The organism is Furfurilactobacillus sp. WILCCON 0119, assembly GCF_053471565.1.
Window position 1 is genome coordinate 65,642 of the sequence record NZ_JBPCCV010000004.1, and the last position, 115,343, is coordinate 180,984.

A 115,343-nucleotide genomic window follows, 5' to 3' on the forward strand; every position below is an offset into this window, starting at 1 on the left:
GTCTTATACATCCGGGCCTCATTGGAAGGCGTTTATCAAAGTGTGAACAGCATCACCTTGATTTACCTGTCGGCGGCCCTAATTGCCATCGTTTTGGGCCTGATTATGTCGGTCGTTATTTCCCGGGCAATAACGCGGCCGATTGATGAAATGAAACGACAAACGGTTCAAATTGCACAGGGAGATTACTCTGGACAGGTTCGGGTCTATGGAACCGATGAATTAGGCCAGCTTGCTAGTGCCGTTAATAACCTGTCTGTTCGGGTGGAAGAGGCTCAAGAATCAACGGAGGCGGAACGCCGCCGGTTGGATTCTGTGTTGGCCCACATGAGTGATGGGGTTATCTCAACGGATCGGCGCGGGAATATCAACATCATCAATTCAGCAGCCCGTGAATTTTTGGACGTTGATGAAGAACAGGCAGAAAATGCGTCATTACTTGATGTTTTAAACATTCGCGATCGGTATACGCTCCGTGAGTTGTTAGAGGATCAGGACGAAATGACGCTTGATTTTTCCCATGAGGGTCAAGACTTGATCTTACATGCTTCGTTCTCGCTGGTTCAACGTGAATCAGGCTTCATTTCTGGTTTGGTGTGTGTGTTGCATGATGTTACTGAACAACAAAAGGAAGAAGCTGATCGGCGTCAATTCGTTTCTAACGTGTCCCATGAATTACGGACACCGTTGACCTCCGTTCGTTCGTACATTGACGCATTGGTAGATGGTGCTTGGAAAGATCCAGCAGTGGCTCCAAACTTTCTCCATGTGGCACAGGACGAAACTGAACGAATGATTCGGATGGTGAATGACCTTCTGTCCTTGAGTCGGATGGATTCTGGAACGACAAAGTTAGAGATGGAAACGGTCAACTTGAATGAGTTATTCAACTACATTCTAGACCGGTTCGACATGATGCTTAAAACGGATGACAATCCCCAAAAGCAGTATCACATTGAACGAGACTTTACGGATAAAGATCTGTGGGTTGAAATTGATACAGACCGGTTCACCCAAGTGGTGGATAACATCATGAATAATGCGATCAAGTATTCACCAGATGGGGGCACAATTACGTGTCGGCTGTTAGAGACGCATAACCAAGTGATCATGAGTATTTCTGACCAGGGGTTAGGGATTCCACGTAAAGACATCAGTCACATCTTTGACCGGTTCTACCGGGTTGATAAAGCCCGGGCCCGGGCACAAGGCGGGACTGGATTAGGACTGGCCATTTCAAAGGAAGTCATTCAGATGCTGAACGGACGAATTTGGGTCGACAGCACCGAAGGAAAGGGTTCTACGTTCTACATTTCATTACCGTTCGAGCAGTTTGACGAGGAGGATGATTGGGATGTGGACTAAACTTAAACACGGGATTTTACCGATGACACTGTTTGTACTGGTGTTGATTAGTGTTGGCCTTTCCCTCGTCATTTGGACAAACCCAGCACGTTATGACCGGTCACGCACAACAACTGCGACAAGCACCACGCGATCGACGGTGACGACCCGGACACTCGCGGACATCTATTTACCAACACAAGTGATTGTCACCAACAAGTCCGGGCAGTCGACTTCGATTTACAATCCGAAGGTCAACCTGGTCACAACGATTCGTAATGAAATCAAGAACTGGCGAATGACGAATTTTCGGAAGGTTAGCCAGGGGGATAAGAAGACTTACGAGCAGTTGTTGGCAAAGAAAAACATGGTTCAACTGAACTACGCGGATAATATCGGACGATCAATTTTCAACGATTCATATAACCAGCAGGTACTGATGTCAACGAGCGCCCGGTTCTCCCGCATTGTGTTTTCAACGACTAAGCCCGGTGAAATGTATCTGTTGAACGACGATAACCAGGCGATTTACCAGATCTCTGTTGCACACCAACAGTTAAAACAAATCCGAACAGTGCTGGCGGACGCGGATCAACGTTATCCGGTGACACAGACCGTTTATAAGGATCACACGCTCACGTGTTATACGGATCCCGTTAAGGTTGCTAAGTACAGTTACTTAGTCGGTCAGCAAAATGAAAGTTTCTTTGTGACTACGCTGCTAAACGCTGGTGAGGCGAGTTCCGTTAACGTCCGGCGAAGCAATGGTCACACGATTTACTTTGATGGGTCGTACAAACGGTTAACGGTGACGGATAAGACGGGCGCCACGACGTTTGAAGATTACAATGCCAATAATCACATCACGAAGGACCTTGGCAATAATCTGAAGAAGAGTTTCTCCGGTTTAACCAGCACCGGGTTGACCCTGGACTCGATTCGGTACTTCAATAATGAAGATAATGGTCGGCAGGTGACGTACCGGTCATATGTTGAAGGGTTTCCAATTTTCAACCAAACCGACTTTGGGGCCGTTCAGGTTAAAAACAAACGGGCTGGAACTGAAGAAATCAACTTTACGCTGACGAACTTACAGGTCCCGTTGCCAACGGATTCAAACAGCACGGAAACGTTACCAGCAACCCAGACGGTTTTGGACCAACTTGCTGCTGTGGGTGTGAACGGCGATAAAATTAAGGACATTGTTTTGGGTTATGAATGGGAAAATAATTACGATTCCAAACAGGTTGTTGATTTACAACCAACGTACTACGTCTACTTGAATGGCAAGTGGCAGGCCTATCAAGATGTTTTGACCAACCAACAAAATTAGAAGGGAGGGGCGGTTCCATGGATTTTCGTAAGATTCAGTGGATTTTCATTGTCGCGTTTGTGGCGATCGACATCTTTTTGTTCGTTTCATGGCAGAAGAGTGACTCAACCGTTACAGAATCGGCGCAACACACCGGTAATGACGCATCAACCATCATTCATGAAATGAGGGACGATGGCATTACTTTTTCCTCCCCTTCGACAAAAGAGGCTGAAGGTTATTACGTCTCGACAAAACCAGGGCTAGAAAAGTTACGTGCTGGTGCTACTAACTTGAGTTACCAAGACGTCCGGTTTAACTCAACCGAACTGACGAGTTATTTGCACCAAACGTTGACGGTGACCAAGGGTTCCGCCCAGGTGGCGTTGAATCGTTTCATTAAGAACCCGACAAACGTCGTGGCTGGTGATGAATATGTTTATAGTCCGGAGTTGTCAAAAGTCTCTGAGAATGAAGTTGTGTATGTTCAAAAGCTCCCATCTGGCACGATCATGGCACCATCTGGGCAATTACGGTTTCGGGTGGGCGCGAAGGAACAGGTGCTAAGCTACACGCAGAGCTATGTTGTTCAGGCAAAGACGCTGCGTGAAAAGACGACGACGATTAGCCAACAAAAGGCGTTGATTTGGTTGTATCAATATAACGAGCTGGCAAACAACACGAAGGTCGTGTGGTCGAAGTTGGCGTACTCACGGTTGCTCAAGGTGACGAATAATAATGTTTATGTACCAACGTGGTTTGTGGCGCTTAAATCGAAGAGCACAGGTAATGTGGTTATCAAACGGGTTAACGCATTTACTGGTGCTGTGATGAAATCGGCGGACTCGACCACCGAGGTTACCGATAGCGGGGCTTCAAGTGAATCATCTGCCTCAACCGGGGGCACAACGACAACGAATCAAGCGGTCACGACAACCGGAAATTAATAATGTAAGTTGAGACACTAAAACTACCACTCATTTCGTGTTACGATGGGTGGTAGTTTTTCTATTCGGGAATAAAAAGTGGAGATGGCTCAGTGATTGATTTAAGTAAGCCGCAAGTAGCGGCATCGACGGTGGCAACAGATCGCATGCAGATCAGCGTCTTAGCAAGCGGCAGTGCCGGGAACGTAACGTACATTGAGACACCAGAACATAAAATCTTGGTTGACGCAGGTCTCTCAGGTAAAAAAATTGATGGGCTCATGCATGAAATCGGTCGTGATCTGCATGATGTTGATAGTTTATTTGTGACGCATGAACACACGGACCATGCCAAGAGTGTCGGCGTTTTGGCTCGTAAATACGGGGTCAATGTGTACGCAAACGAAAAAACGTGGGCAGCAATGGGCAGTAAAATTGGCAACATCCCGTTGGACCAAAAGTTTGAACTTGAAGCTGGTGAAATTCAGTCGCTTGGTGACCTGGATGTACAGAGCTTCCCTGTGTCACATGATGCCGTTGATCCACAATTCTATGAGCTGCACCATGACGGAAAATCCTTTGTGATTTTGACAGACACGGGGTATGTTTCGGAACGAATGGCTGGCGTGATTAAAAATGCGGATGCGTATTTATTTGAATGTAATCATGACATGGAAATGTTGCGGATGGGTGCGTACCCGTGGTCACTGAAACAACGGATTCTTGGGGACACGGGTCATCTATCTAATGAAGATGGTGCCACGGCGCTGATGCAAGTGCTGGGTCAACGGACGAAACGAATTTTTCTTGGACATTTGAGTCAAGAAAACAACATGAAGAGCCTGGCTCATCTAACGGTCGCTTCGATGATGGCGGAAAAAGATTTCGGTGTTGAACACGATTTCCACATTTTGGATACAGATCCAGATCAGGCAACCGGGTTGATGACCCTCTAATGTTTCACGTGAAACAGAGGCTTGGATGAAAAAATAAAGTTGAATCAGTCACCGCCCCTTTGGAAATTATGTTTCCAAAGGGGCGGTTTTTTTGTTGTGTGGGCTTTTCCTGATTCGTAAAATAAAGAATTTTTAGAAAACCTTCAATAACCGTGGCTAGTTTGCCACGGCCGGATTGATTATGCTAAGTGACATTAATTTAGCCCTCATTTTAATCCCTTAAGGAGTGACTTTATGTCAGAAGAAATTGAGCAACTCACCATGCGAAGTGGTAGAAGTTAATTTGCAATCAAGGTTGACCGAAAGACTGTGAATTGATTTTTTTTGTGGTTAAAATAAGGAAAAACGTGTTAAGGAGAGAAGCTCTTGAAGACGACGGTGTTATTGGTTGAGGATGAAGCGGGACTTGCCGATTCATTAAAAACAGAACTCGAATTTGAAAAGATGAGTGTCGTTGTCGCGACGGATGGATTGGAAGCGCTGGATGAGTTTCGTCGCTACGGGAATCAGATTGATTTGATCATTCTGGACTGGATGTTGCCACATCTTGATGGCTTTAGTGTTCTTCGTCGCATTAGAAAAGAGAGTCAGGTGCCCATCATCATGTTAACGGCACGTGACTACATTGGTGATAAAGTGGCCGGGCTGACCGGTGGGGCGGATGATTACGTCACGAAACCGTTTGAAATGGAAGAACTGCTGGCACGCGTTGAGGTGGCCCTTCGTCATAAAAATGGCGGAACAAGTGACGCGGTGGTTTATCGAGCTGATGACCTTCAGGTGGATACGCGAACGAAACGTGTGTCACGAGCCGACCGGATTATTCCGTTAACGCAACGCGAATATGAACTGTTAGCGGTGCTATTGGTTAATCAAAATGAACCATGCTCACGAGAAGACCTGTTAGATGGTGTGTGGGGTGTTGATTTTGATGGTCAACCGAACATTCTTGACGTGTACATTGGAAATTTAAGAACTAAATTGGATTTTGACACTACAAAACGAAAGTTGTTACATACCGTGCGTGGTGTTGGGTACATGTTGTCTGAAAACGTTATTGACCGGTGAAAAAATGAGAATGAAAAAGCAGTCAAGTTCTGCCATTATGACGCGAAACTTAATGATGATGGTCACCATGATCACCATTGTCATGGGTGGACTCATTGTGGTCGCCGTTGGGCACCAGCTGTTCGAAGAAGCCGGTGTTACAGCCACACACATCACGAGCAGCCTTAAAAAGGCGACGATCGATGGTAATGATGATTGGGTCAATTGGCGGCTGAACAGTACGCTAGATGTTAGTTCGAGTTATGTGTCCGTTTATAACAAACGTGGCGATGCGAAGGTGAAACACTATTTTTCACCACATGCTGAGCGCTTTCTTCAAACGAAACCCACAAAAATTCCGCTTGGGAGCCACTTGTATTATCAGCGGGGAACCGGGTTTTTATATCGAAAAACGGCGCATGCACGGGGCATTTATTATACATTGTGGCAAAAAATGAATGCGCAAGTTGAGGTGTTGGTCCGCGTGATGCAAGTCACGGGGACGCTGCTCTTGCTGACGTTGGTCATTGCGCCGCTGTATATTCGGCGGTTAACGAAGAAGCTGACGGACCCACTTTTAAATGTGTCACAAACGACGGAAACTATCATGGCTTCGAAAGAACCGGGGGCGATGCAGTTGCCGGTGCCAAAGCGACCGACGGAAGTGACCGAACTAGCGGATAACTTTAACGCGCTCTTAACGCAACTGGCAGACCGGCAAGAGCGGCAAAAATTGTTCGTGATGAATGCGGCCCATGAGTTACGAACACCGATCGCGACCATTCGAAGTCACGCGCAATTAATTGAACGACATGGTGAAACCAACCCGGAAATTATTCCTAAATCGGTGCACTACATTACCGAGGAATCACGTCAGATGCAGCAATTAATTGACGAGCTGTTACAACTATCGCGGGCGGATCGGTCCATCCTTGAAATGACCCGAATGGATTTAAGCGGGTTCTTACAGGAGCGCGTGCAAAAACTGACCAGGACGTTTACACATCCGTTAGCCGCTAAAATCACCCCAGCAGTGGCGGTCATGGGAAATACCGGTGCACTTGAGCAAATCATTGATAACCTGGTGATGAACGCCTTTAAATATTCACCACAGGACAGTCAGGTTGAACTGACCCTGTCAGTGAATGCAGCTGGTGAACGTGTGATTGGGGTTTATGATCAGGGAACCGGGATTAGTCCAGCGGATAAGGAACACATTTTTGAACGATTTTATCGTAGTGATGAGGTTCGTGGTTCGGTGCCAGGAACCGGCCTTGGTTTAGCCATTGTGGCTAGGCTGGTTGAGTTAAGTGGTGGTCGCCTTGAGGTTCACGATAATGAACCCATGGGCACCGTCGTTAACGTCTATTTACCAAAACCGTCAGCCGGCGATAACCCGACGACTGACCGGTAAAACAGGTTGAACGACGAAGTGTCCCTAATTGAGCGAGTAATATTTGCCGATTAGGGGTACTTTTTTTGGTTTAATTGAGATGAGGCTTCGCAAAGGTTAGTCGCCTTATTGCTGATTTATCAGCATTTGGCATGGGAAATCTAAAGAAAATTGAGTTTTACTTCAACTTTTAGTAGTGGGACGGACTGTAACGGTTCGCTATGCTTTGAACATACCTAAAGCACCACAACTTGAAGGAGAAGGGGGCCTGTTTATGACTGTTTTATTAGCGACAACGTTAATACCGAACCTTAATCAATTGTTACCACAACTCATTGGACAATTTGATGGTTGGATTTACCTGGGCTTGTTTGCCGTGGTCTTTATTGAAACGGGTCTTGTCGTCTTTCCGTTTTTACCGGGAGATTCACTGCTGTTTCTGTGTGGGTCATTAGCGGCGATGAGTAGTCATTCGCTGAACATTTGGGTGTTAATCGTGAGCCTTGGCATTGCGGCAATTTTGGGTGATTCAATCAACTTTGAAATTGGTGAGCATTTTGGGGTGTACTTGACCCACAATGAAAAACTAAGTCGTTTTATCAAGCCAAAACATTTACAACAAACGGCGGCATTCTTTGAAAAGCACGGGCGGAGCGCCATTTTTCTTGGCCGGTTTGTTCCGATTGTGCGAACCTTCATTCCGTTTACAGCAGGGATTAGTAAAATGCGCTACCGAGATTTTGTGATTTACAATATCCTTGGTGGCCTCACGTGGGTCTTAGTTGCCTTAGGCGCGGGCTATTTCTTTGGCAACATTCCGCTTGTTAAGGCACACTTTGAACTTATTATGGTGGCCATTATTGTGATTTCGGTGCTACCTGCGGGGATTATGGGCTTGCAGCACCGTAAGGGGGAGCAAAATGAAAGTTAGACAAAAGCAGGTGTTAGGCAGTTTATTATTGGTTTGTTTTGTGGGGCTGGCCGTGAGTGTTTCAGGGCACATGACCTGGCTTCAGTCGATGGATCGAAGTGTTAGCCACATGGTTGCAAAGATGGTGGGGCCGTTTAACACCATGATCTTAAAGGGGGTGGCGGTACTTGGGAGTCCGGAGGTTGTCATTGGCCTCACGGCTTTACTGTGTGTAGTTCTGTGGATCAAACGAAATGCGGTCATTAGTTTGTGGTTTGGGGCAGTTCAGTTGGTGGGTGCAGCGGTAGCTGATATGATAAAGCAGGTCATTGCCAGACCACGTCCGGTTCACCAACTGGTTGCAGACACCGGGTTTAGTTTTCCAAGTGGCCACACGTTTTGTACGACCATCCTTGTATTGACACTCCTGACGTTAGTTATTCCGCTGGTAAAGGGGCGGGAAGCACGGCTCCTGATTAAGTTTGCTGGCATCTTGTGGATCGTCCTTGTGGCACTTTCCCGCGTTTACCTGCGCGACCACTTCTTTTCAGATGTGCTCGCCAGCGTATTACTGGCAACCGGATATTGGCTGCTGGTAACGTCGTTTGAAAAGCCACTGACGGGCGTGCTTCGCCGCGTTTTTCCGGAAAGGAGTCGCGCATGATGACAACAAAACTAACGATCATCATTCCTGTCTATAACGAAGCGGCCGTATTAACGGCTTCCGTTCAGCGGTTGCTTGCCATCGAGGATGGAATTGCGGCGAACAATCTGTTAAACCAACGTGCTGACCTGTTAATTGTTGACGATTGCTCGACGGACAAGACGTGGTCGAGCATCACAAAAATGCATGAACAGAATGCACGGGTGCGGGGGCTTCGCTTTTCTCGGAACTTTGGGCACCAGCAGGCGTTAATGGCGGGACTGGCAGAGGCGGTCAAAACGGCCGACTTGATGGTCACGATCGATGCGGATCTACAGGATGATCCAGATAAAATCCCTGAAATGGTTGAGCAGGCCATGGACGGGATGGACATCGTGGACGGGGTTCGCAATAATCGCGAAACGGATGGGTGGTTTAAACGGACGTCTGCCCAGAGCTATTACAAGGTGCTTCGCGCGTTGGGCGTCGAGCTGGTTCCTAATCATGCCGATTTTCGATTGATGTCGCGGCGTGCCGTTGAAACACTTTTGGCCTATCCCGAGCGAAACTTATTTATTCGCGGACTGATTCCCCGCTTAGGTTATCCGACTGGTGCGGTTTACTATAAACGAACGCCTCGGCTAGCAGGAGAATCAAAGTATCCGCTCAAAAAGATGCTGGCGTTGGCGTGGGATGGCATTACGAGCCTGACGGTTGCACCGATCCGGTTGTTACTTATTGCCGGAGCATTCGCATGTTTACTAGCCGTTGTGATGGGCTTAGCAGGACTGGTCCACCACGGTTGGTCACCACTAATGACCTCGTTATGGTTATTAGGTGGCGGCCAGATGATTGGGATCGGCATTGTTGGTGAATACATTGGCAAAATTATGATCGAGGTAAAGGGACGACCACGTTACACAATCCAAACAGTGCTGGAGTAAGTGATGACAAAAATTCAGAAGCAGTTACCACGATTTTTTTCGATAATTTTAATTATTTGTCTGTTGATTGGCGCAGTTGGGAACATGGCAAATAACGTTGGCATGGCTATTTTTTTAGTGGTCGCGCTGGTGTTTATTAGCGCCCGAATGTTTTCTCCAGTGGTCAACCGGTGGCCAATGACGACGTTTAAATGGGTGGTGGGCCTTGGCCTGGCGTTGATGGTTTTGGGCCAGCTCTTTGTGCTTAAAACAATGCCAGATACCATCTTCCATGATCCGTACCGAATTTTATCGCAGGCGGATCAAATGGCGGCCGGACATACAACGTGGACGATTACCTACTTTTGGCGGTATCCCAATAATGTCCCGGTCGCTTACCTCTTGTCACTATGGCTGCGACTAACCAATTTATTTGGATTAACCACAAATACGGCCATTCATGTGCTTTCATTGTTGTGCTTAGACGGATTTATTGTTGTGTTACTGCGGACATTGTGGCAACTTAGTCGGCGTCATGGTGTCGTTCTTGGCGGCTTGGCGTTTTTTGCACTCACACCGTTTGCCTATACGTACTACCTTCAGGTGTTTTACACGGATCTACCAACCATGTTCGTTTTACTTGTGGTGATGCGAACCCTTTGGCATTGGTCGGAAACGTCTAAACGGGGCAAACTGATAAAGGGCGCTGGCCTTGTTCTTGCCATTTTGGTCGGTGATTTATTAAAGCCAAACATAATTGTGTTACTTCCGGCCTTAGCCATTGTCTTGCTTGTTTTATGGCGGAAAAAACTGGTTAAGCCGTTCATTGTTCCGGTTATTTTGATTATTGTGGGGTTTGGCCTCAGTGTTCCGGCTACACAAGGAATCTATCGTTTAAGCCATTATCAACCGAAAACACAATTTGAATTTCCGGTAACCAACTGGATGGTTATGGGGACCAATTCAACCAGTCAAGGAATGTATTCGGGCAGTGACGTCGGCCGTGCCATTCAAGAACCCAACAAGGCCGCGCGCCAAAAGGCAAATTTAACCACGTTATCGACCAGAATCAAGCAATTAGGTGTTGGTGGGTTAGTTAAATTATGGGTGGTTAAACTGGGAATCCTCTTAAATACGACCGACATGCAAACGTGGTATAACGGTGGCTTTCGGTCGGCACCACGGTGGTATCAACAGCATGCCCAAACACTGCAAGTTTTGGCCACGATAAGTGCGGCCACAGCCTCGATCGTTTTATGGCTCATGCTGGGAATTCGCTTGCTAACGTGGCAGGCTGATTTAACAAAAGCACAGCAGGTGATGGCACTGATTGCGCTTGTGACGGCGTTAGGTTACGTAGCCTTTCACACGTTACTGTGGGAAGTTGAATCCCGGTACGGCCAGGCAATTTTACCGTTGCTGTGGGTGACGCTGGCAGCGGTTCCGGTGCCGGAAACAAATGCGGTGACATCCGCCGCGCTTAAACGTTTTCGAGGAACGGCGGCGTTCTTCCTCACCGTTGGTGGTGTGACTGCCGTCGCCGCGTCCATGATGATTGGGCGGACTCAACCGGTTAATACGGTCGTCGCGGCCCAACGAAGCCAGCTGTCAACGCAGTATTATGCGCGACCGACAAGTGTTCGTTCAGGGACGGTCATGACGGAAAACGTTGATTTTAATCATCAGGTGAACTACTTCTCGGTGCAGATTCATCAAGGCAGCCATGTTAACGTCAGTTTGACAAACTTAACGACAAAAAGAACTTACCAACTCGCCGGGACTGGCGCAGTCCACCGGTTATCCCGACCGTTACCCGCGGGTCATTATCAAATAAAGGTGCATAATGCTAGTGGGCGGCCACAAGTGGTTGATGTTGTGCAAACGTACCGTTATCAATTGGCGGCCCATCCGTTGATGATTGATGGTGCTGAAAAAAAGACGGCGTCCTTGGTTTACACGGGGATGACCCAACCGTAGTGCCGTATAAACGGCTCGATGTTTCATATGAAACAAAAGACTGATTTTCTTATTAAAGGAAATCAGTCTTTTGTTTGCAAGTAGGTTACCCAAAAGTACCTACTTTTCAACAATAATCCGGGCGCGTATGATTAAACGTAAATAATCAATGGGAGGCCGAACGGATGGCAAAAACGTACCATGTCGGGGTTGAAGCAACGCTAGAAGTGATTGGCGGTAAATGGAAGCCAATTCTACTGTGTTACTTAGGCAAACAGGCGCAACGCAGTAGTGAACTCCGCCGCAATATTCCCGACATTACACAAAAGGTGCTCACACAACAGCTACGTGAGCTTGAACACGACGGAATCATCACCCGGCAGGTGATTGGTGAAAAGGCCCCGTTTTGTGTGAGCTATGAGTTGACGTCGTTTGGGCGGAGCTTAGGGAACATCCTCATTGAAATGTCTGAATGGGGTGAACAGCGGGTTGCTCAGCTTGACGACGCAAAGCTCCTCAATGAAGATCACAGCGGCTATGACGGACTTCTGAATCCAACAGCATGATAAGGAACTAGGGAAGGCACAAAAAAGTGCCTTCTTTTTTTGTTTTGTGGGTGCTCGTACACTAGCCTCATTCAAACATGATGGAGGCGAGGAGATGTCATCAGATGATGAAGCGATAACGGGATTAACGTTTGCGGTCAATCACCTACAGGGGCCGTGTAAACTGTTGATCGTGGCAAACTTACTAAACGGTCCCCAACCGGTACACGCGTTGTACCAGTCGGTTCCAACACATAACTGGCGCCAGTTTATTAGTCAATTGATATCGTTGTGGTACAACGGGTTGGTTAAGCTCAGCGTGAGTCGCTCCTGTCAGGTATCCTGTCGACTGACGCAAACCGGGCAGTCGCTGCGGCGGCTGATGGACGCAATGGACCGGTGGGGCACCATGAGAACGGTAAACTAATTTAGGGCACAAAAAAGTGCCGTCTATGACAAAGATAAATGGGCTTGTACACTAAGCATCATCAAAATTAATGACGAATTAAAGGAGGAGTAAGTGATGAAACATCGCTTTGAAGCACCCTATACGTTTCCAAATGGTACCACGATTAAGAATCGAATCGTGATGGCGCCAACAACGACCATGTCCAGTTTCTACGACGGGCACGTGACCAATGATGAGGTGGCCTTTTACCAGATGCGCGCTGGTGGAATCGGCATGGTGGTTACCGAGGTTGCAAACGTCACTCCTGATGGGAAGGGCTTTGAAGGTGAATTATCCGTGGCGGATGACAGTGATATCTCTGGGTTAGCAAACTTAGCGCACGCCATCAAGCAAAACGGAACGAAGGCAATTTTGCAGATTTTTCATGCCGGACGAAAGTCGAATTCACAGATTCTTCGGGGCACGCAAACGGTTAGCGCTAGCGCGGTGAAGCCTAACCGACCAGCGGATGCTGAGACCCCACGGGCAATGGCAGCTGACGAAGTTGCTGATCTGATTGAGGCCTTTGGCACAGCAACCTCACGGGCCATTAAGGCTGGTTTCGATGGTGTTGAACTCCACGGGGCCAACACGTACCTTCTGCAACAGTTTTACTCACCGCACTCAAATCACCGGGATGACCAGTGGGGTGGAAGCCGTGAAGACCGGATGAGTTTACCGCAGGCGGTGATTGACAGGGTTCGCCAGGTTATTCGGAAAAAGACAAACGGTGACTTTTTACTGGGCTACCGAATCTCTCCAGAAGAACTGGGTGAACCAGGAATTAAGCTAGCAGATACCTTAGCGTTTACGGATATGCTAGCTGAATCCACCGTTGATTATGTTCATGTATCAATGGGTGCCGCGTGGCGGACGCCGTTAAACGACCGTGAGGATTCAGAACCAATCTTAACGAAACTGTTGCGGCGGTTGGATAACCGGAAGCCACTAATCAGCGTGGGGTCCATTGAAACACCGGCTGACGCAGATCAGGTCCTAGAAGCTGGTGCGAGCTTTGCGGCAATTGGCCGTGAATTGATTCGCGAACCACACTGGTACGAAAAGGCCACGGGCGGTGATGAGGGCAGCATTCGCTACCAGCTGTCACCGTTTGAAATGGATGAGTTAGCCATTCCGGTGGCGATGCAGTATTACCTGAAGGGCGCGTTTTACTCAGTGATGCACTTTACAAATGACCCTGAGCCCATCATGGATTACACCAATGAGGTGGCACCCATGGAAGGCTTCGAGAAAAAGATGTAGGAGGAATAAGACAATGTATGAAGATTTAAGAAATAAGGTTGCGGTGGTTACTGGCGGTTCAAAAGGTATTGGGCAGGCCATTGCCGAGCGGTTTGGCGAGGAACACATGGCTGTGGTCATCAACTATCGGTCAGATAAAGCCGGGGCGGATGCCGCTGTGAAGTTGATTGAGGAAAACGGTGGCCGCGCGGTCGCGGTTCAAGCCGACATCAGTGATGAAGCTGGCGCCAAGGTGCTATTGGACGCTGCTGTTGAAAACTTTGGTGGGTTAGATGTGTGGGTGAACAATGCGGGGATGGAAAACCGGGTTGCTACACACGAAATGTCACTAGAGGAATGGCAACGGGTCATCAATGTGAACTTAACGGGCGTCTTTTTGGGCTCGCGGGCCGCACTGGACTACTTTGTTAAGAACGATCACAAGGGAAACATTATCAACATGTCATCTGTTCACGAGCAGATTCCGTGGCCTGGTTTTTCACATTACGCTGCCTCTAAGGGTGGTGTGAAGCTGTTTAATGAAACCATCGCGATGGAATACGCTAATCAGGGTGTCCGGGTCAATGCAATCGGTCCTGGTGCAATCAACACGCCGATCAACGCAGAGAAGTTTGCAGATAAGACGCAGTTAAACGACACGCTGGAAATGGTCCCGATGAAGCGCATCGGTGATCCTGAGGATGTTGCAGCGGCAGCGGCCTGGTTGGCATCCGATCAATCAAGCTATGTTACTGGGGTAACTCTGTTTGTGGATGGTGGGATGACATTGTACCCATCGTTCCAAAACGGAAAGGGCTAACCTGACTGAATTAAACGGAATAAGGGGAAAAGAGAACATGAATTTACTAGTGGGATTGATTCCGGCACTAGCGTGGGGTGTACTTCCGTTAGTTGTGACCAAGATTGGGGGGCGGCCGGTCAACCAGATCTTAGGGACAACGTTTGGCACGCTGTTAGTGGCGTTTATTGTGTGGTTGTTTGTTCAACCGGCGTTATCTGGCGGTCAGTTTGTCCTGACGGTGTTGTCAGGCGCTGCCTGGGCGATGGGGCAATATTTGCAGTATGTCGCCTTTCAACGCGTTGGGGTTGCAAAGGCAATGCCGATCTCAACGGGACTTCAATTAGTGGGCACGTCACTACTTGGCGTCGTCGCATTTGGTGAGTGGTCAAGTCGTGCAAGTTTGATCATCGGCTTAGTGGCTCTTGTTGTGATCGTGATCGGAATCGTGCTAACAACGATCGACAGTCGTTCGACGTCTGCCATGGCACATGGCTCTGTGTGGTCAACGGTTGGATTGTTTGCCTTATCAACGGTGGGTTACGTGGGTTATTCTGCGTTACCACGGGTCGCCAATGTGTCTGGTTGGCAGGGATTTTTACCACAGGGCCTAGGCATGGCGGCAACGGCACTGGTTGTTGCATTAGTGATGGTGGGACCAAGCGCGCTTCGTCAACGGGTGACCTGGTTAAGCCTTGTTGATGGATTGATTTTCTCGGTGGCGGCGTTAACCTACCTCATTTCGGCACAGAAAAATGGGATTGCCACCGGCTTTACGTTGTCGCAGATGAACGTTGTCCTGGCGACACTAGGTGGGATTGTTTTACTCCATGAGCGGCGCTCACCGAGAGGATTAGCCTGGACGTTGATCGGTCTGGCGCTGGTCGTTGTTGGTGGCGTGATGATTGGAAACATGACAGTATAGCGAACGAAAAGCGTGCGGTTAGACGCCTTCAAATAATACAAATAGCCCCCCTAATGGACATTTTTGGCCATGAGGGGGGGCTTTGTGTTACTTGGGGCGATGACTGCGTTTTTTTCGTGTTTGTGGCAGTAATTCGTTTAGAGTGCTTCCAGCAGCCCAAGATAGCAAAAATAATGTTAGGAAATGTTAAGCCAGATTAACCGAAGAATGGGTAAAGTTTCTGGGGACGTTAAAATAATTGAGATAATTTAATCGTTTGTTTAAGCTCCATTTATGCTGTCAATGTATAATATAGGTAATACAGTAGAGGAGGTCTGCGGTTTTCCGCAAAATTCTATGGATTACAATAACATGAACAATCAGCAGGATGGTCAGGGACAAGGGCCACAGCAACCGTCAAATAAACCGGCGGGGGGCTTGTGGAAAGTTGCGCTCGTGAGCTTAGTTGCCGGATTGATCGGTGGTGGAATCGCATTTGCCGGTGCCACGGCAGTGAACCATAATAGCGCGGGGGGCGACACCTCATATAAGAACGGGACGACAAAGGTTGCTAACGTGACCGTGAAGAGCAATTCGGATGCGACCAAGGCGTTTAGTAAGGTCAAGGGCGCGGTGGTTTCCGTGGTCAACATGCAAAAGCAGTCGTCAAGTAGCGATAGTAGCGGGTTGTACGGAATTTTTGGTGGCGGCTCATCGTCGAATTCCACGAATAGTAATTCAAGCTCATCCAGTAACAGCGCGTTGGAAACGGCCAGTGAGGGTTCTGGGGTCGTTTATAAGAAGTCTGGAAACGACGCGTACATTGTGACAAATAACCACGTGGTGTCTGGGTCTAGTGCCCTAGAAATCATTTTGAGCAACGGAAAGAAGATCAGTGGGAAGTTAGTTGGTTCCGATGCAACAACGGACTTGGCTGTGATCCGGGTTGACGCAAAAAACATTTCAACGGTTGCTGAATTTGGTGACTCAACGGCAATTCAGGCGGGTCAATCGGTCCTGGCCATTGGCTCACCATTGGGGTCTCAATACGCGACATCAGTGACGGAAGGAATTATTTCGGCAACGAAGCGGACGGTTCCAGTGGAAGATGATTCTGGTAACCAAACGGGTGACGCAACGGTTATCCAAACGGATGCTGCGATCAACCCCGGGAACTCAGGTGGTGCGCTGATTAATTTAAACGGTCAGGTTATCGGGATCAATTCCATGAAACTGGCCTCCTCGTCATCGGGGACGTCTGTTGAAGGGATCGGGTTTGCGATTCCTTCAAACGAAGTGGTTTCAATCATTAACCAGCTGATCACCAATGGGAAGGTCGTTCGCCCTGCACTTGGCGTTGGCTTAGTGGACCTTTCAAACGTGGACAGTAGTAGTCAGACGGACACCCTAAAACTGCCAAGTAGCGTTACCGGTGGTGTGGTGCTGATGAAGGTTTACAGTGGTTCGGCTGCTGAGAAGTCCGGTTTGAAGAAGTACGATGTCATTACCGAACTGGACGGTCAAAAGGTGACCTCACAGGCTGACTTACGCGATGTCTTGTACAAACACAAGATTGGCGATAAGGTCTCTGTGAAGTATTACCGTGATGGTGAGGTTAAGGACGGAACGATTACGTTGAGTGAAAGTACAACGGATCTGTCGAAGTCGTCAACATCGTCGTCAAGCACGACGAATAATTAGTAAAATTTGAAAACGCGTCGCTGGTCAAATGGCCAGTGACGCGTTTTTTGTGCATTTTCGTGGTTCTTTTAGCAGCAACACTGCAATTAACCACGAAAAGTGGCATTATTGGTGAGGAAATCTAACAGATTGTGGGATTTCCCCACGTTCCGTGGTGCGATTTGACGCGCTTTATGCAAAAAAAGGCGGCGGTATTCATCATCATTACCTCATTTTGCAAGTGGCCGTTTAGCAAAAAGCCTGGTAGAGCACGGTAGTTAACTGGTAAGCTATTGAAAAACCGAATATTATTCTGACAAGATCCGGTAAAACGGAAATGTTAGCGCCGTCATGAATGAATAAACCGAACAAAGACCGATGCAAAAAATAAAGTGGTTCGCACCAAAAAAAGCAATAGGAAAATTGTTTTGCACAGCGGTGGAAAACTCTGTGGATAACTGTGAATAACCCAGATTTAGGATGCAAAATGCCGAAAAATAAGGATTTGTTATCGGGGGAAAAAGTTATCCACAGGAGAGAAAAGCGGTGTGGATAACTCGCGTTTTTTTAGAATGTTCGGGCAATAAAAGCCTTTAAACAAAGGATTATAAAGAATGTGTTCGGTTTTGAACCGCCTGTGCAAAACTGTGGAAAACTTTTATTCATGGTTAAAAAACGGTCTGTTATAAAATGTGAACAACTGAGGCCACAGAATGACCAAATTAAGCGAACAATAAGTGTTGTCGAACGATTTTTGGGAAAATAACGGAGGATTGATTACGTGAACATCAAAATTATCGGTGTTGGGAAATTAAAGGAAAAGTATTTTAAGCAAGGAATCGAAGAATACGCGAAACGGCTGTCTAAATTCTGTAAGTTCGAAATCGTCGAGGTGCCAGATGAGAAGGCCCCCGAATCATTAAGTGATGCAGAAATGATCACGGTTATGGGAAAAGAAGGTGGTCGGATTCTTGACCACATCAAGGATAAGGAATACGTCTATGCGTTAGCTATTCTAGGGAAGGAACGGACTTCCGAACAACTAGCTAAAGAAATCGCCGATTTGGGCACGTACGGGCACTCTGACGTGACGTTTGTGATTGGGGGCTCACTAGGATTGGCGCCCGAAGTCTTAAAACGTGCTGATGCGGAGATTTCGTTTGGTCGTTTTACACTGCCACACCAATTAATGCGGTTGGTGCTGACGGAACAGATCTACCGGTCATTTATGATCAATGCGGGGACGCCGTATCATAAGTGATGAGGGAGTTTCCTTAAATTGTCCTTGAAACAGCGGCAAAATGTAACTCGATATGAAAAGGCATCCAATTTTTTATTGGATGCCTTTTTTTATGCATGTAGGAGGTTGTTATGGTCTTTTTTCAGAAACAAAATGAACGTTTTCAACATGGAAGAATAGACTCTACAATGTAGTTTTCACATTTCTCGCCGCAGATAGGGCTTCAAAACTGTTCGGGCCTTTTCAACGTTATATTTGTGCTCGTTTAAGGAAATCAGGTTGCCATGATCATCAAAGAAGCGGCCAGTTAGACCATGATACTGTGCTAGTGTTGCTAACTGTGCGGCAATTGGAAGGGCTGTCTTACCAAGCGTCTTTGTCCAGGATGAAAGGTTTGACTGGATGTCACCGGGGAACAGTGCGTTAACCGCAATGCCCAGTGGCTGTAATTCAGTTGCCAAAAGCATGACTAACAGTGTTTTGTGAGTGAGTAGCCACAGGCCGCGATCCACTAAAGTAAATTGGTGTTCGTAAATAGGCCCCCGTTGAATGGCGAGTGGCATGCCGGTGATGATGAAAACACGGGCATCGGGTGACTGTTTAAGCACCGGTGTCAGGTTCTGAGTGAACCAATAATGACTTTGTAAATTGAGCGAAATATTTTCGGCGGTCGTTTTGGGAATATTGCCAGCACAGTTAAAAAGAACGTCTAGCTGCGGATGATCATGCATAAATGCGGTTGCAAGACGTTTATTATCAGTTTGATCTGCCAGATCACCCAAGAGGTATGAAACGTCAGCTTGCGGTAAGTATTCCTGAAGTTCCTGAACGGCTTGCTGTGCCTTGCTTTCATTTCGGCCAACGATGGTCAGATCGATGGGTGAGTCACTGAAACTTTTAGCAATTGCTTTACCAACGCCGGAGGTTCCCCCGGTAATTAAAACCACTTTTTTCGTCATTTTAAATGTCAGCCCCTTATTTTGCGTGGTTATCTAAAACTTGTCATCTGTCAGTGTCATAATAGACAAAAAGAAAGTAACGGCAAAGTGTCAATTTTATGATTGTGGACAAGGCTGGACATAATCGTAAAATTGTCCAAGGAGAGTGAATGATGAAAGAAATTGGTCAAACAATGACACGGGGCAAACAGCGCGTTTTAAACGATTTTTCCAAGACGTTAGAGGCCGCCATTGCACAACAATCATTTGAATCAATCACGGTTAATTCCCTGTGTAAGGCGGCAAATTATCCACGATCGACGTTCTATAATTATTTTGATGATAAATATGATTTATTAAGATACTGTTTCTCACTAGTGATTGCTGAGGTTAAATTAGACGAACTGGTTGTCGGACATGATGATCAATTTCTAGTCCAGTCCTTTGACCGGTTATACACGCTGACAGATGCGCACAGCGACTATGTGAAGCGGGTACTCCACCATAATCAAACCGGCGATTTACAAGTCAACTTTACGACGTATGCGCGCCAGAAGGCCCAGAAAGAGTTGACGGGAAAGCTTAATGTGGGGACAACGATCCCAACAGAATTAGTGATTAGCCACTGTGTTTCAACATTATTAATGGTGTTGGAGTGGACGTTTGTTAAACAACATAAAACGGATCAGGCAACTGCAAGAGCCATTTTGCTGAAACTATACGGGAGTGGCGAGTTGCGACAAGCCCTGGATAAGCTGTGAGGATTAACCCGACAAAATAAAACCACGGTTTCAACAACTGCATCGTTGCTGGAACCGTGGTTTTTAGAAATCTGCTGGTGTTAAATTGGCCAACCCGGCCAGCCATTGCCGGTTATCATCGGTGCTAACGGGTGGCTTAGCGGGCGCCAGTGCTGCCACTTTTTGCCATTCAATGGCGATTTTGTCCGCGTTGAGAAAACTCGTTTGCAGCTGAGCGACCTGCTCATTGTTGATTTGTGCCAAACGGTCTTGATTGCCACCGGTCATTTGCAAGAGGGTGTTCACGGCTAGTTGTTGGCTTAACAGGGTCACCCATTGTTCGGGTGAAAGAGCGTCGGTAAACAACAAGCGGGTTGCTAATGGGACTGCGGGCCCCTCTTTTTGAAGAAACGACTGCCAGCGTTCAAACTGTTGGTTAACGATGGCATAGAATTGCCAGGGAACCTGCTGGTTAAACTGTTGCAACGTTTCACCAGTAATAATGGATAATGACCAGGGAGATTGGTGGCTTTGTGCTTGTTCAAGCCAGGCCCGAAGAAATTGTTGCATGGTCGTTTCCGTCAATTTTGGTTGACGATTCGTCAGGTGCCAACGAACAAGTAAAAAATCGCTCAATTGGTCATCGGAAACAACGCGTGATTCCTTATTGGCAATGTGCTGGCGTAAACTTCGGAGTTTCTTTTGCTGACTAACCTTTGCGTATTTTCCCTGCTTAACCATGACGTGCTCCTTGCGTTCAGTGTTTATGGGTCACATTATACCCGTTTTGCGGGGTTAACGTTGGCGTGAGTGATGACGTTCCCGGTGGTGCGCCTCGTGGTAGGCTGCGGTTTGTTGGGTTGCCTCAGGAAATTGACGACGGGCTCGCAGCCAGACAAGGCCGCGTTGAATCAATAGTGTAAGCCCTAGATAAAGCATTAGCGTGGCGTCACTGCCTTGCCAAGCACGATCCGATAATAAGTGAAGGGCAATTCCAACGATCCATAAAACAACGGTTAACCAGTTTCCTTGGCGCATGACCAGACCGTCATCGTTGACCCACAGGCGGTATGATAATGTTCGCAGCCAGCCAAACAGCCCGGCACTGACATGGGCACCCAAGACGAACCACTTTGTCCCTGTTGTCAGCGTGATTTGGTGATGGTTAAATGCATCAGCGACGGAAGCGGCGCCAAAGAGAATGAGAAAGACGTACGTTGTTAAATTTAGTTTGATGAGCCGCGGTTCTAGTTGGCGCCGAAGAACGGCATAAAGAACAAAGAGGGCAAGAACGATATTTGTTAGATCAACGTTTTGCATGAGTGAGGACCCTTCAGGATTTATTTACGACATTGAAGTATAGACGCTGGCGAGGAAAAAGCAATGCCTAAGTTAACGCAAAAAGCGGCAGCTGTTTACGGAAGAATCCGCAAATAGCTGCCGCTTTTTGAATGTTTCACGTGAAACTAAGCGAGTGCAGAAGGGGCCTGCAATTGTGGCCCCTTACCTTGCCGAGCAAGAACCCAATCATCAATGTTCCATTCTTCGGTTGCCCGCCGCCACTGATTAAAGTCCCAAAGTGATTCGCGTTCAACTTCGACAATTTCGTTATTAGGCCCAATGGAGACCCAGTTGTACGAACCGTTCCTGTGTGAAAATTTGACCCAAAGAATCGGTGTCGTAATCAACGTTCCGGCGTCATTGGTAAACGTGCGGGTCTCTTTGTCGATACGCATGTAACTTAGCCCAGTGGCATAGGTCGGATCAACTGACTGAAAGACCTGTTCTGCAATCTTTACGGCCTCATGCGAGCTGGGAAGGGGCCCATCAGCTTCAAAACTAAAGTTATTGTAACTGATAAAGCGGTTGTCGGCACCGAATACAACCGTAATGTGCGGGTTGTTATAAACGATGGCACCAGCTTTTTGATAGCGAACCACACTGACCTGCTCACCATTGCGTGGTTCCGTTTCACGGCTAACCTCAACAAAGTCATCTGGAATAATCAAATTTTGGTTTTCGTGACCGTTAATCATCATAAATTTTGACATGTTTAGTCCTCCTAATTTGATGCATCGCGAGTGGTTGGCGCAACCGTGTTGTTGTCAAGGTGACGATCGCGTAGAAGAATGGCGCCAGCAGATAACAGGAGCATGACGCCTAAAAGATAGGCAGTTCGTTGTGCCGCGATAATGTTAGCGGCGGGCTGTCCAAGGGCAGTCATAATTTTGTGGCCGCTGGTGATCGATAAATGAACGTAAAAGGTGACGGTTGAGAGTGTTGTTCCTAAGACAAGGCCAAATTCACGCATCAGTGAGTTCATGGACCCAGCCATGCCGCGGCTTTCTTTTGGAACACTTTGCATAATCAACGTGTTGTTTGGTGTCCCAAAGCCAGCCGTTCCAATGGCAATTAGTGCGGAGAGGACGATGAATGTAATGGGTTCGTGCGTTCCGTTACTGATGACCAGTCCAAGCTCTGCCACGATGAGAATGAGCATCCCAACACGCATAACGTGTGTCTGGTTATAACGATCCGTTAAGACCCCGGCAATGGGATTGGCGATCAGTGCAACAATCGGCGATGCCATAAGCAGCAAGCCACTGAGTTGACTAGAGTCTTTAAGGACCAGTTGCAGGTAGATGGGTGCTAAAAGGGTAAAGAAGTACCCGACAACAAAGCTAATGAGCGCTGTGATGAGGTTTCGTGAAAATACATGGTTATGCAGTAATTGAAGGTTGAGCAACGGTCGGGGCGCCACTTTTTCATGACGAACAAAGGTGACAAGAACAATCCCGAATGTAATCAGTGAAATCGCGGCCCCAAGTGGGTGAGACAGGACAATACTGGACGTGATAAAAAAGGCAATGGCCATGAGACTTAATTGACCAACACCGAGCCAGTCAACGTTTGGGCGGTGAATCCGGTGAGGCCGTGGGAAGATGAACCATTCAGCCAGCAAACAAAGTAGGCCAAGTGGGAGATTGATCCAGAAAATGTAGCCCCAAGGTAGGTACCCTAAGATGAGCCCCCCAAGACCAGGCCCAGCCAGTGATCCCAACGAGATAAATAGGGACTCAATCCCCAAAGCCCGCCCAAGATACTGCGGAGGAAACGTGTCGGTGACAATGGCATAACTATTAGCCATTGTCATGCTGGCTCCAATGGCTTGAATAAACCGCCCACAGAGCACAAACGGGAGGTTGAGACCAAACCCTGAGAGGGCAGAACCAATAATGAAGAGCACGGTGCCGCCCTCAAAGACAAGTGGCCGGCCGATTTGATCGCCAAGTTGGCCGAAAAAGAGGAGAAGCGCGCTAATTGTGATGAGGTAAATACCAATAATCATTGTTGCTGCGTTTGTTGATACGGCCAAATCACGTGAAATTGTTGGAATGGCAATGCTGACGATGGTTCCATCAACGATCACCATGAAGAAAAATGAACCAAGTAGACTTAGAATGAGCCAACGTTTAAGCAAGTGATCATCATCTCCTTTTCAATGAAGCACCATCAAGGAGCCAGAAAATTCAGTAGGCCTGTTCAACGGTTAACGGTCGGCGTCCTCATCTAGTTCGCGTTCCAACTGCCGAATCTGGTGATTGAGGTCGTCAATGGCGTCGTTAACTTCATCCAGTGTCAATCCGTCGGCACTGTAACCCTTATAGTAAGCGGTGACGTAATCATTATCTTCAAGACGCTGTAAGCGGTCGCGAAGTTGGCCGAGAAGCGTGACGTCGTAATCGTACTTATCCTCGTTTAACATAATGAAGCCTCCTGTCTCAAACGCATGTGTAACTTAATCTAAATTTGCGGATGTTTGCTCAAGAAACGCCTTAACGACATTAATTTCATCAGCTGGAATATCAGTGAGAAACTGTTTATTGACGCGGAGAACGACCGCTTTGATTTTTGGAACCAAGATCTTTCCTTGGAGGGTTAAGCTAATGTTCCATGAACGCCGATCGTCGGTTGAACGTTCTTTGACCACCAAGCCAAGGGCAACTAACTGGTCTAAACGTCGGGTGACATTGCTGGGGCTCAAGTAAATTTTACGGAAAAGCTGGTCCTGAGTGAGCGTCCGTTCTTGGTCGATCTTTAGCAAGAAATAGTAGTTGCTAGAGGTTAGGTGAAGTGGTGCCAGTTGTTCATCAAGCAACCCTTGAAGTTTACGGGAAACGATGTTTAATGATGCGATGATTTTATCTGATCTAGGTGTAATGAGTGACATCCCCTTAAGGTTTAGATTGATTATATTATATACACGTTATTTTATTTGCGCAAGCAAATATGCGATAAAAATTTCAATTAATTTTTCGCAAATGGGAAAGTGTGGGCTACCCTAGGGCGTCAAAACGCGATTCGTAACTTATCCTAGCGTATTCTTCATGGGTGCGCTAAAGTGAATGTATCTAAGTAAACGAGGCGAATAAATGGCTGAACCAACATCAAGACCAAAAATTATTGAAGCAGCCTGGACGCTACTAACCGCGGTGGGCGTTGATAAATTTTCCATGCGCAAATTGGCAAAGGAAGTTGGGATCACTGCGTCAACGTTATATTGGCATTTCCCCAGTAAAGAAGCCATCTTTGCTGAAATGGTGGATGCGGTGTGTGGCGAGGCGCTAACTGCGTTTAAAGTCGAACCGTCATGGCAACAACAATTCGTCAGTGACGGGCTTATTTTTGCGAAAACATTGCGGCAGCGTCCGTCATCGGCAGAGTTACTGTTCATGACCCCGCCGATCACCGCGCATTTTTTAGAGGTGAATGAACACTTTTTGGTCGCAATTGATGACGTGGCGTTCACGGATTCGGAGAAGTTTACCATCGTGAACATGTACATCAACTTTATTTTAACGTTTGAGCGGGACCGCCAAATTAGACAACAAATTGGGATCACCGCTAATACTGACGACATTCATCCTGATGAGGACGTTGTGACTAAAATTCCGGTGGTGAACCGAATTTATCAGCAAGGAATCTTTAATCAAATGGATCGTGAAACAACGTTAGAATGGAGTTTATCGACCCTTGTTAAGGGGTTTGAGCAACGGCAAGCAGAATAATTAAGCAAACAGCCAACTTAAAAAAAGTGGCTGTTTTTGTTTACAACGTACTCGAACGGTGTTAGAGTAATGAACGTTCTCGAACGGTGTTCTAGAAAAGCGATGAAGGAGTTTATAAGAATGAAAAGTGCAGTTATTGAAAAGGAAGAATTTTCGCTTATGAAAGTGTTACCGGCGGTTTTGACCATCTCAGTTGCGATGTTGCTGACCATGATGGACGCAACCGTGATGAACGTGGCAATTCCGACGTTACAAAAAGTTTTTAACACAAGTTTGGCAACGGTTCAGTGGACGATCACTGGGTATACATTGGCGTTAGCAGCGGTAACACCACTTGCTGGTTGGTTAGCGGACCGTTTTTCGGATAAACGGATCTTTGCGACGGCGATTGTTTGGTTTACAGTGTGTTCAGTCCTCTGCTCAATGGTTAACTCTGTCGAACTTTTGATTTTGTTCCGGGCATTACAGGGGTTAGCCGGTGGCCTGGTGGGGCCGATCGGGATGGCGATGTCCTGGCGGCTGATTCCAAGCGAAAAGCGGGGCGCACTAATGGGAATTTTAGGGTTACCATTGGTTGTCGCACCAATTATGGGCCCAATTTTATCTGGCTGGCTGTTATCAAACGCAAGTTGGCACGCAATTTTTCTGATTAATTTACCAATTGGGCTTTTAGCATTGTTACTGGTCATTTTATTTTTACCAGCAAGTGACCGGGAACGTGGTCTTCATCTAGATTTAGCTGGCGCGTTATTATCACCGGCTGCGTTTACGCTCCTAATTTACGGAATTCATCGGTTGGGCAACACGGCGTTAACCGATCCTGTTACCGGGTTATGCATCCTGGCCGGCGCCATTGCGCTAGTTAGTTTTATTGTCGTTGAATTACGGCAAGAAGCCCCGTTGATGGCACTAACTGCGTTTAAGTCCTTCCGGTTTACGCGGGGGATCACGGTTAGCTGGTTAAACCAAATTGTCTTGTTTGGGGCAACGTTATTAGTGCCGTTATTTTTACAGACCGCGAAGGGATTTTCGGCATTACATGCAGGTGAAATGATGGCGCCACAAGCCTTGGCTGCGTTTGTGGGGATGATCATCGGTGGTCAACTGTTTGACCGTTGGGGCATTCGGGCGGCAGCGATTCCAGGAATTGGTTTAATGATCACCGGTGTAGCGCTACTGACGCAAATGACGATCCACACCACCACGATTCAATTGATTGGTATGACTGTATTGTTGGGTCTGGGTCAAGGGTTGACCATGATGCAGATCAGTACGTACAACATTAGCCAAGCACCACAGGCAGTGGTGACGCGGATTACACCGTTGATTAATTCGGCCATGCAAATTGTGAACTCGCTTGCTGTCGTTATTTTGACAAACGTCCTCTCACACAACATGCATGCTGAAATGAAAACGGCAACGATGCTTAACATGAAAACACATATCATCAGTGCTTACGGAACAACGTTTATGCTACCGTTGGGCATCTTAGTGGCCAGCTGGCTATTAAGCTGGACGTTAACGAAGGCGAAAACGGTGCGGGAAAATTAGTGTATTAACATTTAATTGAGCTGAAATTTGTCAGTTCAATTTTTTTGTGCTTTTCATATGGAAAATGATAATTAATATATACTGATTTTTCTACGAATTTAAAATTATGTAATATAAGACTATTATTAAGGTGTGATATTGAATAGTAATACACGAATAGCTGGTGGTAAGGACGAATGTGCTATTTTGTAAAATTTTAAGTAGAGGCTGAACACTTTTATGAATGATGGTGATAAAAAAAGGCTAGTAAAGTTTCTTAATGAAAATTATTATGTCGATGTTTATTGTGTATGGCTTAGAGGAAGCTCGTTATTTGACTATGGTTCTCCGAACGATATTGACTTACTAGTGGTTTCAGATGATTTTTTAGGAATGGGGTTAACATCAAGAAGGCGATTGTTAAATAAAGGATTTGAAGGTTTTAAAAGGCCAATCGATGCTTTAACACTAACGGTGAATGAACTGAAACAAATGATGTCGGATAAACTTTTTTTGCGATATTTAAATCGAATGGAGCGCTTAATTTGATAAAGAAAAATCTTAAAGACACATTTATAAAATTACTCAATGAAATTTCATATAACTTCTCAGGCGTTGTAAAATCGACTAAAAAATTGACCTACATGGAAACTAAAGAGTTGGCCGAATTTTTTATATTACAGCGAGATATTATTAAGACATTTGAATTATCAGCAGAGCAAAAAGTCTTAGTAGAAAGAAACCAACAATTAATTTTACAAAAGGTGTATAACACAGAGCGTATTTCCTATTATTCATCCTTTTACTATTTACCCACTAAATATTATTCAGGAGATCAAGGAGACATTGGTGCAGCTACGTTTCGGGCCAATATAGATATTACTGTTTCTAGATTACTAATATTTAATCACGAAATGTCTGGTAGTTCGGAAAATGAATATTACTTTACGCGTGGATATGATTATCTTCTTAGAGCCTCAAAAAATCTAATTAAGCATTCCAATGATATTGATAAACTAACTCCTGCTTTGTATGTACTATTGAATTATATGCAATCTATGGCAGAATATGTTGATTCAAAAGAATCAGTGTATAACCAATATGCACAGAAAAATTGGAATGAATGTTATTCACTTTTACTTCTGTATCTTCAAAATAGTCAATTACATGACAAAATAGAAAGTAATTATCAAATCTTGTGCTTTGTTAATAAAGAGGTAAAACGATACTGTATGTCACATTCAGTCCCAATCGTTATGTTATCAAGTAAAAGCGGTTCAGTTTTTTCACAGCCTATTACACGCCGCGTGTGGGTTTACAACTCATTGTATACTGCGGGATATACTAAAAATTTTACAAATCTATTTACAAAAGATTTAACTGAAAATATTTTGTCGAATCTAAGTAAATTACATCTTATTGAAAAGATTATTTTACTAAGGGATATGTGTGATTTGTTTTCTATAAATGGCATTGTGAGTATTGAAGGATTGCCTTTGTATCAATTTGAAGAAATGAAAGAGACATCATGGTTTAAAATGAATGATTATTTTAAAGGATATAATGAAAGCGCTGATGTGTTAATCACTGATACGGATAAAGCTATTGTAAGCTCGCTAAATGATAGTAGTCTCAGAGAGAAAGTAGCTTACATGATTCAAAACATTGATAAAAATGAAGTTTTAAAGGAGTCTCAGAAAGCACATGGTGTGTATGAAATCTCTGATATGGAATTATCGTTAAACCATGATGGAACAAGATTTTATATGTGCCTGCCATTTAAATCAGGTCGAGAAATCTCCGGGAAGATCAAAGAGCAAATTAGTTATCAAGTATTAAGGCCATTTACATACTTTGGTGGTCACGCAATAGTGGTATTTGTTTCGGCTAGTGATGGAACAGAATCTTTCATAGGCGCCATTAAAAGGGCAAGAATAAATTTAAATCTTGAAATTCGAACAATCATGGGAGATGCACTGGTGAAATTGCTGAAGGTTAATGATTTAATTTAAGTTAAGTTATGATTGTTAGTCAGCTACCGGATTTTAGCGAAAAATACGTCCGAAAATTAGTAATGAGCAAAAACACGCGGCAGCCATTGAAGCGTGTTTTTGTGTGCGCTTTTAAATTTGGTTCGGAGTGGCGTACAATCACGGTAAGCACGTTATTTCACAAGTAAAGGAAGCGTTGGTCAATGAAGATTGAAGAAGGCTACATGCCATTTCGTGGGTATCAAACGTATTATCGAATCGTGGGCGAACCGAACCCGAACAAGGCCCCATTCTTGCTGATCCATGGTGGTCCAGGGTCATCACACAACTACTTTGAATTGCTGGATGACTACGCTAAGACGGGGCGGCAGCTGATCATGTATGACCAAGTCGGCTGCGGAAAATCATCGCTCCCAGAGGATGAGTCTGTTTATGTGAAGGAAACATGGGCCGAAGAACTGATCGCGCTTCGGAAATATCTTCATTTGGACCAGATTCACATGCTGGGCCAGTCGTGGGGCGGAATGCTTGAAATGCTGTACCTGACGCACTACGACCAAACGGGTGTGAAGAGTGTGATGATCGATGGTTCACCAGCGTCCATCAAGCTGTGGACAAAGGAGCAGCACCGGCTGATCTCTTATTTGAGTTATGAGGATCGTGAGGCCATTGCCGAAGCTGAGCGCACCGGCGACTTTTCTGGTCCGAAGTATCTGGCCGCCAATGACCGTTACATGGAACGTTACTGTTGGGATGATCCGGATGAAAACTCACCGGAACCACTGCGGCGGCCAACCAACGGGAAACGCGCCAGTCTGATTGCGGAGGGGCCTAATGAGTTTACCGAAAACGGTACTATCAGTGATTTTGAGCTGACAGATGACTTAAAGAACATTCACGTGCCGGTATTAGTTACCAACGGAACGGACGATCTATGTACACCACTGATTGCCAAGTCCGTTTACGACCACATTCCGGGGGCCAAGTGGCATCTATTTGGGAATAGTCGTCATCTGGCGTTGTTGGACCAACACGATGAGTTTATTCGTGTGCTGGATCAGTGGCTGAAGGAAAACGACTAACTAAACGGCTCTAATATTATCGAGACGTGGTGAGAGACCTTTCTTAGAAAGACAGTTTAATAGGCAACCTAAAAAAGGTGTTACTGAGTCAGTCCAAACCGACTCAGTAACACCCTTTTCGACTATTTAATATCCAAGTTACCGCTTTTTTCCGCCGCCTACGATCAGTGAAGCGACAAACGCCACGATGGCAAGGCTAATTGACCAGCCCACGATGCCATGGGGAACGTTGTAGGCGTAGATTGGGGAGATGGACCAAATGTTATGTTGATAAACGGCAACACCGAAGCGAACGGCCGCGATGATCAAGAAAATGATTGAGGTGATGATTAACGGTTTCCGCCACATAAGCAAACACGCTCCTTCTGAAGTTGGTCATTAATGGTGCTTATTTTCCGTTTTCGTACAAGTCGACTAAACGGTGCCGCAACGCGTCATCATACGCGGTTAAGTACATACCGTACTTTCCCCGTTTCATGAGCACGTTAAGGACATTGGCGATGAAAACTTTATATTCGTCGTTAGTAAACTTGATGTCCTTGCGCTTTTTGAACACTTCTTTATGGGAATATTTCTCGGGTAAGATCGTCATGGTGTCGGTTTTTTCATCGTAACCAAACGAGGGGCCGATGACCATGCCGACGTAGTTTAGGTCGAAGCCTTGGAGGGTGTAAATGGTTCCGACCTGGGTGAGGGAACCTTCACGTTTAGCCCAGTGGGTCCGTTGTGGGTCCCATTCGTCCCACGGTAAACTGAAGGAATCCATCTCGACGTTGTGCCGACCGTCAATGCGTGGGAAACCGGAAGTCGCAACCATCCGACTCATCCCAACCTCTTTATTGCGCTTTTTGATGGTTTCAAACATCTCCCCAGCGGTATCAAAGACTTTAAACTCAAAGTCGCTGTTATCTGGGAATGGTTTCATTGGCTTTTCTTCCGTGAGATCGTCCATCCAGGCCACCTGCTCATCGCTGGCAACCATCCGGTACTGAAAGTTCATGTCAAACTGTTTGTACGGGTGGCTCCCGATGGTGTCGAAAAGGAGCTTTTTATCCCAGTACATCTTTGATTGGAAAACTTGGTCGAAATCGTAAACGACCACAACGACCTTAGCGAGGGCCATCAAATCGGTGAGCTGGTTTTGACCGCGGTAATGCGCGTAGGGTTCTGACTTGGAATACAACAGGTGCGCTTCATCAACGAAGATGATGTCGTACTTTTTATGGTTCTTTTGTGCGTCGTTAATCAGCGCAGTTGGGCGCCGAATGGCATTGACGTTCATGTTGGGGATTGATTCAGCAATGTCCTGATAAGCCTTGTACAGCTCAGGGTGGTTAACGACGAGGGCCGTTTTGTAACGGTGGTCCGTCATGTACTGGCGCACCAGTTCCATGAGAACGACAGACTTCCCGGTGCCAGCTGCCCCCTGGATAATGGCAACGGATGAAGGGGTGTGCTTGAGCCCTTGGCTAATGTAATCGTTGATGTTTGTGATCACAGCCTTTTGGTCATCGGACAGGTCATCGACAAAAAACTGGGCCTTTAAAATTTCATTCATGAATAAACTCCTAATTGGTGCGCATTTTGTTGTAGTAATAGGAAAAGTATAGCAGGTAAACGACGCATTGCGACGTTATTCTTGTTGCGCCATGATTGCTGGTAAAACGACCGTATCCACTAACTCCGTGATGTAGGCGAGCGACAGCCCGTCCTGATTCACCATGGCTTGATAAAGAAGCATGTTAAACGGCAGCAATTTAACGGTCTCTGTGACGGGAGTGCTGATTTCACCATCCGCTATTGCCTGATGAAGCATGCCGTTCATGATCGTTAATTGCTGCTGATGGAGATCGTTAAAGTACTGGTTGACGACAGGGTTATCCTTTCCCAATTCGATGAGGACGGCACGCATAAACGGACGGGTGCTGTCGAAGTGGGCAAGACTATTGATGATGTTTTCTCGTAATGGGTGGCCAGAAAAATCAATGTTCTCAAATGAATCAACGTCCTGATCGTCAAAGTAGTCCTCAGCGTCAAGGAGGAGTTCAAACGGTGTCTGCCACCGCCGGTATAAAACAGGGCGGCCAACGCCAGATTGACGAGCGACGTTATTGAAGGTGACGTTTTCGTAGCCCTCGTTTTCTAAAATTGCCGTTGTCGTTTTAAAAATTGTCTCGGTGAGTTCCCGGTTAGTTTTCCGCGGGGCTCTTTTTTTTTCGGTCATGGTGCGCCTCACTTATGGGTTTAATTGGGTTAAGTATAGCATTACTGAACCACATTTTTTATTTTTAGAAACAAAATGTAATTAAAATAGTTGATTTGTTTAAAAATGCGTGTATTCTATGGAATATAGATACAACGTGTTACTAAAAACGTTGAACGGACAATTCACAAAGGAGTGATGAACATGCTATCAATTATGCAAACTAACTTTAACGGCATCGATGGGCTTGAACTTTGGCAACAACCTGTTCCTGAGGTAACACCAGCCAGTGTGATGATCGCAATGGATATTTTACCGGTGGTCCCAACCGATTGGAAACGGGAGTCTGATCCGCACGCAACGCACGAACAGTTGGCGGCGTTACCACGGGTCATTGGAATCGGTGGCGTTGGTCGCATCGTGGAAGTTGGTGCTGACCGTGACCAGGCCTTGCTGGACCGGCGGGTGTTAGTGATGAATCCGGCGGGCTCTTACAGCCAGTATGTGAGCTCGACAAACCCTGATTTTATCTTTCCACTGCCAGAAACTGTCGATAATAAAAGTGCGGCGGCACTAACGGCTGGCCCAGGAACCGCGCTGCGGTTACTGACTGAAATCAAGCAAAGTCAGGCAACAAACATCGTGATCACTGGTGCTAACTCAGTTATTGGGCTGTACTTGCTCCAGATGCTTCATGATGAAGCGCGGCCGGTATGGCCGATTGTTTCAGAAGCCAGCACGGCCTACTTTAATGAACAATTACCAACCGTTGCGTCGTATACAACTGCAACGTTACCAGCGTTGGCCAAACATAGCCTGATTATTGACATTACGGGGAGTGAAGCACTGTTGAACCAGCTATTGATACAATTACCAGAAGCCGAAATTGTTTCCATTGCGCTACAACAATTTTCAACCGCAGGCGCCTTCAAGTTTGTTCATGAAGATTTTGATGCAGCCGCGTACCGACACTTTATTGATCAGTTGGCGACTGGCGAATTGGTGGCACCGATTGATCGTGTTTTTCCAGTAACTGAGATCAAGACCGCCCAACACTATGCTAAAGAAGCACACAGCCGTGGCCGTGTGCTGACACAGTTCAATCTTACGGAGGACTAATTATGACTCATTTTAAAACACTATTTAACCTAAACTGCTTTTCAGAAGATGCGGCCGCCCGTGCACTTGCGGCTGAACAACTGCAACAACAATATAACTGCGAAATCAACTGTGTTCAGGTGGATGAAAGCGTCCAGTTTGCACACAACGGAAAGGGCTGCACGATCGCAGCCGCTAAACTATCTGCGGGCGTTGTGATCTTTCAAAACGTCACGATCGGTGCTAACCAGACCTACAACAAGGCGACCCAACGGTGGGAGAACCTTGGCAGTCCCGTTCTCGGGAAGAACGTGGTTGTCGCTTACGGCGTTAACAAGTTTAAACCCCGTGACGTTGATCACGCACCGGTGTTCTATAAGGACATGCCAAACGGCGAGGACATCGTTGCAGCTTGCAATGACGTGATTGCCCGGTACGAAGCAACAACCAAATAAGTGATGTTAAAAGTGCCACCCGTTGTTTCATGTGAAACAACGGGTGGCACTTTTTGTGATTAATCAAGTAGCTGATGGGTGATGTACATCACTTTAGCAACATTAGACGCACTATATTTTTTAGGTAAGGTAATTTGTCTCATGTGTTCATCGAATAGTACCCCGCTAACGCGATTGATTTGTGGCGCTATCATCAACCGCGCGCCAATCTCAGTATTTTTAGCTGATAATTTTGCGAGTAAACGGCCCATTATCCGGGTGACAGGTGAAGTGGTGTCACCGAAATGTGATTCAGGAACGCTCCCGGGATGAAAGAGGTTAAAGGTCACGTTTGTATGTGAAAAACGGTCGGCAAACCACAGAGTGGCCAAAATTCGGGCACTTAGTGTTTCACTGAGGACCCGGCTCGCTTTATAGGGTGTCCGTGGCGTCAGCGTTGGAAGCATAACGGGTGCTAAACGGATGATGGCAGGCAACGCTGCCACTGTAATGACCCGTCCTTGAGGGGCTGCTATTAGGAGATCAAGAAGGCCGGTTGTTAATTGGTAGGATGCCGTGTAGTTTAGGGCGAGATTTTGGTCAAGCCCATCGGCAGTTTTAACGAGGTGTGAAGAAACGCCACCGGCCGCGTTGACGAGGCCGTCTAGGTGATCAAAACGATCATGACAGGTTTCGATGAGTTGATTGACGCTATCTTGTGAGGTCAGGTCGGCAACCAAGACCTCAACGTTTGAATGTCCAAACGTCGCGGCGGTTTTGAGACCACGCTGTCGATCACGACTGACTAAAACAACGTGAACACCGCGGCGTGCGAGATCTTTTGCCGTTTGGCGACCGACGCCAGAAGTGCCGCCGGTGACCAAAACCGTTAATGGTTGATTATTGAGAGACATGTTGGTTAACGCCATTCATGAAAAATAATGGGATAACCGTACACTATCGAGTTAACTCCATAGCAAGTTTATGGTATATTGCACATTATGACAGAGACTTATTTAAGCAAGGTGGCTGCTGAACAAACGGGCCTAAGCATTGACACGTTGCGTTTTTATGAGAAGCAGGGGTTAATCACGCCCATTAAACGTGATCAATATGGTTATCGGCAGTACACAAAACAAGATATTGAATGGTTAAAATTGGTTGGCTATCTGCGGCAGTTAGGGGTGTCGATCGTTGAAATGCACCAGTTTATTGACGCAAACGGTGGGTTGTCAACGACGTATCATGAACGACGCCTGTTTATGGAAAAATATCAGGCAGAAGTGAACGACAAAATTGCGGCCCTTCAGGAAGTCAGTCGCACGTTGGACGCTAAGATCGAGTTACTCAAAGAAATTGAGTAGGTCAAACGAACGGGAGGATCTTCATTTGAAACACATTGTTGCCGGAATTGTGGCCCACGTGGACGCGGGAAAGACGACGTTATCAGAGGCGATGCTGTACCAGACAGGAACAGTTAGAACGTTAGGGCGTGTCGACAATGGCGATGCCTTTTTAGATCCGGATGCACTTGAAAAGAAGCGGGGCATCACGATTTTTTCTCATCAAGCTCAGGTTCAGTTTGACGACCTCGAATTGACGTTGTTGGACACACCGGGTCACGTCGATTTTGCCGCCCAAATGGAACAAATTTTACCGGTCTTAGACTACGCAATTTTGGTGGTTTCGGCGCCGGATGGGGTGCAAGGCTATACGCAAACGTTGTGGCAGCTGTTGCAACATTATGACGTGCCCACGGTGATCTTTGTAAACAAGATGGACGCCGTGGGTGTGGAGAAAAACGCCCTAATTGACCAGCTTCAAACGACCCTGAGCGATGGCTGTGTGCCGTTTGATTGGACGGGGGCGCTTCCTGAAGAAACGGCTGAAGCCATCGCGATGCAGGATGAACCGGCTCTTGATGAATTAATGACAACCGGTGTGCTCGCAGATAAAACGATCCAACGGCTCATCCGGCAACGGGATGTCTTTCCGTGTTACTTTGGTGCGGGGTTAAAAATGACCGGTGTGCCAGAACTATTAGCTGGATTGAACCGGTGGACGGTTGAAACACCAGCGGAGGCCGAATTTGGTGCGCGTGTTTTCAAGATTTCACATAACGACCGGAACGATCGGTTAACGTGGGTTCGTGTCACGGGTGGTTCATTAGTGACAAAGGCAACCGTTTTACCGGACCAAAAGGCGGATCAACTGCTCGTTTATAACGGGGCCAAGAGTACCATGGTCCCTGAGCTAACGGCAGGGCGTGTGGGGGCCATCGTTGGGTTGACCGACACCTATCCAGGTCAAGGTTTAGGAACAACACCAGACAGCCCCACGGCAGTTCTACAACCTGTTTTGGACTACGCAGTTCAACTGGATGGACAAGATGCCCATCCGTACCTTACGGCGTTACGCCAATTAGAAGATGAGGACCCACAATTGCACGTGACGTGGGCCGAACAGGTTCAAGAGATTCGGGTCCAACTCATGGGGCCGATTCAGCTGGAAGTTCTTCAGGAACAACTGCGACTACGTTTTGGACTGACCGTTAATTTTGGTGAAGGGGGCATTCTTTACCGCGAAACGCTGACCCAACCAGTTGAAGGGGTGGGTCACTTTGAACCGCTCCGGCATTATGCGGAAGTTCACCTATTAATGGCGCCAGGAGAACCAGGAAGTGGGCTGACGTTTGCGACGGACTGCCCGGTGGATGTGCTGGGTAAAAACTGGCAACACCAGGTTTTAACGAGCCTTAATGCGAAGGAACATCGTGGGGTGCTTGTCGGGGCGCCACTAACAGACGTGAAGATCACGCTAATTAATGGGCGGGCAAGTACCGTTCACTCAGTCGGTGGTGATTTTCGTGAGGCCACCTGGCGTGCAGTTCGCCAAGGCTTAATGATGAAACGCGCGACGGGCGGTAATCAGTTACTTGAACCGTGGTACCATTTTCGACTAACGGTGAACCAGGACAATGTTGGGCGCGCCATGAATGACATTCAGCGAATGAACGGGACGTTTACAACGCCTGAAACGGTGGGTGAACAAACGCTCCTAACGGGGACCGCTCCGGTTGCAACCATGCAGGATTACGCCAGAGACGTGCAGTCCTATACGCATGGGACGGGGCAACTAGACTGTGTTGTTGCCGGGTACCGACCGTGTCATAACGCGCAAGAAGTCATCGAGGCTGCTGATTATCAGCCGGTAAGTGACCTAGATAACACGCCGGATTCAGTGTTCTGTGCGCATGGCGCTGGCTACCCGGTCGCCTGGGATCAGGTACCAACCGCCGCCCACGTTGGGTATCGCACAGTGCGTTAATGAAGGAAGACAAATGTTGTTGCGGAGGATTCTTGCGCAACAAAGTGGTAGTTTGACCAAGAAAATTGTTTAAGATCGTCCAATTGGGTGATGTTGTTTTCTGCAAGGAAGCGCACCATCTCACCCCGAGCCATTTTTGCAAACGTGGCCCGGGTTTTTATTTTGCCATCAACCACATGGCCAAAACGAATGTCGATGATGGGTTCGGTTGGCTGTAAGTGGCGGCGGATGACCTTGCTGTACTCCTGTGACGCAAGGTTAATGATGGGTTCGTCGTGTAATTGCAGGGCCTGCTTGGGTTTTGCACCCCAGAAGTCGTATAAATTCGGGTGTTCGTTTACAGGCAGGGCCGCTTGCATTTCTAAGCGGTAAGGGACAATGCCGTCAAACGGCCTGAGCGCGCCGTAGAAGCCCGAAAGGATCCGGAGATGTTCTTGGACGTAATCCAGTGCAGACGCCGTGAAAACGCCGGGGGCCATGTGCTGGTACTGAATGCCGGAGTAGGCGAGGATTGCTGGGGTCAACTGGTCGGTTAAAGTGGTGCGTTGAAGCTGTTGGTAAGCTTGTTGTGCTAACCGATCGCTACAGTGCCACAGTTCGTGGAGCTCTGGATAGCTCATATGTTGCAGTGTGGCGAGGAGCTGAGTTGTTTCTGGTAATAGTTGTGGTCGTGATGCGACGTCAAAACTGTCGGTATCAACGGTCATTTTTTTAGCGGGTGAGATAATAAGTTTCACGTGAAACCTCCGTTTGAACCCATAATGGGCGCTGGCTTACCTCAATTTAAATGAGGAATGAAGCCACTAGTGAGCAAAATGAAAATCGTGTTATCACAGTAACATTAATCCGTGGCGGGATGAAGGTTTTGCAAGGCAATTTATCCGTGAATAATGCTGATTGTGGTATGATTTTACTAGTAAAAATAAAACTAAACGAAATGACGAGGATGACAACATGGCAACTGTGATTGACTTTAAAACGGTGTCAACAAGCGGCTTAGAAAGTTCAGCGGTTCCTGATGCATTAGCCGGTTTACGGGCAAATGAAGCACGGTACTTTTGGAATAAGTATAAACTGACGTTTGAAACGGAACCTGCTAGCGAACGAGCAGATCTCGTGCAGCGTGTTGCCACCATTTTGAGTGAACGTGACATTGTGCTGCCGTACAAGCCGCTAGAGGTCGCTGATTTTGTTGTTGAGGGCACCCGATGGACCTACGTATTCTATGAAAATGGCTTGTCTGTGAACGTTTTATATAGTCTCGATGCCGACGGTAAACGGGCGGTTGGTTTTAAATTGTCAGATGGAATGGATGTTCCAGAAGAATTAGCCACCAAGTTTAAGTTTGCTCACCAGAAGTCGAAGTTAGCAGGGGTTATCCGCGGATCATACTTCGTTGTTAAGGGAACTTACGACGACTAAATACCGGGCGGGGGTATAATGAAATGTAGCTTACATACCCCTGGGCGGTATTTGAAAGGTGATTAGATCGCCGGAGCGACAGAAGCTGATGTGATTTAGTGACATGCACAGCTTTATCATGTAGTTTTAATGTTTTTGAAATGACGGCAAGGTCCTGTTTGTCACTTAGGGACAGAAACAGCGAGTAAAAGGGACGCAACCCTGGTGTAATTGAAGCCACGGTTGCGCCCCTTTTTTATGGAAAAGGCGTCACAGGATTCATAAAGCAGGTTAAGAAATCCTAAAAGAACGAAATAAACGTGTAATTTTTGTAATATAGATGTAATATAAAGGTATAGAAAGCGAGTCAGACGTTTGGAGGGATTACCATGAAAAAGCAATTATTAAAAATGACAATCATGGGTGTGTTAGCAGTTGGGACGATGGGCGTGTCCACAATGCCGGTCGTTGCTTCCGGAGCAATTCCAGTAACGACCACACACGTTGTTTCAAAATCACAAGCAGTTAAAACAACGACAGAGCAGACGATGTTAACGACAGCACAAAAGCAGGCACTCATCTTAATGAATGCCGGTAGCGCCGCTCAACAATTAACGGGTTATTCCTCCTTAAACGTTGTGACGCAACAGTCACCGTGGGCGGTTAGTGTTCCCGGTGATGATAACCAAGAATATGTCTTTAACACACCGGGTGGGCTGAGTGCACTTGGGTACACGATTACCGGTGACACCGTTAACCTATATCATTTCCCATCCGCAGCGGACGCAGGCTGGGTCAACACACCGATTGCTTCATTTAGTTTAAAGGCAGCAACAACGACTGTTCAAAATGACGCCAATGCTTGGCAAACGATGCAGACGCTAGCAGAAAAATTCTAAAGGACTTGTTGGCGTAATCAAAATCGCTTAACGTTTTGACTTTAAAACGTTAAGCGATTTTTTAGTGGCGATGTGGTACAGGTTCAGTGATTGAATAAAATTGACTTTTATCAGAGAAGTCAGCCATGTAGGAACCGTTCAAACCGGCACGGTGCCCCATGACCCCCAGATTGATGATGAGTGTCTCTTGATCCGGTGGAAAATGAATGCGACCTGCGAGTGAAACACTGCGGATGTAATTGACCAAATGATTTAATAACGCTTCCGGATTTTTATTGGTTGGTAACGTTTTGTAGACTTGTAACAAAACATCTGTAATATCCTGCATTTCAGCAGACTGATCTTTACGTGAATAAAGTAAGTTGTAAAGGTCATCAATTGTCTGTTGTGCTTCAGCGATAATTGTTTTTGAGTCCATTAATTTATCCCCCGAGATAATGTGTTAGGCACAAGCTCATTTTACATGTTCACATTAGGAACATGCAAATCTATTTGTTTCATGTGAAACAAGACTGTTAGAAAAAAACACCGACCGTTTTTTGAGTGGGGTGTGTTAAACAGATAAGTGATAACAGTTTATCTAAAAGAATAATATTTAACTGGTTAACCTATTTGACGTAAACGAGTGCCGCGAACTGAGAATATAAATGAGTCGATTGAATCATTAGGATGGAAGCGTGATTTTTACCCGGCAAATTGAAGCCATGATTTTGCCGTTGAGTGTGGTTGGTGAAAATGAATGTGAGGACAGCTCGTTGATCAGGATAGAAAATTACGCATTTAAAGCGAATGATTGTTTAGGAAGGCTCGACGAAAAAGAAAGTGGTTCGGGAGATTGGTCCTAGCCGATGGTTGATGAAGTCAAAAATGCAATCTACTAAACAAGGACGAAAATCGCGCCTGAATCCTTTTTGGCGGTCGCAAGATCATTCGAAAATTCAGAAACAAAAAACGCTTCAATCGCTTGTGCCACAATGGATTGACTTTGCTGTAGAAAAACAAGAACGTTTCTTAGCCGATGACGGATTTCGGCCGGTGTGAAGACCAATATTCAGTCTTCCGATTGGAGCCAGATCATGTTAACGCAAGCGATTCTATTTCCCGGGGAATAAAAAGGCCGTTAAATGATGTGCCGGCGAAAGACACATCATTTAACGGCGATTCTTGTTTATGACTGTGGTAGCGAAAAGCCCTGAGCTTTCAAAATGGCGCCAATTTCATCCCGGTGCTTTTGATCAGCACTCAGATGGCGTTGGACAAGACTGGTGAAAGTCTCTATCCGTGCGTTTGCACCGCGTTGTTTATAGTAATCGGTAATGGCACGATCGTACTGAGCCAGCGCGGCTGGGTCAAACGTTGGATACGTGTTTTCGCCGACAACAAGTTCTTTAGGTAACCGGGGCTTTTGATCAGGATCGCTATCAGGAACCCCCACCATTAACCCAATCAGCGGAAATGTATGCTTAGGAAGGTGGAGCAAATCAATTAGTTGTTGGGGGTCATTTAGAATACTCCCCAAAACAACGCCACCAAGACCATTTTGCTCAGCGTCGGTAAGAACGTTTTGAACGGCGAGGGTTGCATCAAATGCACCGGCCAAAAAGGCATTCCAATTGGTAAAGTTATGCCCGTCTTGATCTGTTGTTAAACGGAGATCCCGGTTTGTATCAACGACGAAAATGAAGAGCTCACCGTTGGGCTGGAACAATACTTGGCTCCCGCTAATGGTGGCAATGCGTGCACGAAGCTGTGGATCCGTAATGCGAATGAGTGTAAACTCCTGAAGAAATTCACTGGAAGAGGTGGCTTGGGCCACAGCTTCCAACCGTTGATAATCGACGGCGACTGGTTTAAACCGACGAATGCTGCGGTGGTTTAATGCAGATGGTTCCATGAGAAGGCCTCCATAACAGGTGTAATGCGAGTAGTTTAGCACCACAACGTGGACTAAACAATATCAAAACGGAGAACGTCAGAAAGCCCCGCCATGTTGACTTAGCGCAACATGGCGGGGCTTTTAGTGAGAGCGTTATTTTCCGTCAGGATGATCGACCAGCCACTGGGTGAAAAAATCGATCTTCATTTGGCTTGCCTGGATGCCATAGGCGAAAGCCAGTTTTTGACCAGCGGACATAATGCGGTCATGGTTTGGTAAGTAAGCATCAAGGCGTTCTTGAAGCACCTTCATTTCCGTTGTTTCTTGGCGGATCTTTTCCTTAACGAGGTCAGAGATCTGTTTTGGATCAACAAATTCACCAAACATTAAGCGGGCCAAAAAATCTGATTTGATGCTCTCTGGTTCCACGGGTGCCGCCAAGTAATTTGCGAATTCCTGCTCACCAGCGGGGGTGATGGAAAAGACGTTTTTGTCGGGCTTACCTTCTTGTGGAACCACCTTCTTGGTCACTAAGCCATCTGCTTCCAGTTTGCGAAGGGCAGGATAGACCATCCCGGCAGAACTGTCGAAAAAGAAGGTGAAGCTTGTTTGAAACATCTGGGTAATGTCATAACCAGTCTGGGGACCGGATTTTAAAATGCCAAGAACAATGTGACGACTTTTCATGGTTGGCAACTCCTTTGGTGAATTAAGTCTAGCTTAGCATAAACAGCGTTAGTCTGCTTTGACGTCATGGTGAATCAACGCCTGATAATCATGGCGCCGGTAGAAGATGAACCCAACGAAGATGAAACTAATCGTGATGGGAAAGGCAGAACGGTAAAGGCTAAGAAAGGCCTGACTGATGAGCGTATGTGTATGGGTTGAAATGTGGTTGCTGGTCTGTTTGATGATGTGATTATCATTGGCAACCGTGGTCGTTACTTTTTGGGTAACGGCAGTTTTAATTTTGGGGCGAATGATGGCCTGCTGGGCAGCGAGCAGTTGATCAACATTTGCCTTGGCAATTGCAGCTGTCGTTTGTTGCCGAATAATGAGCGCTGCTTGTTGTTTTGAAATCCCACTTTCCTGATGATGGGTGGTTGAGGCACCGGTTCCAGTAAAGTGTTGGTGTGTCGCAGACAGCATTTTAGTTTTAACGTTTTGCGGTAACGTTGTTTGATTGATTTGATTTTGGGCCTGGTGCCAAGCAGTTGTTTTAGCGGTACTGATGTTACTCGTTAACAATGAAACGAAAATGGCAACGGCCAGTACGTTTCCGATTTGGCGCAAAACACCCATAACGGATTGTGAAGCAGTCAATTTTTCACCCTCAAAATCAGAGGCAGCCAAGACAGTAATGGGACCGATGACAACACCATAGCCAATGCCCAACAACATTAATCCAATTAAGGTCTGCCAATAATGAGCCGGATTCATGTAACCAAGAATAGCATAACCGGCTGCCATGGCGATAAAGCCACTGGTGATAATAAGGCGTGGACCGAAATGCTCAATAAGGTTTCCGGCGATGGGTGAGGTCAAAAAAATCATGAAGGACGCAGGGGTGATCAATAGTGCCGCAACGAGCTCTGTCTTATTTTGAACCTGGGTGAAGAAGGTTGGCATGATGACCATAACGGCGACCAATAACAACCCAGCAAGAATCACGGTCAGGGCAGCGCCAGAAAATTGACGATCGGCAAAAAGATCCAGCCGCACCATGGGTGACTTAACCCGCGATTCCAAGAGAATGAAACCGACGAAAGCGACGATTGTGAGAACGGCCAGACTGATGATTCGTGAACTGGTCCACCCCCAATCAGTTCCTTGTGTTAAGGCCAACGTTAGTGAAAACAGTGTCACCATGAGAAGAATCATGCCACCAAAATCAATTTTGGCGTTAACCTTTTTTTCGTTACGAATGGGGAGTTGAAGAACAACACCGACAAAAGCAATTAAAAGAAGCGGTAAATTAATGTAGAAAACCCACCGCCACCCCAGAAATTGGGTGACAACACCACCAATCGTTGGCCCTAATGTTGAAGCTAATCCTTGGGTTAAACCGATGGTAAGTAAGGCAGTTTTCCGTTTTGCCTGGGTGGTGGAAGCGATGGCGATGGTCATGCTGGTTGGGAAAATAATGGCAGCACCAATACTTTGAATGCCCCGGCCAATGATTAAGGTGGCCGGAATGCCTGCATTTCCTGAAACAAATGAGCCGATGGCAAAGGTGAGAAGACCAATGAGGTACACTTTGTTTCGACCAAAAATATCTGCCAACCGTGCTAACGGAATGGTTAAAACCGCAAATGTAATGGTGTAAATGTTGAGGGCCCATGAGAGCCGATCGAGGGAAACGTTCATGTTACTTTGGATGGCAGGCAGCGCAATGTTCATGACCGTGGTATCGAGCATACACAAAAAGGTGCCAATGCACATTGTGAGAATAAGGAGCATTTGTTTATTTTTCATGATAATCACAGCTTTCATATTAACAATTATAGTATCAAATCTACGGCTCATACTATAATCATCAATACTATAATTGTCAATATAAAATGTGATTTAAAAAAGACGACCTTACCAGATGCGAAGTCGTTGGTAAGCATCTGGTAAGGTCGATTAGGATGAAATGATGATGTTTCACATGAAACATTTGAATGATAAACGTGGCCGTTCATTTACGGCGATTAAATGAATTTCTTTTGATGACGTTATTTATGACGAGCAAGTTGGTACTCAAGCCGAACTTTTGCGGTTGTGGCCTCCGCTAGTCGAATATCTTCATTCATGTTAATTTGCCAAAGTTTGTCATTTGCAGTTAACTGATGAGCCACTAAGTATTGCCGAAGCAAATCAATGCCGTGATTAATGGCAGTGTCAGTTGTCTTTGTTTCAATGGCTAAAAAGTCACCAGCAGGTCGGGTTATGGTTTCGACAAAATCATCGTTAATGACGCTTGTTGCTTCTTTAAGTAACTGAAAGGGGCAATTTTTTGACGGATGCGGGTCAAGGGGCGGAACCGTTAATAAAAAGCCTGAGCATTTGCCGTTAATGAGGACTAAGGGTTCTAGGTGCTGATAAAACGTTGTAAAAGCTTCAGCGATTTGTTGAGGTGAACATTCTTTGAGGATCGGTGAAAACCAAAACGGTTGTGCGACACGGTGGGTAATGTATGGGTGGTCGTGGAGCACCGGATCGCTGGCAACAATGCTCTGATGTCTGGTGGTTAGTGATTGTTTGATCTGTAAGAGATCATGAATCTGGTCATCAATCCGGGATTGTAACTTATCCAGGAGCTCGTTTGGTGATGTTTTGTTTGTTGATGGGCTAACCTGTTTGATTTCACTGAGCGAAAGGCCAAGGCAGCGGAGGGTCAAAATGAATGAGAGTTCATAAAGCTGATCATAATTGTAGAAGCGGTAGCCCTCTTCATTCGTCAGCGCTGGTTTAAAAATATCCTGTTGATCATAAAGAATTAATGTCCGACGGGTGGTTTGTGCAAGCTTCGCAAATTCGGTGATTTTAAGCATAATTTCTCCCAAAAATTGATGGTTGACTGTAACCCAACGTTACAGTTTATGGTGAATAACATCAAGTGAGGGAGGATTTTGAAATGAAGCAAAGCGAACAAGTAACGATTATTTATGCGCACCCGTGGGACGGAAGTTTTAACCAGGCAGAATTGACGACCGTCAAAAAGCGCCTCGATGAACGGAAACAACCCTACACGGTGATTGATTTAAATGCGGATGGCTTTAACCCGGTGATGACACAAAGCGATTTGTCCGTTTATGGGCGTGGCGACTACAAGGATCCACAGGTTGCTAAGTATATTGAGATCATTAAAAAGACGGATAAAATTATTTTGCTGTTTCCGTTATGGTGGGCAGGAATGCCGGCCATTTTGAAGGGCTTTTTTGACAAAGTCTTTTTAATGAATCGAATCGTTAACTTTGTCGATCGAAAGGCGGTCAGTCATACAAATGTAACCGGCGCGCTTGTGTTGACCACATCTCAACTTTCAAACGAAGAAATGACCGTTGGGTTTGATGGTGCCATTGAACGGGTTGTCAATTATCCGTTGGCCTCAGTGGGTGCAAAGCAAATTACGTGGCATAACCAGGGCGACATTCTTATGAAAGATCGGCCTACCTTAGCAGCTTATCTGGAGAAAATTCCGGGGTTTGTGGACGGTCTGCTAGATTAGAAAGCAATGAGGATTCGTCCTGATACCCAGGGTTGTATCTAGCAAAAAAGCTCATCCAGATTGGATGAGCTTTTTTGCGTGAAACTTGGTTCTTAGATAACGGCGGCCTTAATTTGCCGTTTTGGAAAGCCATTCAACAATATCGCGCGCGGAAAAAGCATCGTAAACGAGTGTTTGGTCGTTAAAGACGATTTCAACGAGGGGCAGGTTCTCATCAAACTGAGTGGCCACGGTTTGTGTGAACCACGTGGTCACGTGAACTGGGTCGGCATTAGGCAACGCCAGGTGATGAGAAAGAAGGTCGGCCGGCTTTTGCCACACGGTCACTGCGGCGTGCGTCTTGGACTCAAAGCTAGGATCACTGATCAATTCTTCAATTAAAGCTAACGCGGATAATTGTTTATTAATTTGGCGCCGATCAGCAACCAAACTTGTTAATTCATCAAGATCACTATCCGTGGCGTAATTTCTAAGAAATGTTTTGGCGGTGTTTCGATAAGAAAGATAACGGCGCCGATCTTTGTGGGTGTCATTATATTTCTTTTGGGCGAGTTTTTGAGCATCACTTAGTGGCATAAAAAGGGTCCTTTATTTTGATTAATGTGCGTTGCGGTCAAATAGGAATCGTGACAAGAATATTCGGAGATAGCGAAAATGAAACAGGTGAAACGGAGAAACTGTCCGTTTGAAAATAAATTTAAAGTGACGATGATTAACAGGGTCAGTTGTTAATCTGGTAGAGTTAAAGAAGATTAATAAACGGAATTAAATAAGCGTCTAAAAATTTTGAACGGGCATTTTTGGCTCTAAAAATTTTAGGGATTCACAATAATTTTAGCACGGATTTTTCGTTTCGAACGGGTTCGATTTTGATTCCACCGAACAAATTTGGCTGATGATTGCAACCTCATTTTTGGATGAAAAAACGCCGCTTTCCGCCTAGTACATGTGCTAGTACATGTACTAGGCGGAAATGCGATTATTAAAACGCTAAAGCGTTGATATTAAAGGATTTATGAGGGATTTTTGCGTACTTCGATGATGAGCGCAAATGACGGCAAACGGTGATCGATTAGACGATATTTTCAATAGTGCATGTACGATGTTTGGCTGATCAAAACTAGGGCTGGCGTCACTTTAATGGCGGAATAAAGTCGTGAACAATTACCCACCATAGCACCGATTGACCACGATTTAAACGGTAACAACCGAGTGTGGCGGAGTGGCTGGTCAATCTGAACATAAAAGTGACTGGGTGCAAAAAACACTGGTGATGACGAAACTGCCGTCACGGTGTGTGGCTCACGGCAAGTAACCTAAAAAGTGGCAATCAAACGCTAAAAAGGAACATTCATGGGTAATGAGCCGTGAATGTTCTTTTTTTGATGCAGTTATTCCGTATGATGATCCGCTAAATGTGGACATGAATCGTCAGTTTAGTGATGTTACTTTTGATCGTCCTTGCGGTGGCGAAACGGTGTAAACTAAGACTACTTGAAACAACACGAAGCGAGTAAAGGGGATAGCATGAAGTTTTTACACACGGCTGATTGGCACATTGGTAAGAAGCTCCACGGATTCGACCTCCACGATGAACAGGCAGACGCGTACCGGCAAATTTTAGCCATTGCGTTGCGCGAACAGGTCGATGCGGTGGTGATTGCGGGTGACTTATACGACCGGGCGTTGCCAAGTGAAGATAACGTTTCGCAGTTGAATCACATGCTCATTGATTTGAATTTGACCAACAAGTTGCCGTTACTGGCAATCAGTGGGAACCATGATAGTGCAACCCGGCTCCACGTGGGGAGCGAATGGTACGCCCAAACGAACTATTTTTTAAACACTGAGCTTAGTGGGGCGTTTGAACCGGTCGATTTGGGTGACACGCAGTTCTTTTTACTGCCGTACTTCGAACCGTGGCAGGCGCGCAATGTGTTTGAAGACGATTCGATCCGAACCGTGGAACAGGCCATGAAGTTAGTGGTGGCAAAGCAACAAGAACACTTTGATCCGGCCAAAAAGCACGTGTTAGTGGCCCATTTCTTTGCGGCAGGAAGTAGTACGACGGATTCAGAAACGAAGGTGGTGGTTGGGGGCCTAAACGCTGTGCCACTGGACCTACTCGAACCGTTTGATTATGTGGCGCTCGGCCATTTGCACAACCACCACGCCCTGAACCAGCCCAGGACGCGTTACAGTGGGTCGCCGGTGAAGTTTTCCTTATCAGAAGCTGGCGAAACGAAGGGTGTTTGGGTGGTGGACACGACGGCGATGACGGAAACGTATGAAGCACTGACACCCGTACGTGATGTCGTCACACTGACGGATTCCTTCGAACATTTAATGGACCCAGATTACTATCAAACGTTGGATCGCGATGCGTATTACGGGCTGACGTTAACGGATAAGGCCATCATTCCCGATGTGATGAACCAGTTACGCCAGGTCTATCCACGGATCGTTAGTTTGGAACGGCAATTTGGTCGCGAGGCGTTGCCGACGGTGGCGACGGTCGACACTTCCGCTGCCCCGTTGACCCTCTTTGGGGACTTTTTTGAGTACGTCAACGAGGAAACGATGAACGAGCAACAAACGCAGTGGGCCAAGGACAGCCTGCAGAAAGCGGAACACGAGGAATAAGCCATGCGACCACTTAGAATTCGACTCGTTAATTTCGGCCCGTACCGGGATCAAACCATTGATTTTGAAGCGTTTAATGAAGCACCGTTATTTTTGATCAGCGGGAAAACGGGTGCCGGAAAAACCACCATTTTTGACGCGATGTGTTTTGCACTATTTGGGCGGTCTTCTGGTGGTGACCGTGACCCTGCACAGATGCGCTCTGACTTTGCGACACCGACGGAAGAAACGGCGGTGACGTTTATTTTTGAGCACCAGGGGGAGCAGTACGTCATTGTCCGAAAGCCGGCCCAAGTGCTTGCGAAAAAACGTGGTACCGGGACGACGACGCAAAACGCCAGTGTTGAACTGACGGTGACTGATCGCAATGGGCAGGAAAAGGCGTGGACCAAGGTGGGCCCCGTCAGAGATAAATTAACGGATCTGCTTCACCTAACGCCGGAGCAGTTTACCCAGATCGTTTTACTTCCCCAAGGTCAGTTTCGCCACTTTTTAGAGGCCAACAGTAATGAAAAACAGAAGCTATTGGCTGACCTGTTTAGCACGGATCTATACGCGCGCTGGGCCGCTGAACTTGCGGATCGATTGAAAGCCATGAAGCAGACCGTTCAGGGGCAGACGTCGCAATTAGCAGCCTACGCGAAAATGATCCAGTGGCAAGCGGATGAGCATCCTGACGAAACGGCGCCACTGGCAGATGTGCTTCAAGCATTGACGACCCAAAACGAACAGATGACGGCGGAACTGACGGAACGCCAACACCACCACGATGACGAAACGACGAAATTGACTAAGCTGGAAAACCAGGTGAAGGCGGCTGAGACGTTATTAGCGGTGTTTAAACAACGTGATGACGCATTAGCTGCTAAAGCCGAATTAACGGCTCAGGCGCCCAAAATGGCGGCACTAGCGGCGCAGATAACGGAACTAGGCTGGGCCAGTGAAGTGCAGCCGCTGCTGGTAGCGAAGGAAGCGACTGCTGACCAGTTAACCAAAACTTCGGCGACCCTTGCAGAGACAACGGCGGCTTCAAAAACGGCGACCGTAACCCTTGAAGCGGCAACAACCGCCCTAATGGCACACGTTGCAAAAGCGCCTGAAGAACAGCAGCGCCAGCAAGAATTAACCACGTTGACCCAGCAACGACCGTTGTTTAAACAGGTCGCGACGCTGACTGAAATGGTGACTGAGCAACGCAAACGCGTCGCAAAAGATGAGGCCGCGGTCGCTGCGCTAAAACAGGCGCAGGTGGCAACGACCACAACGATTCAGACGGCAACGACGCAGGTGGAGAAGCTTGGCAATCTGGAGGCGGCCCAACTTGCGTTACGAGATCATGCACATGCATTGACGACCATTCAAAAACAGCGAACGGATTTACAGCAGTTACAGGAAACGGTGACGCAGACCACAAACCGAATTGCTGAAGTTAAGGCAACGTTAGCCACGGCAACAGCGGAACAGGCGCAGGCAATCGCTGCGTATGAAACGGTGGATCGCGAGTGGACCGTTGCCCAGATTCAACGACTCAGCGCAAAGCTAGTGCCCGGGGAACCGTGTCCGGTGTGTGGCGCGGTGGATCATCCGCAGGTGGCGCCGGTAGCGACAGCCACGGTGGTCGAAGAAGACGTAAAGGCCGCGGATGCCCGGCGCCAACAGGCTAGTGCGACGGTTGAGCGATTGACTGGACAGCTACGGACACTGACGGATGAACTGGCGGGTCACGTAACGGCGTGTGAAACGGCGCAGACGGCGTGGCTAGCGGCTGTTTCGACCGTCACCGATGAGTCGTTGGTTGAGTTGGCAACTGCGGATGAGGCGGTCGCTGAGCAGGTGAACCAGCAAGCGGCCAACGAAGCGGCCCTAGCTGATCAACTTGAGCAGCGAACGCAATTAACGCAGACACTGAGCACAGCAACGGTCACCCAAACAGATCAGACAGCGCAACAAAAAAAGTTGGTCGAGACACTTCATGCAGATCAGACAACGCTCGCAACGGTAAGCGCCCAGTTAACAGAACGGCAACATGGCTTACCAACTGAGTACGTTGACTTAGCGGCGCTGGACGCGCACCTTGAGGCCGTCCAGAATGCTAGTGCCACGTTTAAAGCAACGGAAGCACAGCTTCGTGATCAGCAGGCAACGGCCCGCGATGCCCACACCCGGTTAGCGACACAGGTTCAAAACCTGACGACGGATCGTGACCAGCAAACGGTGGCTCGCGATGACGCAGAACGCGTGTTAAACGACGCCCTGACGGCGCATGATGCAACGTTGCCACAACTACAAACACTGCTTACAATGTTGCCGCAGTTAGCGGGGCTCCGTGAGCAAGAACAGCAATACGCTGAGCAGGTGGCCAAGGTGACCGGGCAATTAGAAACGCTTGAAGCGCAAATCGGTTCGCAAAAACGGCCCAATGTGGCTGAATTGGTGGCGGCTCGTGACGCCCAGCAAGCAGTCCAACAGACGGTTCAGGCTGCCTTTTATGAATACCGCCAGTTGGTCAACAGCAATGTTGAGTTGGCTGATAAGTTGGCGACCGGAATGGGTGAAACGAAGGCCGCGCAGACAACGCTGGCACAACTAACGGAGTTGTCTGATACTGCTAATGGTAAGAATCACCTTAACCTGAGTTTGGAACGATACATTCTCCAGACCTATCTGCAAAAGGTGCTGGAAGTCGCAAACGTGCGGTTAGCGGCCCTGACCAGCAACCGCCATCAGTTCCAACTGGATACGGCCGTTGGCTCACGGACAACGGATACCGGTTTGGAAATCAATGTCTTCGACGATCAGGCCGGTAAATCACGGAGCGTTCACACACTGTCCGGTGGTGAAAGTTTCATCGCGGCGCTGTCCCTGGCGTTGGCCCTTGGTGAGGTCATTCAAAATGAGGCCGGCGGGATTTCCATCGAAGCCCTGTTCGTGGATGAAGGCTTTGGTTCTCTTGATGAAGAAGCGCTTCAGATGGCGATGGAGGCGTTACAAAGCATTGAGGGTCGCAACCGGATGATCGGCATCATCAGTCACGTGACCGAGATGCAGGAGCAGATTCCGGATCAACTACGGGTGGTTTCGCAAGCAAACGGGCAAACGAATGTAAGCTATCAACACGAATTGTAATGCGAATCTTTCAACCGAAAAGACGTCCGCACTCCTTGTATGGAGTGCGGACGTCTTTTTAGTATCGCTACATGATAAATTGAACTGGCTCATTACCTGAAATTGATTGTATTGATCGAACTTTGTTATAAAATGAACTTAGCATTTGATAAGGAATTAATTCTAGGAGGGCTCATGATGCAACAACGATACGGAATCGGTTTAGATATTGGGACGAATTCAGTGGGGTTTGCTGTCACAGATGAGGACGGACACGTTACGCGGGTGAAGGGGAAAACAGCCATTGGTGCGCATCTGTTTGAAGCAGGAACATCTGCCGCAGATCGCCGCGGTTTTCGGACGACACGGCGGCGGTTAGGTCGGCGGCGCTGGCGGCTAAGGTTACTACGGGAAATTTTTGACCCCTATATTACTGAAAAAGATCGTGAGTTCTTTTTACGGCAAAAACACTCTAGAAGTTCCGCTAAGGCTGGTAAGTTGCCGGCTGAAAAAGGACTGTTTAACGACCAATTGGATGAAGAATTTTACGCTAAATATGCAACGATGTACCATCTGCGTAACGCATTAATGACGGAGCACCGGCAATTTGATGTGCGTGAAATTTATCTGGCCATTCACCACATTGTGAAGTCACGAGGCCACTTTTTACTAGCGGGGCGGGCCGCGGATTTTAAAACTGGTGAATTAAACTTAAAGGCTCACTTTGAGGCCATTAACGACTATTTCCAAGTGAACATGCCAGAGGTCGACTTAATATTACCAACCGATGAACACGGATTGACTGAGATTAAAGCGGTTTTAATGGCAAACGAACGCAGTCAGTCAGATCGTCAAAAAGAAGTAACAACGCTAATTCTTGCCGTCGTGAACGAAGCTGGTGACCGCGAGCAAAAAGCAATTCGGAAAAAACTTGTGACAGAACTGATCAAAGCCATTGTTGGAATGAAGACGCGTTTGTGGGTGCTTCAAGACGGTGAAAAGGATGCTGGCCTCGAGATTAAGTTTGATGGGTTTGCAGAATTCTTCGATACCCTAGGTGGTAACTTACCAGACGATTTTCAAAGCCTTTTGGCAGAGCTAAATGACCTTTATGGTGTCATTGCATTGGCCGGGATTATCCCCGAAGGAAAGACGTTCTCACAGGGGATGATGGCTCTGTATAAGCAACACAGTGACGATTTGGCGCTGTTGAAGAACTACTGCAAGGAACAGTCGGATGCAACTCGTGCGCGTGAAATTCGGGCTACGTACGATGTCTATATTGCTGGAAAAGATGGCAAGGCCGTCCCTCAAGATGATTTTTACAAGGCACTTAAAAAGTATGTTGATGTGGATGCTAAGGAAAGTGATGCTGCCAAAACAATTGCTGACGAAATCGCGACAGGGAAGTTTATGCCTAAGCTGCGAACCAAAGCTAACGGAGTTGTGCCACACCAAGTGCATCAATCTGAATTGGACGCAATCATTGAGAACCAATGTACTTATTATCCGTGGTTAGCTGAGCCAAATCCGGTGGAAGACCATCGTTTGAGCCTACCGTATAAATTAGATGAATTGGTTAGCTTCCGCGTTCCGTACTATGTTGGCCCCATGGTGACTAGCTCCACCGGGAAGGAAACACCAGAAACTCAGTTTGCGTGGATGGTCAGAAAGGCAACTGGAACGATTACACCATGGAACTTCGATGATAAAGTTGATCGATCAGCTTCTGCAGAGGCCTTTATTGAACGAATGAAGACGACTGACACGTACTTGATTGGTGAAGATGTCCTCCCAGCACAAAGTTTGCTTTACCAAAAATTCGAAGTGTTGAACGAACTGAACAAAATTCGCATTAACGGTAAGCCTGTGACAACAAAGCAAAAGCAGCGCTTTTTCAATGAATTATTTAAGCATAAAAAGGGCGTTACGGTTAAGGAAATTCAAAAGAACCTTACTGCACATAATGAGCATCAAACCGAAGAGGATGTCATTACGGGATTGTCAGATCCGAAGAAGTTTACTAGCACATTAAGTAGCTACATTGACTTCAAAAATGTGTTGGGCGATGTCGTCGATGACCTAACAAAACGTGATGACATTGAACAAATCATCGCGTGGTCAACACTCTTTGAGGACGCAACCATTTTTAGTGAAAAGCTGGCCGGAATTGAGTGGTTAACGGCGGAGCAACAAAAGAAGCTGAGCCGGATTCGGTATCGTGGGTGGGGGCAACTCTCAAAGAAATTACTAACTGAGCTGACTGATATAGACGGAAATAATGTCATTGATTTGATGTGGGCGACCAATAAAAACTTCATGCAGATTCAAACCGATGAGGCCATTGCCCAAAAAATCAATGAAGCAAACGGTCTTGCCATGCAGGGACAAACAAGTGATGAATTGATCGACGGCTTCTACACGTCACCTGAAAACAAAAAGGCGCTGCGTGAGGTGATGAAGGTTGTTGCTGATATTCAGCGAGCAAAACACGGTCAGTCGTGGCCAACAATTAAAGAATTTGTATCAGGATGTTGCTAAAACGTTGATTGATCCAAAGATTGTTCAGGAACTGGATGAAAAAATTAAGGATAAAGCCACGTTTACGGATCGATTGGTTCTGTACTTTATGCAAAATGGACGCGACATCTATACAGGGAAGCAGCTGTCAATTGATGCACTGAGTAGCTATGATATTGATCATATTTTGCCGCAGAATTTAATCAAGGATGATTCACTTGATAATCGGGTTTTGGTTCATTCCAAAATTAACCGTGAGAAAAACGATCGGTTTGCTTCAGAATTATTCCAGAAGTCCATGGGGAATTTGTGGCAAACTTGGCAAAAACAAGGCTTAATTTCCCAGCGGAAATTGCAGCATTTAATGATGCGACCAGGAGACATTGATAAGTACGCGACCGGGTTTATTGCCCGTCAGTTAACAGAAACCCGCCAGATTATTAAACTAACGGCTGATTTGTTAAATGACGTGTATTCGACAGATCAAACCCAAATTGTGCTGATTAAAGCAGGATTGAATCATGATTTTCGAACTACGTTTAATTTCCCCAAACTGCGAAACGTTAATGATTACCATCATGCTTTTGACGCATTGTTAACCGCAAAAATTGGAAGTTATTTGTTGAACCAGTATCCCAAACTAACGCCATTTTTTGTCTATGGAGAGTACACACCATACAAGGATGCAACGCAGAAGATGCGAAGTTTTAATTTCGTCAGCCAGTTAAAGAGTGATGTAGTTGATCATGAGACGGGTGAAATTTATTGGTCAAAAGAGGCCGAACTGGCCGAATTGGATCGTGTTTATAACTTTAAGACCATGCTTGTAACTCATGAAACAACGACGAATCATGGGCCAATGTTTAAGCAGACCCTTTATAAGGCTAGGGACGATCAATCAAAGAAGCTCATTCCGATTAAAAAAGGGATGCCGACTGATGTTTACGGTGGGTATACAAAGCGTGAAGTTTCTTATTTGAGTGTTGTGAAATTAGCAAAAAGTACCGCTGGAAAGGAGTATCGGGTTGTTGGAATCGACACATTGACTGTTGATGAACTAGAAAGCGTTCGTCGAAATCAAGGTGATGCAGTTGCTGACGCCTTTTTATATGAGGTTATTTATAAAACGCTAAATGGCGAAAGCAAACGCGGCATTGCCCATGACGGTTTTAAGATTGTTATTAAAAAACTTTTACTTGGCCAACAAATTAAGGATAATGGAACGAAATTTTCCTTTAGTAGCGCACAATATTATCACAATTTACAACAGCTATTTCTCTCAAGAGCAGATCAGCAGTTGTTGGTTGATCATAATGATGGAGATTACGATCAGCACTTAAATGAAATTTTTGATCATATTTTGACTCAGGTTGATAGGTATTTTTCACTATATGATGTTGGTAATTTCCGTAATAGTTTATTATCTTCAAGGGATAAATTCGTGGCCTTACCAGTTGATGGAGAAGGGTTCACTAAATTGGATGCAATAAATAATATTTTGATTGGGTTGCATGCAAATAAAAAGACAACTGATTTAAAGGTGTTAGGAATAAAGGTTAATCTTGGTCAATTACAGATGAAAAAAATATATCTATCCAAAGACGCGCAGTTAATTTATACATCACCAACCGGTCTTTTTACTCGAACGGTTTCACTTAGTTCTTTGTAAAATTAAAAAGGTGGCATCGAAAATAATTTCGATGCCACCTTTTGTTATGTAGTGGTCCGAATAGCGAACCCACAGGTTTAAACTCGGCCGAAGCCTTGCTTGATTTTAACGCTCTATGTCAGATCAATAGGATCAAAAATTGGAATATGTCAGTTCCAACACCAGTAATATAGCACAGAATAATTGGTGACACAAGGAGGGGTCATTTCATGGGATGGCGAAGTGTAGTTGTGACACAACATTCAAAAATTTCACTATCGGCAAATTGTTTGGTGGTGCAAACGGATCAAGGGGTCGTAAGGGTGCCGATTGATGACATTGACGTCTTACTAATTAGCACCACACAGGCAGTCATTACAACGGCAGCAATTGCAGCACTGGCACAAGTGCACACAAAAATCATTTTTTCTGGTAAGGATGGTCAACCGGTTGGTGAATTTGAAAGCCTAACGACGCATCGACGAACGGCAGATTTAGTGGCACAACAGGTCAACTGGTCGCCAGATCGGTGCCAACGTTTATGGACAACGATGGTTCAGGCGAAGGTGACAAATCAGATTCAATGTTTAACGAATGCGGCAATTGATGCGACTGCGTTGGAAGATGAACTGGATCAGTTGGAACTAGGAGACGTCACGAATCGTGAAGCGGTTGCCGCACGGAAATATTTTCCGTTATTATTTGGCGATAAATTTTCGCGGCGTCAATTTGATGCAACAAATGCTGCGTTAAATTATGGTTACGCAATTATTTTGGCGCTTGTTGACCGTGAAATTGTGAATAATGGATACCTGACGTGCATTGGTGTTCACCATTATAGTGATGAAAATCCGTATAATTTGGGTTCGGATTTAATGGAACCATTTCGACCAATAGTGGACTACTGGCTATGTCAACAGCGATTCAATGAACTAACACCAGACATTAAGTTTGGTCTTGTAGAATTGCTTAATTTAGAAATTGATTTTAATGGTAAGACAATGCTAGTTCGGAATGCATTAACTGAGCATGTCCGGAATTGTGTGAATTATTTAAGTGGCGATGACGATGGTTTGAAAATCGAGGTGAAAATTCCTAATGAGGTATCGAATAATGCGATTAATGGTCATGTTTGACTTGCCAATGGATAGTAGTGAAGAAAAACGAAACTATCGGCGGTTTCGTAAGGCCTTAATTAACGAAGGCTTTTTAATGATGCAGTATTCGGTTTACGTACGAGTGTGCGTTAACCGGAGTTCAGCACAATTGATGGAAAAAAGAATCGCAATGATTACACCATTAGCGGGTCTTGTCCAAACGTTGATTGTCACAGAAAAACAGTATCAATCAATGAATTTCTTGGTAGGAACACCAAAAGATGATGCACGAAATTCAGCGGAAAGGACGTTGATTATATGAATTTAGCGTTTGAATCTTTTGAACCAATAAACGTAAAGTCTGGTCGCGTTACGGTGGTTGATGTGGCCAGTCCCCAGCATTATTTGGAATTGATAACCGGGTTCAAAGACGATACGGATCAGCTTCACGTCAGCGCGGATGACTGGGAATTAGCACAAACAAGTAAGCTTAGTTATTGGCTTGGAGATCCAATGTTGGAACTTGATCTCAATAAAGTTTTTATGAAAATGGTTTTGGCACGTTTAAGCGTCCTAGCAACTGATGAGTGGAGTCAGCTTGCCGACGAAGTTCGAATCGTTAAAACCCATGTCTTAGAGACTAGTTATTTGCTTGATTTGCCATTAGAAGTATCATCGTCCCTTTCCCTAGAGGCTGTCATTAAAAGTGCCGGTCTTACAATTCCTGAACATGTGAATCAAGATCCGTATGTTAAAATGGAGACGTTGATCAAGATCATTACTGAAATTAATGAACAGCGGATGCTCGTTTTAACGAACGTGAGTCACTACCTCAATGTCACCCAGTTTTGTCAGCTGGCGGAGGTGGTTGCTGACGCTCAGGTCCCATTGCTTCTCATAGAATTCTCAAACTGCAATCGACGCACAATGTTTGAAAAGTGTGATTATATCTACATCGACAAGGACTTTGTTGATTGGCGGTAAAATCATTATGATAATTTTGTGATAAAAGAACGGTTTTAGATCTATGTCAGATCAATAGGATCAAGAACCACGGATTAGTAAGGAAGAGCAGCGTCCCAGTTTTAGATCTATGTCAGATCAATAGGATCAAGAACCAAAAGTTACCCCCGAACGTCCCGAACAAGGTTTTAGATCTATGTCAGATCAATAGGATCAAGAACATTACCGTGATTCGTTTATTCGTCACTATGGTTTTAGATCTATGTCAGATCAATAGGATCAAGAACTAATGAATGGCGATTCTAACCGTTTACCAAGTTTTAGATCTATGTCAGATCAATAGGATCAAGAACCGACCCTGTTCTTCATATCCATAAACAGAAGTTTTAGATCTATGTCAGATCAATAGGATCAAGAACAGGCGAATTTTATTATAATCCCATTCGCCAGTTTTAGATCTATGTCAGATCAATAGGATCAAGAACATTCCGGAAGACCGACACGAAATTACCGACGTTTTAGATCTATGTCAGATCAATAGGATCAAGAACACATACCCCAATAACCTAATAGCGGGGAAGGTTTTAGATCTATGTCAGATCAATAGGATCAAGAACACTCGAGTACCGTAATCGACCATCATTGCCGTTTTAGATCTATGTCAGATCAATAGGATCAAGAACCAAGCGTCAGCTAATCCGTTAACTAGTTATGTTTTAGATCTATGTCAGATCAATAGGATCAAGAACGGCGGCAATTGGAATTCAGTGTCTACAAAGGTTTTAGATCTATGTCAGATCAATAGGATCAAGAACAATCATTCTTACTACTTAGCCCCTCGTCCCGTTTTAGATCTATGTCAGATCAATAGGATCAAGAACGTACTTCTGGTTGCGTAACATCGCGTTAAAGTTTTAGATCTATGTCAGATCAATAGGATCAAGAACAGGACGAAAACAAACCGACGTCCATCATGGGTTTTAGATCTATGTCAGATCAATAGGATCAAGAACACGCTTTTAACTGCTTTGAAACTGGTAAATTGTTTTAGATCTATGTTAGATCAATAGAATCAAAATCGTATCCTCGCAAAACATAGGCCTTCAGAAAGCTAATTGATGTTTTCTGAAGGCCTATGTTTTACGGACACAAGCCTGTTAAACAAAAGTGTCCCTAAATGACCAGTTCTCTCAAAAGTTTGCTTCAACTTTCGGGTGCTGGTTCATTTAGGGACACTTTTTATGCTAATTTCATTGACGCCGATTGTTCAGACGGTCACTGTCTTTAATTAAACTGCGCGTTGTACAGCTTCGCGTAGGCGCCGTTTTGAGCTAACAGTTGCTCATGGGTTCCGTGTTCGACGAGGCGGCCGTCATCCATGACGATAATTTGATCCGCGTTGTGGATGGTGGAAAGGCGGTGCGCAATGACCAGTGAGGTCCGTGATTGCATCAGGTTTTCCAGGGCGTGCTGAATCGTCTTTTCAGATTCGTTATCAAGGCTGGCGGTGGCTTCGTCTAAAATGACGATTTGCGCGTCCTTCAACAGCGCACGGGCGATGGAGAGCCGCTGCTTTTGACCACCGGACAGCTTGACGCCCCGTTCCCCAATTTGGGTCTGCATGCCATCGGGCAGGCCGTGGATGAAGTCGGCAATGTCAGCCATGGTCGCTGCGTTCCAAAGCTCCTCGGTGGTGGCATCTTCGCGGCCGTAGCGAATGTTTTCCTCAATGGTGCCATCCAGCATGTACACGTCTTGCGAGACGATGGCGATGTTTTTGCGCAGGGACGCAATTTGCAGTTGTTTGATTGGTGCGCCATCAAACGTAATGTCACCGCTATCTAAGTCGTACAGCCGGTCGATGAGCTTTGTGAGGGTGGTTTTACCGGACCCAGAGTGACCGACCAGGGCCGTTGTTTTACCAAACGGAATCGTGAAGGTGATGTCATGAACCGCGGGCACCGTGGCCTTGACCTGGTCGTCATCTCCTTGGTACGTAAACGAAACTTGTTGAAGGTCGATCCCTTGGCGAATGGTGGGGAAGGCCTGTGCGTCCGGTGCGGAAACGATGGCTGGCTTCATTGCCATGATGTCCATCACGCGGCCATAGGAGACCAAAGACTGCTGCAACTGGTTAAGAATCTGGGTGAAGGCCCGAATGGGGCTCTGTAGCATTGCGACATAGGTGAGGTAGGCAACTAATTGCCCCACCGTTAACTGGCGCTGAATGACGAAGTACGCCCCCAATGCGAGGATGATGGCAACACCCAGGTAGTTTACGAAATCAATCAGCGGTGAAAACAGGGCCTGGTTTTGCGTCGCGTTAATCATGTCCTGTTTGTTCTTGTTGGCAAACGTACTGAACCGATCCTGCTCGAGTTCCTCATTGGTGTAACTTTTGATCAAGTCGATCTGGGTCAGGGTATTTTGCATTTGGTTGGACATTTGCGCCTGTGAGGCACGGGCGGCACGAAAGGCGTTGTGAATTCGGTTCCGAAAGACCCGGTAGATGAGAAACATCAGTGGAAAGGTCAACGTGACGGCCACAGCCATTTGCCAGTTGATAATAAAGATGTAGATCCAGACAAAGATAAACGTCACGATGCTGCCAACCATGGAAAGCATGTTGGCCGAAATGAGGCTTTGCAGGTTACCAATGTCGCTTGTGAGCCGCACCATCAGATCCCCCGTTTTGCTGGACTCAAAGAAGTGGGTGTCCAACCGCAAAATGTAGCGATAGAGGTCAGTCCGCAGGTTTGTAATGGCGCCTTGACTAAGCACCCCCATGTAATAGGTGGAAACGTAGTTGAGGACGCCAAGAACAATGGCAGTGCCCAGCAACCCGAGGACGACCTCCGTTAACAAACCGATGTCGTGATGAGGAATAACGTGGTCGATGATGAATTGCTCATACTGTGGAATCACAAACTCAAGCAATGAAATGATGGCCAGGGCCACGACGTTTAGGCCGAGCAACCATTTCTTGTTTAAAACTTGTCCGAACACGAACCGGAACATTTGGCCGGTGGTGACGGATGATGATTGATTTTTCATGGTGTACCCCCGATAAGATTCAGTGAATTTGTCATTAGGGTACCCGTAATTTTGCGTTGTTCCAACTATTTGTGCTTGTGGAAAACCGCATTTATACGGCGACATCATGCCGATTTTTGGCCAAAATAAACCCCCTCGTCAGATGACGAAGGGCTTATTTGTGCATTAAGCACGGTTAAGGCGTTAATTATTCAGCGTCGTAAGCTGCTTGGAAGATCTTGATGATGTCTTCCTTAGTTCCCTTACGAGGGTTAGAGAAGGCGTTCCCATCCTTCAAGGCGTTTTCAGCCATCAGTTCAAAGTCTTCAGGCTTAGCACCGATTTCCTTGATGGAAGCAGGGATTCCAACATCTTGTGACAATTGCTTCATGGCCTTGATGGACAATTCAGCGGCGTCACGTGTTGACAGACCTTCAGTGTTTTCACCCATGATTTCAGCTAATTCAGCGAACCGTTGTGGGTCAGCAATCAGGTTGTATTGTTCAACGTAAGGCAGAAGCAGGGCACAGCAGACACCATGAGGCGCGTCATATTGACCACCCAATTGGTGAGCCATGGCGTGAACGTAACCTAAGTTGGCGTTGTTGAAGGCCATTCCGGCTAACATTTCAGCTTCAACCATCTTGGTCCGTGCTTCCAAGTTGTGACCATTAGCAACGGCTTCACGTAAGGAAGTTTCGATCAACTTGATGGCTTCGATACATTGTGAGTCGGTGATTGGGTTATGGTCAACAGAAACGTAAGGTTCAACGGCTTGGACAAAGGCGTCCATCCCAGTAGCGGCCGTTAAGCTCTTTGGAACATCTAACATCAAACTTGGGTCGTTGAATGAAACCAACGGAATGTTCCGCCATGAAACAACAACGAACTTCAAGTGTGTTTCTTCGTTAGTGATAACTGCGTGACGGGTCAATTCTGAACCAGTTCCGGCAGTTGTGTTAACGGCGATCAATGGTGGCAAAGCCTTGTCTAAGGTTTCGATTCCAGCCAGTGTGGTAATGTCGTCACCGTTTGTCAAAATGATTCCGGCACCTTTACCAGTATCATGGGCAGACCCACCACCAACAGTGATGATTGAGTCAGCGCCTTCATCTTCATATAACTTTTTAACTTCTTTAATGTTGCGGATCTTTGGGTTAGGTTCAACGCCATTGTAAATGACGTAGTCAACACCAGCTTCATCCAATGAAGCCAACGTTTGTTGAACGGCACCGCCTTCTAATCCTTCAAGGAACTTGTCGGTAACGATGACCGGCTTCTTCATGCCGAGCATCTTAGCGCGATCACCAATCTTACTGATGACACCAGGGCCAAAGAAATTAACACTTGGCATTAAGAAATCATAACTACGTTCAACCATAAATGAAAAACCTTCTTTCGGAATTTGTGAAAACATGTCGTAACTTTATTCACAAGTAAACTATAACTGTCATAGTTACAATTATCAATACCTAGTTGTTGTCTTAAGTGGTCTAGTTTTGGTAAGGAATTGCTTGCATATGATTATCTTGTCGTTTTCAGTGTGTTTTCCGAAAAACATTCCGGAATTTTCACAAGCGTGGCATTGAGCATGAAAATTATGAAACAAGTTGTTTCAATTCTTTGAAGACCGACAGCATCTGGTGTTTGGCAGGGCGGATGATCTTCGTAAATTCACCAAGGATCTCAGTGGGGTAGCCGTTGAAGCCACGTTTGAACTCGAAGACACCGTCGTTTCCGTCAAACTGACCGGCGATGCCCAAAAAGTTGTACGTGGGGATGCCAGCCGCGGCAGCTTCGTGCATCATCGTGTCCTGAAGTAAGAACGGTCCGCGAAAGGCCTTAAACGTTTCGTTGGTATAGCTAAAAACGTAGTCCATTTCTTGCGGTTGGCTGATGAACATCGCACCAGCAATATTCAGGACAGGACCAAACGCTTCTAAGAAGGTATTGGCTTGCGTGATTTTCTGATGGTGATTTGCGTTTTGCCGTTCCAACTCGGCGATCTTTTTATCGTTGTAGGCTTTGTGTTTAGCAGCTAGTTCCGCGATTTGGTGCTGATTTTGATCGATTTTATCTTGGTAGCGTGTCATGTAGCGGGGTAAATTCAGCTCCGCCACCATAAACTTAACGTGATCCCCGTAAGTTTGAAATGCACTTTGGTAATAGCTTAACGGTTTGTCCTTGAAGTGAAGCCGTTCAGCCGTGGCTTCGGTATTGTTTTTAAACTCAGCGAGTTCATCAAAGGTCAACTGGCGCAGCTCAACACCAACCTCTTTGGCCTTATTGATGTTGTAGCGCGTGGCCTTTGAGTAGCTGGCGGTCAGCTCTGCCGCGGTCAAGCCGCTCAGCGTCTTTTTATAAACAAAGTGATTTGCATGGGTCGCCTTTTGGTAACCAGTTGCGGTGAAATCGGTGTAGCGATAGTGGAGAACCTCAAGCATATGAATGAGCTCGGCGTTTTGCTCAGTTACGATCTCACCGTCGTCATTTAAAACGTAGCGATCTAGGTTGGGCAACAAGGAAAATTCCAGCCCCTCGTGATCGTAAGCATACGTGGTGAGGCATTCAAGAAAGGTCTTAAGGCGGTCAAACGTCAGCGCGTCCTTCGGGAAAACGGGGCCGCCGTACACCTCAAAGCGGTAACCAAAGTGGATTTTACGCCCCACCAACAGGGCCGCCATAACCAAGCTTGTGTCGTCACGAAGGCCCAGATAAACAGTGATGTTGCCTTGATCAGCCAGGAGCTGGCGCTGCCAACTCGTTTGGTAAAAGCAGCCGTTCGCACACGTTTGTTCAAAGGTCATGAATTCAGATTCGGATAGTTCAGTCGTGGTTAACATTGGCAAGTCCTCCATGTCATTTGTGGTTGGCATTACTATCGGGGGTTGACCTTTAAGGAGCCTTAAGATTGAAAATAAATCACCACAAAAAAGCTGAGAACGCTCGTTAAATCAAGGCTTAAAAATTCTTCTAAATAAAAGTTAGCGATTATTGTGCCATTTTTCGGCTAAAGGGAGTATTATCTATATGAATCGTCGCAATATGGGCGGGGGTATTACAAATGAGCCAAGATCGCTGGTTTCACTAAACGTTGCTAACAAGTAAATGGTTAGCAAACGATGAGCAAAGCTAACAAGGTGAGTAGCCAGAGAGGGATTATTTGTGATACGCTAATTGGTATCGTAAAATTCACTTCAGATAGATTTTCTTTAGTATGGAGGTATTAAGTTCATGGAACAAAACATCGAACCACGGTTGTTAGATGACCAGTTGTGTGTGGCGGTTTACAACGCCAGCAAGTTGTTCAACCACTTCTACATCGAAACGTTAAAGCCATATAACCTGACCTTTCCACAGTACATCGCCTTGTGTGCCCTATGGGAACAAGACAAGCTGACGGTTAACGAGATCGGCAAGCGGTTAAACTTAGATAGTGGGACGCTTACCCCATTATTACGCCGGTTGGAATTAGGCGGTTGGGTTAAACGGACACGGTCAAAGATTGACGAACGCCAGGTGGTTGTTCGGTTGACGGCAAAGTCAAAGTCGCAGCGTGACGAAATTTACCAAAAGGTCACAGACTGCCAAAGCTTATTACAATACGATGATGAGACGTACGTTAACTCACGCTCTGCCATGTTTGATCTAGCAGACCGGTTGAACGCCATTGATTCGAAAGAATTAAAGGCCGAAGCGCTTTAATCATAGGAAATAACGCAAAACGACATTTATGGATGGGATTCCGTCCGTAAATGTCGTTTTTTGTGGTGAATGCAGTATGATGAATGAAGACTTAACAAGGGAGTACGTGGTAATGGAAAAAGTAGCAGTATACTGTGGCGCGGCCCCGGGAAATCACCAGGTGTACCAAACGGCCGCCGAAGAAACGGGTCACTGGCTGGTCGATCATGACTTAACGTTGGTTTATGGTGGTGGCCGCATGGGGCTGATGGGCCTGCTGGCTGAAACAGTGTTAGCGGATCACGGCCAGGTTCATGGCATTATCACTCAGGAGCTGGCTGATCGTGGCACTGGCGCGGCAGATCTCACAGAACTAACGGTAGTTCCTGATATGGCTGCCCGTAAAGTGGCGATGCTCACCCAAGCGGATGGGTGTCTGGCGCTCCCCGGTGGCCCGGGAACGTTAGAAGAAATAAGCGAGGCCTTTTCATGGGCCCTAATTGGTGACAATGAGACCCCGTGCGTGTTTTACAACGTCGATCATTTTTACGATCCGTTAGAAACAATGTACGATCAAATGGTGGCTACTGGCTTCTTAACGGCGAGTGGTCGCGATAAATTACTATTTGCGACATCACTAGAAGAAGCGTGGACGTTCATGAAAACATATACGCCGCCAGCAATTCGAACCTATTCGCATTAACACCGGCGATAACCAGTCGTCACGATGCGGACATAAGCACCGTTGGTAAGCGCAATCCACTGATTGAAGGCTTGGGCAACAGCGCGACAAAAGGGCGCATCATGCCGGTGTGCTTGGTATACCGGTAGGGCGGTCAAGTTAAAGTGACCCCCGTGTGGAATTTGCATGAGTTGGGCGAGCCAACGTTCAGTTGTAATTGAATTCAAAATGAAGACCTCCGCAGTCAAGACTGTCTTCATTATACGAACAAACGTTCGATAAAAGCAATGACTTTTTACATTAAAAAGCGCACTAATCACACGCCACCGGTCACCGGAGATGTTGTGATAAATGTGCTTTTGGTAACTCATGACCGGGTTGCAACGTGGCCTAAAGCAGTGACGATGTCTGCTTCAATGGCGGCCGGGGTTGTGGTCGGTGCGTACCGTTTGATCACGGTGCCATCACGGCCGATAAGAAATTTAGTGTAGTTCCACTTAATGCGACCGTGACCAGCTGTGGCCTTTAGGTACGTAAAGAGGGGATCTTCGTTTGGCCCATTGACCCAGATTCGTTTGGTCATGGGGAAGGTCACCCCGTAGTGGACCTGGCAATAGTCACTGGTGGCCTCATCGGTGGCCAGTTCCTGTTTGAACTGATCAGACGGGAGGCCGAGGATGGTAAAGCCCTGGTCATGATAGTCTTGAAAGAGGCTCTCTAAGCCAATGAGCTGTGGTGCGAGGCCACATTTACTTGCGGTGTTGACGATAAGAACGACGTGCCCCTGGTATTGCGTAAGTGGTAATGGTTGCCCATTCATTTCGGTTTCGGTAAAGTCATAAATTTTTGTCACAGCACTCAGCTCCTTTGCATGATTGGTAGAAAAAGGATTGTCATCAGTATGGGCTCTTTACTCACAGGATGCGAGAAATGTGGTTGGCTAAGCGCGGTCAGGTGATGCTAAGAATGGAAAGTGGGGATGTTAATGTTAAAGTGCTTATCTAAAATGATGGTGGGCGCACTGCTCGTCATGGGGTTTAGTGCACCGGTATTTGCGAACGGAGGGGAAACCATGATTTATACAGCAATGCCGCGGGCGGATGATCGCTATTATCGGCCGGTCAATGATGACCTGATCCGCTATAATCAAACGTTTGCGGCGCACCTTGGCGAAAACGACCAGCTACTCAGCATCACCAAACGGACGATGCCGTTTCCGACAACATCTTCAACCTATGATGACATCTGGGTTCGTGATGTAGCGCCGATTATTACGACGAAAATGGTCAAGTTTAAGCATTCGCCTGCGTACCTGAAGAAGAGTGACAGCCGGGCACTAAACACACAGTTTACCAAGTGGCTCACGACAAACCACTTTAACTACCAAACATCGGCACTGGTTCTTGATGGCGGCAATGTGCAGTGGAATCATGGCGACGCAGTGGTGGTGACAAACCGGGTCTTTGCGGATAACCGGAAGTGGTCGCACAAGGCAGTGATCAATGAGTTGAAGACAAAGCTGAACGTCAAAAAGGTTGTGGTCATTCCTGCTGAACCGGGGGATACGCTGGCCCATTCAGACGGGATGATAAAGTTTCTTAGCCCGAAGTTGGCGTTTATTAGCGACTTTGAGGGCGACACGCAGTTTCGAAAAAAGGTCGCGGGCATCATTCAGCGCGAGTTGCCAGATGTGAAATTGGTGACGATAAAGTCGGCTTACACCGAAAAGGGTCAGTTTGATCCAAACATTGCCTCCGCGCGGGGGTTGTACATCAATATGCTTGAAACGGATAAGACCATTTATGTCCCGCAGTTTGATTTAAAAGCGGATCACAGCGCCATTAAGTTTATTCAATCCTACACGGATAAAACGGTCGTCGGGATTCCAATCAACAAGGTATCAACGCTGGGCGGGGCCTTGCACTGTACAACGTGGGAAGTGCCTGCTGCGTTTCAGCCCAAATAAGTAAAATGTTTCATGTGAAACAACCTGGTGAGCAAGTTGCTTGCAGTCTGCCCCAAAAATGATTAATGTATGTGATGAATTAATTGCTTACAATTTGTTAGGGAGGCCATTAAAATGAAATTAACGGTAAAAGATGATGCAAAGCGTTACTTAGCTGACAAGGTTGCGGCAAATGCAACTTTACTGTTGGCAACAGATGATGGCTCCAATAAGTATTCTACTGTGGGCGGGACCTGTGCCATTGGTGATAAATTTCAGTTAGTTGAAGTTGCGCAAGCTGATCCAGAATATGCGGTTAGTTTGGGGAGTGATGACGGGCTGTCATTTTTCACAAGTGATAACGAAACCCCGTTTTTAAGTAATGGGCTGACGCTCGCTCTGGTGCACAACACACTGGCTTTGAAGGATGACAGTGGGCTGTTAGATGGGGCAGTGACCATTAATCACTTTGTTGGTCAGCCAACGTTAACAAAAGAAGAACTCACGGCATTAGGCAACCAGATTTGCTAAGTGCGTGTTGATCAACAAACGAAATGGTGACACAACTAAATAAAGCGCCGGTGGAAAGTCTTTGAAATGACCTTCCACCGGCGCTTTTTGCAGTTATTTAGGTGAGTAACATGTCATCAGTCGTGACGCTTTTGCATCCCGAAGATTGCTGAGATGATGAGGACCAGGATCACGGCCCCTAAGATGGCAGGAACCACCGCCATTCCGGCAAGGCTTGGCCCCCAACTTCCGAGTAACCATTGTCCCAGTGAGGCCCCAACTAGCCCAGCAATAATGTTGCCAATAATCCCGGCAGGTAAATCACGGTTAGTAATGGCCCCGGCGATTGCGCCAATGACACCACCAACAATTAATGTCCATAACCAGCCCATAATTAAGTCCTCCTTTGAGTAAATGATTGATTGGTCATCTTTACGGTACCAAGATTCTGCCAGTCACTCAATTAATCTGCTTTAAAAAAGTTTTAGTTCACACTTGTGCTACATCCACAGATGTGTTATAGTATTCATTGTTGAAGGGAGGTAACGAAAGTGCGATGGAAATTATCGATGTGAAGACCTATCTAACAGAGCATGACCTCACGATTTATGAGGTTGCTAAGCGAAGTGGTTACGGCTACACGACCCTTCATAAATCGTTCAACAAACGGCAAACGGATGCAACACCACTGAACATGCGTGACTTGGATGCGCTAGCGCGTGCACAACACGTCCAAATGTGGGAGATTCTCCGGGAGCTTGAATCACGTTACATGAAATAACCTTTAAAGAACTTTGAACTGGAACAATAGTACAGAGGAGGTACTTGAATATGGCACAACAAAATTACTCAAACGACCCGTTTGGCACAAACATGGATGACATTTTTAACCAATTAATGGGCCGCGTGAACGGCGTTAATTCAGAAGCGCGTTACTTGGTTAACGGTCGCGAGATGACGCCGGAAGAATTTGCCGAATATCGGCAAACGGGGCGGTTATCACAACCAACGGCCCAATCGTCACAAAAACAACCAGGCACTGCTGGGAAGCAGGGCGTGTTGACAAAGCTGGGTCGCAATTTAACGCAGGAAGCGCGTGATGGTGAACTGGATCCGGTGATTGGCCGGAACAAAGAAATTCAGGAAACTGCTGAAATTTTAAGTCGGCGGACGAAAAATAACCCGATTTTAGTCGGGGACGCCGGAGTCGGAAAGACCGCTGTTGTGGAAGGGTTAGCCCAAGCGATTGTTAGTGGCGATGTCCCAGCGGCCATCAAGGACAAGGAATTATGGTCCATCGACCTGTCATCGCTCGAAGCAGGGACTCAATACCGCGGAAGCTTTGAAGAAAACATTCAAAACTTGATCAAGGAAGTTAAACAGGCGGGCAACGTCATCTTGTTCTTTGATGAAATCCATCAAATTTTGGGTACCGGGTCCACTGGCGGCGAAGATGGTGGTAAGGGACTGGCTGACATCATTAAGCCAGCGTTGAGTCGTGGTGAACTGACTGTGATCGGTGCCACAACGCAGGACGAATACCGGAATACGATCATGAAAAACGCAGCGTTGGCACGGCGGTTTAACGACGTTACGGTTAACGCACCAAGTGCAGAAGCAACGTTTGCCATCCTTCAGGGGATTCGGGCGTTGTACCAAGATCACCACAGTGTGGACTTGCCAGATGATGTGTTGAAGGCTGCGGTGGATTATTCCATCCAGTACATTCCACAACGTTCCTTGCCAGATAAGGCCATTGACCTGTTGGACATGACGGCTGCTCACTTGGCTGCGCAACATCCGGTGACGGATAAAGTCAGTTTGGAAGCCCAGCTTAAGCAAGCTGAGCAAGATAAACAGGCTGCCGCTGATAGGGAAGACTTTGAAGCAGCTAGCACAGCAAAGACGATGGTCGACAAGCTGAAGGCCCAGTTAGCTAGTGATGACGGTGATGAAAAACGGCCAGTGGCAACGGTGAACGATGTGGCAGAAGCCGTTGAGCGGCTGACTGGCATTCCCGTATCACAAATGGGCGCTAGCGACATCGAACGGTTAAAGACCATCAACGAACGGCTGAAGGGTAAGGTCATCGGTCAAGATGAAGCGGTGAACCTTGTAGCCCGCGCCATTCGCCGGAACCGGGCTGGTTTTGACGAAGGGAACCGGCCAATTGGAAGCTTCCTGTTTGTTGGCCCAACTGGGGTCGGAAAGACTGAATTAGCTAAGCAACTTGCCCTTGATCTGTTTGGAAACAAGGACGCGATCATCCGGTTGGACATGAGTGAATACACGGATACGACCGCAGTTTCCAAGTTGATTGGGACGACTGCCGGGTACGTTGGTTATGAAGACAACGCCAACACATTGACGGAAAAGGTTCGTCGGAACCCATACTCCATTGTGTTGCTGGATGAAATTGAAAAGGCCAACCCACAGGTCCTGACCCTGTTACTTCAGGTGATGGATGATGGTCGGTTAACGGACGGACAAGGCAACGTTGTGGACTTCAAAAACACAATCGTGATTGCGACGTCTAACGCCGGGTTTGGTAACGAACAATTAACGGCGGACACAAAGCACGATGAAAAATTGATGGACAAGCTGACACCATACTTCCGGCCTGAATTTTTGAACCGGTTTAACGGCATCGTGGAATTTAGCCACTTGACCAAAGATGATCTGCAACAAATCGTGGATCTTATGATCGTGGATGTGAACAAGACGTTAGCGAAAAAAGACATTACGTTAACGGTCACAGATGACGCCAAGGCCTGGTTGATTGACCAGGGGTATGATGAAGCCATGGGTGCACGGCCATTACGGCGTGTGATCGAACAAGAGATTCGTGATCGCGTCACGGACTTCTACCTGGATCACCTTGACGCAAAGAAGTTGGAAGCTGATTTGGTGGATGACAAAATCGAAATTAAACGCTTAGACTAAGGTTCCGTTTAATAAGCGCATGATAAAGAGCCCCGTTTTTCCCTTAAATTTTGGGAGAAACGGGGCTCTTTTGTTGATCCAACCAATGAGTTTATATTTTTTGTTGACATGTTAACTAAAATGGATTAATGTTTACACATCAACAAAAAACGAAAAGGAAGTTTTATTATGAAAAAAATGTTAGTTATTGAAGCACACCCACAAACACAAACCGATTCAAAATCATTGACGGTTGGCCAAGCGTTTATCGAAGCGTATCAAACGGCACACCCAGATGACCTTGTCACCATTCACGACCTCTATACCGAAGGGGTGCCACCCATTAATAACCAAACGTTTGATGCGTGGAAACAGCTGAAGTATGGCAAACCGCTATCAGCGTTACCAATTGAACTTCAAACGATGATGAAACGGCACCAGGAAGAAATTGATGAATTTGTGGATTACGACCGTTATGTCTTTATTAACCCGATGTATAATCACTTTCTGCCGGCCGAAATGAAGCAGTACATTGACGTGATCTCCGTGGCACATAAGACGTTTGCTTACACGCTGGCGGGGCCTAAGGGGCTTCTTCACGATAAGAAAATGGTGCACATTCAGTCGGCTGGTGGCGTGTACCATGGAACCGGGGCGCAGGACCACGCAACGTTTGATTTCGGCGACGCCTACTTAATGCACACGATGAAATTTTTTGGTGTTGACGATGTTCGTGGTCTCTATGTAGAGGGCGCAGATGCTGACCCAGACCATGCGGATCAAATCATCGCAAACGCCGTTAAACAGGCCCAAACGATGGCGACAACGTTCTAAAGATTAATGATAAGGCAAATTAGCTGTATTGTTATTTACTAGTCGATATAATGAATGTAATCAATCATTAAAGGGGTGGCTAAACATGCAAAGTTATCAAGAGTTTTGGCGCAAAATGTTTGTTTGGGACGCAACGGCAACACGGTCTCAGTACTGGATTCCGTGGTTTATTAACATTATCGTGGTGGCCGTAGTGGGCTGGTTAACAGATGTAAATCCGAATACGTTTAGCCCCGATTATTTGATTCATCATTTTAGTGGCCCCACGTTGTTGTTTGGGATTTTTGCAGTGTTGATCTGGTTAGCAGAATTTACGATTCGGGCCCGGCGGCTTCACGATACCGGGCGCAGCAACTGGTGGATTTTGTTGTACGCGTTGCCAATCATTGGTTGGATCTGGTTCTTCATTTTGATGTTGTTACCAAGCCGGCAAAACGACCGGTGGGACGTTAACCAAACGGACGTCCAGTAAGTAGGTTCCCTTAGACGAAACACGAAAAATGTGATAACCTAGAACAACTAATTGATTGTAATTAAAGAAGCGTGCGGCGTGCATTTGCTTGAGGCACACGCGGATTATGTGAAAGAACACTTATGGGGGCTACTTCCATAAGTGCTCTTTCGTGTAAACGAAGAAACGCTTACCTGATGGTCAGTCAACCGCATGAAGTGGTGCGGTCAAAAAGTTGTTTGTTGTCATTTAAAAAGATTATGTGAGGGACTTAATGTTAACTGTTAACAACGTCAGCATGCAGTTTGGAACACGAAAACTGTACGAAGACATTAATTTAAAATTTACACCGGGGAACTGTTACGGTGTTATCGGAGCTAACGGTGCCGGTAAATCAACGTTTTTGAAGATTATCGACGGTGAATTGAAGCCAACAACGGGAACCGTTTCACTCGGGCCAAACGAGCGGATGTCCAGTCTGAACCAAAACCACTTTGCCTTTGAAGACGAAGAAGTGATGGATACGGTGATCCGGGGGCATGAAAAGCTGTACCAAATCATGAAGGAAAAGGATGCGTTGTACGCAAAACCTGATTTTTCTGATGAGGATGGCATGAAGGCCGCTGAATTAGAGGGTGAATTTGCCGAACTGGATGGCTGGAATGCCGAAGTTGAAGCAAGCCAGATGTTGCAGGCGCTCGGAATCGATGAAAGCATGCACCATGTGAAGATGAGCGAATTGACCGAACCCCAAAAGGTGAAGGTGTTATTGGGACAAGCCTTGTTTGGTAATCCTGACATTCTGCTCCTGGACGAGCCGACCAACGGGCTGGACGTTCAATCAATCAGCTGGTTGGAAAACTTCTTGGCCGACTACCAAAACACCGTGATCGTTGTGTCACATGACCGGCACTTTTTGAACCAGGTCTGCACGCACATGTGTGACGTGGACTTTGGAAAGATCACACTGTTTGTTGGGAACTACGATTTCTGGATGGAAAGTAGCGAATTGGCTGCCAAGTTAACGTCGAGCGCCAACCAGAAAAAGGAAGAACAAATTAAGGAACTGCAAGACTTTATCGCCCGGTTTAGTGCCAACGCGTCTAAGTCAAAGCAGGCCACTTCACGGAAAAAGCAGTTGGATAAAATTACGTTAGATGACATCAAACCATCGTCACGTAAGTACCCATTTATCCAATTTACGCCAGACCGTGAAATTGGTAATGACCTACTCCGGGTGGATGGCGTTTCAAAGGCAATTGATGGGGTCCAAATTTTGGATAACATTACGTTTACTCTGCGGCCAAATGAAAAGACGGCGTTGATCAGCCGGAATGATTTAGCAACCACCACGCTGATGCAAATTATTGCTGGCGAAATGGAACCTGATACCGGAACAGTTACTTGGGGTCAAACGACGTCAACAACGTATCTGCCACGTGACTTTAACAGTCAGTTTGAGGATTCGAGTTTAACGATCTTGGACTGGTTACGTCAGTTTGCGCCAAAGGGTGAGGATGACAACACGTTCCTCCGTGGTTTCTTAGGGAAAATGCTCTTCTCTGGTGAAGACGTTATGCGTGAGGTAAACGTCTTGTCAGGGGGCGAAAAGGTTCGGTCCATGTTATCTAAGATGATGTTGAGTAAAGCCAACGTTCTGTTGATGGATGACCCAACGAACCACTTGGACTTGGAATCAATCACAGCGTTGAACAACAGTCTGATTGATTTTAAGGGTGCCATTGTCTTTACCTCACATGACCACGAATTCATCCAGACGATTGCAAACCACATTGTCGAGGTGAGCGATAAGGGTGTTGTGGAACGCGCAGACACAACGTACGATGACTTCTTGAATCATAAACTCGTTCAGGAACAAGTGAGCGCACTATACACTAAGTAAGCAAAATCCCACTCAGAAATTTTTCTGAGTGGGATTTTAAATTTATGCATCAATATTCCAGCGAACGCCGAAGTGATCAGTTAGGACGCCAAAGTAGCCGCCCCAGTCGTGCTGTTCTAACGGGAGCACCACGGTGCCTTGATCTGCTAGGAGTTGAAACAACATGACAGCTTTACCAACTGATTCTAAGTGAAGACCCATTGAAGTGGTGTTACCGGGTGTGACGTCGGGCGCGCCAGGAATGACATCGAGGGCTGTGATGGTAAATGAATCGGGAATGGCAAGTGTTCCATGGACGATTAGATTCTTAACGTCGTCACTGGCATCAGGAAATAGCTCGCCAGCACGGTTAAGGTTGAGTTCGCCGCCAAAGATGGAGCGATAGAAGGTTAAGGCCTGTGCTGCTTGGCCGTGAAAGGTTAGGTACGGCATAAAATCCATATAGTGTTATCCTCGTTTGATTGGTGTTCCCAAGATTATGATAGTGGACCTATTTTATCATGCTTAAGCCAAAAAATTGATGTGTTTCACGTGAAACGATGGTTAAATATCAGGGAACAAGCAACCATAGTCGAAAAGAGGGCTGACTGTCGGCTAAATAAGGTGACGCGCCCGAACCAGCAGAGCAAAATAATTGCTGTTTCATGGTTCGTTCACGTATAGTTAAGGAAGATCAGACGAGTCGAGGAGGGATTTAAAATGAGTTTTTCACCGAAACAAATTTTAGTGCCACTAGATGGTTCAGAAAACGCGGAACAGGCCTTAACGGCGGCGATTGATATCGCTAAAGAAACCGGCGCCCATTTACACTTAATTCGGGTTTATCTGCCTGCATACACGGCGGCCAACATTGGTGTCGGGTTAGCTGTTCGTGAGTTTGATAACGATCTGCTAGTCGATTTCAAGGCATACCTCAAAAAGATCATGACACGGTTAGACAAGGCGGGGGTTACAAACGTCGAGGCGCACGTCGTTGAGGGCAACGTGAAGAAGACAATTGCCCTTGATTACCCAGCAGAACACCAAATTGATTTAATCGTCATTGGTGCTACCGGGATGGATGCGTTTAGCCAAACCGTGTTGGGATCCGTCACAGACTTTGTGGTGAACAAAGCCAAGGTCAATGTGATGGTCGTCAAACGAAGTGAAGCAGACGCTTCTGAAGGCTAAAAGAAAAATAATGAGTAAAACGGCCATCATGGCTGACGTGAAAGACATGTCAGTCATGATGGCCGTTTTGTGGTTATTATAATCCGGGAATTGGTTCAACATGAAGGGCGTTGTGGTCCCCATCGTAATAAGTGACCTCTTTAGCAACGAGATCGCTGGTCCAAACGGGCACGCCGGCTTCACCAGCAAGTTCTGCAAAGCGCTCAAAGTCAAAGTTACCAGCCTGAGCACCACGAACCGCAGCGATGATGGCTTCTTGATTGCCCACCTTGGCAACAGGCTTTGGCACACCGTTCATTGCAAGGTCAACGTGGCTATCCGCGTCATAATAGCGGTAAAGGCCCTCAGCAACGAGGTAATCATAACGGGTTACGCCCAGCACTGAAAAGGCCTGCATCAGTTTAGCAAAGCCACCTGCGTCTTGTTCAGCGTTCACAGCGGCCTCAATGTCTTGGTAGTTTAGTGTCATGGGGAAAACTCCTCTGGGATAATTTTAGAGCTATTGTAGCGCTTTACGGGGATGAACGCTAACGATAACAAAGAAAGAAAATGGGCGTCATATAAATAAAATTAATTAATTCACAAACGTTTGACTATACTCACTGTGAACGGTTATTCTACAAGGGAGAATTGTTAAGGAGACCATTTGATTACTAAGTGAAAAAAAGCGCAAGTCAATGAATGGTGACGGGTGCTAAGCAATCAATGGTGCTAACTGAAACAAGGGAGAGCAACTATGCCACGGTTTATTGCCATTGTGGGCACGAATGCGAGTAAGTCGTATAATCGTGTTCTACTGAATTACATGAAGTCACATTTTGCTGATCAAGCAGAAATTGAAGTTCAAGAGATCAAGGATGTCCCACTGTTTAACGAGGACGCAATGACTGATATCCCAACGGTTATTGAAAATATTGATCAGAAGATCCTAGCTGCGGATGGTGTCATTTTCGGGGTTCCTGAGTATGATCATTCCGTTCCCGCATGTTTAAAGAGCCTGATTGAATGGTTATCATCAGCACGCCATTCGTTTAATCACAAGCCCGTGATGATTGTCGGGGGTTCGTACGGCATTCAGGGAACGGTTCGTGCTCAAATGAACTTGCGTCAGATTCTGGATTCACCTGGTGTCAACGCCGAGGTGTTACCCGGAAATGAATTTCAACTCGCTAACGTTACCCAAAAGTTGGACGATAACGGCCAGCTGGTGGATGAACGAAGCGCTCAATTTTTGGATACCTGTTTTGACAACTTTGTGGATTTTGTTCGTGCTCACGAAATTGTCAGTGAAGAAAAACTTGTTAAGTAAGAAAGGAAATTATTATTATGCCTGAAAAATTTCGGTTTGTTCCAAGTGATATTGCAACCTTGCAAGACCAATACGACGTTGTTGTCATTGGTTCCGGGAGCACTGGTTTAGTGGCTGCGATGCAAGCACATGAACTGGGGTTGAAGCCTGTCATTCTTGAAAAGATGGACAAAATCGGTGGGAACACGACTCGTGCCTCATCCGGGATGAACGCTGCTGAAACAAACGTTCAGTTGCACCATGGTGTTGTGGACAGTTTTGAAGACTTCTACGCTGAAACCTTAAAGGGTGGTGGCGAGCTGAATGATAAGGACTTGCTCCAATACTTCAGTACACACTCAGCCCTTGCCATTGACTGGTTGGCTGACCACGGCATCAAACTGGATGACATGACGATTACCGGTGGGATGAGCAAGATGCGGACACACCGGCCATCAAGTATGGCTCCAATCGGTGGCTTCCTGGTTACAGAACTGTTAAAGCAAGTGCAAGCTGAACAACTACCACTGTTCACTCAAGTGACTGTAAACCGGATCGACAAGAATGCTGACGACGTCGTAACGGGCGTTGAAGCAACGTTGCCAAATGGTGATCACAAGACCATTAACGGCCAAGCAGTTATCCTGGCTACCGGTGGATTTGGGTCAAACCCTGAAATGATCGAATCTTACCGCCCTGACTTAAAGGGTTACAAGACGACGAACCAACCTGGGGCCACTGGTGATGGGTTGAAGTTGGCAACGGACGCAGGTGCTGCCCTGGTTCAAATGGATCAGATCCAGGTTCACCCAACGGTTCAACAAGACAACCCCCACACGTTCTTGATCGGTGAAGCCGTGCGTGGTGAAGGGGCAATTCTGGTTAACGCAGCGGGAAGCCGGTTTGTTAACGAATTAAACACGCGGAAGGTCGTTTCAGATTCAATCACCGCCTTACCAGAACACAGTGCTTACTTGATTCTTGATCAGGGCATTCGTTCACGGGTCAAGGCCATTGAATTCTACGACAGCATTGGCCTTGTTGTTACGGGTGAAAGCTTGGCTGACCTAGCCGGCAAGTTGAACATGGACGCTGACACATTGGGTGCGACTGTTGCTAAGTGGAACACAGCCGTTGCTAACCATGATGACGCCGAATTCTCACGGACAACGGGGATGGATCGTGACATTAGCGAAGGACCATTCTTCGCCATTCACATCGCCCCAGCCGTTCACTACACGATGGGTGGCGTTAAGGCCAACCACAAGGCCCAAGTCCTCACAGAAGACGGTTCAGTCATCACTGGCCTGTTTGCCGGTGGTGAAGTCGTCGGCGGACTGCACGGAAACAACCGGATCGGTGGGAACTCCATTGCCGAAACCGTTGTCTTCGGACGTCAGGCTGGTCAACAAGTCTTCGATTACATCAAAAGTAAATAAGCACGAATAGAACGTTTAAAACGCCGTTTGGTCAGTAAGATTACTGGTCAAACGGCGTTTTTTGGTTAGCTGAGCGGTTGCTCTAACAAGGTGGTGATGGTTGCAACATCTTTTGCCTGATTTATTCGGTGAACCCACTTGTCATCCTGAATCTTTTGCATAAGTTGCGACAAGGCGGTGAGATGACTGGTTTGATCAAGCGGGGCCAACCCGATAATGATGTGAATCGGCTCTGAATGCGGGTGATCTGGCACAGTAATTGTGACAGGGTGATTCAGAACAAGGAGGCTCATTCTCAGGTCATAAACGCCATCATTTGGGGTGGCATGTGCCAGCATAATGCCATTGCCTAGAACCATGTAAGGCCCGTTTGTCGTGGTGAGGTCAAGGACAGTCTGTAGGTAACGCGGTTCAATCAAGTGTTCTGTAAGGAGCGGTTGAAGGGCTATCGAGATGGCCTGCTGCCAGGTTGTTGGCGTTGTGGCGACGCCTAAGTGAGTTGCCGGCAGTAAGCGGCTTAAACTGGTCAGGCCTGTTACAGCAGGCGTTTTTGACATGGAACCACGCTGATTTAAATACCCCCGGAGGGCATCCGTTAAACCGGCGACGTCTTCAATTCGGGCATAATTACTAATGACATCGAGAAGGGAATTGACGTTAGCTTCGTTGAAATGGGTATCTGTTAAATGAGCATTGAGAAGTGCTTTTTCAATGGTTTCCCAATCATGGCGGTTCGGCAAGGGCGAAACCTGGGCTACCGGAACTTTTGTTGTTACGGGCAGTGTGATGGTACTAATGATTAGTTTTGTGGCCGTTAAATCATGATTTTTATACTGAAAGACACTGAGTGGTTGTGAAAAGGCGATTTCTGGGTAACGCTGGGTGAGCTGCTGTTGCAGGATAAACGAGGTACCGATGCCACTGGAACAGACGACAAGAACGTCTGGCTGTCCCGTTTGCTGAGTTTCGATTGCCCGGAGTTCGCCCCCGAAATAGAGGGTAATAAGGGCCACTTCATCATCAGTAAGGTGGCCATTGATGAAGTCTTCAAAGGGATGAACAGCGTACTTTGTGAATGAGAATAGTTCGTTAAAGCCTTCGGTGATCTGTTTGAGGTTGGGGTGGTGATAGGGAATCATAAACTTCGCGCGATAAAACGTGGACAGAAGATGTGTGGCTAACGTTAATTCCAGCTTTTGAGGGGCAATGTTGGCACCAGAAACGGTGTTGAACCGGTCAATTAACTGGCGAGCAATGGGGGAAATTTGTTGGATAAGGGTATCCGTTTGGTTGACTTGATAAAATTGACTCGTGTTAATAATGCGACCAAGAAAGTAGGCTTCACTAAAGTTATTGTGACCGTGTGCCGCTAAGAACTTGATGGACCAGTTGATGGAAGTGGAATCCACCGAACTTTTGCGAACCGGTGAGTCTGGAAGCTGGTCTTCAGGGGTCGCGATGCGATCTAAAAACCACAAAATGAACGTAGCTAATGTGGTTAAGGCGTCATCCGTAAAGTAGTTACCGGTGGCCTTTTCCAGTTGATGAATTTCGGTGTTAATCAAATCAAGCCGTGTTGAGGTCGTGGTGATTTGACTGAAAAGAAAAGAGTGTGGGTCATTAAGCGCCTCTAACACCCAGTTACGTTGAGCAATTTCCGCACCGGCAATCGCCTTGCCCGTTGACGTTTGAACGAGATCGAGCCCATGGGCAGTTAGGGTTGTCCGCACAATTTTTAGGTCAGCAATGGCTGTGTGTTTAGAAATGTGGAATTGGTGAACGAGCTGGGTCAATGACTGATTATGATGATTGATAAGATCCCAAATAATGAGTTGGCAGCGTTGTGCTTTTGTGAATCTGTAGGCTGGTGGTTGAGCTCCTGAATGTTGATTCAGGAGCTCTTTTTTGGTCTCGTCAGGAATAAAGTAACCCGCACCAGTGGTGTTCAAAATGGTATCAAGGCGATCTTCGCTAAGAACGGCATTGACCTTGTGAATAACATAAAAAACGCCACGCCGAGAGAGGCTGAGGTGGTCTTCCAGCTCAGTTAGCGTGGCAAACGTATTCTTATTGACCAGAAAATTGAGGAGCTCATTTCCATGTTTAATGTCCGTATAGTTGATCATCGTAAATGTCCTTTGATGAATGTGAGAGGGTGCAATTTTTGCATTTTTGCTAGTGTCAGTATTGCACTTGTTGGCGCTTACATCAATGCTACGATTAACTCATCAATGAGCAAGAGGAGGTGAAAACATGTTAAACGAATGGTTAACCGATCAAACGGTGCAAGTGGTTGACGCGTCAGACCTAGATTGGCGTGCGGTGATTCGACTTGCGGCCCAGCCGTTAGTTACCAATGGCAGTGTCATAACGGACTACGTTGACGCAATGGTTAACGTAGTTGAAGAACAGGGGCCATACATTAACATTGGCGAACATATTGCCCTGGCACACACGCGACCAGAGGATGGGGCAAAGAAAATTTCGTTAGCACTATTAAAGACCGCTCAACCAGTTTCGTTGGTGAACGATGAGCACCTGGTGACGCTATGGTTCGTTCTTTCTGCTGTCGACAGTGACAGCCATTTAGAAGTGTTAAAGCAGTTGATGCAATTATTGATGGATGAACAAACAGTTCAGCGCTTAAAGGCTGCAACAACGGCAGCTGAACTAGTCGAGATTATTCAAACACGGACGTTATAAACGGAGGAAAAAATGAAAATTTTAGCGGTGTGTCAAAGTGGTTTGGGAAGTAGCTTCATGGTTCAAATGAACGTTCAACAAATTTTAAAGGATGAACACGTGGATGTCGATGCAAACGACATTACGGTCGATCATTCTGATGTTGGCAGTGCCACAGCTAATTCAGCTGATTATTTCTTTGTGGAGTCAACACTAGCGGATGCATTAAGCGGGATCCCAGAAGACCGGGTGATCTTGTTAAAGAGCCTGATCGATAAGAAAGAAACAGCCGCGCACGTTAACACTGTCTTAGATCGTGAACAGATCGTTCATGACTAACTGAAGGAGAACTTAAATTATGAAGAGCACACTGAATTTATTTGTCTCCATTGCCACTCAGCCGGCAATTTTAGTCGCGTTGATTGCAATGTTAGGTTTGATTTTACAGAAGAAAAAGACAACTGAAGTGGTCCAAGGGACCATTAAGACGTTTGCTGGCTTTTTGGTGCTTGTTGGTGGGGCTGGAATTCTCAGTAATTCACTGACCCCATTTGCAAAGATGTTTCAATTTGCGTTGCATGTTCAAGGGGTTGTTCCAAGTAACGAAGCAGTGGTCGCCATTGCCCTTGTGAAGTACGGAACACCGACTGCATTGATCATGTTGGTTGGGATGATCGTCAACATTGTGTTAGCCCGCGTGACTCGGTTTAAGTACATCTTTTTGACGGGGCAAGCAATGCTGTATGTTTCTTGTTTGACGGCCGTTATTCTAGTGAGTGCTAACCTTGGAACTGGCTGGCAAACAATCATTTTAGGCGGGATCTTTGAAGGAACATTATTGACAGTGACGCCAGCATTATGTCAGCCATACATGCGAAAAATTACGGGTGGCGATGACGTTGCGATGGGGCATACCGGGAACATCGGTTATGCAACTGCTGGGTTAATGGGCCAACTGTTTGGTAATAAACAGAAAAGCACCGAAGATATGGAAATGCCAAAGGGACTGAGCTTTCTTCGGGACTCAACCGTTTCAATTACGTTATTGATGGGAATCGTCTACATTGCGTTAGCACTGATTGCTGGACCGCACTTTGTTGAAAGCAAGTTGAGCGCCGGGACAAACTATCTGGTCTATGCACTGGTTCAGGCCGGAACGTTTGCGGCTGGATTTGTGGTTGTTTTACAAGGTGTTCGGATGATTTTAGCTGAAATTGTTCCTGCGTTTCAGGGAATTGCAACGCGTCTGGTACCTAACTCAAAACCAGCGTTGGACGTTCCAATTATCTTTCCGTATGCCCCTAATGCTGTGTTGATTGGGTTCTTTACAAGCTTTATTGTCGGAACGCTCAGCATGTTTGTAATGTTAGCGTTGAAGACGACGGTGATTATCCCCGGTGTGGTTGGTCACTTCTTCTGTGGCGCTGCCGCTGCAATTTACGGGAATGCAACTGGTGGTCGCCGGGGGGCAATTATTGGCTCGGCGGTGAATAGTTTGTTGATCAGCTGGTTACCATTGCTGATCCTGCCGGTTTTAGGGACGTTGAAACTTGCGTCATCGACGTTCGCAGACACGGATTACTTGGTTCCCGGAATCTTACTTGGAAAACTGGGGAGCGCGGGAACACTTGCTGTTGTGATTGGAATTGTCGGGTTCTTAGTGGCCGTCTTGTTATTGAGTGTTGTTCTAACGAACCGTGAAAAGGCACGGATGGCAAAGTAGTGAAAGGGGAAGAAAATGACGTTTACAAAGACGGATCAGGACGCAGTTGATGCACTCCGTTTCCTGAGTGTTGATATGATTGAGCGCGCCAATAGTGGTCATCCAGGCCTTCCCATTGACGCAGCACCGATGGCCTACGTACTGTGGGAACGATTTATGCAATTTGATCCAGCTGATCCCAAATGGGCAAACCGTGATCGATTTGTCTTAAGTGCTGGCCATGGTTCAGCGTTGCTTTACAGCTTGTTGCATTTGAATGGGTTTGACTTGAGCATGGCGGATCTAAAACAATTTCGTCAGCGCGGTTCAAAGACACCAGGTCATCCGGAAATTTTAGAGACACCAGGAATCGATGCGACAACGGGGCCACTGGGACAAGGCCTGGGGATGGCTGTTGGGATGGCGCTTGCTGAAAAGCATTTAGCAGCTCAATTAAACCGCCCGGGATATCCACTAATTGATCACTACACCTACGCATTGGTTGGTGATGGTGACCTAATGGAGGGGATTAGCCATGAAGCCCTAGGGATTGCTGGTGACAAGCGATTAAACAAGCTGATCGTTTTGTATGACTCTAATGACGTTTCATTAGACGGTCCGTTAGCATTGAGCACGAATGATGATGTGCGAAAACGATTTGAAGCTGCTCAGTGGGACTACGATGAGGTGCTTGATGGAAATGATCTACCTGCGTTAACAAGGGCGATTGAGCATGCTCAGCGCAGTGAACGACCGAGCTTGATTGAAGTTAAAACGGTGATTGATTACGGAACACCAGACGCCGGAACCAATAAGGTTCATGGATCGGCACTGGGAGAAGCTAACGTAGCGGCAATGCGCCAGTTCTATGATTGGTCAGCGGAACCGTTTGAAATTGCCCCGGTAATCTATGGCCAGTACAAAACGGCTGTCTCAAAAAAACAGCAAGCTCACGCAGCGTGGGTTGATCAATTGAGCCGTTATCGGGAAGCATATCCGAAATTGGCAGCTCAATTTGAACAATCGTCTTTATCACTGACTGATGTAGCGTTAGACACAGAAAAATATGCCAAACCAGTTGCTACGCGCGTTGTGAACGCAGATTTATTACAACAAATTGCGGCGCATAATCCGCAATTTTGGGGTGGCTCAGCCGATTTATCATCATCAAATAAAACAAGTTTGCCAATGGAACAGGCCATGACACCATTAGCACCAGCAGGACGCAACATTTACTTTGGTGTTCGTGAGTTTGGAATGGCTGCGGCTACGAATGGGATTAATTTGCACGGGGGAACCCGCGCGTTCTGTAGCACATTCTTTGTGTTTAGTGATTATCTAAAACCGGCCATTCGGTTAGCTGCACTTCAACACTTGCCATCAACGTTTATTTTTACCCACGATTCTCTGGCTGTTGGTGAAGATGGTCCGACACACGAACCCATTGAGCAGTTAGCAGCATTACGGAGCGTTCCAAACGTTAACGTCATTCGGCCCGCTGATGCAACGGAAACGTTAGGGGCATGGCAAACGATCGCTAACACAACGGATCGGCCAAGTGCCCTGGTTTTAACGCGCCAAGCGACACCACAGCTGTCTGGTTCATCAACAGAAGGGGTAAAAAAAGGCGCGTACGTTTTATCACCAGCTAAGAGCCAAACGCCGGATGGGCTTTTGATTGCTACAGGTTCAGAAGTTGCGTTAGCCGTGGCCGCACAAGAAGAACTCCGACAACGATCTTACGATGTGGCAGTTGTGTCGATGCCAAGTATGGAACTGTTCCGTCAGCAATCATCTGATTATCAAGAGCAGGTGTTGCCGAAGGAAGTTAGTTTACGAATTGCCATCGAAATGGGGAGTTCCTTTGGATGGTCAGAATTTACAGGATCACGAGGATGCAACGTTTGTGTTGATCGTTTTGGCGCCAGTGGAAAGGGCCCAACAGTGGTGGCTGATTACGGGTTCGTTAAAACGACCATTGTTGATAGCTTTGAACGGCTCTGGCAAGAAAATGAAGCGTAACCAGCCCGTTTGGTGCGGCGATTTTGCGGTGATTCGTTATACTGAATGTGAGCAGTAAATAATAACGACCACGGGGGCTTCACACATGAAGGATCATGGTAAGTTAAACGCAACGTTGTTAACACCGGCGTATTGGCAAAAGTACCGACTGCCGAATGCGGTGGACTTTGCAGAGAAATTTCAAGCGATTGACGCTAAGGCGTTGGGAAACGACGCACGAAAAGCGGCACTGGATGATCTGCTGACGGCAATGAGCCAGCAAGGACTGAATAATCCGGCAAATCCGGTGTACCCACTGTTTTCAGCAATTTTGGTGCAAAGATAGACTGAGAGCGAAAAAAAGCGCGGGAGGTTCCCTCAGGTAATGCCCACCAGTGCTTATGAATGGTTTTTATTCATGAGCACTGGTGGGCATTACCTGAGTCGAAGTCTGCGCTTTTTTTCGCGTTTAGGCAGTTCAAAAGGTGGGCGCTTATGAATGGTCCTTATTCATGAGCACCTGGTGGGCATTAGATGAGTCGAAGTCTGCGCTTTTTTTCGCGTTTAGGCAGTTCAAAAGGTGGGCACTTATGAATGGTCCTTATTCATGAGCACTGGTGGGCATTAGAAGCGTCGAAGTCTGCGCTTTTTTTCGCGTTTAAGACAGTTACCCAAAAGTACCTGCTTGCTTACTTTAAAAATGTTAGTAGAATAAGGGGTATAACTAAGAGGAGGTCAACACATGGAAAACGTAACGTTAAACAACGGGGTTCAAATTCCTCAATTAGGTTTAGGGGTCTTTCTGGTTGAAAACGAGGATGACTTAAAAACATCTGTTACGACTGCGCTAGCTGATGGATACCGTCATTTTGATACGGCGGCCATTTATCACAATGAAGCCGGTGTCGGTGAAGCACTTGCTGAAAGCGACGTGAAACGTGAGAATTTATTCATCACATCAAAGCTGTGGGATAGTGTTCAGACATACGATGATACGATTACGGCGTTTGAGGAAAGTTTGAAAAAGCTCCAAATGGATTATCTGGATCTGTACTTAATCCATTGGCCAAGTAACGGGTACGTGGAAAAGTGGCGTGCATTAGAAGACTTGTACAAGGCTGGTCGCATTAAGGCCATCGGTGTTTCAAACTTTGAAAAGCCACAAATGGATAAACTACTGGCAAGTGCAGAAATCACCCCAGCAATTGACCAAATCGAAACGCATCCTTACTTCCAACGTGGCGACTTAAACAGCTATTTAACGGGTCTCGGTATTGTACACGAGGCATGGGGCCCATTGGGTCAAGGAAAGAGCGGTGTCCTTGAAGACGAAACGTTGATTAAGATTGCTGAAGCCCACGGCAAGTCGGTCGCTCAGGTTATCTTACGGTGGCACTTGCAGCGTGGAATCGTGGTCATTCCAAAGTCCATTCACCCAGAACGAATTGCCCAGAATATCGACGTTTTTGATTTTTCATTAACAGATGAAGAAATGGCATCAATCGCAAAGCTAGATAAAAACCAGCGTGGATCTGAGGACCCTAACGATGAAAACTGGTTGAACCGTTCATTGAGCATGAACTAAACAGCGAATTAATAAAAACGACTAGTTTCCCGAATCAAAGGGTGACTAGTCGTTTTTATTTATAATAATCATAAGATTTGAAAAAGAATAGATATCATTGTTATGCTAACATTATCAATTATGTAAGTCATGACCACTTTCGGTTAAGCATGTGAACGATAAGATAAGGAGGCGAGGATATGTTAAAAAGAGCGACGATCATTGGTGCAATGGCAACGGCAGTTTTACTGTTAGGCCCAGCAATAGGTGTCCATGCAGCCGGAGACGTTGGTACTGCACATACAGAGGTAACTGCTAGTTTCCTTCCGGGGAGTGGTCCGAGTGGTCCTGTTGATCCAACTAATCCAGGTGGTGGACCGGTTATTAATCCAGGGAACCCGGGGACAGGAGCGACAGGACCATTACGGCTGAACTATGTTTCTAACTTAATTGATTTTGGGGCAAACCCTATCAGTAGTTCAAACCAGACATATACGGCTAAAGCAACGTCAGACATGATCAATGGTTATCAGTCCGCGCAAGTGTCAGATGAACGTGGGACCACGGCTGGTTGGGCATTGAAGGTGAGTGGTTCACCAATGAAGGCACCAGTAACTAGTGATACCTTGACGGGTGCAACGTTGACACTGCCAGCCGGGACGGTTGCGACAGCATCAGGAACAAGTAATGGTGCAGTTGCCACGGCCGTTTCAAACGCATTAGATTCTTCAGGTGGGGTTCTATTAGGTGCCGCCGCAGGAAATGGTGCTGGATTAACGGTTGACCGTTGGCAACCAAGTGCTGTGCAACTGCAAGTTATGGGTGGAACTGCGAAAGCAGAAGCCTATTCAACAGACTTGACGTGGACGTTACAAGACGCGCCAGCTTAATACTGGCCCATTGATGGTTCATGATTGAAGACGGTGAAGTGACCGAGAATGATGATCATAATTGGCAACGCCGGCAACCGCTCAATCGCGCGCCGGCGTTTTACTTAGAAAACATTTTGTAGTGGTTCAAACAAAAAGGAGGAAGCAAATGAAACAACGAGGACAGTGGCGGTTAGTACTGATTTTGATGATGAGCTTTTTTATGGGAAGCACATTGACGCATACCGCTTTCGCTGCGGATGACGCTTCCGAAGTTGGCTTTAGTGTGAAGGCTGAGCTACCGAAAAACCAGATTGATCAAAAGCAAAGCTATTTTGATTTAAAGGTTCAACCAGGTGATGAACAAACAGTTAAAATGACGGTCTACAACAGTAGCAATAAGGCGATGAAAATCAAGAATGAGATTCATGCAGCCCATACTAATGCGAACGGCCAAATTGAATACGTAACACCGGCGAAGAAACAAGATAAAACGTTAAAGCAGCCGTTAACGAAGTGGGTAACGTTGCACGAGGATAAAGTGATTACGGTGCCGGCAAATAGCGAAAAAACACTTACGGCAACCATTAAAGTTCCGAAAGATGCGACGAAGGGAGTTGCCCTTGGCGCATGGTACTTTGAACGGGTGGTTAAAGATCAACAAACAAAGGAAGCAAAAGGGATGACCATTAACAACCGTTATGGGTACGCAGTTGGAATGAAGTTAACGGTCGATCACACGGTATCACCAAAGCTGGCGTTGAACGACGTTAAGCCAGGACTTCGAAACTACCGAAAGGGAATCTTTGCCAACCTTCAAAATTCACAGCCAGCAATTATTAGTGGGTTAACGGTGACGGGGAAAGTTTATCGTGAAGGATCAAATAAGGTTGTGAAGGAAGCTAAACTCGAACATGTCGGAATGGCGCCAAATTCAAACTTTGATTTCCCGATTCTCTACGGGAAGGATGAATTATTGCCCGGGAAATATGTTGTCAAAATGACGGCCAAAAATAGTGATCATCAGTGGTCGTTTACGAAAAAAATGACCATTACTTCGGAAGACGCCAGTAAGGTGAACAAAAAGGCGTTAGATAAGGCGCCTGAACGAAATGTTCTATGGTACGTTGCTGGCGGTGTGTTACTGGCAATCGTTGTCGGTGGACTAATTTGGATTATCGTTCGCTTTGCTTGGCGACGTCAGGAGAAGTAGTCGGTTGTAAACAGTACGTAAGGTAGGAGGTGACAAAATGAGACGATGGCGGCGGTTCGGCCGAATTGCGATGACTCTGTTGCTTGTAACCGGAATGACCGGAATTACGAGCATAACGAGTTTTGCGAATGACCAGGCACAAAATGAATCACAACAACCGGTGAAGGCAAATGACCAGTCGAAACCGGAAGAAGATGATGAGCAGGTAAAACCAGCAAATGAAGCAACGCCTGAAACGACAAATGACAAAGATAAGAACGCTGATGCAAAGATACCGGATTTAATTACCCGGTTAGATGCAACAACGTTAATCCAAAACGGCCAAACGGTTCGCGGAGCTAACGATTTGTTAGGGACCTTAGGAAGTTTGATCATTAGCCTGAATGGGACGCAAAAATTAACCTTAAATAACCAGGTCACCAACTGGTCTGGCGATATTGGGACCCCGATGAAGGTTGGCGATACGGTCAATGTTGTTAATAGAACGCTGGGCTTACTGGAGCTGTACAACGTTTCCTTACCCGTAACGGACCCAAATATGAGTGTGACTCAGGTTAACGGTGGGGCGGTGCCATCGGCCATCACTTATGATCAAAAGGCAGGAACCATGCCGGCCTTCTTTGGTCAATCTTTACAGCTGTCAGTGGGGACCGCGTTTAACTACACAACTTCAGACCAAATCAACAGTGTTTCGTTTATGATTGACGGTCAACAAATTGCGGGTGACGCGTTCAATACAAGTGATACGAGCACAACCGGGTCCACTCTGACCGTCAATGCTGGAAAAATTGCGGCGCGAAACTGGTCAGCGATTAAGACCGCCCTTGATGGTTTATCACCATCAACCGGACACACGTTAAAAGTTGTGGCTTATCATAATGGGCGTCCAACAAATCCGTGGACAAGTACAACCAGCATCCCGTTATATGTTAACCCGGCCCAGCCAACTGTCAATTCGGTCTGGTCTGGACAAAAGCAGGTAAGTGGAACTTCAAGTGCAATTGGTGCCAGTGTTTCAGTGACCGATGGTAGTAATAATGTTTTGGGGACGGGGACCGTTGCGTCCGATGGCAGCTATATGGTCACACTGAATCGTGCGGCGATTGCCAATGAAACACTGACGGTAACGGTGACCAACCAGGGATTATCGGCAAGTACCACCACTACGGTTCAACAAAATCAAAGCATTCAGGTCAACTCACCAAGCCAAATTGCCTGGAATCAGCAAACATCATTACCTGATAGTAATGCCGGTTGGCAGTTAACCGCCTCTGGTAGCGGATTTCCAGCGACGAGCAATCCCGCTGACCTCGTTATCGACGGCAATGATGTTGGGGCAGATAATCCGATCACTCGTGGCACCCCAGTAACTGCCGGGACCACCACCGGAATTAAATATAGCGATAAGACTGCTATTTTAAACGGGTTAGATCCGCAAAAACAACATACTGCGGCGCTAACGGTTCCGGGTATGCATAACGCAACAACGGGGACCGTTCCATTGATTATTTCTGTCCCGACGACCCACTCAGTGGTGAGCGGAAGTGGCGCAACGGCCGTGACCGGGACGTTAGCACAAGTTGGGAGCACAGTGACGGTGACTGATAGCACAAACCATCAATTAGGAACCGGAACGGTTGCTAGCGACGGGACGTATAATGTGACGCTAAACCGAGCAGCGATTGGTGGTGAAACGTTGAGTGTTAAAGCAACGAACGGATCTGGTGGGATGAGTACGACGGAAACGGTGGTGGTTCCGCTGGTTGAACAACTGTATGTTCAGGCTGTGTCACCATTGACGTTTTCACCGGCGACCATAACGGCTGGGCAAACGTTAACACCAAACCGGGCTCAAAATTTCACCATGACGGCAGTTAATTCACTGAATGCGGGGGCCGGCGCGAAGTGGACCATGACAGCCTCGTTAGAAAATAACGTGTTGACGAACACCCTGAATCCTGTGGACAAATTGTATCAGCCCCTCGTTTTCACAGATGCAAATGGGGTTAGCACACGACTGTCGACCAGTGCCTTGCCAATTTTCACGAATGATATGACAAACACAGCCGTGTATCCCACCAGTCAGTTTCAACGGGTTGGCTTTAATGACATCCTGAGCCAACAAAATAATGCACAGGGTGTTCGCTTGGTGGTCCCAAGTGATTCGGTTCGTTCACAAAGCTACCAAGGCATTTTGGACCTTAATTTTGCAACGACACCAACAAATTAGACACTTAATGCGTTTCGTTGAAGTGGTATAGTAATCCTATTAGAGTCAATTGAGGAGTGGAGCTATGTCACGTCAACCGCGCGCACAATGGCAGAAAAACATGTCAGCATTATGGGTCGGTAATTTTGTTACCGGTGCAGGTGCCAGCATGAGTCTGCCATTTTTACCGCTATTTATTAGTCAAATGGGTCATTTCCCGAAATGGGAGCTGACGCTGTATGCCGGTTTGGCCTTTTCGGTCACGTTTCTAAGTCAGGCGATCGTGTCCCCACTATGGGGCCGGTTGGCAGACCGGACGGGGCGCAAACCGATGTTGATGCGAGCCGCCATTGGGATGACGATCACGGCCACGTTGACCGGATTTTCGCCCAATGTGTGGGTGCTGATTGGGTTACGGCTCATTCAGGGTGCCTTTTCCGGATACATTAATAACGCGTACGCGTTGATCGCCAGTGAAGTGCCCATAGAACAAAGCGGCAAGACAATGGGAACACTCACGACGGGCGCCGTTGGTGGTCAGTTGATTGGACCGATCATTGGTGGACTGATTGCCGAGGTCGCCGGCTACCGTATACCGTTCTTTATCTTTGGGTTCTTAATGTTTATTGCGTCTCTGGTCACGTACTTCTATGTTAAGGAAGATTTCACACCTGTTGCGAAAACGGATAAGGCGGGGCAGGAAAGTGCGTTTGCTCACATCGCTCATCCCCGAATCGTGTGGGCGATGATTGGGTCATCAATGCTGATTCAAGCAGCGACAACTTCGATCAACCCGATTATCAGTTTGTTCGTAAAAGAACTGATGGGTGGGCGCGGAAACATTGCGTTTGCTAGTGGGGTCATCGCCGCTTTACCAGGGATTGCAACGCTAATTGCCGCACCACGACTTGGCTCACTGGGGGATCACATTGGGCCCCAGCGCGTACTGATTGCCGGATTGATCTTTTGTGGATTGATGTTTGTTCCGATGTTCTTCGTGACGTCGGTCGTTATGTTAGGGGTGTGGCGCTTTTTGGTTGGCATTTCCGACGCGGCGTTACTGCCCGTGACCCAAACAGTGATGACGCTAAATACGCCGGATGAAGCAGTTAGCCGAATTTTCAGTTACAATCAATCGTCGCAGGCCATCGGCGGTATCAGGCATTCTGGATTATCGGTACGTGTTCTTGATGACAACATTGCTGGTGGTCATCAACCTTGTCATGGTCGTGTGGGCCTATAGGACAGATAAATAAAAAAGAGAGAGCGAAACGACATGCGTTTAGGCTCCCTCGTCTAACAAGAATCCCCACTTATGGACGCTTTTGGTCCATGAGTGGGGATTCTTGTTAGACGAGTCGAAGTCTGCATGTCGTTTCGCGTTTTCGGGAGCCAAAACCAGAAAAAGTTGCGAGTATGTACTTGGTCCATGAGTGGGGGATTCTTGTTAGATGAGTCGAAGACTGCATGTCGTTTCGCGTTTTCGGGCGACAATTAAATTAGTTAAATATTTACCGGTGGTTGAAAGAACCTTGACATTGATCTGATATATTTGTATCGTACGATCAAAATGGGGTGGCGTAATGAATCCAGCAAACACGGTATTTATGATTTTATCGACGATTTTAGTCTTGTTCATGACGCCTGGCTTGGCGTTTTTCTATGGTGGCTTGGTCTCAAAACGAAACGTCGTTAGCACGATGCTATCGGTCTTTGTCATCTGTGGGTTAGCCATTTTACTATTCGTGATGGTGGGATCGCAGTTAGCGTTCAACGGGGATATTGGTGGCGTCGTGGGCCACGTTCAGCACTGGTGGTTAACGGATGCAAACCTCATGCGCACGACGGCGACTGGAATTCCTGAAGCGGTTTATTTACTGTTTGAGATGATGTTTGCGGTGATCACACCAGCACTGTTTGTCGGTGCGGTGGTGGGCCGAATTCGGTTTAATTTCTTATTGGCTTTCATCGTGCTGTGGAGCCTCGTGGTTTACTATCCGATGGTGCACATGGTGTGGAGTCCAAACGGGTTACTGGCGAAGCTTGGCGTTCTAGATTTCGCTGGTGGAACGGTGGTTCATATTAATGCTGGTGTTACCGCGTACGTCTTGTCAGCGTTCTTAGGGCGACGGTTACGGCCAGCGACCAACCATCCGTATAACCTTCCGTGGGTTCTTTGTGGAACAACAATTCTGTGGGTTGGTTGGTATGGCTTTAATGCGGGGAGTGCGCTGGCAATCAATGGTGTGGCCGTTACCGCAATGTTAACCACGACGGTCGCCACCGCCACGTCGATGATGACGTGGATGGGGCTAGAGGCGCTGCTTCACCGGCGGGTCACGTTGACTGGAATCTGTACCGGAACCTTGTGTGGCCTGGTCGGAATTACACCAGCTGCTGGGTACGTTACCGTAAATGGGGCGCTATGGATCGGCGTGTTAGCAACGTTAGCTAGTTATGGGTTTGTTCATGTGTTGAAACCATTGATTGGGATCGATGATGCGTTGGATGCGTTTGGCTGTCACGGGGTTGCCGGAATCACCGGATCAATCCTGACGGGCCTCTTCGCCACGCACCAAGTGAATCAAGCGGTGATCCATGATGGCCTCTTTTATGGCGGTGGCTGGCACTTGCTCGGGGTTCAAACGGTGGCAACCGTTGTGACGATGTTGATGGTCGCCGTTACCAGTGGGTTACTGATTTGGGGCTTACGCCGGTTTATTCCAATGCGTGTTTCAGCACAGGATGAAAGAATTGGCCTGGACGAAAGTGAGCACGGCGAGCGGGTGGAAACAACGGACCCTTACGCGAGTCATTTGTTGCAACACCAGGAAGATTTTGCTGGGCAGTTAGCCCGGCTTCGGCATCATTAATGGGTAAAATTAAAAAGCTGATTGTTAACACACCAGCCCAAACGGGTGGGGTGCTAACAATCAGCTTTTCTTGTGAATAAAATTAGTTAGCGTCTTTGACCTCAACCTTGACTAAGAACTCGAAGTCAGGATTCAGTGAAATTGAAACAATGTGTTGATCGTCATCAATCTCAAGTTTGGTGAAGAAATCGTGTTTGGCGCCACCTTGGCCGTCCTCGTACGTTGAGTTCGTCTGGCGCACGTGATCGACAACATCCCGTAAAACGGTGTCAAATGGGGTGTCATCACCGTCATCGGCAAGCCAGGTGAGTTCATCAAAGTTGAACACAACGTTTGTCATCCGTAGATGGTGCATTCGCGTCATTACAGCGAAAAAGAAGTTGAGTTCTGATTTTGATAAGTCTGCAAAGTGAACGTCACTAATTTTAAATGAGTCATTTGTCATCTTCGAAGACCTCCTTCATTGGGTAAACAAATCCACTAAATATAATTATTAGCATACAATCATTAAGTGGGTAACGCAATTAATGTGCTCTCTTGGAACAGTGGTAAGAACGATAAAGTAAAGATTTGAGTAATGGGGGGCTTAGATTAGTCAAATGGTTGGTTTATCCGTTATAATAAAAATGTTGCTAACACCTTGGACAAATGAAAGATGGTGGCTATGTGAGTAAACCCTGTGAAGGACATCAACACATTGATCTCGACGGACCAAAAATGGATTGGGTTGTGGATCAATTATTTGCGGACCCTGCGGAAACAGATGGACGACAGACGTTTGATGTCTGGGTTGGACCGGTTGAATGAATAACTTATTAGACGCGGATGATTTTTCTTGCAATAAATCATAATTCACCGTGCAAAACGGCTTAACGTTACTGACAAATCAGTGACGTTAAGCCGTTTTTTCAGATGGTCAACTGGGAAACTTGCCCCCAAATCAACAATTTGATATGCTTTTTATAAGGTAAATACGAATCTGCCGCCGGGCAGGCACCGCACTTATATCCGTTAGGCTTAATCGGATATGGGCGCGGTGTATTTTTTTAAGGAGATGGAATGTTATGGCATGGCTTTATTTAACAATCGCGGGACTTTTTGAGGTTGTTTGGGCAACGTTTATGAAGATGAGTGATGGGTTTCATAAACTGGGATTCACTGCACTCACCATCATTGGAATGTTGGTGAGTTTCGTCTGTTTAGCAGAGGCAACACGACGACTCCCAATGAGCATTGCCTATCCCATTTGGACCGGAATTGGTGCGGTCGGTTCTGTAATCGTTGGGGTGGTCTTCTTTGGCGATCGAATCAGCCCGTTGACGTGGGTTTTCGTTGGCTTCTTATTCATTGGAATTATCGGGATCAAGATGACGAGCAAGTAGGACGAGCTTTGATTTACATGTTGTAGTACTGAGAGAGCACAGTAGCAGTAAATATGAGCTATGGGAAACAAATCTAATTGTTTCACGTGAAACCACAAAAACCTCCACGGAATTTTCCGTGGGGGTTTTAAGTTTACAGGGGAACGTCATCATCGAAATTAAACGGCGACTAAGTCATGTTGTTGAACCGTGCCACGGTCGAGGGATTGACCAGCGGTTGGTGAGCTAATGAGGAAGCCGGAAAGACGATGGGTAACGGCAATTCGAAGAAAGCTGGGGATGGCTGTTCCGACTGCGATGGTTGCCCAGGTACTCGCTTCGGCAAGGTCACTTGCAACAATCGTGGCCTGAAGAAGGTTACTGGTGTTGTTATCAGTGGCAAGGTTGGCGGACTGGGTGACAACCGCACCATTCTGGAGCTGGTAAGCAGTATTGGCGCGATGGGGAGTTTCAACGCCAATGGTCCAGGTAAAGGTGGTGTCAGCCGCAGTGCCGACCTGAATTGTACCAGGGCATTCCAGTGCAACCGCGAAAACACTGGGGAGTTGTAAAAGCGGTTGGAGATACTTGATGAATGCCTGGCGAATCGCCCACTGACGGGTAAGGATTGTCATCAGAGTTGATTGGTCGAGTGAAGATTGGGCAACGTGATTGATAAAGTCAAACTGATGCAAAAGGGGAGTAAGCTCAGTTTTGGCTAGTCCACGTTGACGTTCAAGGGGCGTCGCGTCTTGGGGTATGGTCGTTATTTTTTCAATGTGGTGGAGATAGTGAGCAACGTTTTTAACGGTTTGATCAAACGTTAGGTGGGCGTCTGTCTCGATCGTTAAGGTTCCCATTTTGAGTGTGAATGGGACGCCCATCACGTTGATGATCCGTGTCATAAACTTTGCTTCTGTTGTTGTTTTCATCATGAGTTCCTCCTTAGTTAGCCTTAGCGAAAGACTGGGTCGTTGGGTTGTCATCATCACGGTGATGATCAAGAGTAGGTGACCCGGTAGTAATTTGAGATTGTGATTAGTCTATGGCCGCCAGCATAAAGTGGACTTAAAAGAAGACTAAGGAACTGCTAAAGAGGTAACGATTTTATTGAGACGCGAGTGTTCTGACCATTCGGTTAAAACCATAAAACGGCAGCGCCCAGAGGATTGCGGGTGTTGCCGTTACTTGAATTTATGAATGCTGGTGCTAAATGGTTGTATCGGTAACTTCTTTAGGATGTTCCTTTAAAAACAGAGCGTAATCTGTTTCAACCTGGTCAATGTAGGCTTCAGCCCAGTTGCTCATGGCGTGGTCAAATTCCTTATCATCGTTAATGTACCCGGCAATCATTGCGGCTGTTGGCGTTTGGCAATGGTCAATGGCAAGTAACCGGCCACAAGCTTCGGCGTAAACGTGGAATTGATCCCAATCAAGGGTCGAAAGGTCAACCGATGTTTTCATGTCCCGAAATTGGCGGACGTAGAAACTATGCTTTTTGCTCTGAAAGTAGCCAAGGAAGGGATCGGACGCAGATTGAAGGATCTTTTGTGAATCGATGATCCGCTGGCCCTCACTGTCTTCAGCAAAAGATGATAGGTTCAACTGGCGTTCAGTTCCGGATTTCCGGGTTGGGAGGGCTTCTTTAATTTGGAGAACGAGGTGACTACCATCGTTACTCGTTAATAACACAAGGTAACAGCGCGAGCCAAAGCTCCCAACACCGACACAGTGACGGGCAACATCTGTAATGTGGTATTGCGAAAGTAACAGGGCAATGTCCGTCCGAACGGTCGCCCGATACGCCGCTAAGTAGTCGCTGATGTTTTTAGTCACGTCATCATTTGTGTGGCGAGTGATGGTGGAAACATCAACAAAGCGAAGACCGTCATCTGTCATGTGGGTAAACTTTTTAACGACCTGTTCAGAGTTACGTTTGCCTGCTTTACTGAGGAAATATTGAAGCATCGTGGCTGTTGGTGTGTCTTCAGGAACAGCCTTCAGAATGCTGGCAACATCGTTTGCTGGGTAAAACCGGTCCAACGTGGTGCGGGCCATACTGGCGTTGATGCCAAGGCGATAACTCTTAGCCGTGTCATGAACCACTTTGTGAATCTTCTTTTCCTTAAAGCCATTTTCACGGCCGGCAAGGATGACGCTCACAAGGAGCCGTTTAACGTCACGTTCCCAGGAGTTTACCCCAGCTTCATCGAAGTCGTTGAGATCGAAAATGAGTTGCCGTTCCGGTGAGGCAAAGAACCCGAAGTTACCAAGGTGGGCGTCACCAGAAATGATGATCGGAATGTGCGTGCTAGCCTGGTGATTTAAGTCATGGGCCATGAGTTCGGCGGTTCCCCGGAAGAAGGTAAACGACGAGACACCCATCCGCCGGTAACGTTCTGGCAGAAGTTCAGGAACCAACATGTCAGCAATTCGACCCATTAATAAGTTTGCATCCCGTTTTGTCGGGACAAACGTGCCAAGGTCAGTCAGTGGTACTTTGGTGCGTAATGCTGCCCCGGCGGCGATCAGGTCCGTTTGTGACTGAGCGACCGTGATGTTATTAATGTTGAGTCCACGTGCTGCCATAGAGTTGACCAACCTTTCTATTTTTAAAAATAATTAAGTTGATTATACAACGGGAATGAAAATGAAAAAAGGTACCCCCACGGACGACGTTGTTCATGGGGGTACCTGTGGTAAATGTTGTGATTAAAGGTACTTTGCGTCAAACTCTGGATCTTGGCTGGTCAAAATCTTTGGACCATCCTTCGTAATGGCTAAGGTGTGTTCGTACTGACAACTAAGACTGCCGTCAGCGGTGCGAACAGTCCAGCCATCATCAGCAACAGGCGCACAACGCCAGTCACCAATGTTGACCATGGGTTCGATGGTGATGGTCATCCCTTCACGCAACCGAACGCCCTTGCCGGCTTCACCATAGGCAGGAACCATTGGGTCTTCGTGCATGGTGGGCTGGATTCCGTGACCAACGTATTCACGAACGTCGCCGTAACCCATTTCGTCTTCAACATAATGTTGAATGGCGTAACCAATGTCACCGATCCGGTTCCCAACCACGGCTTGATCAATTCCGAGGTAAAGGGCCTTCTTGGTGACATCCATCAGTTTCTTCACGTCGTCGCTAACTTCGCCGACAGCAAAGGCCCAGCAAGAATCGGACATGTAACCGTCGACACTGATAACCGTGTCAACCTTCACGAGGTCACCGTTCTTCAGCAAAAGGTCTTTGCGAGGGAAAGCGTGACAAACTTCGTCATTAACGCTGACACAAGTTGCAAAGTCGTAGCCTTCAAACCCTTTTTCTTCAGGCTTGGCATTGTGTTCGTCAAAGTATTTAATGGCAAACCGTTCAATTTCCCAGCTTGAGATTCCAGGTTTAATGATGTCGCGCAAGCCAATGTGCATCCCAGCTAAAATGGCGCCGGCTTTGCGCATCCCTTCAATTTCACGTGGTGATTGTAATGAAATCATTGAATTATCTTCTCTTTCCTATCATGTTGTGACACTACTTAGTCTAGTATACCCATTTATGCAAATAATGGGTCATCAAATGAACCGATTGCAAGAAAACGTGATGATCACGCCGATCAATTAGCTGGTTAACTTATTGAACTCATTCACATGTTTCTAGTGATTGTGCTTGACGAGTGAGGGGTGAACGGGTTACGCTACTTCCATCAATTACGCGGTTAAAGACCGTAAGCCAGATGATTGATGGGCCGACGCATTCACATCACTGCCATGAAGTGGAATGTGTTCGGCCAGCCTGCTACGTGTTGCACTACACAAATTCAATGTTATTCATGACGGGCTTTTTACAGAAAGGAAGCACACTTTTGACTAATCAAGTAAAACATCAAAAAGTTGTCCTGGTTGGGGACGGAGCAGTTGGCTCTTCATACGCATTTGCAATGTTACAACAACAAATCGCGGATGAATTAGTCATTGTTGATATTCAAGAGGACCACATCAAGGGCGACGCGCTGGACTTAGAAGACGTTCAACCCATGACAGCACCAATGGATGTTCATGCGGGGACGTACGCAGACGCTGCGGATGCAGACCTCGTGATTATTACTGCCGGCGTTCCTCGGAAGCCGGGTGAATCACGGTTAGACTTAGTCAACAAGAACCTGAAGATCTTACGGTCCATTGTGACACCAGTTGTTGATAGTGGCTTTGACGGGATTTTCATTGTGGCCGCTAACCCAGTTGATGTGTTGACGACGATGACGCAACGGCTTTCTGGTTTTCCAGAGGAACGCGTTATTGGTTCAGGCACGTCATTAGATACTAGTCGGTGGCAAGTTGCGTTGGCAAAGAAGTTCAACGCGGATCTGCGGACGGTTGACGCCTACATTTTAGGCGAACACGGGGACAGTGAATTCGCTGCGTACAGTGCTTCAACGATTGGTGGTCGCCCATTACTGGACGTTGCCAAGGAAGCTGGTGTTAGCCAAGAAGAATTGGGTCAATTAGAACAGGAAACCCGCGTTAAGGGTGGCAGCATCATCAACCTGAAGGGGGCAACCTTCTACGGTGTTGCCACGAGTTTGATGCGGTTGAGCCGGGCCGTTTTACGGAACGAAAACGTGGTGTTACCAATTGGGGCACCAATGAACGGTCAGTATGGGTTAACGGATATGTACATTGGAACCCCCGCATTGATTAATGCGACCGGTGTTGCAGGTGTTATGGAAGTCCCATTGACGGATGAAGAACAAGCCAAGATGACTGCTTCGGCAGCGGCATTGAAACAGGTTTTGGATGACGCAACGGCAGAATAAACGTGTTTTCACGTTTAGCAGACCGCTAACATTAAAATGAATGTTATTGGAAGTGTGCAGAATAAATCTGCACACTTTTTTTGATAATTATGAGAAAAAGTGTTTCGTTGGTAGATTCACAAGCAAAGATGAAATTAAGTGGATTTAAGAAGTGGATAATACCTGGCGTTTACACGTTCTGTTGACGGTACTATTAATCTTTTTAATGACACCTATTCAGTTTGACTATAAGCTTTGTGAGATTGTAGACTAAGTGAGGTTAATAACGACGCGTGCGAAATTACTGTTGGTAATTCGGACGTGCGTTGCTTTTATTTCATTTTGTTTGTTACTAAAAACACAAGGAAACGGAGGACCATGATAATGTCAGATTATCGTGTCGAAGAAGATACCATTGGGCCAGTTAACATCCCTAGTGAAGCACTATGGGGGCCACAAACTGAACGGAGCCGGAACAATTTTCCAACGGGGCAATTCATGCCAATTGCTATTATTCGTGCCCTGTTACAAATTAAGCGTGCCGCTGCCGAAGCCAATCAGGAACTTGGTCAAGTTAGTGCTGAAAAGGGTCAACTGATCGTTCGCGCCATTGACGAACTGTTGAAGTTGAGTGATGAGGACCTGCGGAAGGACTTCCCATTGCGTGTCTACCAGACGGGTTCTGGAACACAAACGAACATGAACACAAACGAAGTTGTCGCTCACGAAGCCGCAAAGTTGGATTCATCCATTGAAATCCTACCAAACGATGACGTGAACCACGGTCAAAGTTCAAACGACATCTTCCCAACGGCCATGAACATCACGGCCAGCGTTGCGGTTGCTGAATTAGAAGAAGCTGCCCAACACTTGATCGATGAATTAAAGGTTAAGCAAGAAGAATACTGGCGGACAGTTAAAATCGGCCGGACCCACTTGCAAGACGCAACCCCATTGACGTTTGGTCAAGAAATCAGTGGTTGGGTCAGCATGATCGAACACGACCTCGGTTACCTGAAGAGTTTGGACGGCACCTTGCTTGAATTAGCAATGGGTGGAACGGCCGTTGGGACTGGGTTGAACGCCGCTCCCGGGTTTGCCGATGACATTGCCGACCGGATGAGTAAGACCTATGGGCCAGCATTCACAGCCAAGACCAACAAGTTCTACGGTTTAGCTGCTCATTCAAACTTAGATGTTGTCCACGGTGCCATGAAGACGTTAGCTGCCGACCTGATGAAGATCGCTAATGACGTTCGGTTCTTAGCAAGTGGCCCCCGTGCCGCTTATGCGGAATTAAACATTCCTGCTAACGAACCTGGTTCTTCAATCATGCCTGGGAAGGTTAACCCAACACAGGCTGAAGCCATCACCATGGCTGCGGTTCGTGTAATGGGGAATGACGTGGTGGTTACCATGGCTTCTTCACAAGGGAACTTCGAAATGAACGTTTACAAACCAGTTCTGATCGACGCCTTTCTTGAATCAGCAGAATTGTTACGTGGAACCATGATGGGCTTTGCCGACAAGATGATCCATGGCTTGACGGTTAACAAGGAACGGATGCAAGAATTAGTGGACAACTCACTGATGACGGTGACCGCCTTATCACCGCACATTGGTTACCATGACAGTGCCAAAATTGCCCAACAGGCTGATGAAGAAGGGACAACGTTACGTGTTGCTGCTCTGAAGTCTGGCAAGGTTACTGAAGAACAGTTTGACGAATGGGTTGACCCATTAAAGATGACAAACATCGATCGTTAATCACGCACATTGAAAAAATAAAAGTTCAGCATCATCACTAAGGCAGTCCTTGATTAAGGAGGAGTGGCACATGGCATTCGCACTATTAGGTTTGTTAGTTTTGTCGTCCTTGTTGGTTGGGTTAGCGCTCACATCGCTTGATGCGCACACCTTAAAATGTACTGATTCCACCGACTAGTTCGGTGGGTAATATTGAGAGGAAATAAATCATGGGTTTAGAGAAAGTTAATTATAAAAAGTTTCTTTGGCCAGTAGTGATTGGGTTAATTCTCTGGTTCGTCGCACCAGTTCGACCAGATGGCATTAGCCTCGCTGCTTGGCACATCTTAGCAATTTTCGTTGCAACAATTATTGGTTGTATCACCCAGCCACTACCAATTGCAGGGGTTGCGTTGATCGGGATGACCATCACCGTTTTACTTGGCATTGTGCCCATGGAAGAAGCCGTTACGGCCTTTGGGACCAACGTTGTTTGGTTGATTGCCATGGCTTACTTCCTGTCACGGGGGTTCATCAAGACTGGGTTTGGTCGGCGGGTCGCGCTGATTTTCGTCCGCTTGTTTGGTAAACGGACACTTGGTTTGGCCTACTCACTGATCGGGGTTGACTTGGTCACTGCACCCGCAACGCCAAGTAACACGGCGCGTGCCGGTGGGATCATCTACCCAATCATCGAGTCACTGGCAACAACCTTTGGGTCACACCCAAAGGATGGCACGGAACGGAAGATGGGTTCATTCTTAGTCTTCGCTGAATTCCACGGTGACATCATTACGTCAGCAATGTTTATCACAGCCATGGCACCAAACTTGGTTGCCGTTCAAATGGCTGCTAAAGCCGGCATTCACATTACGTGGGTGGGTTGGTTCTTAGCTGCTCTGGTTCCTGGGATCATCAGTTTGATTTGTGTCCCATACATCATTTACAAGTTGTATCCACCAGAGGTTAAGGAAACACCAAACGCCAAGGAATGGGCCGACAAAGAATTGGCTGACATGGGACCAATGAGCACTGCTGAAAAAATCATGTGTGGTGTGTTCCTTTTGGCACTGTTACTGTGGGTCTTATCAAGCTTCATCGGTTTGGACTCAACGTTGGTTGCCTTCATCGCCGTTTCATTACTGTTACTGACGGGTGTCTTATCAACAAAGGACATCTTGAATGAAACGGGTGCCTGGAACACAGTGATCTGGTTCTCAATTCTGATCTTCTTGGCAAACCAATTAACGAAGTTTGGTTTGATCAAGTGGTTATCAACGACAATCGGTGGTGCAATGCACGGAATGAGCTGGTTGTTAGTCTTGGTTATTCTGTTTGTCTTCTACTTCTACACTCACTACCTGTTCGCTTCTGGAACAGCCCACGTAACGGCAATGTATGCCGCATTACTGGGGGTTGCGTTAGCCGCCCACGTGCCAGCAATGTTAGCAGCCATCATGCTTGGTGTCTGTGGTCCGTTGTTCAGTTCAACGACGCATTACGCTAGTGGTCCTGCAACCGTTCTGTTCGGTTCAGGTTACGTGAAGCAAAACGACTGGTGGCGGATGAATGCCATTCTTGGTGTTTTCTACATCGTCGTTTGGCTCGGTGGTGGCTTACTATGGACCAAAGTTTTGGGTATGTGGTAAGAAACGACTTTATGTAAATGTAATTTTAAAGGGTTCGTTCACCGGAAGGGTGAGCGAACCTTTTTTTGCGGCTTGAAGTAGCGCAGGAATTGCATTTGAACGGATAGAAACTGATAATGAATGCACCGGATTAAAGTTGCAGAGTGGTGACTTGTTTTCAGTTTAGAGGTGACGCTTATGGACTTGCCTAAGAAAGGTGAACAAGTTGAGCACCCTGGACGTCCTTACGTTGATGTTAGGGACGGCGATATTTGTCGTTGCTTTAATCAACGTGATCGTTCAAACTATTTCGTTGATCAATTGGAAATAATGGTACAAAAAAAGCCCCTCGAAAGACTTTGACAGGTTAGAGTGGGCTTAATTTGTATCGTTTAGATTAAAATCATGAAAACAAGTCACCGCTTTGAAAACGGTGATTCGTAGCGCCCTATACCAGTAGGGCGTTTTTATGTGCCATTAGCACAAAATTAGTATAGTGACTCCGTTGGAGAGCGTCAACATAAATCACTTTGTGCGGCCCTTTTTTGTGGAGAAATCGAAATCGTTTCTTTTTGGGCCAAAATTTTCTATGATAGCGGTGTAGTTAATCTAGCAAGGGGGTCATGTGAAATGGCAGAAATCGTCACGATTGGTAAAAGTAATGTTCAAACGGGAAAACTTGGGCTCGGAACCAATAAAGTTGGTGGCCATAATTTATTCCCCAACTTAAAGGATGAAGATGGTGCCGCCGTTGTTCGGGCAGCGCTCAATCAGGGCATCACGTTATTAGACACGGCGTTTATGTACGGCTTAGGCCAATCGGAAACAATTATTGGCGATGTTCTTCAGGATTACGATCGGAGCAAGGTTATTTTGGCCACGAAGGCCGCGCAGGATCAATCACGTGATCTCGCCCCTAACAATGAACCAGCGTTCTTAAAGCAGGCCGTTGAGGACGCCTTAACCCGGTTGAAGACGGATTATATCGACATCTTTTACATTCATTTTCCAGACGAGACGACCCCAAAGAATGAAGCGGTCGCTGCGTTACAAGAACTAAAGGAAGCTGGTAAGATCAAGGCCATTGGGGTATCGAACTTCACATTGGCTCAGATCAAGGAAGCGAACCTTGATGGTTACGTCGATATTGTCGAGGATAATTACAGTTTGGTTCATCGGGAGGCAGAAACAGACTTGTTGCCATACCTGAAGGAAAACAACATTTCGTTTGTGCCGTACTTCCCATTAGCTTCCGGGTTATTGACCGGAAAGTATACGGCTGACGACGCAGCTAAATTTGATCAATTTTCTGCGGACCAGTTTTCGGCAATTATGGCTGGCCTGGACGGTGTTCGGGCAATTGCAGCGGATCATGACGCAACCGTTGCTCAAACGATTCTTGCGTGGTACATTGCCGATCCAGATGTTAGTGTCGTTATTCCAGGCGCACGCGTTGCCGATCAGGTGAAGAGTAACGTTCAGGCGCTTAGCGTGAACTTGAGCGCAGATGAAGTAGCTAAGATCGACGCACTGTTCAGTTCGTTTAAATAAGTTTGTCGTTAAGTGAGGCTAAATCACAACAAAGTTAATTAAAAAACCCGCCATGGTCAACGAAACATTGTTGACCATGGCGGGTTTTTTAATTATTTACTGACGGTTTTCGTGCCACCTGCGTCACCGTTACTACCTTCCTCGGTCCCGGGGTTAAACCAACTGGCGTGCACGTTAGTTGGTTGCTTTTCCAGGTTGAAGAGGGTCACAACGTCTGCGGGTGCTTTGTTCCACGTGTAACTTTTGACCAATTTACCAGAAGTAATGATCCGGTATTGAATGCTAGGGAATAAACAGCTGATGATGGTCACCTTGGCCGTTTTGGAGTGATTGAGAACGGAGACATCATCCTTGTCAACCAATTTTTGACCAGTGATTTTATACTTGTAAATGTTTGTCCCATTGGCTAAATAAATGAACTTACCATTGAGCCAGTCACTACCCTTGAGTTGGCCGTTGACCAGGTAAGGTTCATCGGCGTTCGTCTTCTTTTGAAGGGCACTGAAGCCGGTTTTGCCGTCGTTAAAGTTGTGACTGGCTAAACCGTAGTTATCTTGCCCCATCGCAGGAACGTCTTTACCTTCGGGATCCTGTTCACTGCGGTTTGCGTAGTTGGCACCGGCGCTTAACCCCTTATCAGAATAAGCGTCGTTAAAGATCGGTTGCAAGATGCCAACGTCGGGAATTGAAACAAACCCCTGTTTCGTTAGCCCTTGTTTTGTTTGTGTTTGCCGCATGAGCTGTTTACTGATGCGGGTTCGTTCACTGGATGAGATGGATTCGTGGCGCTTTGGAATTACCTTGCTGACAAGTTCCTGCTTGGTGGCTGACATGTTTGTTGGTAAAAACTTATCGGCCAGCATGTAGCCGCCGATCCCAACCATGGCAAGGATGAGCAGGACGATGATCAGATTCGACCAGCGGAATTTTCGTTTGTTCTTTTTCATGAGTCCGGGAGAAACCTCCATGGGATATTAATTAAACGTTATCTACGAACCATTATACGACTTTACGGTTCAATTTTTGAAATAGTTGCATCGCAGACAGGAGTTAGTTTTCCATTTCCAGCAGAATTCGGTTGGCAACATCCTCATTCGTGATGACATCCGTTAAGAAATCGCCCCGCAGTGCACCCAAAAGGGCCCGACTCTTAAACTTACTCTTCACGATGCCAACACGTCGGGGGACGGTGAGCAAGGCGTCCATGCTGGCCCCCAATGTTTTATCGTCATTGACGAGTAAGTTACCATTGATGTCGTAGGGGCGACCATAGAGAACCCCGACGATTTCTTGAGCGCTTACGTTAGGGAAAAAGTCGGCGAAGTGTTGCTTCCACACGGGAATTGTTTCGATGGAGGCGGCTGTACCGATCCCAGCAAATAAAAGGTCCATTCGCCCGGCAGCGGATAGCGCAGGCAGTAAGGCTGGTTCAGTTAGTAATTGCGCACGGAGCTCATCGCTGTTGACGTACAGCGGTGCAGGCAGCGTGACGTACTGGGCGTCGAACTTTGCGGCCGCTTTTTGAACGATGGGAACGGTGCTGGCGGCGGTATTGAGCTTCAAATTTTCACCGATAAACTGAGTGAAAATAAGGTTTTCACGGACTTCCGCATCGAAATGGTCAATGATGTTCCAGACGGTCCCACCCCAGGTGGTCCCAACCACGTGACTGTTGTGGATGAGATCTTGGAGTTCATTGGCTGCGAATTCAATGACGTTTTCAGAGTCCTTATCAGGGGATTCTGTGTCCCGAAGAATAAAGATGTTGCGAATGTTAAACCGTTGTTTAAACAGTAATTCAAGTTCTAAATTACGTGAAACGGGTGTGTCGATGCTGATTTTAACGAGCCCAGAGGCCAGCGCCTCATCAAGGGCCTTTGTGATCAGGTAACGGCTCAGGTGGTATTTTTTTGAAATGTCGGTAATGGGTAACTTTGAAAGGTAGTAATCTTGGGCGATGCTGGCGAGCTGTTCACGGTGTTTAACGTCTTCCATAATAAAATCTCCATTCGAACTTAAGCTTAATGTCTATCTCATCACATTGTTTTAAAAAATGCAAGTATAGTTAACAAATTATAAATGACGAAAATGTCTGTTTTAAAAATGTAAAAAACGCTTTCCGCATTTGCAGTTTGACGACGAACCGAGTAAAATGGTCTTCGTAGAACACGTAGTAAAACTCATCATTTTTCATGGCATGTGATGGGATGCACTTTGCAGGGGGTGTTAATGGTAAATGGAAAATGAAGTTGTTGATTTACACTTGCAGGATCCGCACGTCCGCCAGACATGGGAGACGTTTTTAACCTCATTGGGAATCACTGATTTTGCCGCAACTGAGACAGAAGCAATTGACTTCACCGTCGGCATTTACGATGGTGATCGGTTAGTTGCAACCGGGTCAGCGGCAGGCAATGTCTTGAAGTACATCGGTGTGTGCAACAAGGAGACAACGCAGGGAACACGGTTTAACACGATCGTTTCTGCATTGATCAACCGACTGTTTCAACAACAGGTGTTCCACTTGTTTGTCTTTACGAAACTCATGTATTCCGATAGCTTTCAGCACGTTGGTTTTCACGAGCTAGCGCATTCTGATGTCGCGGCCCTCTTGGAAACGGGGGACCGGAGCGTTGAGGATTACCTTAACGAAATTCCCCGGGTGGCTGACCAAGCGACTAAGCAAGTTGCCGGAATCGTGATGAACGCCAATCCGTTTACCAACGGGCACCGTTATTTGGTGGAAACGGCGGCACAAGAAAACGACCTTGTGTATGTGTTTGTGGTGAACACGAATGCATCGTTGTTTAGTACGGCGGAACGGTTTGAACTGGTCAAAGCCGGGACGGCCGACCTTGATAACGTGATCGTGGTCAACGGCGGCGATTACATGGTCAGTTTTGCCACGTTCCCAGCATACTTTTTACCAACCCCCGATCAGCAAATTGATTATCAAACGACACTGGATGCACGGATCTTTCGGGATCGCATTGCCCCAGCGTTAAACATCACAACGCGCTACCTTGGCACCGAACCGTTGTCACACACGACGGGCTTGTATAACCAGGTGTTACAGCGTGAGTTACCACCAAAGGTTGCCGTCCACATTGTGGATCGAAAGCAAACGGGCACGGGAACCGTGATTACCGCAACAGCAGTTCGGCAGGCGATTGCAACGAATGAATTGGCGCCGCTAGCTGATTTGCTCCCAGCAACCACACTGACGTTTATCAATGAACATTTACCGATGTTGCAAGCACGCATTCAGAAAGGAATGAAGATTAATGGAAATTAAGCAGACCGCATTAGCCGGCACGCTGGAATCCTCTGACATCCAATTGATGTTGTCAAAGGGCACAGACGGCATTCAAATTGATTTGGAGTCAGACGTTGAAAAACAGTTTGGTGACCAGATCCGTAAAGTGATCACTGAAACCCTGGAACAGTTTGACCTCGATAACGTAAAGGTTAAAGCCGTTGATAAAGGGGCGTTGGACTGTGTGATTAAGGCACGGACGATTGCCGTTGCACAACGCGCATTACAAACGCAGGACCAACCTGCATGGGAGGTTTTCTAAGCATGGCTGAAATGAAAGAACGTTTACGCCGAACAATGATGTTTGTGCCAGGGAACAACCCTGCCATGGTGAAGGACGCCGGGATTTTCGGTGCTGATTCCATCATGTTCGATTTGGAAGACGCCGTTTCAATGGCAGAAAAAGATGCTGCCCGGGCATTGGTTTACGAAGCACTTCAAACGCAAGATTACGGTGATTCTGAACTGGTTGTTCGGATCAACGGTGATGACACGCCTTACTATCACAATGACATTAAGGCCATGGTCAAGGCCGGTATCGACGTGATTCGGTTGCCAAAAACGGAAACGGCTGACATGATCACAACGTTGGTGGCGGATGTTGCCGCTGCTGAAAAGGAATTTGGTCGTGAAGAAGGTTCCACACACGTGATGGCCGCCATCGAAAGTGCGAAGGGTGTTTTAAACGCCCCAGCAATTGCGGCTGCTTCAGACCGAATGATTGGGATTGCGTTGTCTGCTGAAGATTACACAACAGATATGAAAACGCACCGTTACCCAGATGGGGCCGAACTAGAATTTGCCCGGAACATGGTTTTACACGCTGCCCGCGCTGCTGGTATCGCTGCGTTTGACACGGTGTTCACCAACATGGACGATACGGAAGGCTTCTACCGTGAAACACGGTACATCCACCAGCTTGGGTTTGATGGGAAGTCACTGGTTAACCCTCGGCAAATCGCCATGGTTAACGATGTTTACCAACCAACTGAAAAAGAAATTCTTAACGCCAAGAACGTGATCAATGCAATTGAAGAAGCACGAATCAAGGGTTCTGGGGTTATTTCAATGAATGGGCAAATGGTCGACCGGCCGGTTGTTCTCCGGGCAGAACGGGTTATGCGCCTTGCCAAAGCATCAAACTTAGTGGATGAGGAGGGAAACTACCTTGAAAAATAATGTTGATCGCGAACTGCCAGAACAGATGATGGCAGATTTAAACTACCAGCCTTACGAAACGACAAACATTGGTCACCCGGATATTCAACGGGTTGCACCAACTGTGCACGTTCAAACAGGTGATGATAAGCTGGTTGATTCCATTGAAGACGTTGTGAAGGCAACGGTTAAAGATGGTATGACCATTTCGTTCCATCACCACTTCCGTGACGGTGACTTTGTGTTTAACAAGGTCATGCGGGTCATCATTGACGCCGGCATCAAGAACCTGACGTTAGCGCCATCTTCATTGACTGGTGTGATGAATGACATGGTGATCGAAGCCATCAAGGCTGGGACCGTCACAAACATCACGAGTTCAGGGATGCGTGGTTCATTGGGTGATTTCGTATCACACGGTAACTTGAAGAACCCCGTTATCTTCCGTTCTCATGGTGACCGTGCGCGGTCCATTGAACACGGTGACATCAAGATCGACGTTGCCTTCTTGGGTGTGCCAAACGCCGACAAGTTGGGGAACGCTAACGGGATGGAAGGAAAGGCTGTCTTTGGTTCATTAGGGTATGCCCTGATGGACGCACAGTACGCCAACAAGGTCGTCCTGTTAACAGATAACCTGATGCCATATCCAAACACGCCAGCGTCCATTAAGCAAACGCAGGTGGACTACGTGGTTGAAGTGGACCAAGTCGGTGACCCTGATAAAATCGGTTCCGGGGCAACCCGGTTCACGAAGGACCCGAAGGAACTGAAGATTGCTTCAACGGTTAATGATGTGATCGTTAACTCACCATATTTCAAGGATGGTTTCTCGTTCCAAACGGGTTCAGGTGGTGCTGCTCTGGCCGTAACGCGTTACTTGCGTCAGGCCATGATCGATAACCAAATCAAGGCATCGTTTGCGCTTGGTGGAATCACAAAGCCAACGACTGACCTGTTAAACGAAGGCTTGATCGACCGTGTGATGGACGTGCAGGACTTTGATAAGGGTGCTGCGGATTCGATGCACACGAATCCACACCAGCAGGAAATCGACGCGTCATGGTACGCTGACCCAGATAACAAGGGTGCCATGGTTGATCAACTGGACGTTGTGATTTTGAGCGCCCTGGAAATCGACACGAAGTTTAATGTCAACGTTATGACGGGTTCCGATGGTGTCATTCGTGGTGCCGTTGGTGGTCACCAGGACGCTGCGACCGCTAAACTGACGATCATTTCTGCACCGTTGGTTCGTGGCCGGATCGCAACGATCGTGCCAGATGTAACGACGGTAGTTACACCAGGGGATTCCATTGACGTTGTGGTTACGGAATACGGGATTGCCATTAATCCGAAGCGGACTGATTTGCTGGCTGCGTTGAGTAACATTGCTGGAGTACCAGTGTTCACGATCGATGAATTGCAAAAGATGGCCGCTGCCAAGGTTGGTAACGCAAAACCATTGGAATTCACGGACCGGACGGTGGCCTTGGTGGAATACCGCGACGGAACGATTATTGATGCGATTAAAGAAGTAAAAGATTAAGAGCGAGCCAAAGCACGGTTAGACCCGCTCAGGTAACGCAAAAACGGCACTTATGGGTGATTTTCCCATGAGCGCCGTTTTTGTGTTAGATGAGGAAGGGTCTGTGCTTTGGCGCGCGTTTGCGGCCCCTTAGTCTACAGAACAGATGAGTCGTTACCCATGTTTAAGCAAGAATAAAAACAATGCCGGGTGAGCGCCGTCTTTGTGTTAGATGAGGAAGGGGCTGCAGTTTTTTTCGCGTTTGCAGCCCCTTAGCAAATAAATCAGACAAGTCGTTATCCCTGTTTAAGCAAGAATGAAAGTAACGCCGGGTTAGAGGGTAACGGTTCCGTTATGGTTATGAGAGTTTACTTGTTTCGCTTTATGGATTTAATTAGAAAGTCAATGCTAGAAAAGATGGTTGCCATCATTTGATGCAACGGGGTTATTCCAGTGTTTGGCAAATGATCGTTATGAATTTTAGTAGCCGTTTCATTAGGATTCATGGCTTGAATGCCGTTTAGCCAGTTGTTAACGCCGGCTGAACGATTTCGCCCAATTTGGGTGCTTGTTTTGATTAACCCAGATAAGGCACTTGCGTGGGTAGACACAATGCCCTCATTATCGTTAGTAATTGCGCGTCTCTTCCGTAGTAAAGTGCCGTCATCTGCGACACCCTTGGCCGCCTTTAAACGAATATTTGCATAGTTGCTGGACCCGGAAAGGTTAGTTAACCGTGACTTTAAATTAGTTTGCTCACTCATGTCTTTTCACTCACCATCATCATTTTATTTTTATCGCTAGATATCCGCGCCGCCAGTTGTTCATTTTTGACTCACGTGGTTAGCTTACGGAAGTTAAATTATGTGGTGATTTTATCAAGGAAAGGGCCAACATATAAATAATATGCTTATGATTATCATAAAAATTATTCGATTTAATGGGTACTTGTTGGTAGTTATGATATGTGACAGCCCGTTAACCGTAAACTATGGTACTCTTAAGCATAAGAGATCGAGGAACGAAAGGAGTCACAGCTGGTGAATACACGTGACTTAGCGTATTTTTCTGCGCTGGTAGAACTTAAAAATTACACGGTGGTGGCGACCCGCTTCAAGGTGAGCCAGCCGACAATTACGGTGGCGGTTCAACGGTTAGAAACGGAATTTGGGGCACCACTAGTTGAGCGTGATCGCGCTCATAACAAGCTTTCAATTACCCGCGCGGGTATATTATTGTACCAACGTGCGCAACAGATTCTGAAGGATTTAGACCTTGCTCATAGTGAAGTCGCCCAGGCAAACCAGTCTAAGATTCGGTTTGGCATTCCGCCGATTATTGGCACAATGTGGTTTCCACTGGTCGTTGGCGAGCTGTTTTCTCGAGGACTGCTGAAATATACAGAGACGCTTGAAATGGGATCCTACCAATTATTGAAGGAGCTTGAAGCAGGGCACATTGACATGGCCTTGCTGGGCTCCGTGCGTCCGTTGCAAGAGGAGAACCTTAACATCACCCCCTTAGCAGCGCACCCGTTTCGTGCTGTGGTGAGTCCAAACCATCCGTTAGCAGGTGCGGGGCACATTTCGTTTGAACAGTTAGCGCGCGATAATTTTGTGACGATGACCGGGAAGTTTGTGCACCCGCAGGCGCTGAAAGCTTACAGCGAGTACGCCGGTTTTACGCCAAACGTTGTGTATAGTACGCCAACGTTATCTCTGATCAAAGGGCTGGTTCGTGCGAATCTCGGTGTTAGTTTGCTCGTGGATGACGCGGTCCAACGGGATGACGGGTTGGTGCAGCTCACGTTAGATGATCCCGTTCAGGAACGGTTTAACATGTCGTTAGTTGTTCGGAAGGCGTTTTTACCAAACCAGGTCCAACAGGAATTTATTAGTACATTATTTACGTTGAAAGAACTGGTCGGAACGGGCGAATAAGTGAGTCGTTAACCAACAAAAAAGGATGGACTTAAAATGATTGAATTTCGGTACGATACACAGTGCTTGATCGATGGGCATGATCTGGATGAAGACGCCATTGATCGCTACATTAAGGCAAATTTTAAGGGCGACAGTCTGATTGCCGTTGGCGACGCTGAGTTAATTAAAATTCACTTTCACACGAATGAACCATGGGACATTTTGAAATACTGTGCCTCACTTGGTGAAATTTTCGACATCGTTGTGGAAGATATGGATCGGCAGTCACGGGGACTACAAGGATAATCAAAAATGCACCGCTGAGTGATGATTTTGTCATCATTTAGCGGTGCATTTTTTGTTGTTAATCACGTTCGTTAAAGACTTGTTTCGTTACGGTGAGTGCGTTTAACACCCTTGGAAAACCGACGTAGGGCAGACACTGAATGATTGCCTCAACCACCTCCTGACGGGATAAGCCCAACGTTAAGGCACCCGTTAATGTGGACCTGTAGTTGTGCGGCTGTATCACCTTGTGTTAAGAGGCTGGTGATGGTAATGAGTTCCCGTTGCTTTAAACTAAGGCCTGGGCGTGAGTAAATGTCACCAAACGCAAATTCTTCGATATACGTGGCAACGTCAGGTGCAATGTCTGCCAGTGCGGTCATGACACTGGTTGCTGCGTTTGCGTCAACTTCTTGCAGCCGTTTTTGGCCGCGTTCTAACCGTGTTTGTTCAGTCATGTTAAGACTTCCTTTCATATGAACTGCTGCAAGTCTACAAGCTGGAGTGAACTCCATGTCAATGATGAAAATTGACTTCTAACATTTTTGATGGCAAAGTTCAGTTAATTAGCAAGTGAGGGGGCAAATGATGGAGCGAATTGGTGCATTTTCAAAGCGGGTGCATGTTTCCATTGATACGTTACGGTATTACGAGAAGTTGGGATTGATAACGCCACATCGGTCACGGATAAATCAACGTGAGTACGATGACGCTGACGCAACGTGGATGGCCTTTATTAACCGGTTAAAACAGACCGGGATGCCCATGAAACAGATTCAAACGTATGCAGTCTTACGGGATCAAGGGGACGCGACGATTGACCAACGGCTTGATTTGTTGGCGGCGCAACAAAGACGATTGGAACGTGAACAACAACAGATTCAAGCACACCTGGATTTCATTGATCAAAAAATTGAAACCTATCATCAACGGCAGCGAGAACGTGGTCAAAGTGTGCCGAAGGATTAAGTGGTGGTCGCCAGTATCAGCGTGCTCACGGTAATTAATGCGCGTGCTGCGATAAATCCTTTATTTTTGTGAATTATCCGCTTGCCTTAAACCATGGTTTAAGGGCTATACTCTGCTTATCAACTAAAGGAGGACGTCATGGCAACCTATTCAATCAGTGAGGCAGCAGCATTCTTTGACTTACCGGAGTCAACGTTACGCTATTACGACAAGCGTGGCTTATTAACGTTTTTAGAGCGTGATGACTTTGGCAACCGGGTGTTTACAGAAACCCAAATGGCGCTGTTAGCAACGATCACACACTTAAAAAATAGTGACATGTCGATTCAACAAATCAAGCAGTACGTTGATTGGATCATGGAAGGTGATGTGACCATTCCTAAACGACTGGAAATGATGAAGGCGCACCGAAAAGCGATTGAACAGCAGATTGCGGCGCGTGAAGCCAGTCTTGATCAAGTTGATTATAAAATTGCAAGATACCAAAAATATGTGGATGAACAGGAGCAGGTAAAATCATGAAAACAGCATTAGTAACGGGTGCCAACAAGGGCATCGGGTTTGAATTAGCAACGGCCTTATTGAAGGATGGCTACCACGTTTTGGTCGGTGCACGGTCTGTTGAACGCGGTCAAGAAGCGGTGAAACAGTTAGCACCACTGGGACCAGTCGATTTTGTTCAAGTCGATCTGTCAGACTTGACGGTCGTGGACCAAGCGGCGGCCACGATCAATGCTCAGTTTGGTGAGCTGAACTTACTGGTCAACAACGCGGGAATTTCAGGTGACATGCGGAAAGCGGCCTGGGAATACACGCCAGAAGAACTGATGGAAACCAACCACACAGACTTTATTGGCCCATACGAACTGACCCGGCAGTTGTTGCCAACGTTAGAAAAGAACCACGGGACGATCGTAAACGTAACGATGCCAATTGAACCGCAGTCATACTTCAACCCATTGGCATACTTGACGGCGAAGGCACCATTAAACGTAATGATCAAATCAATGGGCCTTGGGTTCAAGGAAGCCAACAAACCCGTTTCCATTTTTGGGGTGATGCCTGGTGTGATTTCAACGGATCTGAACGGCAACATGCAAGGTGAAGGTGTCATCACGCCTGCCGAAGCAGCGGCGCTGATTCTGAGTTTCACAACGGATGGTCAGGACCATAACGGCCAGGTCATCAACCATGATGGCACGGTGGCTGATTACACGGCTGGCTCAAACTTCTAATTCAAAGTAGATAAATAAAAAACTGTCCGTTTAGGAAACGTCTCCTAACGGACAGTTATTTTTTGGGGAAAAGTTAGTCGATTGCTTGCTGGAGCGCAGTTAAGAGTTGCGTGATCGCGGGTGTCTGCGCATTGTTCGCGTAAATAAACTGAAGTCGACTGAAGAACGGGGTCGTAAGTGGGCGAGCAACGAGTTGATCGGTCATGAGTGGCGCTAACGACTGGCGAAACAATAACGACACCTGATTGGCTGATGTGACCATCGCCAAAATGGTTTCAATGTGGGTGCTTTCAAAACGGATGTGGGGGTCAAAACCTGCTTCATGGCAGAGCTCAAACAACGTTTCATACACCCCAGAGCCAAGTGGAAGGGTGGTAAACGCTTCGTTTTGAAGGTCAGCAAGATCAATTGTGGAGCGCCGAGCCAGCGGATGAGTGGCGGGCAAGACAACCATTAATTCATCCGTTAATAATGTGGTCTTGGTGAGCCCCTCGGTTCTGAGGTAGCGGGTATTCAAGTCACGGACAATGATGGCGTCTAACTGCTGTGCCTGTAGCTTTGAAACGATCCGCTGGCCCTCCGTTTCCTCTAAGTGAACATTGACATTTGGATGTGCCATCATGAACGTGCTGATGGCCGAAATAAGCCCAAATTGGGCAACGACTGGAACACTCCCTAACCGCAAACTACCGTGGGCAAGCGCCTCGACGGTCGCAATTTCGGCGGCCATGTGATCGTATTGATCGATGAGGCGTTGAGCGGACCGGTAAAAAGCTTCGCCACTCTCCGTGATCTGAAGTTGCCGACGGTTCGTGGTGCTGATGAGCGTCGCATGAACCTCGACTTGGATATTTTTGAGGCGCTTGGACAGCGCTGACTGGGTCATTTGGAGCGATACCGCGGCGTTTGACACGTTCTTGGTGTTATAAACGGCGATGAATGCGCGCAGGTCATCAATGGTCATGAAGGTCTCCTTTTATTATTCCTTATGAGAATAACGTTACGACAAACGCGATTTGTTTACAAGCTGCACTGCCGGTTATGATTGATTTCATAAGGAAACGACATGAAGGGAGCACGCTTAAAATGACAGATAAACAACCACCGTATGATCTCCGGCGGGTTTTAACCGAACTAGCCGCAATTGAAGGCCAGTACCACGAAACAAATGAACTGGTCGATCCAAACGCAGAGTTAGCTGGTGTTTACCGCTATATCGGGGCTGGTGGTACCGTAAAACGGCCAACCCAAGAGGGGCCAGCAATGATGTTTAACAACGTCAAGGGCTTCACAGGGATGCGAGTTTTGATTGGACTACTTGCTAGCCGTAAGCGCACCGGATTGATGTTTCATCATGATGAGAAAACGCTCGGTCAGTTCTTGAATGAGTCAGTTGAGCACCCCGTTGATCCTGTTACGGTGACAGAAGCGAATGCGCCCGCGCATGAGGTGGTTCACCGGGTGGAAGACGCAGATTTTGACATTCGAAAGCTAATTGCTGCGCCAACCAACACGGCGTATGATGCGGGCCCCTACATCACAATGGGGCTTGTGTACGGTTCAAACATGGCAAAAACCATGAGTGACGTAACCATTCACCGGATGGTGTTGGAGGATAAAGACACCATCGGAATCTACATCATGCCTGGTGGGCGCCACATCGGGGCGTTCGCGGATGAATACGAACGGGCCAACCAACCCATGCCTGTAACCATTAACATTGGGCTGGATCCAGCCATCACAGTGGGCGCAACCTTCGAGCCACCGACTACCCCCCTAGGGTATAACGAATTAGGTGTCGCCGGGGCGATTCGGCAAGAACCGGTCCAATTAGT

General features: G+C 46.8%; 110 protein-coding genes, 3 pseudogenes and 1 CRISPR repeat array (2 of these 114 running past the window's edge). Of the genes and pseudogenes, 77 read left to right on the plus strand and 36 right to left on the minus strand.

The genetic code is table 11. The features are described 5' to 3' along the window. The 17 genes from walK to rlmH form a co-directional block, all read left to right on the plus strand. Window positions 1–1,365, plus strand: the 3' portion of a protein-coding gene (gene walK / locus ACRYI5_RS07425; RefSeq protein ID WP_448224830.1) for a cell wall metabolism sensor histidine kinase WalK. 492 nt of this gene lie to the left of the window's left edge; only the last 1,365 of its 1,857 coding nucleotides appear in the window; its start codon lies beyond the left edge, outside the window; its stop codon occupies window positions 1,363–1,365. After that, a complete protein-coding gene (locus ACRYI5_RS07430; protein WP_407880925.1) occupies window positions 1,355–2,677 on the plus strand; it encodes a YycH family regulatory protein in 1,323 nt (440 codons plus the stop codon). The genes walK and ACRYI5_RS07430 overlap by 11 nt, the downstream gene beginning before the upstream one ends. 17 nt (window positions 2,678–2,694) lie before the next feature. Next, window positions 2,695–3,603 (plus strand): two-component system regulatory protein YycI, encoded by a 909-nt coding sequence (locus ACRYI5_RS07435; RefSeq protein ID WP_448224831.1) that lies wholly within the window; start codon window positions 2,695–2,697, stop codon window positions 3,601–3,603. Window positions 3,604–3,749: 146 nt separating this feature from the next. Further along, the gene (locus ACRYI5_RS07440) at window positions 3,750–4,538 is read left to right on the plus strand and encodes an MBL fold metallo-hydrolase (RefSeq protein ID WP_448224959.1); all 789 of its coding nucleotides are present in this window, start codon (window positions 3,750–3,752) and stop codon (window positions 4,536–4,538) included. A gap of 366 nt (window positions 4,539–4,904) precedes the next feature. Continuing rightward, window positions 4,905–5,606: a response regulator transcription factor gene (locus tag ACRYI5_RS07445; protein ID WP_448224832.1), complete on the plus strand. Its 702-nt coding sequence runs from the start codon at window positions 4,905–4,907 to the stop codon at window positions 5,604–5,606. A 4-nt stretch (window positions 5,607–5,610) separates the two neighbouring features. Then, window positions 5,611–6,999 carry a sensor histidine kinase gene (locus tag ACRYI5_RS07450; protein WP_448224833.1) on the plus strand — a complete coding sequence of 463 codons (1,389 nt, stop codon included), beginning with the start codon at window positions 5,611–5,613 and terminating at the stop codon, window positions 6,997–6,999. A 253-nt stretch (window positions 7,000–7,252) separates the two neighbouring features. After that, window positions 7,253–7,909, plus strand: a complete 657-nt coding sequence (locus ACRYI5_RS07455) for a VTT domain-containing protein (RefSeq protein WP_448224834.1) — start codon at window positions 7,253–7,255, stop codon at window positions 7,907–7,909. Then, on the plus strand, window positions 7,899–8,552 hold the full coding sequence (locus ACRYI5_RS07460; RefSeq protein ID WP_448224835.1) for a phosphatase PAP2 family protein: 654 nt from the start codon (window positions 7,899–7,901) through the stop codon (window positions 8,550–8,552). The genes ACRYI5_RS07455 and ACRYI5_RS07460 overlap by 11 nt, the downstream gene beginning before the upstream one ends. Beyond that, the gene (locus ACRYI5_RS07465) at window positions 8,549–9,475 is read left to right on the plus strand and encodes a glycosyltransferase family 2 protein (protein ID WP_448224836.1); all 927 of its coding nucleotides are present in this window, start codon (window positions 8,549–8,551) and stop codon (window positions 9,473–9,475) included. Before ACRYI5_RS07460 ends, ACRYI5_RS07465 begins: the two co-directional genes overlap by 4 nt. A 3-nt stretch (window positions 9,476–9,478) precedes the next feature. Next, complete coding sequence (locus ACRYI5_RS07470) at window positions 9,479–11,431, plus strand: hypothetical protein (RefSeq protein ID WP_448224837.1); 1,953 nt, start codon at window positions 9,479–9,481, stop codon at window positions 11,429–11,431. Window positions 11,432–11,595: 164 nt separating this feature from the next. Then, window positions 11,596–11,976, plus strand: coding sequence for a winged helix-turn-helix transcriptional regulator (locus ACRYI5_RS07475; protein ID WP_407880916.1), 381 nt, complete (start codon window positions 11,596–11,598; stop codon window positions 11,974–11,976). Window positions 11,977–12,070: 94 nt separating this feature from the next. Continuing rightward, a complete protein-coding gene (locus ACRYI5_RS07480) occupies window positions 12,071–12,382 on the plus strand; it encodes a winged helix-turn-helix transcriptional regulator (protein ID WP_448224838.1) in 312 nt (103 codons plus the stop codon). 96 nt (window positions 12,383–12,478) lie between these two features. After that, window positions 12,479–13,666 carry an NADH-dependent flavin oxidoreductase gene (locus ACRYI5_RS07485; RefSeq protein WP_448224839.1) on the plus strand — a complete coding sequence of 396 codons (1,188 nt, stop codon included), beginning with the start codon at window positions 12,479–12,481 and terminating at the stop codon, window positions 13,664–13,666. A 13-nt stretch (window positions 13,667–13,679) separates the two neighbouring features. Continuing rightward, a complete protein-coding gene (locus ACRYI5_RS07490; RefSeq protein WP_407880913.1) occupies window positions 13,680–14,465 on the plus strand; it encodes a glucose-1-dehydrogenase in 786 nt (261 codons plus the stop codon). Window positions 14,466–14,502: 37 nt separating this feature from the next. Beyond that, window positions 14,503–15,369 carry a GRP family sugar transporter gene (locus ACRYI5_RS07495; RefSeq protein WP_448224840.1) on the plus strand — a complete coding sequence of 289 codons (867 nt, stop codon included), beginning with the start codon at window positions 14,503–14,505 and terminating at the stop codon, window positions 15,367–15,369. 336 nt (window positions 15,370–15,705) lie between these two features. Beyond that, a complete protein-coding gene (locus ACRYI5_RS07500) occupies window positions 15,706–17,049 on the plus strand; it encodes a S1C family serine protease (protein ID WP_448224841.1) in 1,344 nt (447 codons plus the stop codon). 760 nt (window positions 17,050–17,809) lie between these two features. Beyond that, window positions 17,810–18,289, plus strand: coding sequence for a 23S rRNA (pseudouridine(1915)-N(3))-methyltransferase RlmH (gene rlmH / locus ACRYI5_RS07505; protein ID WP_448224842.1), 480 nt, complete (start codon window positions 17,810–17,812; stop codon window positions 18,287–18,289). 176 nt (window positions 18,290–18,465) lie between these two features. On the opposite strand, the gene ACRYI5_RS07510 is transcribed toward rlmH, so the two are convergent. Then, on the minus strand, window positions 18,466–19,227 hold the full coding sequence (locus tag ACRYI5_RS07510; protein WP_448224843.1) for an SDR family NAD(P)-dependent oxidoreductase: 762 nt from the start codon (window positions 19,225–19,227) through the stop codon (window positions 18,466–18,468). Window positions 19,228–19,376: 149 nt separating this feature from the next. Between ACRYI5_RS07510 and ACRYI5_RS07515 the strand changes: the two genes are divergently transcribed. Continuing rightward, on the plus strand, window positions 19,377–19,967 hold the full coding sequence (locus ACRYI5_RS07515) for a TetR/AcrR family transcriptional regulator (RefSeq protein WP_448224844.1): 591 nt from the start codon (window positions 19,377–19,379) through the stop codon (window positions 19,965–19,967). Window positions 19,968–20,030: 63 nt separating this feature from the next. Here the strand turns inward: ACRYI5_RS07515 and ACRYI5_RS07520 are convergent, their stop codons facing one another. The 6 genes from ACRYI5_RS07520 to ACRYI5_RS07545 all read right to left on the minus strand — a co-directional run bounded on the left by ACRYI5_RS07520 (window position 20,031) and on the right by ACRYI5_RS07545 (window position 24,177). After that, entirely contained in the window at window positions 20,031–20,687 is a 657-nt protein-coding gene (locus tag ACRYI5_RS07520) for a hypothetical protein (RefSeq protein ID WP_448224845.1), read from the minus strand. 54 nt (window positions 20,688–20,741) lie between these two features. After that, a complete protein-coding gene (locus tag ACRYI5_RS07525) occupies window positions 20,742–21,266 on the minus strand; it encodes a hypothetical protein (RefSeq protein ID WP_448224846.1) in 525 nt (174 codons plus the stop codon). Between the two features lie 146 nt (window positions 21,267–21,412). Beyond that, window positions 21,413–21,997 (minus strand): hypothetical protein, encoded by a 585-nt coding sequence (locus ACRYI5_RS07530; protein WP_407880903.1) that lies wholly within the window; start codon window positions 21,995–21,997, stop codon window positions 21,413–21,415. Between the two features lie 11 nt (window positions 21,998–22,008). Then, window positions 22,009–23,427 (minus strand): MFS transporter, encoded by a 1,419-nt coding sequence (locus ACRYI5_RS07535; RefSeq protein WP_448224847.1) that lies wholly within the window; start codon window positions 23,425–23,427, stop codon window positions 22,009–22,011. A gap of 69 nt (window positions 23,428–23,496) precedes the next feature. Continuing rightward, window positions 23,497–23,712: a hypothetical protein gene (locus ACRYI5_RS07540; RefSeq protein ID WP_448224848.1), complete on the minus strand. Its 216-nt coding sequence runs from the start codon at window positions 23,710–23,712 to the stop codon at window positions 23,497–23,499. Between the two features lie 33 nt (window positions 23,713–23,745). After that, window positions 23,746–24,177, minus strand: a complete 432-nt coding sequence (locus tag ACRYI5_RS07545; protein WP_407880898.1) for a MarR family winged helix-turn-helix transcriptional regulator — start codon at window positions 24,175–24,177, stop codon at window positions 23,746–23,748. A gap of 202 nt (window positions 24,178–24,379) precedes the next feature. Here ACRYI5_RS07545 and ACRYI5_RS07550 point away from each other — a divergent pair, with 202 nt between their 5' ends. From ACRYI5_RS07550 to pepI, 5 genes are all read left to right on the plus strand, one after another. After that, on the plus strand, window positions 24,380–25,015 hold the full coding sequence (locus tag ACRYI5_RS07550) for a TetR/AcrR family transcriptional regulator (RefSeq protein ID WP_448224849.1): 636 nt from the start codon (window positions 24,380–24,382) through the stop codon (window positions 25,013–25,015). 120 nt (window positions 25,016–25,135) lie between these two features. After that, window positions 25,136–26,566 (plus strand): MDR family MFS transporter, encoded by a 1,431-nt coding sequence (locus tag ACRYI5_RS07555; RefSeq protein ID WP_448224850.1) that lies wholly within the window; start codon window positions 25,136–25,138, stop codon window positions 26,564–26,566. Window positions 26,567–26,785: 219 nt separating this feature from the next. Beyond that, window positions 26,786–27,094 (plus strand): hypothetical protein, encoded by a 309-nt coding sequence (locus tag ACRYI5_RS07560; RefSeq protein ID WP_448224851.1) that lies wholly within the window; start codon window positions 26,786–26,788, stop codon window positions 27,092–27,094. Next, window positions 27,091–28,557 carry a hypothetical protein gene (locus ACRYI5_RS07565; protein WP_448224852.1) on the plus strand — a complete coding sequence of 489 codons (1,467 nt, stop codon included), beginning with the start codon at window positions 27,091–27,093 and terminating at the stop codon, window positions 28,555–28,557. Before ACRYI5_RS07560 ends, ACRYI5_RS07565 begins: the two co-directional genes overlap by 4 nt. 182 nt (window positions 28,558–28,739) lie before the next feature. Next, window positions 28,740–29,618, plus strand: a complete 879-nt coding sequence (pepI, locus tag ACRYI5_RS07570) for a proline iminopeptidase (RefSeq protein WP_448224853.1) — start codon at window positions 28,740–28,742, stop codon at window positions 29,616–29,618. A 138-nt stretch (window positions 29,619–29,756) separates the two neighbouring features. Here pepI and ACRYI5_RS07575 read toward each other — a convergent pair whose 3' ends face one another. The 3 genes from ACRYI5_RS07575 to ACRYI5_RS07585 form a co-directional block, all read right to left on the minus strand. Then, window positions 29,757–29,966: a hypothetical protein gene (locus ACRYI5_RS07575; protein WP_407880894.1), complete on the minus strand. Its 210-nt coding sequence runs from the start codon at window positions 29,964–29,966 to the stop codon at window positions 29,757–29,759. Between the two features lie 40 nt (window positions 29,967–30,006). Beyond that, window positions 30,007–31,176, minus strand: coding sequence for a DUF2075 domain-containing protein (locus ACRYI5_RS07580; protein ID WP_407880892.1), 1,170 nt, complete (start codon window positions 31,174–31,176; stop codon window positions 30,007–30,009). 75 nt (window positions 31,177–31,251) lie between these two features. After that, window positions 31,252–31,842 (minus strand): TetR/AcrR family transcriptional regulator, encoded by a 591-nt coding sequence (locus tag ACRYI5_RS07585; protein WP_448224854.1) that lies wholly within the window; start codon window positions 31,840–31,842, stop codon window positions 31,252–31,254. 183 nt (window positions 31,843–32,025) lie between these two features. Here ACRYI5_RS07585 and ACRYI5_RS07590 point away from each other — a divergent pair, with 183 nt between their 5' ends. Both ACRYI5_RS07590 and ACRYI5_RS07595 read left to right on the plus strand, forming a co-directional pair. Continuing rightward, the gene (locus tag ACRYI5_RS07590) at window positions 32,026–32,940 is read left to right on the plus strand and encodes a quinone oxidoreductase family protein (protein ID WP_448224855.1); all 915 of its coding nucleotides are present in this window, start codon (window positions 32,026–32,028) and stop codon (window positions 32,938–32,940) included. Between the two features lie 2 nt (window positions 32,941–32,942). Further along, entirely contained in the window at window positions 32,943–33,374 is a 432-nt protein-coding gene (locus tag ACRYI5_RS07595; protein ID WP_448224856.1) for a serine acetyltransferase, read from the plus strand. Between the two features lie 59 nt (window positions 33,375–33,433). Here the strand turns inward: ACRYI5_RS07595 and ACRYI5_RS07600 are convergent, their stop codons facing one another. Further along, complete coding sequence (locus ACRYI5_RS07600; protein ID WP_448224857.1) at window positions 33,434–34,267, minus strand: SDR family NAD(P)-dependent oxidoreductase; 834 nt, start codon at window positions 34,265–34,267, stop codon at window positions 33,434–33,436. A gap of 87 nt (window positions 34,268–34,354) precedes the next feature. On the opposite strand from ACRYI5_RS07600, the gene ACRYI5_RS07605 reads away from it, so the two are divergent. Beyond that, window positions 34,355–34,717, plus strand: a complete 363-nt coding sequence (locus ACRYI5_RS07605) for a MerR family transcriptional regulator (RefSeq protein WP_448224858.1) — start codon at window positions 34,355–34,357, stop codon at window positions 34,715–34,717. A gap of 25 nt (window positions 34,718–34,742) precedes the next feature. After that, window positions 34,743–36,680: a GTP-binding protein gene (locus ACRYI5_RS07610; protein WP_448224859.1), complete on the plus strand. Its 1,938-nt coding sequence runs from the start codon at window positions 34,743–34,745 to the stop codon at window positions 36,678–36,680. On the opposite strand, the gene yaaA is transcribed toward ACRYI5_RS07610, so the two are convergent. After that, window positions 36,677–37,417: a peroxide stress protein YaaA gene (yaaA, locus tag ACRYI5_RS07615; protein ID WP_448224860.1), complete on the minus strand. Its 741-nt coding sequence runs from the start codon at window positions 37,415–37,417 to the stop codon at window positions 36,677–36,679. The two genes, ACRYI5_RS07610 and yaaA, sit on opposite strands and share 4 nt — an antisense overlap. 217 nt (window positions 37,418–37,634) lie before the next feature. Between yaaA and ACRYI5_RS07620 the strand changes: the two genes are divergently transcribed. Further along, window positions 37,635–38,102, plus strand: a complete 468-nt coding sequence (locus ACRYI5_RS07620) for a phage tail protein (protein ID WP_448224861.1) — start codon at window positions 37,635–37,637, stop codon at window positions 38,100–38,102. Between the two features lie 368 nt (window positions 38,103–38,470). Further along, the gene (locus ACRYI5_RS07625; RefSeq protein ID WP_448224862.1) at window positions 38,471–38,980 is read left to right on the plus strand and encodes a hypothetical protein; all 510 of its coding nucleotides are present in this window, start codon (window positions 38,471–38,473) and stop codon (window positions 38,978–38,980) included. Between the two features lie 61 nt (window positions 38,981–39,041). Here ACRYI5_RS07625 and ACRYI5_RS07630 read toward each other — a convergent pair whose 3' ends face one another. Then, on the minus strand, window positions 39,042–39,398 hold the full coding sequence (locus ACRYI5_RS07630) for a bacteriocin immunity protein (protein WP_448224863.1): 357 nt from the start codon (window positions 39,396–39,398) through the stop codon (window positions 39,042–39,044). Window positions 39,399–39,657: 259 nt separating this feature from the next. Here ACRYI5_RS07630 and ACRYI5_RS07635 point away from each other — a divergent pair, with 259 nt between their 5' ends. Then, window positions 39,658–39,825, plus strand: a complete 168-nt coding sequence (locus ACRYI5_RS07635; protein WP_448224864.1) for a hypothetical protein — start codon at window positions 39,658–39,660, stop codon at window positions 39,823–39,825. Between the two features lie 323 nt (window positions 39,826–40,148). Here ACRYI5_RS07635 and ACRYI5_RS07640 read toward each other — a convergent pair whose 3' ends face one another. The 4 genes from ACRYI5_RS07640 to ACRYI5_RS07655 all read right to left on the minus strand — a co-directional run bounded on the left by ACRYI5_RS07640 (window position 40,149) and on the right by ACRYI5_RS07655 (window position 44,392). After that, window positions 40,149–40,874 (minus strand): nitroreductase family protein, encoded by a 726-nt coding sequence (locus ACRYI5_RS07640; RefSeq protein ID WP_448224865.1) that lies wholly within the window; start codon window positions 40,872–40,874, stop codon window positions 40,149–40,151. 135 nt (window positions 40,875–41,009) lie between these two features. Then, window positions 41,010–41,543 (minus strand): PadR family transcriptional regulator, encoded by a 534-nt coding sequence (locus ACRYI5_RS07645; RefSeq protein ID WP_448224866.1) that lies wholly within the window; start codon window positions 41,541–41,543, stop codon window positions 41,010–41,012. Window positions 41,544–41,591: 48 nt separating this feature from the next. Beyond that, on the minus strand, window positions 41,592–43,331 hold the full coding sequence (locus ACRYI5_RS07650) for an MFS transporter (RefSeq protein WP_448224867.1): 1,740 nt from the start codon (window positions 43,329–43,331) through the stop codon (window positions 41,592–41,594). A gap of 242 nt (window positions 43,332–43,573) precedes the next feature. Then, entirely contained in the window at window positions 43,574–44,392 is an 819-nt protein-coding gene (locus ACRYI5_RS07655) for a MerR family transcriptional regulator (protein WP_448224868.1), read from the minus strand. A gap of 83 nt (window positions 44,393–44,475) precedes the next feature. On the opposite strand from ACRYI5_RS07655, the gene ACRYI5_RS07660 reads away from it, so the two are divergent. Beyond that, window positions 44,476–45,069 carry an NAD(P)H-dependent oxidoreductase gene (locus ACRYI5_RS07660; protein ID WP_448224869.1) on the plus strand — a complete coding sequence of 198 codons (594 nt, stop codon included), beginning with the start codon at window positions 44,476–44,478 and terminating at the stop codon, window positions 45,067–45,069. Between the two features lie 108 nt (window positions 45,070–45,177). Here the strand turns inward: ACRYI5_RS07660 and ACRYI5_RS07665 are convergent, their stop codons facing one another. Continuing rightward, on the minus strand, window positions 45,178–45,645 hold the full coding sequence (locus ACRYI5_RS07665) for a hypothetical protein (protein ID WP_448224870.1): 468 nt from the start codon (window positions 45,643–45,645) through the stop codon (window positions 45,178–45,180). A 951-nt stretch (window positions 45,646–46,596) separates the two neighbouring features. Here ACRYI5_RS07665 and ACRYI5_RS07670 point away from each other — a divergent pair. The 6 genes and pseudogenes from ACRYI5_RS07670 (at window position 46,597) to csn2 (ending at window position 57,066) form a co-directional block, all read left to right on the plus strand. Next, window positions 46,597–47,712: an exonuclease SbcCD subunit D gene (locus ACRYI5_RS07670; protein ID WP_448224871.1), complete on the plus strand. Its 1,116-nt coding sequence runs from the start codon at window positions 46,597–46,599 to the stop codon at window positions 47,710–47,712. 3 nt (window positions 47,713–47,715) lie between these two features. Beyond that, a complete protein-coding gene (locus tag ACRYI5_RS07675) occupies window positions 47,716–50,838 on the plus strand; it encodes an AAA family ATPase (RefSeq protein ID WP_448224872.1) in 3,123 nt (1,040 codons plus the stop codon). A gap of 177 nt (window positions 50,839–51,015) precedes the next feature. Then, window positions 51,016–55,006 (plus strand): annotated as a pseudogene (gene cas9 / locus ACRYI5_RS07680) (type II CRISPR RNA-guided endonuclease Cas9). Between the two features lie 209 nt (window positions 55,007–55,215). Beyond that, window positions 55,216–56,121, plus strand: a complete 906-nt coding sequence (gene cas1, locus ACRYI5_RS07685) for a type II CRISPR-associated endonuclease Cas1 (RefSeq protein ID WP_448224873.1) — start codon at window positions 55,216–55,218, stop codon at window positions 56,119–56,121. After that, window positions 56,099–56,404: a CRISPR-associated endonuclease Cas2 gene (cas2, locus tag ACRYI5_RS07690; protein ID WP_407880681.1), complete on the plus strand. Its 306-nt coding sequence runs from the start codon at window positions 56,099–56,101 to the stop codon at window positions 56,402–56,404. The genes cas1 and cas2 overlap by 23 nt, the downstream gene beginning before the upstream one ends. After that, on the plus strand, window positions 56,401–57,066 hold the full coding sequence (csn2, locus tag ACRYI5_RS07695) for a type II-A CRISPR-associated protein Csn2 (RefSeq protein ID WP_448224874.1): 666 nt from the start codon (window positions 56,401–56,403) through the stop codon (window positions 57,064–57,066). The genes cas2 and csn2 overlap by 4 nt, the downstream gene beginning before the upstream one ends. 32 nt (window positions 57,067–57,098) lie before the next feature. After that, window positions 57,099–58,125: a CRISPR direct-repeat array (repeat unit 36 nt; unit sequence GTTTTAGATCTATGTCAGATCAATAGGATCAAGAAC). Window positions 58,126–58,329: 204 nt separating this feature from the next. On the opposite strand, the gene ACRYI5_RS07700 is transcribed toward csn2, so the two are convergent. From ACRYI5_RS07700 to ACRYI5_RS07710, 3 genes are all read right to left on the minus strand, one after another. Continuing rightward, complete coding sequence (locus ACRYI5_RS07700; RefSeq protein ID WP_448224875.1) at window positions 58,330–60,099, minus strand: ABC transporter ATP-binding protein; 1,770 nt, start codon at window positions 60,097–60,099, stop codon at window positions 58,330–58,332. Between the two features lie 187 nt (window positions 60,100–60,286). Then, on the minus strand, window positions 60,287–61,459 hold the full coding sequence (locus ACRYI5_RS07705; RefSeq protein WP_407880687.1) for an iron-containing alcohol dehydrogenase: 1,173 nt from the start codon (window positions 61,457–61,459) through the stop codon (window positions 60,287–60,289). Window positions 61,460–61,676: 217 nt separating this feature from the next. Then, a complete protein-coding gene (locus ACRYI5_RS07710) occupies window positions 61,677–62,921 on the minus strand; it encodes a peptidoglycan bridge formation glycyltransferase FemA/FemB family protein (RefSeq protein ID WP_448224876.1) in 1,245 nt (414 codons plus the stop codon). A 391-nt stretch (window positions 62,922–63,312) separates the two neighbouring features. Between ACRYI5_RS07710 and ACRYI5_RS07715 the strand changes: the two genes are divergently transcribed. Together ACRYI5_RS07715 and ACRYI5_RS07720 are read left to right on the plus strand one after the other, a co-directional pair. Beyond that, entirely contained in the window at window positions 63,313–63,783 is a 471-nt protein-coding gene (locus ACRYI5_RS07715) for a MarR family winged helix-turn-helix transcriptional regulator (protein ID WP_407880690.1), read from the plus strand. Between the two features lie 112 nt (window positions 63,784–63,895). Continuing rightward, window positions 63,896–64,465 (plus strand): LOG family protein, encoded by a 570-nt coding sequence (locus ACRYI5_RS07720; protein ID WP_448224877.1) that lies wholly within the window; start codon window positions 63,896–63,898, stop codon window positions 64,463–64,465. On the opposite strand, the gene ACRYI5_RS07725 is transcribed toward ACRYI5_RS07720, so the two are convergent. After that, on the minus strand, window positions 64,462–64,671 hold the full coding sequence (locus ACRYI5_RS07725) for a hypothetical protein (protein WP_407880694.1): 210 nt from the start codon (window positions 64,669–64,671) through the stop codon (window positions 64,462–64,464). The genes ACRYI5_RS07720 and ACRYI5_RS07725 overlap by 4 nt on opposite strands. 140 nt (window positions 64,672–64,811) lie before the next feature. Then, window positions 64,812–65,297, minus strand: coding sequence for a glutathione peroxidase (locus ACRYI5_RS07730; protein ID WP_448224878.1), 486 nt, complete (start codon window positions 65,295–65,297; stop codon window positions 64,812–64,814). A 219-nt stretch (window positions 65,298–65,516) separates the two neighbouring features. Between ACRYI5_RS07730 and ACRYI5_RS07735 the strand changes: the two genes are divergently transcribed. Together ACRYI5_RS07735 and ACRYI5_RS07740 are read left to right on the plus strand one after the other, a co-directional pair. Continuing rightward, window positions 65,517–66,410 carry an agmatine deiminase family protein gene (locus ACRYI5_RS07735; protein ID WP_448224879.1) on the plus strand — a complete coding sequence of 298 codons (894 nt, stop codon included), beginning with the start codon at window positions 65,517–65,519 and terminating at the stop codon, window positions 66,408–66,410. A 114-nt stretch (window positions 66,411–66,524) separates the two neighbouring features. Next, window positions 66,525–66,920 (plus strand): iron-sulfur cluster biosynthesis family protein, encoded by a 396-nt coding sequence (locus ACRYI5_RS07740; RefSeq protein WP_448224880.1) that lies wholly within the window; start codon window positions 66,525–66,527, stop codon window positions 66,918–66,920. A 116-nt stretch (window positions 66,921–67,036) separates the two neighbouring features. Here the strand turns inward: ACRYI5_RS07740 and ACRYI5_RS07745 are convergent, their stop codons facing one another. Further along, window positions 67,037–67,294 (minus strand): GlsB/YeaQ/YmgE family stress response membrane protein, encoded by a 258-nt coding sequence (locus tag ACRYI5_RS07745; protein WP_407880730.1) that lies wholly within the window; start codon window positions 67,292–67,294, stop codon window positions 67,037–67,039. A 161-nt stretch (window positions 67,295–67,455) separates the two neighbouring features. Here ACRYI5_RS07745 and ACRYI5_RS07750 point away from each other — a divergent pair, with 161 nt between their 5' ends. The 5 genes from ACRYI5_RS07750 (at window position 67,456) to ACRYI5_RS07770 (ending at window position 73,009) form a co-directional block, all read left to right on the plus strand. Continuing rightward, the gene (locus tag ACRYI5_RS07750) at window positions 67,456–67,680 is read left to right on the plus strand and encodes a helix-turn-helix domain-containing protein (protein ID WP_407880701.1); all 225 of its coding nucleotides are present in this window, start codon (window positions 67,456–67,458) and stop codon (window positions 67,678–67,680) included. A 50-nt stretch (window positions 67,681–67,730) separates the two neighbouring features. After that, window positions 67,731–69,842 (plus strand): ATP-dependent Clp protease ATP-binding subunit, encoded by a 2,112-nt coding sequence (locus tag ACRYI5_RS07755; RefSeq protein WP_448224881.1) that lies wholly within the window; start codon window positions 67,731–67,733, stop codon window positions 69,840–69,842. A gap of 168 nt (window positions 69,843–70,010) precedes the next feature. After that, a complete protein-coding gene (locus ACRYI5_RS07760; RefSeq protein ID WP_448224882.1) occupies window positions 70,011–70,655 on the plus strand; it encodes an FMN-dependent NADH-azoreductase in 645 nt (214 codons plus the stop codon). An 85-nt stretch (window positions 70,656–70,740) separates the two neighbouring features. Then, on the plus strand, window positions 70,741–71,127 hold the full coding sequence (locus ACRYI5_RS07765) for a DUF805 domain-containing protein (RefSeq protein ID WP_448224883.1): 387 nt from the start codon (window positions 70,741–70,743) through the stop codon (window positions 71,125–71,127). A 253-nt stretch (window positions 71,128–71,380) separates the two neighbouring features. After that, window positions 71,381–73,009, plus strand: coding sequence for an ABC-F family ATP-binding cassette domain-containing protein (locus tag ACRYI5_RS07770; protein WP_448224884.1), 1,629 nt, complete (start codon window positions 71,381–71,383; stop codon window positions 73,007–73,009). A 42-nt stretch (window positions 73,010–73,051) separates the two neighbouring features. Here ACRYI5_RS07770 and ACRYI5_RS07775 read toward each other — a convergent pair whose 3' ends face one another. Beyond that, entirely contained in the window at window positions 73,052–73,450 is a 399-nt protein-coding gene (locus ACRYI5_RS07775) for a VOC family protein (RefSeq protein WP_448224885.1), read from the minus strand. A gap of 258 nt (window positions 73,451–73,708) precedes the next feature. Between ACRYI5_RS07775 and ACRYI5_RS07780 the strand changes: the two genes are divergently transcribed. Next, a complete protein-coding gene (locus ACRYI5_RS07780; protein ID WP_448224886.1) occupies window positions 73,709–74,179 on the plus strand; it encodes a universal stress protein in 471 nt (156 codons plus the stop codon). Window positions 74,180–74,255: 76 nt separating this feature from the next. Here ACRYI5_RS07780 and ACRYI5_RS07785 read toward each other — a convergent pair whose 3' ends face one another. Beyond that, entirely contained in the window at window positions 74,256–74,648 is a 393-nt protein-coding gene (locus ACRYI5_RS07785; protein ID WP_448224887.1) for a DUF1398 family protein, read from the minus strand. Window positions 74,649–74,915: 267 nt separating this feature from the next. Between ACRYI5_RS07785 and ACRYI5_RS07790 the strand changes: the two genes are divergently transcribed. Next, window positions 74,916–75,488: an NADPH-dependent FMN reductase gene (locus ACRYI5_RS07790; RefSeq protein WP_407880715.1), complete on the plus strand. Its 573-nt coding sequence runs from the start codon at window positions 74,916–74,918 to the stop codon at window positions 75,486–75,488. A gap of 17 nt (window positions 75,489–75,505) precedes the next feature. Then, window positions 75,506–76,906, plus strand: a complete 1,401-nt coding sequence (locus ACRYI5_RS07795) for a flavocytochrome c (protein WP_448224888.1) — start codon at window positions 75,506–75,508, stop codon at window positions 76,904–76,906. Window positions 76,907–76,971: 65 nt separating this feature from the next. On the opposite strand, the gene ACRYI5_RS07800 is transcribed toward ACRYI5_RS07795, so the two are convergent. Beyond that, the gene (locus ACRYI5_RS07800) at window positions 76,972–79,032 is read right to left on the minus strand and encodes a BglG family transcription antiterminator (RefSeq protein ID WP_448224889.1); all 2,061 of its coding nucleotides are present in this window, start codon (window positions 79,030–79,032) and stop codon (window positions 76,972–76,974) included. 127 nt (window positions 79,033–79,159) lie between these two features. Between ACRYI5_RS07800 and ACRYI5_RS07805 the strand changes: the two genes are divergently transcribed. The 11 genes and pseudogenes from ACRYI5_RS07805 (at window position 79,160) to ACRYI5_RS07855 (ending at window position 92,019) form a co-directional block, all read left to right on the plus strand. Then, complete coding sequence (locus ACRYI5_RS07805) at window positions 79,160–79,609, plus strand: PTS sugar transporter subunit IIA (RefSeq protein ID WP_448224890.1); 450 nt, start codon at window positions 79,160–79,162, stop codon at window positions 79,607–79,609. A 12-nt stretch (window positions 79,610–79,621) separates the two neighbouring features. Beyond that, on the plus strand, window positions 79,622–79,927 hold the full coding sequence (locus ACRYI5_RS07810; protein WP_448224891.1) for a PTS sugar transporter subunit IIB: 306 nt from the start codon (window positions 79,622–79,624) through the stop codon (window positions 79,925–79,927). A 19-nt stretch (window positions 79,928–79,946) separates the two neighbouring features. Continuing rightward, window positions 79,947–81,311 (plus strand): PTS ascorbate transporter subunit IIC, encoded by a 1,365-nt coding sequence (locus ACRYI5_RS07815; protein ID WP_448224892.1) that lies wholly within the window; start codon window positions 79,947–79,949, stop codon window positions 81,309–81,311. Between the two features lie 15 nt (window positions 81,312–81,326). After that, window positions 81,327–83,312, plus strand: a complete 1,986-nt coding sequence (tkt, locus tag ACRYI5_RS07820) for a transketolase (RefSeq protein ID WP_448224893.1) — start codon at window positions 81,327–81,329, stop codon at window positions 83,310–83,312. Between the two features lie 85 nt (window positions 83,313–83,397). Further along, the gene (locus tag ACRYI5_RS07825; protein WP_407880727.1) at window positions 83,398–83,637 is read left to right on the plus strand and encodes a hypothetical protein; all 240 of its coding nucleotides are present in this window, start codon (window positions 83,398–83,400) and stop codon (window positions 83,635–83,637) included. 396 nt (window positions 83,638–84,033) lie between these two features. Next, complete coding sequence (locus tag ACRYI5_RS07830) at window positions 84,034–84,876, plus strand: aldo/keto reductase (protein WP_448224894.1); 843 nt, start codon at window positions 84,034–84,036, stop codon at window positions 84,874–84,876. A gap of 179 nt (window positions 84,877–85,055) precedes the next feature. Beyond that, window positions 85,056–85,745 (plus strand): WxL domain-containing protein, encoded by a 690-nt coding sequence (locus ACRYI5_RS07835; RefSeq protein WP_448224895.1) that lies wholly within the window; start codon window positions 85,056–85,058, stop codon window positions 85,743–85,745. A 148-nt stretch (window positions 85,746–85,893) separates the two neighbouring features. Then, complete coding sequence (locus ACRYI5_RS07840; protein ID WP_448224896.1) at window positions 85,894–86,937, plus strand: DUF916 and DUF3324 domain-containing protein; 1,044 nt, start codon at window positions 85,894–85,896, stop codon at window positions 86,935–86,937. A gap of 37 nt (window positions 86,938–86,974) precedes the next feature. Then, window positions 86,975–89,167, plus strand: a complete 2,193-nt coding sequence (locus ACRYI5_RS07845) for an Ig-like domain-containing protein (protein ID WP_448224897.1) — start codon at window positions 86,975–86,977, stop codon at window positions 89,165–89,167. Window positions 89,168–89,231: 64 nt separating this feature from the next. Next, window positions 89,232–90,402, plus strand: a pseudogene (locus ACRYI5_RS07850) (MFS transporter). Between the two features lie 327 nt (window positions 90,403–90,729). Then, the gene (locus ACRYI5_RS07855) at window positions 90,730–92,019 is read left to right on the plus strand and encodes an ammonium transporter (protein ID WP_448224898.1); all 1,290 of its coding nucleotides are present in this window, start codon (window positions 90,730–90,732) and stop codon (window positions 92,017–92,019) included. A gap of 82 nt (window positions 92,020–92,101) precedes the next feature. On the opposite strand, the gene ACRYI5_RS07860 is transcribed toward ACRYI5_RS07855, so the two are convergent. Beyond that, window positions 92,102–92,464, minus strand: a complete 363-nt coding sequence (locus ACRYI5_RS07860; RefSeq protein ID WP_407880798.1) for a RepB family plasmid replication initiator protein — start codon at window positions 92,462–92,464, stop codon at window positions 92,102–92,104. A 234-nt stretch (window positions 92,465–92,698) separates the two neighbouring features. On the opposite strand from ACRYI5_RS07860, the gene ACRYI5_RS07865 reads away from it, so the two are divergent. Further along, window positions 92,699–92,830, plus strand: coding sequence for a hypothetical protein (locus tag ACRYI5_RS07865; protein WP_407880796.1), 132 nt, complete (start codon window positions 92,699–92,701; stop codon window positions 92,828–92,830). Between the two features lie 253 nt (window positions 92,831–93,083). After that, on the plus strand, window positions 93,084–93,401 hold the full coding sequence (locus ACRYI5_RS07870) for a DMT family transporter (RefSeq protein WP_448224899.1): 318 nt from the start codon (window positions 93,084–93,086) through the stop codon (window positions 93,399–93,401). A gap of 158 nt (window positions 93,402–93,559) precedes the next feature. On the opposite strand, the gene ACRYI5_RS07875 is transcribed toward ACRYI5_RS07870, so the two are convergent. The 3 genes from ACRYI5_RS07875 to map all read right to left on the minus strand — a co-directional run bounded on the left by ACRYI5_RS07875 (window position 93,560) and on the right by map (window position 96,875). Then, on the minus strand, window positions 93,560–94,315 hold the full coding sequence (locus ACRYI5_RS07875; protein ID WP_448224900.1) for a hypothetical protein: 756 nt from the start codon (window positions 94,313–94,315) through the stop codon (window positions 93,560–93,562). A gap of 274 nt (window positions 94,316–94,589) precedes the next feature. Then, window positions 94,590–95,969, minus strand: a complete 1,380-nt coding sequence (locus ACRYI5_RS07880) for a DUF2252 domain-containing protein (RefSeq protein ID WP_448224901.1) — start codon at window positions 95,967–95,969, stop codon at window positions 94,590–94,592. A 123-nt stretch (window positions 95,970–96,092) separates the two neighbouring features. After that, complete coding sequence (gene map / locus ACRYI5_RS07885) at window positions 96,093–96,875, minus strand: type I methionyl aminopeptidase (protein ID WP_407880787.1); 783 nt, start codon at window positions 96,873–96,875, stop codon at window positions 96,093–96,095. A gap of 365 nt (window positions 96,876–97,240) precedes the next feature. On the opposite strand from map, the gene ACRYI5_RS07890 reads away from it, so the two are divergent. The 5 genes from ACRYI5_RS07890 (at window position 97,241) to ACRYI5_RS07910 (ending at window position 103,095) form a co-directional block, all read left to right on the plus strand. Further along, window positions 97,241–98,191: an L-lactate dehydrogenase gene (locus tag ACRYI5_RS07890; protein ID WP_448224902.1), complete on the plus strand. Its 951-nt coding sequence runs from the start codon at window positions 97,241–97,243 to the stop codon at window positions 98,189–98,191. Window positions 98,192–98,554: 363 nt separating this feature from the next. Then, window positions 98,555–99,937, plus strand: coding sequence for a class II fumarate hydratase (locus ACRYI5_RS07895; protein WP_407880784.1), 1,383 nt, complete (start codon window positions 98,555–98,557; stop codon window positions 99,935–99,937). 209 nt (window positions 99,938–100,146) lie between these two features. Beyond that, window positions 100,147–101,565, plus strand: a complete 1,419-nt coding sequence (locus ACRYI5_RS07900; protein WP_407880782.1) for an anion permease — start codon at window positions 100,147–100,149, stop codon at window positions 101,563–101,565. A 196-nt stretch (window positions 101,566–101,761) separates the two neighbouring features. Then, complete coding sequence (locus tag ACRYI5_RS07905) at window positions 101,762–101,875, plus strand: putative holin-like toxin (protein WP_448224903.1); 114 nt, start codon at window positions 101,762–101,764, stop codon at window positions 101,873–101,875. 299 nt (window positions 101,876–102,174) lie between these two features. Next, window positions 102,175–103,095 carry an aldo/keto reductase gene (locus ACRYI5_RS07910; RefSeq protein ID WP_448224904.1) on the plus strand — a complete coding sequence of 307 codons (921 nt, stop codon included), beginning with the start codon at window positions 102,175–102,177 and terminating at the stop codon, window positions 103,093–103,095. A gap of 92 nt (window positions 103,096–103,187) precedes the next feature. On the opposite strand, the gene ACRYI5_RS07915 is transcribed toward ACRYI5_RS07910, so the two are convergent. Together ACRYI5_RS07915 and ACRYI5_RS07920 are read right to left on the minus strand one after the other, a co-directional pair. Beyond that, window positions 103,188–104,042 carry a class A sortase gene (locus ACRYI5_RS07915; protein WP_448224905.1) on the minus strand — a complete coding sequence of 285 codons (855 nt, stop codon included), beginning with the start codon at window positions 104,040–104,042 and terminating at the stop codon, window positions 103,188–103,190. Between the two features lie 103 nt (window positions 104,043–104,145). Then, window positions 104,146–105,090: a sugar-binding transcriptional regulator gene (locus ACRYI5_RS07920; protein WP_448224906.1), complete on the minus strand. Its 945-nt coding sequence runs from the start codon at window positions 105,088–105,090 to the stop codon at window positions 104,146–104,148. Window positions 105,091–105,331: 241 nt separating this feature from the next. Here ACRYI5_RS07920 and citC point away from each other — a divergent pair, with 241 nt between their 5' ends. The 4 genes from citC to citF are packed head-to-tail and all read left to right on the plus strand — an operon-like array spanning window position 105,332 to window position 109,118. After that, the gene (gene citC / locus ACRYI5_RS07925; RefSeq protein ID WP_448224907.1) at window positions 105,332–106,390 is read left to right on the plus strand and encodes a [citrate (pro-3S)-lyase] ligase; all 1,059 of its coding nucleotides are present in this window, start codon (window positions 105,332–105,334) and stop codon (window positions 106,388–106,390) included. Continuing rightward, window positions 106,380–106,673, plus strand: a complete 294-nt coding sequence (gene citD, locus ACRYI5_RS07930) for a citrate lyase acyl carrier protein (RefSeq protein ID WP_407880770.1) — start codon at window positions 106,380–106,382, stop codon at window positions 106,671–106,673. The genes citC and citD overlap by 11 nt, the downstream gene beginning before the upstream one ends. 2 nt (window positions 106,674–106,675) lie before the next feature. Further along, on the plus strand, window positions 106,676–107,590 hold the full coding sequence (gene citE, locus ACRYI5_RS07935) for a citrate (pro-3S)-lyase subunit beta (protein ID WP_407880768.1): 915 nt from the start codon (window positions 106,676–106,678) through the stop codon (window positions 107,588–107,590). Beyond that, on the plus strand, window positions 107,580–109,118 hold the full coding sequence (gene citF, locus ACRYI5_RS07940; protein ID WP_448224908.1) for a citrate lyase subunit alpha: 1,539 nt from the start codon (window positions 107,580–107,582) through the stop codon (window positions 109,116–109,118). Before citE ends, citF begins: the two co-directional genes overlap by 11 nt. 347 nt (window positions 109,119–109,465) lie before the next feature. Here citF and ACRYI5_RS07945 read toward each other — a convergent pair whose 3' ends face one another. Then, complete coding sequence (locus tag ACRYI5_RS07945; RefSeq protein ID WP_448224909.1) at window positions 109,466–109,861, minus strand: hypothetical protein; 396 nt, start codon at window positions 109,859–109,861, stop codon at window positions 109,466–109,468. 276 nt (window positions 109,862–110,137) lie between these two features. Here ACRYI5_RS07945 and ACRYI5_RS07950 point away from each other — a divergent pair, with 276 nt between their 5' ends. Then, on the plus strand, window positions 110,138–111,037 hold the full coding sequence (locus ACRYI5_RS07950) for a LysR family transcriptional regulator (RefSeq protein WP_448224910.1): 900 nt from the start codon (window positions 110,138–110,140) through the stop codon (window positions 111,035–111,037). A gap of 36 nt (window positions 111,038–111,073) precedes the next feature. After that, complete coding sequence (locus ACRYI5_RS07955) at window positions 111,074–111,325, plus strand: kinase to dihydroxyacetone kinase (RefSeq protein WP_448224911.1); 252 nt, start codon at window positions 111,074–111,076, stop codon at window positions 111,323–111,325. A 58-nt stretch (window positions 111,326–111,383) separates the two neighbouring features. Here the strand turns inward: ACRYI5_RS07955 and ACRYI5_RS07960 are convergent. Further along, window positions 111,384–111,762 (minus strand): annotated as a pseudogene (locus ACRYI5_RS07960) (carboxymuconolactone decarboxylase family protein). 130 nt (window positions 111,763–111,892) lie between these two features. Here ACRYI5_RS07960 and ACRYI5_RS07965 point away from each other — a divergent pair. From ACRYI5_RS07965 to ACRYI5_RS07975, 3 genes are all read left to right on the plus strand, one after another. Then, window positions 111,893–112,273, plus strand: a complete 381-nt coding sequence (locus ACRYI5_RS07965; protein WP_448224960.1) for a MerR family transcriptional regulator — start codon at window positions 111,893–111,895, stop codon at window positions 112,271–112,273. A 138-nt stretch (window positions 112,274–112,411) separates the two neighbouring features. Next, window positions 112,412–112,795, plus strand: a complete 384-nt coding sequence (locus ACRYI5_RS07970) for a MerR family transcriptional regulator (protein WP_407880758.1) — start codon at window positions 112,412–112,414, stop codon at window positions 112,793–112,795. Continuing rightward, window positions 112,792–113,508: an SDR family NAD(P)-dependent oxidoreductase gene (locus ACRYI5_RS07975; RefSeq protein ID WP_407880756.1), complete on the plus strand. Its 717-nt coding sequence runs from the start codon at window positions 112,792–112,794 to the stop codon at window positions 113,506–113,508. Before ACRYI5_RS07970 ends, ACRYI5_RS07975 begins: the two co-directional genes overlap by 4 nt. Before the next feature lie 73 nt (window positions 113,509–113,581). On the opposite strand, the gene ACRYI5_RS07980 is transcribed toward ACRYI5_RS07975, so the two are convergent. After that, a complete protein-coding gene (locus tag ACRYI5_RS07980; protein WP_448224912.1) occupies window positions 113,582–114,472 on the minus strand; it encodes a LysR family transcriptional regulator in 891 nt (296 codons plus the stop codon). 122 nt (window positions 114,473–114,594) lie between these two features. Between ACRYI5_RS07980 and ACRYI5_RS07985 the strand changes: the two genes are divergently transcribed. Continuing rightward, on the plus strand, window positions 114,595–115,343 hold the 5' portion of the coding sequence (locus ACRYI5_RS07985; protein ID WP_448224913.1) for a UbiD family decarboxylase. The gene runs 733 nt beyond the window's last position; the window shows 749 of its 1,482 coding nt (coding positions 1–749); it begins with the start codon at window positions 114,595–114,597; its stop codon lies off the right edge, out of view.

Excerpts from the sequence above, each read along its gene's own strand:
- ACRYI5_RS07430 (WP_407880925.1), top strand. The coding sequence starts at position 1,355 with ATGTGGACTAAACTTAAACACGGGATTTTACCGATGACACTGTTTGTA.
- ACRYI5_RS07435 (WP_448224831.1), top strand. The coding sequence starts at position 2,695 with ATGGATTTTCGTAAGATTCAGTGGATTTTCATTGTCGCGTTTGTGGCG.
- ACRYI5_RS07440 (WP_448224959.1), top strand. The coding sequence starts at position 3,750 with ATGCAGATCAGCGTCTTAGCAAGCGGCAGTGCCGGGAACGTAACGTAC.
- ACRYI5_RS07450 (WP_448224833.1), top strand. The coding sequence starts at position 5,611 with ATGAGAATGAAAAAGCAGTCAAGTTCTGCCATTATGACGCGAAACTTA.
- ACRYI5_RS07455 (WP_448224834.1), top strand. The coding sequence starts at position 7,253 with ATGACTGTTTTATTAGCGACAACGTTAATACCGAACCTTAATCAATTG.
- ACRYI5_RS07460 (WP_448224835.1), top strand. The coding sequence starts at position 7,899 with ATGAAAGTTAGACAAAAGCAGGTGTTAGGCAGTTTATTATTGGTTTGT.
- ACRYI5_RS07465 (WP_448224836.1), top strand. The coding sequence starts at position 8,549 with ATGATGACAACAAAACTAACGATCATCATTCCTGTCTATAACGAAGCG.
- ACRYI5_RS07470 (WP_448224837.1), top strand. The coding sequence starts at position 9,479 with ATGACAAAAATTCAGAAGCAGTTACCACGATTTTTTTCGATAATTTTA.
- ACRYI5_RS07475 (WP_407880916.1), top strand. The coding sequence starts at position 11,596 with ATGGCAAAAACGTACCATGTCGGGGTTGAAGCAACGCTAGAAGTGATT.
- ACRYI5_RS07480 (WP_448224838.1), top strand. The coding sequence starts at position 12,071 with ATGTCATCAGATGATGAAGCGATAACGGGATTAACGTTTGCGGTCAAT.
- ACRYI5_RS07485 (WP_448224839.1), top strand. The coding sequence starts at position 12,479 with ATGAAACATCGCTTTGAAGCACCCTATACGTTTCCAAATGGTACCACG.
- ACRYI5_RS07490 (WP_407880913.1), top strand. The coding sequence starts at position 13,680 with ATGTATGAAGATTTAAGAAATAAGGTTGCGGTGGTTACTGGCGGTTCA.
- ACRYI5_RS07495 (WP_448224840.1), top strand. The coding sequence starts at position 14,503 with ATGAATTTACTAGTGGGATTGATTCCGGCACTAGCGTGGGGTGTACTT.
- ACRYI5_RS07500 (WP_448224841.1), top strand. The coding sequence starts at position 15,706 with ATGGATTACAATAACATGAACAATCAGCAGGATGGTCAGGGACAAGGG.
- ACRYI5_RS07510 (WP_448224843.1), bottom strand. The coding sequence starts at position 19,227 with ATGACGAAAAAAGTGGTTTTAATTACCGGGGGAACCTCCGGCGTTGGT.
- ACRYI5_RS07515 (WP_448224844.1), top strand. The coding sequence starts at position 19,377 with ATGATGAAAGAAATTGGTCAAACAATGACACGGGGCAAACAGCGCGTT.
- ACRYI5_RS07520 (WP_448224845.1), bottom strand. The coding sequence starts at position 20,687 with ATGGTTAAGCAGGGAAAATACGCAAAGGTTAGTCAGCAAAAGAAACTC.
- ACRYI5_RS07525 (WP_448224846.1), bottom strand. The coding sequence starts at position 21,266 with ATGCAAAACGTTGATCTAACAAATATCGTTCTTGCCCTCTTTGTTCTT.
- ACRYI5_RS07530 (WP_407880903.1), bottom strand. The coding sequence starts at position 21,997 with ATGTCAAAATTTATGATGATTAACGGTCACGAAAACCAAAATTTGATT.
- ACRYI5_RS07540 (WP_448224848.1), bottom strand. The coding sequence starts at position 23,712 with ATGTTAAACGAGGATAAGTACGATTACGACGTCACGCTTCTCGGCCAA.
- ACRYI5_RS07545 (WP_407880898.1), bottom strand. The coding sequence starts at position 24,177 with ATGTCACTCATTACACCTAGATCAGATAAAATCATCGCATCATTAAAC.
- ACRYI5_RS07550 (WP_448224849.1), top strand. The coding sequence starts at position 24,380 with ATGGCTGAACCAACATCAAGACCAAAAATTATTGAAGCAGCCTGGACG.
- ACRYI5_RS07555 (WP_448224850.1), top strand. The coding sequence starts at position 25,136 with ATGAAAAGTGCAGTTATTGAAAAGGAAGAATTTTCGCTTATGAAAGTG.
- ACRYI5_RS07560 (WP_448224851.1), top strand. The coding sequence starts at position 26,786 with ATGAATGATGGTGATAAAAAAAGGCTAGTAAAGTTTCTTAATGAAAAT.
- pepI (WP_448224853.1), top strand. The coding sequence starts at position 28,740 with ATGAAGATTGAAGAAGGCTACATGCCATTTCGTGGGTATCAAACGTAT.
- ACRYI5_RS07575 (WP_407880894.1), bottom strand. The coding sequence starts at position 29,966 with ATGTGGCGGAAACCGTTAATCATCACCTCAATCATTTTCTTGATCATC.
- ACRYI5_RS07580 (WP_407880892.1), bottom strand. The coding sequence starts at position 31,176 with ATGAATGAAATTTTAAAGGCCCAGTTTTTTGTCGATGACCTGTCCGAT.
- ACRYI5_RS07585 (WP_448224854.1), bottom strand. The coding sequence starts at position 31,842 with ATGACCGAAAAAAAAAGAGCCCCGCGGAAAACTAACCGGGAACTCACC.
- ACRYI5_RS07590 (WP_448224855.1), top strand. The coding sequence starts at position 32,026 with ATGCTATCAATTATGCAAACTAACTTTAACGGCATCGATGGGCTTGAA.
- ACRYI5_RS07595 (WP_448224856.1), top strand. The coding sequence starts at position 32,943 with ATGACTCATTTTAAAACACTATTTAACCTAAACTGCTTTTCAGAAGAT.
- ACRYI5_RS07600 (WP_448224857.1), bottom strand. The coding sequence starts at position 34,267 with ATGTCTCTCAATAATCAACCATTAACGGTTTTGGTCACCGGCGGCACT.
- ACRYI5_RS07605 (WP_448224858.1), top strand. The coding sequence starts at position 34,355 with ATGACAGAGACTTATTTAAGCAAGGTGGCTGCTGAACAAACGGGCCTA.
- ACRYI5_RS07620 (WP_448224861.1), top strand. The coding sequence starts at position 37,635 with ATGGCAACTGTGATTGACTTTAAAACGGTGTCAACAAGCGGCTTAGAA.
- ACRYI5_RS07625 (WP_448224862.1), top strand. The coding sequence starts at position 38,471 with ATGAAAAAGCAATTATTAAAAATGACAATCATGGGTGTGTTAGCAGTT.
- ACRYI5_RS07630 (WP_448224863.1), bottom strand. The coding sequence starts at position 39,398 with ATGGACTCAAAAACAATTATCGCTGAAGCACAACAGACAATTGATGAC.
- ACRYI5_RS07640 (WP_448224865.1), bottom strand. The coding sequence starts at position 40,874 with ATGGAACCATCTGCATTAAACCACCGCAGCATTCGTCGGTTTAAACCA.
- ACRYI5_RS07645 (WP_448224866.1), bottom strand. The coding sequence starts at position 41,543 with ATGAAAAGTCGTCACATTGTTCTTGGCATTTTAAAATCCGGTCCCCAG.
- ACRYI5_RS07650 (WP_448224867.1), bottom strand. The coding sequence starts at position 43,331 with ATGAAAAATAAACAAATGCTCCTTATTCTCACAATGTGCATTGGCACC.
- ACRYI5_RS07655 (WP_448224868.1), bottom strand. The coding sequence starts at position 44,392 with ATGCTTAAAATCACCGAATTTGCGAAGCTTGCACAAACCACCCGTCGG.
- ACRYI5_RS07660 (WP_448224869.1), top strand. The coding sequence starts at position 44,476 with ATGAAGCAAAGCGAACAAGTAACGATTATTTATGCGCACCCGTGGGAC.
- ACRYI5_RS07665 (WP_448224870.1), bottom strand. The coding sequence starts at position 45,645 with ATGCCACTAAGTGATGCTCAAAAACTCGCCCAAAAGAAATATAATGAC.
- ACRYI5_RS07670 (WP_448224871.1), top strand. The coding sequence starts at position 46,597 with ATGAAGTTTTTACACACGGCTGATTGGCACATTGGTAAGAAGCTCCAC.
- ACRYI5_RS07675 (WP_448224872.1), top strand. The coding sequence starts at position 47,716 with ATGCGACCACTTAGAATTCGACTCGTTAATTTCGGCCCGTACCGGGAT.
- cas1 (WP_448224873.1), top strand. The coding sequence starts at position 55,216 with ATGGGATGGCGAAGTGTAGTTGTGACACAACATTCAAAAATTTCACTA.
- cas2 (WP_407880681.1), top strand. The coding sequence starts at position 56,099 with ATGCGATTAATGGTCATGTTTGACTTGCCAATGGATAGTAGTGAAGAA.
- csn2 (WP_448224874.1), top strand. The coding sequence starts at position 56,401 with ATGAATTTAGCGTTTGAATCTTTTGAACCAATAAACGTAAAGTCTGGT.
- ACRYI5_RS07700 (WP_448224875.1), bottom strand. The coding sequence starts at position 60,099 with ATGAAAAATCAATCATCATCCGTCACCACCGGCCAAATGTTCCGGTTC.
- ACRYI5_RS07705 (WP_407880687.1), bottom strand. The coding sequence starts at position 61,459 with ATGGTTGAACGTAGTTATGATTTCTTAATGCCAAGTGTTAATTTCTTT.
- ACRYI5_RS07710 (WP_448224876.1), bottom strand. The coding sequence starts at position 62,921 with ATGTTAACCACGACTGAACTATCCGAATCTGAATTCATGACCTTTGAA.
- ACRYI5_RS07715 (WP_407880690.1), top strand. The coding sequence starts at position 63,313 with ATGGAACAAAACATCGAACCACGGTTGTTAGATGACCAGTTGTGTGTG.
- ACRYI5_RS07720 (WP_448224877.1), top strand. The coding sequence starts at position 63,896 with ATGGAAAAAGTAGCAGTATACTGTGGCGCGGCCCCGGGAAATCACCAG.
- ACRYI5_RS07735 (WP_448224879.1), top strand. The coding sequence starts at position 65,517 with ATGATTTATACAGCAATGCCGCGGGCGGATGATCGCTATTATCGGCCG.
- ACRYI5_RS07740 (WP_448224880.1), top strand. The coding sequence starts at position 66,525 with ATGAAATTAACGGTAAAAGATGATGCAAAGCGTTACTTAGCTGACAAG.
- ACRYI5_RS07750 (WP_407880701.1), top strand. The coding sequence starts at position 67,456 with ATGGAAATTATCGATGTGAAGACCTATCTAACAGAGCATGACCTCACG.
- ACRYI5_RS07755 (WP_448224881.1), top strand. The coding sequence starts at position 67,731 with ATGGCACAACAAAATTACTCAAACGACCCGTTTGGCACAAACATGGAT.
- ACRYI5_RS07760 (WP_448224882.1), top strand. The coding sequence starts at position 70,011 with ATGAAAAAAATGTTAGTTATTGAAGCACACCCACAAACACAAACCGAT.
- ACRYI5_RS07765 (WP_448224883.1), top strand. The coding sequence starts at position 70,741 with ATGCAAAGTTATCAAGAGTTTTGGCGCAAAATGTTTGTTTGGGACGCA.
- ACRYI5_RS07770 (WP_448224884.1), top strand. The coding sequence starts at position 71,381 with ATGTTAACTGTTAACAACGTCAGCATGCAGTTTGGAACACGAAAACTG.
- ACRYI5_RS07775 (WP_448224885.1), bottom strand. The coding sequence starts at position 73,450 with ATGGATTTTATGCCGTACCTAACCTTTCACGGCCAAGCAGCACAGGCC.
- ACRYI5_RS07780 (WP_448224886.1), top strand. The coding sequence starts at position 73,709 with ATGAGTTTTTCACCGAAACAAATTTTAGTGCCACTAGATGGTTCAGAA.
- ACRYI5_RS07785 (WP_448224887.1), bottom strand. The coding sequence starts at position 74,648 with ATGACACTAAACTACCAAGACATTGAGGCCGCTGTGAACGCTGAACAA.
- ACRYI5_RS07790 (WP_407880715.1), top strand. The coding sequence starts at position 74,916 with ATGCCACGGTTTATTGCCATTGTGGGCACGAATGCGAGTAAGTCGTAT.
- ACRYI5_RS07795 (WP_448224888.1), top strand. The coding sequence starts at position 75,506 with ATGCCTGAAAAATTTCGGTTTGTTCCAAGTGATATTGCAACCTTGCAA.
- ACRYI5_RS07800 (WP_448224889.1), bottom strand. The coding sequence starts at position 79,032 with ATGATCAACTATACGGACATTAAACATGGAAATGAGCTCCTCAATTTT.
- ACRYI5_RS07805 (WP_448224890.1), top strand. The coding sequence starts at position 79,160 with ATGTTAAACGAATGGTTAACCGATCAAACGGTGCAAGTGGTTGACGCG.
- ACRYI5_RS07810 (WP_448224891.1), top strand. The coding sequence starts at position 79,622 with ATGAAAATTTTAGCGGTGTGTCAAAGTGGTTTGGGAAGTAGCTTCATG.
- ACRYI5_RS07815 (WP_448224892.1), top strand. The coding sequence starts at position 79,947 with ATGAAGAGCACACTGAATTTATTTGTCTCCATTGCCACTCAGCCGGCA.
- tkt (WP_448224893.1), top strand. The coding sequence starts at position 81,327 with ATGACGTTTACAAAGACGGATCAGGACGCAGTTGATGCACTCCGTTTC.
- ACRYI5_RS07825 (WP_407880727.1), top strand. The coding sequence starts at position 83,398 with ATGAAGGATCATGGTAAGTTAAACGCAACGTTGTTAACACCGGCGTAT.
- ACRYI5_RS07830 (WP_448224894.1), top strand. The coding sequence starts at position 84,034 with ATGGAAAACGTAACGTTAAACAACGGGGTTCAAATTCCTCAATTAGGT.
- ACRYI5_RS07835 (WP_448224895.1), top strand. The coding sequence starts at position 85,056 with ATGTTAAAAAGAGCGACGATCATTGGTGCAATGGCAACGGCAGTTTTA.
- ACRYI5_RS07840 (WP_448224896.1), top strand. The coding sequence starts at position 85,894 with ATGAAACAACGAGGACAGTGGCGGTTAGTACTGATTTTGATGATGAGC.
- ACRYI5_RS07845 (WP_448224897.1), top strand. The coding sequence starts at position 86,975 with ATGAGACGATGGCGGCGGTTCGGCCGAATTGCGATGACTCTGTTGCTT.
- ACRYI5_RS07855 (WP_448224898.1), top strand. The coding sequence starts at position 90,730 with ATGAATCCAGCAAACACGGTATTTATGATTTTATCGACGATTTTAGTC.
- ACRYI5_RS07860 (WP_407880798.1), bottom strand. The coding sequence starts at position 92,464 with ATGACAAATGACTCATTTAAAATTAGTGACGTTCACTTTGCAGACTTA.
- ACRYI5_RS07870 (WP_448224899.1), top strand. The coding sequence starts at position 93,084 with ATGGCATGGCTTTATTTAACAATCGCGGGACTTTTTGAGGTTGTTTGG.
- ACRYI5_RS07875 (WP_448224900.1), bottom strand. The coding sequence starts at position 94,315 with ATGATGAAAACAACAACAGAAGCAAAGTTTATGACACGGATCATCAAC.
- ACRYI5_RS07880 (WP_448224901.1), bottom strand. The coding sequence starts at position 95,969 with ATGGCAGCACGTGGACTCAACATTAATAACATCACGGTCGCTCAGTCA.
- map (WP_407880787.1), bottom strand. The coding sequence starts at position 96,875 with ATGATTTCATTACAATCACCACGTGAAATTGAAGGGATGCGCAAAGCC.
- ACRYI5_RS07895 (WP_407880784.1), top strand. The coding sequence starts at position 98,555 with ATGTCAGATTATCGTGTCGAAGAAGATACCATTGGGCCAGTTAACATC.
- ACRYI5_RS07900 (WP_407880782.1), top strand. The coding sequence starts at position 100,147 with ATGGGTTTAGAGAAAGTTAATTATAAAAAGTTTCTTTGGCCAGTAGTG.
- ACRYI5_RS07910 (WP_448224904.1), top strand. The coding sequence starts at position 102,175 with ATGGCAGAAATCGTCACGATTGGTAAAAGTAATGTTCAAACGGGAAAA.
- ACRYI5_RS07915 (WP_448224905.1), bottom strand. The coding sequence starts at position 104,042 with ATGAAAAAGAACAAACGAAAATTCCGCTGGTCGAATCTGATCATCGTC.
- ACRYI5_RS07920 (WP_448224906.1), bottom strand. The coding sequence starts at position 105,090 with ATGGAAGACGTTAAACACCGTGAACAGCTCGCCAGCATCGCCCAAGAT.
- citC (WP_448224907.1), top strand. The coding sequence starts at position 105,332 with ATGGAAAATGAAGTTGTTGATTTACACTTGCAGGATCCGCACGTCCGC.
- citD (WP_407880770.1), top strand. The coding sequence starts at position 106,380 with ATGGAAATTAAGCAGACCGCATTAGCCGGCACGCTGGAATCCTCTGAC.
- citE (WP_407880768.1), top strand. The coding sequence starts at position 106,676 with ATGGCTGAAATGAAAGAACGTTTACGCCGAACAATGATGTTTGTGCCA.
- ACRYI5_RS07945 (WP_448224909.1), bottom strand. The coding sequence starts at position 109,861 with ATGAGTGAGCAAACTAATTTAAAGTCACGGTTAACTAACCTTTCCGGG.
- ACRYI5_RS07955 (WP_448224911.1), top strand. The coding sequence starts at position 111,074 with ATGATTGAATTTCGGTACGATACACAGTGCTTGATCGATGGGCATGAT.
- ACRYI5_RS07965 (WP_448224960.1), top strand. The coding sequence starts at position 111,893 with ATGGAGCGAATTGGTGCATTTTCAAAGCGGGTGCATGTTTCCATTGAT.
- ACRYI5_RS07970 (WP_407880758.1), top strand. The coding sequence starts at position 112,412 with ATGGCAACCTATTCAATCAGTGAGGCAGCAGCATTCTTTGACTTACCG.
- ACRYI5_RS07975 (WP_407880756.1), top strand. The coding sequence starts at position 112,792 with ATGAAAACAGCATTAGTAACGGGTGCCAACAAGGGCATCGGGTTTGAA.
- ACRYI5_RS07980 (WP_448224912.1), bottom strand. The coding sequence starts at position 114,472 with ATGACCATTGATGACCTGCGCGCATTCATCGCCGTTTATAACACCAAG.